The organism is Xenorhabdus griffiniae (genome assembly GCF_037265215.1).
Taxonomy (GTDB): Bacteria; Pseudomonadota; Gammaproteobacteria; order Enterobacterales; family Enterobacteriaceae; genus Xenorhabdus; species Xenorhabdus griffiniae.
Genome location: NZ_CP147737.1, coordinates 805,766 through 921,108 on the forward strand (window position 1 = coordinate 805,766; position 115,343 = coordinate 921,108).

At 44.7% G+C, this 115,343-nt stretch carries 96 protein-coding genes, 1 other RNA gene and 2 pseudogenes (2 of these 99 running past the window's edge); 42 read left to right on the forward strand and 57 right to left on the reverse strand.

Features of this window, described 5'->3' with window-relative positions:
- Nucleotides 1-38: the 3' portion of a hypothetical protein gene (locus tag WDV75_RS03565; RefSeq protein ID WP_189760477.1), read on the forward strand. The gene continues 130 nt to the left of window position 1, outside the view; only the last 38 of its 168 coding nucleotides appear in the window; its start codon lies off the left edge, out of view; its stop codon occupies nucleotides 36-38.
- 167 nt (nucleotides 39-205) lie between these two features.
- Nucleotides 206-562, forward strand: coding sequence for an acetyltransferase (locus tag WDV75_RS03570; RefSeq protein WP_273558751.1), 357 nt, complete (start codon nucleotides 206-208; stop codon nucleotides 560-562).
- A 129-nt stretch (nucleotides 563-691) separates the two neighbouring features.
- Here the strand turns inward: WDV75_RS03570 and ushA are convergent, their stop codons facing one another.
- Nucleotides 692-2,353 (reverse strand): bifunctional UDP-sugar hydrolase/5'-nucleotidase UshA, encoded by a 1,662-nt coding sequence (gene ushA / locus WDV75_RS03575; RefSeq protein ID WP_273558749.1) that lies wholly within the window; start codon nucleotides 2,351-2,353, stop codon nucleotides 692-694.
- 240 nt (nucleotides 2,354-2,593) lie between these two features.
- Between ushA and WDV75_RS03580 the strand changes: the two genes are divergently transcribed.
- Together WDV75_RS03580 and ybaL are read left to right on the forward strand one after the other, a co-directional pair.
- On the forward strand, nucleotides 2,594-3,811 hold the full coding sequence (locus WDV75_RS03580; protein ID WP_273558747.1) for an MFS transporter: 1,218 nt from the start codon (nucleotides 2,594-2,596) through the stop codon (nucleotides 3,809-3,811).
- 232 nt (nucleotides 3,812-4,043) lie between these two features.
- The gene (gene ybaL / locus WDV75_RS03585; protein WP_273558745.1) at nucleotides 4,044-5,756 is read left to right on the forward strand and encodes a YbaL family putative K(+) efflux transporter; all 1,713 of its coding nucleotides are present in this window, start codon (nucleotides 4,044-4,046) and stop codon (nucleotides 5,754-5,756) included.
- Between the two features lie 63 nt (nucleotides 5,757-5,819).
- Here ybaL and WDV75_RS03590 read toward each other — a convergent pair whose 3' ends face one another.
- From WDV75_RS03590 to apt, 9 genes are all read right to left on the reverse strand, one after another.
- Nucleotides 5,820-7,130 (reverse strand): inosine/guanosine kinase, encoded by a 1,311-nt coding sequence (locus WDV75_RS03590; RefSeq protein ID WP_273558851.1) that lies wholly within the window; start codon nucleotides 7,128-7,130, stop codon nucleotides 5,820-5,822.
- A gap of 172 nt (nucleotides 7,131-7,302) precedes the next feature.
- Complete coding sequence (gene wzz(fepE) / locus WDV75_RS03595; protein WP_273558743.1) at nucleotides 7,303-8,424, reverse strand: LPS O-antigen length regulator Wzz(fepE); 1,122 nt, start codon at nucleotides 8,422-8,424, stop codon at nucleotides 7,303-7,305.
- 164 nt (nucleotides 8,425-8,588) lie between these two features.
- Nucleotides 8,589-9,554, reverse strand: a complete 966-nt coding sequence (gene hemH, locus WDV75_RS03600; RefSeq protein ID WP_273558741.1) for a ferrochelatase — start codon at nucleotides 9,552-9,554, stop codon at nucleotides 8,589-8,591.
- 264 nt (nucleotides 9,555-9,818) lie between these two features.
- The gene (adk, locus tag WDV75_RS03605) at nucleotides 9,819-10,466 is read right to left on the reverse strand and encodes an adenylate kinase (protein WP_273558739.1); all 648 of its coding nucleotides are present in this window, start codon (nucleotides 10,464-10,466) and stop codon (nucleotides 9,819-9,821) included.
- Between the two features lie 169 nt (nucleotides 10,467-10,635).
- A complete protein-coding gene (htpG, locus tag WDV75_RS03610) occupies nucleotides 10,636-12,525 on the reverse strand; it encodes a molecular chaperone HtpG (protein WP_273558848.1) in 1,890 nt (629 codons plus the stop codon).
- Nucleotides 12,526-12,727: 202 nt separating this feature from the next.
- Nucleotides 12,728-13,336 carry a recombination mediator RecR gene (recR, locus tag WDV75_RS03615; protein ID WP_189760484.1) on the reverse strand — a complete coding sequence of 203 codons (609 nt, stop codon included), beginning with the start codon at nucleotides 13,334-13,336 and terminating at the stop codon, nucleotides 12,728-12,730.
- Nucleotides 13,336-13,665 carry a YbaB/EbfC family nucleoid-associated protein gene (locus WDV75_RS03620; RefSeq protein ID WP_038219125.1) on the reverse strand — a complete coding sequence of 110 codons (330 nt, stop codon included), beginning with the start codon at nucleotides 13,663-13,665 and terminating at the stop codon, nucleotides 13,336-13,338. The genes recR and WDV75_RS03620 overlap by 1 nt, the downstream gene beginning before the upstream one ends.
- 47 nt (nucleotides 13,666-13,712) lie before the next feature.
- Entirely contained in the window at nucleotides 13,713-15,677 is a 1,965-nt protein-coding gene (gene dnaX, locus WDV75_RS03625) for a DNA polymerase III subunit gamma/tau (RefSeq protein WP_273558733.1), read from the reverse strand.
- A 97-nt stretch (nucleotides 15,678-15,774) separates the two neighbouring features.
- Nucleotides 15,775-16,326, reverse strand: a complete 552-nt coding sequence (apt, locus tag WDV75_RS03630; protein ID WP_273558731.1) for an adenine phosphoribosyltransferase — start codon at nucleotides 16,324-16,326, stop codon at nucleotides 15,775-15,777.
- A gap of 122 nt (nucleotides 16,327-16,448) precedes the next feature.
- Between apt and priC the strand changes: the two genes are divergently transcribed.
- The gene (gene priC, locus WDV75_RS03635) at nucleotides 16,449-16,991 is read left to right on the forward strand and encodes a primosomal replication protein (RefSeq protein ID WP_273558729.1); all 543 of its coding nucleotides are present in this window, start codon (nucleotides 16,449-16,451) and stop codon (nucleotides 16,989-16,991) included.
- Nucleotides 16,992-17,011: 20 nt separating this feature from the next.
- A complete protein-coding gene (rsmS, locus tag WDV75_RS03640) occupies nucleotides 17,012-17,176 on the forward strand; it encodes a pleiotropic regulatory protein RsmS (RefSeq protein ID WP_189760488.1) in 165 nt (54 codons plus the stop codon).
- Between the two features lie 13 nt (nucleotides 17,177-17,189).
- On the opposite strand, the gene mscK is transcribed toward rsmS, so the two are convergent.
- Both mscK and acrR read right to left on the reverse strand, forming a co-directional pair.
- The gene (mscK, locus tag WDV75_RS03645) at nucleotides 17,190-20,573 is read right to left on the reverse strand and encodes a mechanosensitive channel MscK (RefSeq protein WP_273558726.1); all 3,384 of its coding nucleotides are present in this window, start codon (nucleotides 20,571-20,573) and stop codon (nucleotides 17,190-17,192) included.
- 207 nt (nucleotides 20,574-20,780) lie between these two features.
- The gene (gene acrR / locus WDV75_RS03650; protein ID WP_273558724.1) at nucleotides 20,781-21,431 is read right to left on the reverse strand and encodes a multidrug efflux transporter transcriptional repressor AcrR; all 651 of its coding nucleotides are present in this window, start codon (nucleotides 21,429-21,431) and stop codon (nucleotides 20,781-20,783) included.
- Nucleotides 21,432-21,573: 142 nt separating this feature from the next.
- Here acrR and WDV75_RS03655 point away from each other — a divergent pair, with 142 nt between their 5' ends.
- The 4 genes from WDV75_RS03655 to WDV75_RS03670 all read left to right on the forward strand — a co-directional run bounded on the left by WDV75_RS03655 (nucleotide 21,574) and on the right by WDV75_RS03670 (nucleotide 27,212).
- Complete coding sequence (locus WDV75_RS03655; protein WP_273558722.1) at nucleotides 21,574-22,773, forward strand: efflux RND transporter periplasmic adaptor subunit; 1,200 nt, start codon at nucleotides 21,574-21,576, stop codon at nucleotides 22,771-22,773.
- Nucleotides 22,774-22,787: 14 nt separating this feature from the next.
- The gene (locus WDV75_RS03660; protein ID WP_273558720.1) at nucleotides 22,788-25,937 is read left to right on the forward strand and encodes an efflux RND transporter permease subunit; all 3,150 of its coding nucleotides are present in this window, start codon (nucleotides 22,788-22,790) and stop codon (nucleotides 25,935-25,937) included.
- A gap of 654 nt (nucleotides 25,938-26,591) precedes the next feature.
- Nucleotides 26,592-26,960 (forward strand): Hha toxicity modulator TomB, encoded by a 369-nt coding sequence (tomB, locus tag WDV75_RS03665; RefSeq protein ID WP_189759792.1) that lies wholly within the window; start codon nucleotides 26,592-26,594, stop codon nucleotides 26,958-26,960.
- A 48-nt stretch (nucleotides 26,961-27,008) separates the two neighbouring features.
- A complete protein-coding gene (locus WDV75_RS03670) occupies nucleotides 27,009-27,212 on the forward strand; it encodes an HHA domain-containing protein (protein ID WP_047766794.1) in 204 nt (67 codons plus the stop codon).
- 89 nt (nucleotides 27,213-27,301) lie between these two features.
- On the opposite strand, the gene ffs is transcribed toward WDV75_RS03670, so the two are convergent.
- An RNA gene (ffs, locus tag WDV75_RS03675) (signal recognition particle sRNA small type) lies at nucleotides 27,302-27,398 on the reverse strand.
- A 735-nt stretch (nucleotides 27,399-28,133) separates the two neighbouring features.
- Between ffs and tesB the strand changes: the two genes are divergently transcribed.
- Complete coding sequence (tesB, locus tag WDV75_RS03680; protein WP_273558719.1) at nucleotides 28,134-28,988, forward strand: acyl-CoA thioesterase II; 855 nt, start codon at nucleotides 28,134-28,136, stop codon at nucleotides 28,986-28,988.
- A gap of 68 nt (nucleotides 28,989-29,056) precedes the next feature.
- Here tesB and amtB read toward each other — a convergent pair whose 3' ends face one another.
- The 5 genes from amtB to WDV75_RS03705 form a co-directional block, all read right to left on the reverse strand.
- On the reverse strand, nucleotides 29,057-30,337 hold the full coding sequence (amtB, locus tag WDV75_RS03685; RefSeq protein ID WP_273558718.1) for an ammonium transporter AmtB: 1,281 nt from the start codon (nucleotides 30,335-30,337) through the stop codon (nucleotides 29,057-29,059).
- A gap of 14 nt (nucleotides 30,338-30,351) precedes the next feature.
- Nucleotides 30,352-30,690 (reverse strand): P-II family nitrogen regulator, encoded by a 339-nt coding sequence (gene glnK, locus WDV75_RS03690; RefSeq protein WP_047766799.1) that lies wholly within the window; start codon nucleotides 30,688-30,690, stop codon nucleotides 30,352-30,354.
- A 168-nt stretch (nucleotides 30,691-30,858) separates the two neighbouring features.
- Nucleotides 30,859-32,628: a SmdB family multidrug efflux ABC transporter permease/ATP-binding protein gene (locus WDV75_RS03695; protein ID WP_273558717.1), complete on the reverse strand. Its 1,770-nt coding sequence runs from the start codon at nucleotides 32,626-32,628 to the stop codon at nucleotides 30,859-30,861.
- A complete protein-coding gene (locus tag WDV75_RS03700) occupies nucleotides 32,621-34,369 on the reverse strand; it encodes a SmdA family multidrug ABC transporter permease/ATP-binding protein (RefSeq protein WP_273558716.1) in 1,749 nt (582 codons plus the stop codon). Before WDV75_RS03700 ends, WDV75_RS03695 begins: the two co-directional genes overlap by 8 nt.
- Nucleotides 34,370-34,425: 56 nt before the next feature.
- On the reverse strand, nucleotides 34,426-34,899 hold the full coding sequence (locus tag WDV75_RS03705) for an Lrp/AsnC family transcriptional regulator (protein ID WP_189759797.1): 474 nt from the start codon (nucleotides 34,897-34,899) through the stop codon (nucleotides 34,426-34,428).
- 122 nt (nucleotides 34,900-35,021) lie between these two features.
- Here WDV75_RS03705 and WDV75_RS03710 point away from each other — a divergent pair, with 122 nt between their 5' ends.
- Together WDV75_RS03710 and queC are read left to right on the forward strand one after the other, a co-directional pair.
- On the forward strand, nucleotides 35,022-36,074 hold the full coding sequence (locus tag WDV75_RS03710) for a PLP-dependent cysteine synthase family protein (RefSeq protein ID WP_273558714.1): 1,053 nt from the start codon (nucleotides 35,022-35,024) through the stop codon (nucleotides 36,072-36,074).
- Between the two features lie 32 nt (nucleotides 36,075-36,106).
- Nucleotides 36,107-36,805, forward strand: coding sequence for a 7-cyano-7-deazaguanine synthase QueC (queC, locus tag WDV75_RS03715; protein WP_273558712.1), 699 nt, complete (start codon nucleotides 36,107-36,109; stop codon nucleotides 36,803-36,805).
- Nucleotides 36,806-36,880: 75 nt separating this feature from the next.
- Here the strand turns inward: queC and WDV75_RS03720 are convergent, their stop codons facing one another.
- From WDV75_RS03720 to bolA, 9 genes are all read right to left on the reverse strand, one after another.
- Nucleotides 36,881-37,288, reverse strand: coding sequence for an acyl-CoA thioesterase (locus WDV75_RS03720; protein ID WP_189759800.1), 408 nt, complete (start codon nucleotides 37,286-37,288; stop codon nucleotides 36,881-36,883).
- Nucleotides 37,289-37,435: 147 nt separating this feature from the next.
- Nucleotides 37,436-37,819: a ComEA family DNA-binding protein gene (locus WDV75_RS03725; RefSeq protein ID WP_273558709.1), complete on the reverse strand. Its 384-nt coding sequence runs from the start codon at nucleotides 37,817-37,819 to the stop codon at nucleotides 37,436-37,438.
- A 148-nt stretch (nucleotides 37,820-37,967) separates the two neighbouring features.
- Complete coding sequence (gene ppiD, locus WDV75_RS03730) at nucleotides 37,968-39,848, reverse strand: peptidylprolyl isomerase (RefSeq protein ID WP_273558707.1); 1,881 nt, start codon at nucleotides 39,846-39,848, stop codon at nucleotides 37,968-37,970.
- A 174-nt stretch (nucleotides 39,849-40,022) separates the two neighbouring features.
- Nucleotides 40,023-40,307 carry a nucleoid-associated protein HU-beta gene (gene hupB / locus WDV75_RS03735; RefSeq protein WP_222941544.1) on the reverse strand — a complete coding sequence of 95 codons (285 nt, stop codon included), beginning with the start codon at nucleotides 40,305-40,307 and terminating at the stop codon, nucleotides 40,023-40,025.
- A gap of 326 nt (nucleotides 40,308-40,633) precedes the next feature.
- Nucleotides 40,634-42,988, reverse strand: a complete 2,355-nt coding sequence (gene lon, locus WDV75_RS03740) for an endopeptidase La (RefSeq protein ID WP_273558705.1) — start codon at nucleotides 42,986-42,988, stop codon at nucleotides 40,634-40,636.
- Between the two features lie 206 nt (nucleotides 42,989-43,194).
- Nucleotides 43,195-44,466, reverse strand: coding sequence for an ATP-dependent protease ATP-binding subunit ClpX (clpX, locus tag WDV75_RS03745; RefSeq protein WP_189759805.1), 1,272 nt, complete (start codon nucleotides 44,464-44,466; stop codon nucleotides 43,195-43,197).
- Nucleotides 44,467-44,610: 144 nt separating this feature from the next.
- Nucleotides 44,611-45,234: an ATP-dependent Clp endopeptidase proteolytic subunit ClpP gene (gene clpP, locus WDV75_RS03750; protein ID WP_189759806.1), complete on the reverse strand. Its 624-nt coding sequence runs from the start codon at nucleotides 45,232-45,234 to the stop codon at nucleotides 44,611-44,613.
- A gap of 270 nt (nucleotides 45,235-45,504) precedes the next feature.
- A complete protein-coding gene (tig, locus tag WDV75_RS03755) occupies nucleotides 45,505-46,809 on the reverse strand; it encodes a trigger factor (protein WP_273558703.1) in 1,305 nt (434 codons plus the stop codon).
- A 391-nt stretch (nucleotides 46,810-47,200) separates the two neighbouring features.
- Nucleotides 47,201-47,524 (reverse strand): transcriptional regulator BolA, encoded by a 324-nt coding sequence (bolA, locus tag WDV75_RS03760; RefSeq protein WP_193850378.1) that lies wholly within the window; start codon nucleotides 47,522-47,524, stop codon nucleotides 47,201-47,203.
- 261 nt (nucleotides 47,525-47,785) lie between these two features.
- On the opposite strand from bolA, the gene WDV75_RS03765 reads away from it, so the two are divergent.
- Entirely contained in the window at nucleotides 47,786-48,364 is a 579-nt protein-coding gene (locus WDV75_RS03765) for a lipoprotein (protein WP_273558700.1), read from the forward strand.
- A 71-nt stretch (nucleotides 48,365-48,435) separates the two neighbouring features.
- Nucleotides 48,436-49,965: a muropeptide MFS transporter AmpG gene (ampG, locus tag WDV75_RS03770; protein ID WP_273558698.1), complete on the forward strand. Its 1,530-nt coding sequence runs from the start codon at nucleotides 48,436-48,438 to the stop codon at nucleotides 49,963-49,965.
- A 174-nt stretch (nucleotides 49,966-50,139) separates the two neighbouring features.
- Here ampG and WDV75_RS03775 read toward each other — a convergent pair whose 3' ends face one another.
- The 5 genes and pseudogenes from WDV75_RS03775 to WDV75_RS03795 all read right to left on the reverse strand — a co-directional run bounded on the left by WDV75_RS03775 (nucleotide 50,140) and on the right by WDV75_RS03795 (nucleotide 53,299).
- On the reverse strand, nucleotides 50,140-50,355 hold the full coding sequence (locus WDV75_RS03775) for a transposase (protein ID WP_273558696.1): 216 nt from the start codon (nucleotides 50,353-50,355) through the stop codon (nucleotides 50,140-50,142).
- A 291-nt stretch (nucleotides 50,356-50,646) separates the two neighbouring features.
- Nucleotides 50,647-51,680, reverse strand: a pseudogene (locus tag WDV75_RS03780) (IS110 family transposase).
- 347 nt (nucleotides 51,681-52,027) lie between these two features.
- The gene (locus WDV75_RS03785) at nucleotides 52,028-52,282 is read right to left on the reverse strand and encodes a hypothetical protein (RefSeq protein ID WP_338860525.1); all 255 of its coding nucleotides are present in this window, start codon (nucleotides 52,280-52,282) and stop codon (nucleotides 52,028-52,030) included.
- A gap of 6 nt (nucleotides 52,283-52,288) precedes the next feature.
- Nucleotides 52,289-52,795: pseudogene (locus WDV75_RS03790) on the reverse strand (hypothetical protein); the annotation flags it as partial.
- A 174-nt stretch (nucleotides 52,796-52,969) separates the two neighbouring features.
- Complete coding sequence (locus WDV75_RS03795; protein WP_338859976.1) at nucleotides 52,970-53,299, reverse strand: hypothetical protein; 330 nt, start codon at nucleotides 53,297-53,299, stop codon at nucleotides 52,970-52,972.
- Nucleotides 53,300-53,333: 34 nt separating this feature from the next.
- On the opposite strand from WDV75_RS03795, the gene WDV75_RS03800 reads away from it, so the two are divergent.
- Nucleotides 53,334-53,504, forward strand: a complete 171-nt coding sequence (locus tag WDV75_RS03800; protein WP_273572158.1) for a hypothetical protein — start codon at nucleotides 53,334-53,336, stop codon at nucleotides 53,502-53,504.
- A gap of 6 nt (nucleotides 53,505-53,510) precedes the next feature.
- On the opposite strand, the gene WDV75_RS03805 is transcribed toward WDV75_RS03800, so the two are convergent.
- From WDV75_RS03805 to WDV75_RS03815, 3 genes are all read right to left on the reverse strand, one after another.
- Nucleotides 53,511-53,702: a hypothetical protein gene (locus WDV75_RS03805; protein WP_273572156.1), complete on the reverse strand. Its 192-nt coding sequence runs from the start codon at nucleotides 53,700-53,702 to the stop codon at nucleotides 53,511-53,513.
- A 29-nt stretch (nucleotides 53,703-53,731) separates the two neighbouring features.
- Complete coding sequence (xerC, locus tag WDV75_RS03810) at nucleotides 53,732-54,778, reverse strand: site-specific tyrosine recombinase XerC (protein ID WP_273572154.1); 1,047 nt, start codon at nucleotides 54,776-54,778, stop codon at nucleotides 53,732-53,734.
- Between the two features lie 218 nt (nucleotides 54,779-54,996).
- Nucleotides 54,997-57,711 carry a CHC2 zinc finger domain-containing protein gene (locus tag WDV75_RS03815; protein WP_273572152.1) on the reverse strand — a complete coding sequence of 905 codons (2,715 nt, stop codon included), beginning with the start codon at nucleotides 57,709-57,711 and terminating at the stop codon, nucleotides 54,997-54,999.
- Nucleotides 57,712-57,847: 136 nt separating this feature from the next.
- Here WDV75_RS03815 and WDV75_RS03820 point away from each other — a divergent pair, with 136 nt between their 5' ends.
- Both WDV75_RS03820 and WDV75_RS03825 read left to right on the forward strand, forming a co-directional pair.
- On the forward strand, nucleotides 57,848-58,180 hold the full coding sequence (locus WDV75_RS03820; protein WP_047686454.1) for an RstR family transcriptional repressor: 333 nt from the start codon (nucleotides 57,848-57,850) through the stop codon (nucleotides 58,178-58,180).
- Nucleotides 58,181-58,257: 77 nt separating this feature from the next.
- Nucleotides 58,258-58,578 carry a SymE family type I addiction module toxin gene (locus WDV75_RS03825; protein ID WP_273572149.1) on the forward strand — a complete coding sequence of 107 codons (321 nt, stop codon included), beginning with the start codon at nucleotides 58,258-58,260 and terminating at the stop codon, nucleotides 58,576-58,578.
- A gap of 98 nt (nucleotides 58,579-58,676) precedes the next feature.
- Here the strand turns inward: WDV75_RS03825 and WDV75_RS03830 are convergent, their stop codons facing one another.
- The 5 genes from WDV75_RS03830 to WDV75_RS03850 are packed head-to-tail and all read right to left on the reverse strand — an operon-like array spanning nucleotide 58,677 to nucleotide 67,882.
- A complete protein-coding gene (locus WDV75_RS03830; protein ID WP_047686580.1) occupies nucleotides 58,677-59,288 on the reverse strand; it encodes a hypothetical protein in 612 nt (203 codons plus the stop codon).
- A gap of 15 nt (nucleotides 59,289-59,303) precedes the next feature.
- On the reverse strand, nucleotides 59,304-64,121 hold the full coding sequence (locus WDV75_RS03835; protein WP_338860710.1) for an RHS repeat-associated core domain-containing protein: 4,818 nt from the start codon (nucleotides 64,119-64,121) through the stop codon (nucleotides 59,304-59,306).
- Between the two features lie 11 nt (nucleotides 64,122-64,132).
- A complete protein-coding gene (locus WDV75_RS03840) occupies nucleotides 64,133-64,489 on the reverse strand; it encodes a DUF4150 domain-containing protein (protein ID WP_273572273.1) in 357 nt (118 codons plus the stop codon).
- Entirely contained in the window at nucleotides 64,482-65,699 is a 1,218-nt protein-coding gene (locus tag WDV75_RS03845) for a DUF2169 family type VI secretion system accessory protein (protein WP_273572271.1), read from the reverse strand. The genes WDV75_RS03840 and WDV75_RS03845 overlap by 8 nt, the downstream gene beginning before the upstream one ends.
- Nucleotides 65,700-65,713: 14 nt before the next feature.
- On the reverse strand, nucleotides 65,714-67,882 hold the full coding sequence (locus WDV75_RS03850; protein ID WP_338861190.1) for a type VI secretion system tip protein VgrG: 2,169 nt from the start codon (nucleotides 67,880-67,882) through the stop codon (nucleotides 65,714-65,716).
- 829 nt (nucleotides 67,883-68,711) lie between these two features.
- Between WDV75_RS03850 and WDV75_RS03855 the strand changes: the two genes are divergently transcribed.
- From WDV75_RS03855 to WDV75_RS03890, 8 genes are all read left to right on the forward strand, one after another.
- Entirely contained in the window at nucleotides 68,712-68,885 is a 174-nt protein-coding gene (locus tag WDV75_RS03855) for a transposase (RefSeq protein ID WP_273559089.1), read from the forward strand.
- Nucleotides 68,886-69,083: 198 nt separating this feature from the next.
- Nucleotides 69,084-69,851 carry an outer membrane protein OmpK gene (locus tag WDV75_RS03860; protein ID WP_074022864.1) on the forward strand — a complete coding sequence of 256 codons (768 nt, stop codon included), beginning with the start codon at nucleotides 69,084-69,086 and terminating at the stop codon, nucleotides 69,849-69,851.
- 350 nt (nucleotides 69,852-70,201) lie between these two features.
- Nucleotides 70,202-71,167 (forward strand): cytochrome o ubiquinol oxidase subunit II, encoded by a 966-nt coding sequence (gene cyoA, locus WDV75_RS03865; protein ID WP_273559092.1) that lies wholly within the window; start codon nucleotides 70,202-70,204, stop codon nucleotides 71,165-71,167.
- 4 nt (nucleotides 71,168-71,171) lie between these two features.
- Nucleotides 71,172-73,154 carry a cytochrome o ubiquinol oxidase subunit I gene (cyoB, locus tag WDV75_RS03870; protein ID WP_189758913.1) on the forward strand — a complete coding sequence of 661 codons (1,983 nt, stop codon included), beginning with the start codon at nucleotides 71,172-71,174 and terminating at the stop codon, nucleotides 73,152-73,154.
- Entirely contained in the window at nucleotides 73,154-73,765 is a 612-nt protein-coding gene (locus WDV75_RS03875) for a cytochrome o ubiquinol oxidase subunit III (protein WP_189758912.1), read from the forward strand. Before cyoB ends, WDV75_RS03875 begins: the two co-directional genes overlap by 1 nt.
- Nucleotides 73,765-74,097: a cytochrome o ubiquinol oxidase subunit IV gene (locus WDV75_RS03880; RefSeq protein ID WP_189758911.1), complete on the forward strand. Its 333-nt coding sequence runs from the start codon at nucleotides 73,765-73,767 to the stop codon at nucleotides 74,095-74,097. Before WDV75_RS03875 ends, WDV75_RS03880 begins: the two co-directional genes overlap by 1 nt.
- A gap of 12 nt (nucleotides 74,098-74,109) precedes the next feature.
- Entirely contained in the window at nucleotides 74,110-74,994 is an 885-nt protein-coding gene (gene cyoE / locus WDV75_RS03885) for a heme o synthase (RefSeq protein ID WP_189758910.1), read from the forward strand.
- A 140-nt stretch (nucleotides 74,995-75,134) separates the two neighbouring features.
- Nucleotides 75,135-76,502, forward strand: a complete 1,368-nt coding sequence (locus WDV75_RS03890; protein WP_273559096.1) for an MFS transporter — start codon at nucleotides 75,135-75,137, stop codon at nucleotides 76,500-76,502.
- An 80-nt stretch (nucleotides 76,503-76,582) separates the two neighbouring features.
- On the opposite strand, the gene WDV75_RS03895 is transcribed toward WDV75_RS03890, so the two are convergent.
- A complete protein-coding gene (locus tag WDV75_RS03895) occupies nucleotides 76,583-77,074 on the reverse strand; it encodes a YajQ family cyclic di-GMP-binding protein (protein WP_189758908.1) in 492 nt (163 codons plus the stop codon).
- Between the two features lie 125 nt (nucleotides 77,075-77,199).
- On the opposite strand from WDV75_RS03895, the gene panE reads away from it, so the two are divergent.
- Together panE and yajL are read left to right on the forward strand one after the other, a co-directional pair.
- The gene (gene panE, locus WDV75_RS03900) at nucleotides 77,200-78,111 is read left to right on the forward strand and encodes a 2-dehydropantoate 2-reductase (protein ID WP_273559099.1); all 912 of its coding nucleotides are present in this window, start codon (nucleotides 77,200-77,202) and stop codon (nucleotides 78,109-78,111) included.
- The gene (gene yajL, locus WDV75_RS03905; protein WP_189758906.1) at nucleotides 78,074-78,670 is read left to right on the forward strand and encodes a protein deglycase YajL; all 597 of its coding nucleotides are present in this window, start codon (nucleotides 78,074-78,076) and stop codon (nucleotides 78,668-78,670) included. Before panE ends, yajL begins: the two co-directional genes overlap by 38 nt.
- Before the next feature lie 89 nt (nucleotides 78,671-78,759).
- Here yajL and thiI read toward each other — a convergent pair whose 3' ends face one another.
- Nucleotides 78,760-80,208, reverse strand: a complete 1,449-nt coding sequence (gene thiI, locus WDV75_RS03910) for a tRNA uracil 4-sulfurtransferase ThiI (protein WP_273559102.1) — start codon at nucleotides 80,206-80,208, stop codon at nucleotides 78,760-78,762.
- Between the two features lie 254 nt (nucleotides 80,209-80,462).
- On the opposite strand from thiI, the gene xseB reads away from it, so the two are divergent.
- From xseB to pcp, 9 genes are all read left to right on the forward strand, one after another.
- Complete coding sequence (gene xseB, locus WDV75_RS03915; RefSeq protein ID WP_189758904.1) at nucleotides 80,463-80,720, forward strand: exodeoxyribonuclease VII small subunit; 258 nt, start codon at nucleotides 80,463-80,465, stop codon at nucleotides 80,718-80,720.
- 4 nt (nucleotides 80,721-80,724) lie between these two features.
- Nucleotides 80,725-81,657 (forward strand): (2E,6E)-farnesyl diphosphate synthase, encoded by a 933-nt coding sequence (gene ispA / locus WDV75_RS03920; RefSeq protein WP_273559104.1) that lies wholly within the window; start codon nucleotides 80,725-80,727, stop codon nucleotides 81,655-81,657.
- Between the two features lie 109 nt (nucleotides 81,658-81,766).
- The gene (gene dxs, locus WDV75_RS03925) at nucleotides 81,767-83,632 is read left to right on the forward strand and encodes a 1-deoxy-D-xylulose-5-phosphate synthase (protein WP_273559106.1); all 1,866 of its coding nucleotides are present in this window, start codon (nucleotides 81,767-81,769) and stop codon (nucleotides 83,630-83,632) included.
- A gap of 591 nt (nucleotides 83,633-84,223) precedes the next feature.
- A complete protein-coding gene (locus tag WDV75_RS03930) occupies nucleotides 84,224-85,393 on the forward strand; it encodes a KamA family radical SAM protein (protein WP_273559108.1) in 1,170 nt (389 codons plus the stop codon).
- Between the two features lie 53 nt (nucleotides 85,394-85,446).
- Nucleotides 85,447-87,534 (forward strand): 2OG-Fe dioxygenase family protein, encoded by a 2,088-nt coding sequence (locus WDV75_RS03935; RefSeq protein WP_273559110.1) that lies wholly within the window; start codon nucleotides 85,447-85,449, stop codon nucleotides 87,532-87,534.
- Between the two features lie 17 nt (nucleotides 87,535-87,551).
- Nucleotides 87,552-88,778: an MFS transporter gene (locus tag WDV75_RS03940; RefSeq protein ID WP_273559112.1), complete on the forward strand. Its 1,227-nt coding sequence runs from the start codon at nucleotides 87,552-87,554 to the stop codon at nucleotides 88,776-88,778.
- Nucleotides 88,779-89,155: 377 nt separating this feature from the next.
- Nucleotides 89,156-89,884, forward strand: a complete 729-nt coding sequence (locus tag WDV75_RS03945) for a DUF969 domain-containing protein (protein ID WP_273559114.1) — start codon at nucleotides 89,156-89,158, stop codon at nucleotides 89,882-89,884.
- The gene (locus WDV75_RS03950; RefSeq protein WP_273559191.1) at nucleotides 89,881-90,900 is read left to right on the forward strand and encodes a DUF979 domain-containing protein; all 1,020 of its coding nucleotides are present in this window, start codon (nucleotides 89,881-89,883) and stop codon (nucleotides 90,898-90,900) included. The genes WDV75_RS03945 and WDV75_RS03950 overlap by 4 nt, the downstream gene beginning before the upstream one ends.
- Nucleotides 90,901-90,935: 35 nt before the next feature.
- Entirely contained in the window at nucleotides 90,936-91,583 is a 648-nt protein-coding gene (pcp, locus tag WDV75_RS03955) for a pyroglutamyl-peptidase I (protein WP_273559193.1), read from the forward strand.
- A 178-nt stretch (nucleotides 91,584-91,761) separates the two neighbouring features.
- Here pcp and pgpA read toward each other — a convergent pair whose 3' ends face one another.
- The 11 genes from pgpA to queA form a co-directional block, all read right to left on the reverse strand.
- Nucleotides 91,762-92,262 (reverse strand): phosphatidylglycerophosphatase A, encoded by a 501-nt coding sequence (gene pgpA, locus WDV75_RS03960; protein WP_273559116.1) that lies wholly within the window; start codon nucleotides 92,260-92,262, stop codon nucleotides 91,762-91,764.
- Nucleotides 92,255-93,301: a thiamine-phosphate kinase gene (gene thiL, locus WDV75_RS03965; RefSeq protein WP_189758897.1), complete on the reverse strand. Its 1,047-nt coding sequence runs from the start codon at nucleotides 93,299-93,301 to the stop codon at nucleotides 92,255-92,257. The genes pgpA and thiL overlap by 8 nt, the downstream gene beginning before the upstream one ends.
- 101 nt (nucleotides 93,302-93,402) lie before the next feature.
- On the reverse strand, nucleotides 93,403-93,819 hold the full coding sequence (nusB, locus tag WDV75_RS03970) for a transcription antitermination factor NusB (RefSeq protein ID WP_047766861.1): 417 nt from the start codon (nucleotides 93,817-93,819) through the stop codon (nucleotides 93,403-93,405).
- 29 nt (nucleotides 93,820-93,848) lie between these two features.
- Nucleotides 93,849-94,319: a 6,7-dimethyl-8-ribityllumazine synthase gene (ribE, locus tag WDV75_RS03975; protein WP_273559120.1), complete on the reverse strand. Its 471-nt coding sequence runs from the start codon at nucleotides 94,317-94,319 to the stop codon at nucleotides 93,849-93,851.
- 87 nt (nucleotides 94,320-94,406) lie between these two features.
- A complete protein-coding gene (ribD, locus tag WDV75_RS03980) occupies nucleotides 94,407-95,513 on the reverse strand; it encodes a bifunctional diaminohydroxyphosphoribosylaminopyrimidine deaminase/5-amino-6-(5-phosphoribosylamino)uracil reductase RibD (RefSeq protein ID WP_273559122.1) in 1,107 nt (368 codons plus the stop codon).
- Nucleotides 95,514-95,555: 42 nt separating this feature from the next.
- Nucleotides 95,556-96,005 (reverse strand): transcriptional regulator NrdR, encoded by a 450-nt coding sequence (nrdR, locus tag WDV75_RS03985; protein ID WP_273559124.1) that lies wholly within the window; start codon nucleotides 96,003-96,005, stop codon nucleotides 95,556-95,558.
- A 122-nt stretch (nucleotides 96,006-96,127) separates the two neighbouring features.
- The gene (gene secF / locus WDV75_RS03990; RefSeq protein ID WP_273559126.1) at nucleotides 96,128-97,096 is read right to left on the reverse strand and encodes a protein translocase subunit SecF; all 969 of its coding nucleotides are present in this window, start codon (nucleotides 97,094-97,096) and stop codon (nucleotides 96,128-96,130) included.
- A 10-nt stretch (nucleotides 97,097-97,106) separates the two neighbouring features.
- On the reverse strand, nucleotides 97,107-98,954 hold the full coding sequence (secD, locus tag WDV75_RS03995) for a protein translocase subunit SecD (protein WP_273559128.1): 1,848 nt from the start codon (nucleotides 98,952-98,954) through the stop codon (nucleotides 97,107-97,109).
- A 29-nt stretch (nucleotides 98,955-98,983) separates the two neighbouring features.
- Nucleotides 98,984-99,322, reverse strand: coding sequence for a preprotein translocase subunit YajC (gene yajC, locus WDV75_RS04000; protein ID WP_189758891.1), 339 nt, complete (start codon nucleotides 99,320-99,322; stop codon nucleotides 98,984-98,986).
- A 124-nt stretch (nucleotides 99,323-99,446) separates the two neighbouring features.
- Nucleotides 99,447-100,571, reverse strand: a complete 1,125-nt coding sequence (tgt, locus tag WDV75_RS04005) for a tRNA guanosine(34) transglycosylase Tgt (RefSeq protein WP_273559131.1) — start codon at nucleotides 100,569-100,571, stop codon at nucleotides 99,447-99,449.
- Between the two features lie 144 nt (nucleotides 100,572-100,715).
- Nucleotides 100,716-101,789: a tRNA preQ1(34) S-adenosylmethionine ribosyltransferase-isomerase QueA gene (queA, locus tag WDV75_RS04010; RefSeq protein ID WP_273559133.1), complete on the reverse strand. Its 1,074-nt coding sequence runs from the start codon at nucleotides 101,787-101,789 to the stop codon at nucleotides 100,716-100,718.
- Between the two features lie 118 nt (nucleotides 101,790-101,907).
- On the opposite strand from queA, the gene WDV75_RS04015 reads away from it, so the two are divergent.
- From WDV75_RS04015 to ggt, 3 genes are all read left to right on the forward strand, one after another.
- Nucleotides 101,908-102,495 carry an ACP phosphodiesterase gene (locus WDV75_RS04015; RefSeq protein ID WP_273559135.1) on the forward strand — a complete coding sequence of 196 codons (588 nt, stop codon included), beginning with the start codon at nucleotides 101,908-101,910 and terminating at the stop codon, nucleotides 102,493-102,495.
- Nucleotides 102,496-102,677: 182 nt separating this feature from the next.
- A complete protein-coding gene (locus WDV75_RS04020; RefSeq protein WP_273559137.1) occupies nucleotides 102,678-103,280 on the forward strand; it encodes a peroxiredoxin C in 603 nt (200 codons plus the stop codon).
- Between the two features lie 185 nt (nucleotides 103,281-103,465).
- Complete coding sequence (ggt, locus tag WDV75_RS04025) at nucleotides 103,466-105,226, forward strand: gamma-glutamyltransferase (RefSeq protein ID WP_273559139.1); 1,761 nt, start codon at nucleotides 103,466-103,468, stop codon at nucleotides 105,224-105,226.
- A gap of 101 nt (nucleotides 105,227-105,327) precedes the next feature.
- Here the strand turns inward: ggt and brnQ are convergent, their stop codons facing one another.
- From brnQ to phoB, 3 genes are all read right to left on the reverse strand, one after another.
- Complete coding sequence (brnQ, locus tag WDV75_RS04030) at nucleotides 105,328-106,668, reverse strand: branched-chain amino acid transport system II carrier protein (protein WP_273559141.1); 1,341 nt, start codon at nucleotides 106,666-106,668, stop codon at nucleotides 105,328-105,330.
- A 356-nt stretch (nucleotides 106,669-107,024) separates the two neighbouring features.
- A complete protein-coding gene (phoR, locus tag WDV75_RS04035) occupies nucleotides 107,025-108,335 on the reverse strand; it encodes a phosphate regulon sensor histidine kinase PhoR (RefSeq protein ID WP_273559143.1) in 1,311 nt (436 codons plus the stop codon).
- Between the two features lie 19 nt (nucleotides 108,336-108,354).
- Nucleotides 108,355-109,044: a phosphate regulon transcriptional regulator PhoB gene (gene phoB, locus WDV75_RS04040; RefSeq protein ID WP_273559145.1), complete on the reverse strand. Its 690-nt coding sequence runs from the start codon at nucleotides 109,042-109,044 to the stop codon at nucleotides 108,355-108,357.
- Between the two features lie 371 nt (nucleotides 109,045-109,415).
- Between phoB and sbcD the strand changes: the two genes are divergently transcribed.
- On the forward strand, nucleotides 109,416-110,633 hold the full coding sequence (gene sbcD / locus WDV75_RS04045) for an exonuclease subunit SbcD (RefSeq protein WP_273559147.1): 1,218 nt from the start codon (nucleotides 109,416-109,418) through the stop codon (nucleotides 110,631-110,633).
- Between the two features lie 17 nt (nucleotides 110,634-110,650).
- Nucleotides 110,651-114,331 carry an AAA family ATPase gene (locus tag WDV75_RS04050; protein ID WP_273559149.1) on the forward strand — a complete coding sequence of 1,227 codons (3,681 nt, stop codon included), beginning with the start codon at nucleotides 110,651-110,653 and terminating at the stop codon, nucleotides 114,329-114,331.
- A 124-nt stretch (nucleotides 114,332-114,455) separates the two neighbouring features.
- Here WDV75_RS04050 and WDV75_RS04055 read toward each other — a convergent pair whose 3' ends face one another.
- Nucleotides 114,456-115,343: the 3' portion of an ABC transporter substrate-binding protein gene (locus WDV75_RS04055; protein WP_273559151.1), read on the reverse strand. It continues 735 nt past the right edge of the window; only the last 888 of its 1,623 coding nucleotides appear in the window; the start codon falls outside the window, past its right edge — the gene reads right to left on this strand; it ends in the stop codon at nucleotides 114,456-114,458.

Genomic DNA, 115,343 nt, shown 5'->3' on the forward strand with positions numbered 1-115,343 from the left:
AGGCTATAGAGATATTAAAACGAAAATTCTCACTCTAAGTAAAATTCTGGCGGCCTTTGGTAGTGACAGAGCAAGAGAATATTTACTCTCATTTTCTTGTCCCCCTAACCATGACGTAGAATCATTTTTACATTTAAAATCAATTAGATTTGAACAAGCTGATGCAACAAGAACCTATTTAATTCTAGATAAAGAAGGATTATTATTGGCTTATTTTTCTTTAACATTTAAGGAGATATCAACAAATAATCTTGCCATTTCGAAGACAAAGATAAAAAAACTTAACGGTATCAGTAAAAATGCCAATTCTCTAAAAGTTTATTTAATTGGTCAAATAGCTAAAAATTTTTCATTACGTAAAAACCCAATAAGCCTTAGAGACATTTTATTTCATATCAATGTCACCATTGAAAAAGCTCAAGAATTAATAGGAGGGAGAATAACTATTTTGGAATGCGAAAACAATTCAAAAATTATCACCTTATATGAAAAAAATGGACTTGAAAAACTACCAACCAAAGGAGAAAGCAATTCATTAATTACCATGCTATTTAATCATTAAATTATTATTCAGTTTCAACCGTTCTTATTTATGCATAACACGCCTTATTGCTAATAAGCAAAAGACCATCTGCAAGAACAGATGGTCTTTTTATGCAAATAACTAATAAAGTAATCTATTGCTCAGGGATTAATTATTGATACGAATTTCACCTTTCGGTTCATAATCAGAGGATTTCAATGGAGAATGTTTTTCAATATATCCTTTCAATACCTCAGCATCGACAAACCCTGTATCAACATAACCAGGCAAATTATCAATCCGTGGATAACCATCTCCGCCAATCGCGTTAAAGTTCAACGTCGCCATGCGGTAAGTTTTATTTGGATCTAATGGCTTACCACCAATTTTTACCTCACTGATATTCTTACCCTCTTTCACGAAGCTCACATTATAAAACTGACCATAAGCGCCGGAATCCTTTTCCATATTTGCAACAGCCGTTAAATAGGTCAAAACTTCGCTACCTTTGAAGTCCACATAAACCAGTTGGTTAGCAAATGGGTGAACTTTCATGACATCCTTGTAAGTAATATCCCCTGCTTCAATAGAGTCACGGATCCCACCACCGCTCATCACTGCAAAATCAGCGTTTGTCCGTTCCATCTGAGCAGCTAATACAAGGTGTGCCATATTCGTTTGCACGAAACGTACTTTACTGCGATCACCTTCTAATTTGTTATCTACTGAGCCTATTTTCACATTAAGGATCTTGCTGCCCTTATCTTCATAAGGTGTCAACAACTTAAGCATTTCAGGATTTTGCTTAATTTCATGGGTATAGTAAACACGTTCCGTACTGCCATCTTCTTTTGTTACTTTTTTCTTTAAGTTAATCGGGATCAATTGATAATGAACTAACTTGAATTCACCATTACGGAATTGAAAATCAGCCCGACCTACATATTTCCCCCATTCGTGAGCCTGAACAATCCATGTGCCATTTTGGCGATCAGGAGAACAAGGTGTACCCGGAACATAATCCACTTGTTTATAGTTTTTATTCTCCGCAGACATACACACCGGATCTTGTGAGTGTCCCCCCACAATCATATTCAAATAACCCGCAGGCAAACTACGTGCCATTTCAACATCTCCCGGCGCATTCGTACCATGATGACCATCGTCATAGTGCCCCATGTGGGTTGCTGCAATAATCACGTCCGGCTTTTCATTCTTTTTCAGCTCTTCAATAACTTTTTTGGCTTCTTCAGCAGGAACACGGAATTCAACATCCGGAAAATTAGCCGGATTACCGATTTTCGCGGTGTCATCAGTTGTCAGGCCAAGAACCGCTATTTTCACGCCTTGCTTATCAAAAATAACATATGGCTTAAACAAGCGCTTGCCTGTACTGGTTTGGTAAATATTGGCAGAGAGAAATGGGAAGTTTGCCCATTTTTGTTGCTGGAACAAGACATTTAAGGGCTTATCAAATTCATGGTTCCCCAATGCCATCGCATCGTATCCCACCAGATTCATGCCCTTAAAATCTGGTTCAGCATCTTGCATATCTGATTCTGGTACGCCGGTGTTAATGTCACCACCTGACAATAGCAATACGCTACCTCCTTTCTTAGCAACCTCCTGACGAATGGAATCTACCACCGTTTTTTGAGCCGCCAAACCATACTCACCATAATCGTTATGCCAGAAATGACCATGATGGTCGTTAGTATGTAAGATGGTAATGTCATAGGTTTTATCTTTTTCCCAGGCGTTTGCAATTAACGGTACCAGTGATAGCGAAACTGCAAGGGCGCAAATTGACGCTTTAAACGATAATTTCATGGGATATCTCCATGTATTTCAAAATCTTATTAGTTATATGATAGTCGTGGTTCATCCCTTTCAAGCCGCGGCTTAAAAGATTTCACCTTTTTGAGATCACGGCCAAATTATATAGGTATAAATAAAAATTTTGTTAATTATCTAAGATGTATTATGGTGTAAAAATTAAACAGAAACTCAACAAATCTAAAAATTTCCTCTATAAACTTTGTTGATAATGACATTGATAAGCGAATAGATATGAGTGAAAAAAGTAAAACAGCCTTGTTTCCAACTTCACCAGCAAAAAAACATCGCACCGTTTTTTCAATTCTCGGCGCCATCAGCTTATCTCATATGCTGAATGATATGATTCAATCGTTGATTCTGGCGATTTATCCACTGCTGCAATCTGAATTTACTCTCAGTTTTATTCAGGTTGGGATGATAACTCTAGCCTATCAGGTAACAGCATCTCTATTGCAACCCCTTATCGGTTTGTATACCGATAAACATCCGCAACCCTATTCATTGCCTATCGGTATGGGATTCACCCTATCTGGTTTGCTTCTGCTAGCTTATGCTGAAAGTTTTTCAATTATATTAATGGCTGCCGCATTGGTTGGTACGGGATCATCCGTTTTTCATCCCGAATCGTCACGAGTCGCACGTATGGCTTCAGGTGGACGTCATGGTCTGGCGCAGTCTTTATTTCAAGTAGGGGGAAATTTAGGAAGTTCATTAGGCCCTCTGTTAGCCGCCATTTTTATTGCGCCTTATGGCAAGGGGAACGTCGGTTGGTTTTCCCTGGCAGCACTGTTGGCTATCGTAATCCTCTTGCAAGTCAGCCAATGGTACAAGATGCAGCATCGGGTTATCTCCCCCCTGTCTTCCCGTACTAATTGCCAGCCAAGGCTGCCGAGAAAAACCATTATAAATTCTTTTGCCATTCTTCTGTTACTGGTTTTCTCCAAGTATTTTTACCTAACCAGTATCAGTAGCTACTATACTTTTTACCTGATACAAAAATTTGGCTTATCCGTGCAAAACGCCCAGATCCACCTATTTATCTTTTTATTTGCCGTAGCGGCAGGTACCCTGATTGGCGGGCCGATTGGAGATAAGATAGGTCGGAAATATGTCATTTGGGGTTCAATTCTTGGCGTGGCACCTTTTACCCTGCTGTTACCTTATGCCTCTTTATTCTGGACAAGCATATTAACGGTTATTATTGGTATAATATTGGCCTCTGCGTTCTCTGCTATTTTAGTCTACGCTCAAGAGCTTATTCCCGGCAAAACAGGCATGATTGCCGGTTTGTTCTTTGGCCTGGCCTTTGGTATGGGGGGCATTGGGGCTGCCGTACTTGGCTATGTCGCAGATAAAACCAGTATAGAATTGGTTTACAAAATTTGTGCTTTTCTGCCACTTCTTGGTATTTTTACGCTGTTTTTGCCAAATTTAGAAAAAAACGCGTAAAAAACACAAGGAATACCCTGGATAAACACCATACTTATTAAAGTATTCTTCTTTGTAAACTAGCGTAAATGATGGCAAAATCTACATAAAATTACATTAAAATAATGTTTATGTAGATCATTCTCGTTTTTGCCACTCAATATATTTTTTGTAATCTTTAATTATTTATAAAATATATTATTACCTCACCTAACTACACAATTTATATACTCGCTACCCAGAAGGAGCCTTGATGGAGCACTCGACACCTCTTATCACGACCATTGTTGGCGGTTTTGTTCTTGCTTATCTACTTGGTATGCTTGCACAGCGCCTGAAAATTTCACCTCTGGTAGGATACCTCGTTGCAGGTGTACTAGCGGGTCCCTTCACTCCTGGTTTTGTTGCCGATACATCTTTAGCTCCAGAACTGTCAGAAATTGGCGTGATCTTACTGATGTTTGGTGTCGGTCTACATTTTTCACTTAAAGATTTGTTAGCCGTCAAATCAATTGCCATTCCTGGTGCTATCGCCCAAATTGCAGTTGCAACCTTATTAGGTACCGGGTTATCAGTGCTGCTCGGCTGGGGATTACTCAGCGGCATAGTATTTGGTCTTTGCCTGTCTACCGCCAGCACAGTAGTATTGCTCAGGGCATTAGAAGAACGACAGCTCGTTGATAGTCAAAGGGGACAAATTGCCATTGGTTGGCTAATTGTTGAAGATCTGGCCATGGTGCTAACGTTAGTATTACTTCCTGCAGCAGCAGGAATTATGGACAGTCAAAACGCAAATATTGGTCAATTGTTGTTAAAGATCTCTCTCACTGTTGGAAAAGTCGTTGCCTTTATTTTGTTGATGATTTTCGTCGGACGGCGTGTCATTCCCTGGTTACTAGCGAAAACCGCTGGGACAGGCTCCCGTGAACTCTTCACGCTGGCTGTACTTGCCATTGCGTTAGGTGTTGCTTATGGTGCAGTAACACTATTTGATGCTTCATTTGCCCTCGGTGCCTTCTTCGCTGGCATGGTACTAAATGAATCAGAATTGAGTCATCGGGCGGCGCAAGATACTTTACCGCTAAGGGATGCTTTCGCAGTTCTGTTCTTTGTTTCTGTTGGTATGCTGTTTGACCCTATGGTTTTACTCCAACAGCCTCTGGCGATTATAGGAACCCTTGCCATTATTATCATTGGCAAGTCATTAGCTGCTTTGCTACTGGTCAGAATGTTTGGACACTCACGACGCACGGCCCTAACCATTTCAGCCAGTCTCGCCCAAATTGGTGAATTTGCCTTTATCCTCGCCGGGCTTGGTGTCACGTTGGGATTCCTGGATGGGGAAGCCCGTAACCTTGTGCTGGCCGGCGCTATCATTTCAATCATGCTGAATCCTGTGCTATTTAGCTTACTGGATCGCTATTTGGAAAAAACAGAAACCATTGAAGAACAGTTACTCGAAGAAACACTGGAAGAAGAAACCCAGATCCCTGTCGATATTTGTGGTCATGCTATTGTGGTGGGTTATGGCCGAGTGGGGGATCAGCTTTGTCAGCGTTTACAAGAAAAAAATTTTCCTGTTGTGGTCATTGAAGATACACGCGCCCGGTTTGAAGAGTTAGGCGAAATGGGTATCAGTGCCGTAATGGGTAATGCCGTCAATAAAGAGATCATGGCCTTGGCTAGGCTCGATTGCGCTTGTATTTTATTCCTGACAATCCCTAATGGTTATGAAGCCGGTGAGATCGTTGCGAATGCCAGAGAAATCAGGCCAGATATCAATATCATTGTTCGAGCTCATTATGATGATGAAGTCACTTACATTACAGAGCGTGGCACTAATCACATTATCATTGGTGAACATGAAATAGCACGGGCAATGGCTGATGCATTACCTGAATATGAAGAGGGTTGTCCAATAGAGCCGCCATTATTACACTCACCTGCGACTTCATCTCCAACATAACTTACGAGTCAGGGAATATCCCCAAGTGTGGGATATTCCCATAAAAATCTCAGACTAGCAGAATCAGCGTTCCCAGTAAGACTCTTCCAGACTATCTTCTTTCTCCGGCAACCCTCGGGTTAGACGCGGAGAATGCTGGCTCAATACCTGATAACTCACTCTATTAGCGTACTTACATACCTGAGCCAAAGAAGAATAGGTCAAATAAGAGCGCGCATGTTTGCTGGAGTTAGGTACATTCATGCGATGATAACTGTTGGCTGTGATATCATGCAGCAATGCAGATAACGCACCATCCCCAGCACCATTAGTATTCATGATTTTTTCAGGCCCTCCCATATAGGGCTCAATATGGGAATAAACCCGCATTGGGTTTTGGCAATCCACCTTACGCATCGCCCGGCTGAATTCATAACGGTTAAATTCTGCAATCGCACCAGGCAGCAAAGGATGCAATGTTTGGCGCTTTTGTTCTTCCTCAGTGTAACCCGCCATATATAATCCAGCAGGCCCTGCGGTACATAACACCAAATCCACCCAATTTAGCGCCATGTCAGCCGCTAATAAAGGATCACTAAAACCGGTTAATTCACAAGCTTCATCTTCATTCATTGCAACAACAGAAACATTTTCAGCCAGAAAATCGCGCCACCATTGTGGATCATCCGCAATGACGTATTTTGTTCCTAATGTTAATACAACAGGTACGTTATACTTCTTCGCATATTCAATGGCTTTCATTGTTGCTTCTGGCATTGGCTCACCCGGTTTACAACGCACCAAATAAGCGGTGATCACCAATGCTGACGCTTCCGCAATAATATGTTCAGGGATGCTTTCTGGACGAAGCTGATTCATTAACCCCGGACTGATCGCAAATGTTCTTTCACCATTTTCCGTCACTAAAGTAAAACAACGGCCAATTGGGCCATCAACGCCCTGAAGATGATTGAGATCCATACGACTGGATGTATTGCAGAGATAACAATATGCATAACTTCCTATTTGGATATTATTACACATTGCGCCAAGCAGGACGGATTTATCATCAGCCAGCACAGAATAGTTGTGCAAAGTATTGCCGATAGTGCCACCCGCAAATTCATGGCTGATGAGATTCTTCTCTGTCAGTTCCTTGTAAAGCGCCTCAGCTACATCATCTTCAATGACTAATGAGTGTCCCTGGCTTAGGTTATAACGCTGGATAAAATCCTCATCAACTTTGGCTTCAATATCAACCAGTGTCTGGTCAATGCCAACAATGTAGGCTTGATTATTTTCAGTATTCATCATCTCTTTGATGGGTTGGAGCAGAGGATCTCTTAAACTGACAGGAAAATAGTGTTTAGATTTACGTTTACCAGGGAATTTCATAATTAATTGTTGCGGCAGAGCTAAAATATGCGGCATGTTAGCATAATATAGTGTTTCACAATACCGAAGAGAAACAAAAAATGCAGCGACAAAAATGAAGACAGCCAATGTTATTTCACAACATTGGCTGTCGATACGTTAGCTATCAGAACATTATCTATAATAGATAATATTAAACCTCTTGTTTCTGGCGACTACGTACCATGTGGCACAACAGAACATACATGATGGATAAAATAAATCCGATAAAGCCAGCTCCAATCAAAATCAGCAAACGCTTAGGTGAATCTTTTGAGGTTGGCTCATAAGGTTCCTGCATAAACTTGAATGGCACAAAATCAACGGTATCCACATTCACTTTTTCCAGATTTTTGATATACAACTGACGGTTACGCAGATCTGCATCAATTTTAGTTGGGTCAGTAATTTCTTCAGTAATCTGTAATTTACGCTGCAGTGCATCAGAACCCAGCGCAATCGAATAATCAGGGTCATCCTTGATCATAGATCCACCATTCGATACTGGTTTTTTAATTCCAGCAGAATGAGCAAGAGAAATCGCATACTTCAATCGCTCAATATCTACGCTGCGCATATTAGCGATACGTTCTAAATCAAGGGCATAAAGTTTTTGTGAGTATTCCAGTTTCTCATGAACCATATCACTCAGCTCCTCTTTCACTTGATCGCGAACCACCGAAGAGATGAATTTGATATAGCCACTTAATAGATTGTAAGCGTCTTCTGCATTGGCAGCACTGAAAGAAAGTTTGGCTTCATCGACAATTTCATCATCTTTCTTTTCATTATTTTTCTTAGGTAAAGATATGACAATGTTTTTATTGACAATTTTCTCGATTAATTTTCTTTTTTCCTGCTCAGAACTATCTTGACTCTTAGCAAGCAACGTCTTGAAGTAATCGGTATTAACCAAATATTCTTCACGCAATACACGTGAATTATAATTTTCAATAAACCGCTTATACATTGACCCTTCCGTGACTTTGGGATCTATGTTCAGAATATGCAAATCCGTTAACGCATTTTTCAATGGCTGAAATTCCTCTAGCCCTGGTTTCACTACAGCCGCTGTACTGGTCCATTTTTGCGGTAAAAATGACGCAATACCGAAACCAATAATGGCAAAAACGAAAGATACTGCAATGATCAAATATTTTGATTGGAAGAGTACAGAGAATAGTTCAAACAAATCAATTTCATCCTCCCGTTCTGGAGGATAATAGTTTGCATGTTCTTGGTAAAAATCAGGGTGTTTAATAGGTTTATTACTCATTATCTATATGTCCAATCCAAATAATTTTACTTTTCATTGATATGCAAGCTCTTTCTCTTACTTATCGTATTCATTGGTTAAAAAACCATATCCTTAAAATCATACGACGATCAATGTCTGCTATTCATCATGTGTGATAATGTCTCATAACAAGCAATTGCTTGTTATTTCATGACATTATTTACCAATTGTTCAAGCAAAGAAATGTGGGCTTTATTATCATTAAGTGCAGAGATATATTCAAACTTTTTCCCACCAGCCTCTAAAAAGATAACTTTATTCTGTTGCTTAATCTCTTCCAACGTTTCCAAACAATCTGCCGCAAACCCCGGACATATCACTTGAACATGTTCCACACCTTGGCTGGGTAATGATGCCATGGTTTTATCGGTATAAGGAGATAACCACGGTAAGCAACCAAAACGCGACTGATATGTCATCATAATTTTATCGGCGGGGTAATCCAGTGCCTGGCTCAACAACTCAGTTGTCGCCTGACAATCTTGCGGATAAATATCTCCCATCTTTACCAGACGTTCAGGAATACCATGATAGGAAATAATTAACCGATCAGGCTGACCATGCTTTTCAAAGCTCTGCTCAATGGTTTCCTTTAGTGCTGCAATATAAGCAGGATGTGTGGCATAACTACGAACAAAATGCAGGGTAGGAATTGTCCGGTACTCCCGCAATATTTTACTGATCCTGTCAAAAACCGCTGCCGAAGTTGTACTGGAATATTGAGGATAAAGTGGCAGTATAATGAAAGCCTCAATGCCCTGTTGTAACAAACTCTCTACGGCCTGAGATAAAGAAGGGGAGCCGTAAGTCATTCCCAAAGCAACAGGGATATCTGCCAACCTCTCACCCAGTAATTTCTGCTGACGACGACTATAAACTAATAAAGGAGAACCTTCTTCCATCCAAATTTCTTGGTAAAGCTTAGCAATTCGAGCAGCACGGAAAGGAAGAATAAAACCATTTAAGATAGGTTTCCAAATAAATGGCGGGATATCAACTACCCTTCTGTCACTCAGAAACTTTGCCAGATAACATCTTATTGCTGCTGGTGTTGGTGCATCAGGTGTACCGAGATTCACTAATAGGACACCATACTTCTTGCTACTCATTCCTCAGAGCTCCATTAGAATGACTGACAATCTATACGCATTAAACTTCAAGTTGCAATTTACAACACGATGTGAAACCTGATTTCTCCCCGCTTCGCGGGGAGAAATCAAACACATCTTGAAGTTAGATTGGTATAGTATAAAACATGAATGATAGTTACATGTAACATTTCATGGAGTAAATTTCTCTAGGGTAGCGTGAACTACAAAAAAAGTCAGGCGGTATGAAAACCGCCTGTTATAACAATTCAAGAAAGCACGAAATCATTCGCCCAGGATGTTAGCCAGCTCCGCGCTAACTTCCGCTACTTGACGAGTGCCATCAAGTTTGAAGTATTTTGTGTTACCGGCCTGTGCTTCTTGCTGATAGTAAGAAACCAGAGGTGCAGTTTGGGCGTGGTATTCAACCAGACGTTTACGGACCGTATCTTCCTGATCATCTTTACGGATAGTCAGCTCTTCGCCTGTCACATCATCTTTGTTTTCCACTTTTGGTGGATTGAATTTGATGTGGTAAACACGGCCGGATGGCGCATGTACACGACGGCCAATAATACGTTCAACGATGATTTCATCAGGAACGTCAAATTCCAACACATAGTCAACCTCGATACCAGCGTCTTTCATGGCATCGGCCTGAGGGATCGTGCGGGGGAACCCATCCAACAAGAAGCCATTATGACAATCATCTTGTTTGATGCGCTCTTTAACCAATGCAATGACCAGCTCATCAGTCACCAGCTTACCATTATCCATCAGCTCTTTTGCTTGCAAACCCAATTCGGTGCCCGCTTTTACCGCAGCACGCAGCATGTCACCTGTAGAAATTTGGGGGATCCCATATTTCTCCATGATAAATTGTGCCTGAGTCCCCTTACCGGCGCCTGGCGCGCCCAGTAGAATAATACGCATTGCGTAAATCCCCTTGCTATTTGCTTTTCATATTTTAGAGAAAACGTACCACCATACCATTTGAATGGGGGATGGCTCAAGAAAACAGGTAAACGTTTCCGCATTAACTAAAAAATAAACCACGCTCCATTTTTGTTGAAGCGTGGTTTTTATCATTATCTCAATAAGTTTAAGCTTTTTCAGCTAATAATAATTGATTCATACGACGAATAAACTGGTTTGGATCATCCAATGTGCCACGTTCAGCAAATAACGCTTGATCCAATAGCAACTCTACCCAATCAGCAAATTGAGCATCATCATCAATGTCAGCCGCTTTTTTGACCAGAAGATGTTCTGGATTCAGCTCAAAGTTATAACTGACTTCTGGTGCAGACTGGCCCGCTGCCGCAAATAGCTTCGCCATTTGGGTGCTCATCGCATTAGCATCAGTTGTTACAATAGCTGGAGTATCGGTCAGACGATGAGTTAGTTTCACATCTTTCACGCGTTCACCTAGCAGAGTTTTCACGCGCTCAACAAATGGCTCCAGTTTTTTGTCTGCTTCTTCTTGCTCAGCCTTGTTTTCATCCGCCAGTTTATCGAGGGATTCATCCGCCTTGCTGACAGATTGGAATGATTTACCATCAAATTCAGTCAGGTAGCTCATCATCCATTCATCAATGCGCTCAGACAGTAACAGAACTTCAATGCCTTTCTTACGGAACAGCTCCAGGTGTGGGCTATTCTTCGCTGCGGCATAGCTATCCGCAGTAATGTAATAAATCTTCTCCTGCCCTTCTGCCATGCGGCCAACGTAATCTTCCAGAGAAACGGTTTGAGCGGAGCTGTCACTATGAGTCGTAGCAAAGCGCAGTAACTTAGCAATAGCTTCTTTGTTTGCGCCATCTTCGGCTGGACCTTCTTTCATCACCAGGCCGAACTGCTGCCAGAAGGTCTGATATTTTTCTGCATCGTCTTTTGCCAGCTTATCCAACATTTGCAATACACGTTTAGTCAGCGCGCTGCGCAAGTTACGTGTGATTGAACTATCTTGCAAAATTTCACGGGAAACGTTCAATGGCAGATCGTTGGAATCGATCAGACCACGGACAAAACGCAGGTAATTTGGCATGAACTGTTCAGCTTCATCCATAATGAAGACACGCTGTACGTATAGTTTCAGGCCATGTTTATGTTCGCGGTTCCACATATCCCACGGGGCCTGGGAAGGGATATATAGCAAGCTGGTGTATTCCTGCTTACCTTCAACGCGGTTATGACTCCAAATCAGAGAGTCAGTAAAATCATGGGAGATGTGCTTATAAAACTCTTGGTACTCTTCATCACTGATTTCAGCTTTATTACGAGTCCACAAGGCTTGAGCTTTGTTGATTTTTTCCCAAGTGACGGTAACTGAATCGTCTTCTTCGTTTTTAGTTTGGGTTTCAATTTCAACTGGCAAGGCAATATGATCTGAATATTTACCAATGATAGAACGCAGACGCCAGTCATTGAGGAATTCACTTTCCCCATCTCGCAGATGCAGGGTAATTTCTGTACCACGATCGGCTTTTTCAATATCAGCAACAGTGTAGTCACCTTCTCCTGTTGACTCCCAGAATACGCCTTGTTCAGCGGGTGCTCCTGCTGCACGGGTACGTACAGTGACTTTGTCAGCGACGATAAAGGCAGAGTAGAAACCTACACCGAATTGACCAATCAATTGGCTATCTTTTGCTTGATCAGAACCAATGGACTCAAGAAATGCTTTAGTACCAGATTTTGCAATCGTTCCCAGATTATCGATCACTTCATCACGGGACATACCGATACCGTTATCGCTGATGGTGATAGTTTTCTGTTCTTTATCAAGAGCCAGACGAACACGCAATTCACCATCATTTTCATACAGCTCAGGGGCAGACAATGCTCGGAAGCGCAATTTGTCAGCCGCATCAGATGCGTTTGAAATTAGTTCACGAAGAAAAATTTCTTTATTGGAATAGAGAGAGTGGATCATCAATTGCAACAGTTGTTTGACTTCAGACTGAAATCCACGGGTTTCCTGATCTTTCATGCTCATTTATTACCTCAATCTAAATCCAGTTCAGATATGTAAAATCGGACGATGGTAATCAAATGGGGATAGATATGGAGAGTTTCAAGTTAAGATAGCAATAAGAATGTAAAATTAGTTTGATAAACGGGTAAGTCAGCGATGGATGGCGGCATAATCAACAACACCATCCATTAAAATCACCTATTAATTGGGGAAAGAATCACAAATTCGTGATTTTTTGCCGGCCAGCCAACGAATGAGACAGTGTTGTGCCATCCACCATTTCAAGCTCTCCACCCACAGGGACACCGTGAGCAATTCGGCTGGCTGTCACACCATATTGAGAACACATTTCTGCAATATAGTTTGCCGTTGCCTCTCCTTCGACAGTTGGATTAGTTGCCAGAATGATTTCTGACAAGGTTTCAGAAGATAAACGTTCTTCTAAACGATCTAAACCAATATCCATTGGCCCGATACCATCCAGTGGCGATAAATGCCCCATCAGGACAAAATAACGTCCCGCAAACTGCCCCGTTTGTTCGACGGCATGAATATCTGCGGGACTTTCCACTACACAAATCTGGCCATTCTGCTGACGACGGGGATTGGCGCAAATCGTGCACTGTTCCTGTTCCGTGAATGTCCGGCAGTCCTGACAATGACCAATTTCAGACATCGCTCGTGTCAGTGCCTGGGCCAATCGCATCCCACCACTGCGATCTCTCTGCAATAGATGAAATGCCATCCGCTGTGCAGATTTTGGGCCTACGCCGGGCAAACAGCGCAGGGCTTCCATCAGGGATTCAAGAAGAGGACTGGTTTGCATTAGAATGGCATCTTAAATCCAGGTGGTAACTGCATTCCACTGGAAACACTGGCCATTTTTTCTTTCTGGGTTTCTTCAATACGGCGAGCTGCATCATTGAATGCCGCTGCAATCAGATCTTCCAGCATGTCTTTATCATCGTCCATTAAACTTGGATCAATTTCAACCCGACGGCAGTTATGTGCACCATTAATAGTGATTTTTACCAAGCCTGCGCCAGATTCGCCTGTCACTTCCAGATTTGCAATTTCTTCCTGCATTTTCTGCATTTTTTCTTGCATCTGCTGGGCTTGTTTCATCAAATTGCCCAAACCACCTTTACCAAACATAATTTTCTCTCTTCGCTATCGCCACAGCATAAAATACACTGCGGCAGTTAAACAGGCCGGATACTTTCTTCATCCAATTCTGCATCGAATAGTTGCTGAAGTGTTTGAATCGTTTTATCCGAAATAATGGATTGACGCGCTTGTGCCAATTTTTCTTCATAAATGGCTTGTCGCCACTCCAGAGGCGTTTTTACCGCAGGATTATCATCTTCAATGATATTGAGTTCAATAGGTTTTCCATGCAATTCACTTAATGCTTCAGTCAACGCTTTCTGAGCCGATGCTGAATTAAGATGACGCTGCTTTGAACGTAAATGCAAACAAAGACGATTTTCATCAATCTGTTCTTTAAAAGCATTCAGTGCTACCTGTTGAACCAATTTGGGAATATGCAGTTTATCAATTTCCGCAGCCCATAGATCCCTTTGTTTCGATTCAATAGCCAGCTTTTCCGCCAACTCTGCTGTTTTCTCGTGCTCTAAAGCGGCTTTGATCGCTTTTGGCGTCGCAGTCGGGCGCTGTTTCTCTTCCCCACTATTCGTTGCCCGCCAGCGATAAGCTTCTTTTTTTACCGAATTAACTGGCTTAGGCTCCCGTGTTTTAGGGGGATGAGATTGAGACCGTTGTTCTGCCACCGCCACTAATCTCTCCAGTGCCGAACTTGCCGGCTTCGCCTTCGCAGACTCTGCCGGCTCAGGCTTTTTTAGTGGCGTATTTCCTTGACGTGTCAGCGAACTTCTTGCTTGCAATAGCTTCGCTGTAGGACTGTTTGCAATAGGCGATTCACTGCCTATCGATTGGGATATTGTCTGCTCAGGACGCTCATTTTCTTCTTTATTTGACGTCAACTGCTTTACAGATAGCTGGGCCGAAGGTGGTGCTACAGCGTTTTCCGCAGCAGGTGGTAATATTTCCTCAATGACTGTTTTGGGATGAAAAGCCAGGGCGCGCAATAACGCCATTTCCACCCCCATCCGTCGTTCTGGTGCATAAGGAAGCTCCTTGCGCCCTACCAGTAACGCTTGATAATAAAGCTGCAAATCCGTCGGGGATATTGCTCTTGCCAACAAACGCAACCGCCCTTCCGTTGAAGAAGGTTCACTTTCAGGTTGCTGAGGCAATAGCTGGAGCATGGCAATCCGATGCAACAGCGACAATGTTTCAACCAGCAAATTTTCCCAATCGACACCACGAGTTGCCACTTGTTCCACCAATGCCATCATTTGTTGGCCATCGGCACGCACTAGCGATTCAATCATCGCCAATGGCTGGTCATCATCCAGCGTTCCCAGCATCTGGCTAACAATATCTGATGTCAGCTTCCCGCTACCAAGAGCAATAGCTTGATCCGTTAAACTCAAGGCATCACGCATACTGCCATCTGCTGCACGGGCAAGTAGCTGACGGGCACGAGCATCACTTTCTATGTGCTCTGCATTAAGGATATGTTCCAATTGGCTACTGATTTGATCCACATCGAGTGTTTTCAAATGGAATTGCAAACAGCGTGAAAGAATAGTCACTGGCAGTTTCTGTGGATCTGTTGTTGCCAGAAGGAATTTCACATGTTCTGGTGGTTCTTCCAATGTCTTCAACAAAGCATTGAAACTATGGCGAGAAAGCATGTGAACTTCATCAATAAGGTAAACTTTGAAACGACCTCTGGCAGGCGCATACTGGACGTTGTCCAACAACTCGCGGGTATCTTCTACTTTTGTTCGGGAAGCAGCGTCGATCTCAATCAGATCCACAAACCGCCCCTGCTCAATCTCAAGACAATTGGTACACTGACCACACGGAGTCTTGGTTATACCCGTTTCGCAATTCAGTCCTTTTGCCAACAGACGTGCAATAGTGGTTTTTCCCACGCCACGAGTGCCGGAAAAAAGATAAGCGTGATGAAGGCGTTGGTGCTCAAGACCATTCGCCAATGCAGTCAACACATGTTGTTGACCAATCACATCAGAAAATATTTGTGGGCGCCACTTACGGGCAAGTACCTGATAGCTCATGAATACCGAGGAAATTGAACATGACTGACTAACATGCTAGCACAGCCTCACCATTAACGGCGAGGCTGATGTATCAATAATGCAAAAAACAGAATAATCAGTGACCGGGGAATTCAACGAGAGTGTAGCTGTCAACACCTTGTTTTTTCAAACGTTCAACACCACCTAAATCTGGCAATCCAATAACGAATGCCGCTTCGGAAACTTGCCCTCCCAGACGACGAATCAGGCGAACCGTCGCATCAATGGTGCCTCCCGTTGCAAGCAGATCATCAATAACCAGGACCTTATCCCCTTCCTTGATGCTGCGTTTATGGATTTCCAGTGTATCTGTACCATATTCCAGATCGTAAGTTTCGCTCAACGTTTCACGCGGTAATTTACCTTTTTTACGAACAGGGACGAAACCAACCCCCAGTCGCAGTGCAACAGGTGCTCCGAATAAGAAACCACGTGCTTCAGTACCAACAATTTTCGTGATGCCTGTATTCTGATAACGAGCTACCAATAAATCTATCGTAGCTTGGTAAGCTTCTGGATTATCAAGCAATGTCGTAATGTCACGAAAAAGTATTCCCTCCTTTGGATAATCAGGGATGGTTTCGATACTATCTTTAATTAATTGCAGTTGTTGTGCGTTAGCGGTCATAATTGATGCCAGCCAGATTTAAAAAGAAAACGGTAAAATCTATTCAAACTGCCGAAAAAAAGCAACTGCCAAGCCAATGAAAGGGCTTTAACAGATAGATTATTAATGATAATGAGATGCTAATGGGCATACAAAATTTATTAAGTACACTTGAAAAACAAGTCAGTACCCTGGAAAAAGAGCTTGCTTTGCTGCCTGATACCCCTTTTTCCACTGCCCGTTTTGATCAAGTGTTGTTTCACCACCGCAGCAATAAACTCGGTGGATACCTGCAAGAGATCAGACAGAATCTGGAACAGTTGAAATCCTGTGTAAGCGATTATCGTATTGAACAAGTGAAATTCCTTGCCGAGCGTTTAGTAACACAAATCGAGGCACTTAAACGCGAATTATCAACCAAAGATCTACGAAAGCAGGAGGATAAATTTGAGCGCCGATCACAAAAACAAGATCTTTATCAACGTCTGGCTGAACATCAAGATTATGAACGCCGTTTAATGGCAATGGTTGATGACCGGGAATTACAATTAAATAAACAAACTACACTGGCCAATAAGCACAAACTGCAAAAAGAAATTGCAGCGTTAGCTGGTAGGCTCACCCGCTGCCGTCAAGCATTAATGCGCATCGAGAAGGCGATAGAAAAACAAGAGCATTCTGATTAATCACAAAGGAAACAGTAGCTATGGCTCTGGAACAAGCGCCACCTGAAGTACAACTCGCAGTAGATCTTATTTATCTGCTTGAATGTAACGAGATTTCCCCTGCTATCGCACTGGCAGCACTAGAAATCGTTAAACACGATCTTCAGGGGAAATTGAAAAAGCAAACCCAGCAATCTGAAGACTAGGCCCACTCCTCATTTATCTGGCGATTGGCTTCTGTACTTCTTGCAAACAATCTCCCTGTCCATTGTGTAAGTAAACTTCTAGCTGATTAAATGCAATATTGATGTCGTTTTCCCGACATAATTTATCAATACTGCGGTTAACTTCGTCTACAGTACGGCTACGATCACCCAATTCTCGGACATAAAGCCGCAATTCATGATCCAGTGTACTGGTGCCAAAATTCATAAAGTAGACTTGTGGCCCTGGCTCACTCATTACGCGGGCGTTTTCGCTTGCTGCTTTTAACAAAACCTCTTTGACCTTATCAAGATCAGAACCATATGCGACGCCAACCTTAATAATAATCCGCGTGATGGTATCGGAAAGTGTCCAGTTTATCAGACGCTCTGTCACAAATGCCCGATTAGGGATAATCACCTCCTTGCGATCAAAGTCTGTAATCGTCGTCGCCCGAATACGGATTTTACTGACAGAACCGGAATAATTTCCTATCGTTACTGTATCGCCAATTCGAACAGGGCGTTCGAACAAAATAATCAAACCCGAAACAAAGTTAGCGAAAATTTCCTGCAAACCAAAGCCTAAACCGACCGAAAGTGCCGCCGCCAGCCATTGTAATTTATTCCACGAAACACCCAATGTTCCTAACGCTGTAATTCCACCAATACCAATAATTAAGTAAGTCAATGTCGTTTTAATGGCATACGAAGAACCTTGTTGCAACTGCAAGCGGGATAACACCAACACTTCCAGCAGTCCTGGCAAGTTTCTCATCATGACCCAAGAAATGACCAACACCGCTATTGAAAGTACCAAATCTTTCAAGGTCACGTGATTCAGGACGTTGCCCAGCTCTGTTGTCGTGCTGTATTGCCACAAGTTGATCCCATCAAGATAAGAAAATACCGTCACCAGATCAGACCAAATCCAATAAAATGCACCTAAAAAGATCAAAAACAGCACCATGGTAGTTAAACGCAATGATTGCTGATTAATGCGATCTAAAGCCATTGGCGGTTCTTCAGTCATTTCGCCTTCTCCCCCTTCTTTCGTGAGGGACTGGCGACGAGCAACAGCACGACGATAAGCAATGCGACGCGCCGCAATTCCCAATCCTCGCAGACAGGCTTGATAACTGATATGCCAGAGAAACAGTAAATACAAACTATAGAGCCAACGTTCTGCCAGACGTAAAGTTGTATAGAAATAACCCGATATCATCAACACCATCAGAACCAACGGAACAAAAGTTAATATTGTCACTACGATAGTACGGATCATATGTGAACTCTTTTCACGCCATACATAACGACAGAATGGAAAAATAAATAGAAAAACAAAGAACAAGCAGATCAATACCGTACACTGTCCAATAACATCATCAGACAGCCGCAAAGGATATTTAGCCCCCAATGTTATCCAGAACAAAATAGGCAGTAATGTCATCGACAGGCGAACAAGCTTTTTGCGGAATAAATGACAAACCATACTGTCCAGAGAAAAATGTTGCTCTCCAATCCCACCTTTTACCAGGATCTGGTAACTGCAACTATACATCATCCAAAAAAGCGCCAACTGACGGGAGAATCCCCAAATCAAATCCCCAAAATCATCACCTGATTTCGAATACCAATAACCTATCGCCAACACGATAAAAGCGAGTGGCAAAGTTTTTATTAATGTCAGTATGAGGGCCAATGGGGTATGCAGTTGACTGTCACGGCGAAACTGCCCTACTTCACCCGCTATTTTTTTCAACTGTTCGTTAATGCCTTTGGTTTGCCAACGTAAGAACAGACCAACTAACACAAGAGGAATGACAAAATGAATAGAGTTTTTTAGCCCCGTAATCAGTCCGGTAAGCGTTAAACGAATATCCAGATGACTCAGTTCTTCTTGAACGAGTTCAGGCAAGGATTTTAACCACGCCACGTTCATGGGTTTGTTACTGTTAACCCAAAAAATTTGCTGGACAAGGGTTTGCTCCAGTGATTCAGAAACATCCAATAACTGTTGCTGATCCATTTGCAAGTTAATGGCATAAGTAATCTGATTTCCCAACTGATTATTGAGCTGCTCTAAAAGCTCACAATGAACTTCCAGGATCTGGTTGATAGCATTATGGACTTCATCCACCATTTCATTGGATGCATTTTTAATTTGATTACGATTATTACTCAATAAGTTATTGAAATAGTCATTCCCTTGACAGAGTCGATCCCGCTCCTGATTAATTTCAAATTGCTCCAGGCGCAAGTCAGCTATTTTCGTTGGTAAATCTTTTGTCAACACATCGTGTGGTATTTTCAACTGTTCCTGAAACAGGATACGTGATAACAGTAAGCTGCCACGTAATACCTTAATTTGCTCTTTAAGGTTACGCTCTGATTGAATGGTTCGCTCCAGAAAGTTCTTAACGCGAATACTTTTCTGCGCCAGTTGGTTATTATCACGTGTCGCGGCAATTAACCGTTTACTCAATTCACGGTTATGCTCAATTTCTGCCTGAACTAATGAATTATCTTGGATATGTAAATTTTTACCATCCTTAGTTTGTGCTTCTTTCGCGGTTTCTTCAGAAAGGATCAAGCGCTTTCCACTCATCACATTTTGAATAAACTGAACATGACGTTCCAACTGCTCAATTTGGAGAATCGTATAATCCCGTTGCCGCTGTAAAAGCGTTTGTAACTGAGTATTCGCTTGTAGAGATTCTCTTTGATATTCATTTTGCTGCGTCAGGAAAAGTTGTTCTACTTGCAATAACTCTGTCCGAGTGAGACTCAATTCTGACTGCTCAGTCAAAGCATTATTGAGTTGGTTGCGGATCTGCTGCAATCTTTGCATATTACGGAATAGCACATTTTGCACGCGTTCTGGTTGAGTTTGCAGCCCAATCAACTGACTATTATAGCTGGCAAGATTTTCCTGTGCCCGCTGCAAGTTATACCATGTACTATTCAGTATCGATTCAAGTTGCTTTAAAGACTGTGTTTCCAGAGTCTGTCTATATGCGTCCTGCTGATCGTTATTTTTCAGATCCTCTAGTTCAGTCGTAACCTGATGTGATTTTTGTGGCACATTTTGCACATTTTTCCTAAGCAGATCGAAATCCAGTTTCAGTTGATCTATTTTGTCAAAGAAAGAGAGCGCCTTTTCCAAATCAGCTATCGATACCTTTTCTTCAACTGTATGTTCCTTACGTTCCGTCAGAATTTTAAGCTGATTTTGAATATTATTACGGGTTGGTACATCGCTGCCGGCAGCCGCATTGACCGAAAAAAAGAAAGGTGACAGGAGAAAAAACAGTATCGTGAAGAAACGTATAGCAGGGAATTTGTTACACAAACTCCCCTTATTGAGAAAAACACCCAAATATTGGTTAACTGAAACCATGAACTCATCTACTCATCATTTGCCACACCATCCACCAATGCCAGTTCACTCATTCCCCTGGCATCAGGCTGGTTTTGCGCAATTTAACTTCAATACCTTATGCCGTCAAAATTTCCAGCATTTGTTTTAAATTATAGCCTTCTTTAGGCGTTTGTCCGACCAAACCAGCGCCTGTTGCTTAGAATTTTAGTTCGCTGCAAGTTCCCTTCAAGAGTCGTTTTCTTCAATGTTACGCAAATGATGGCTGTATTTAAGTGTGTCAATGAAACTATCCACCAAATGGGCAGATTGCTCTTGAATATTAAAACTGTCCGGTGAGAATGACCAGTTCTCAAATATCCCCGTCATCAATGCTCTCAACATGATGGCAGAACGTCTGAAATCAAGATCATAGGGTAGTTCTCCAGATTGAATACAAGCAAGTAACATTTTTTCAATCTTCTTATAATCAGAAATACATATCTCCCTAATATCTTCTACTAGTGGAGATATTTCTCCAACAAATTCACATTTATGGAAAAAAATTTCCATTAATTGACGAATCTGAGAATCATCCATCATCATTCTTAACACAGAAATTAATAAATATCTCAACGCAATAAGTGGATTATCAGGATATTTTGATTGATACTTTTTCTCTAGTTCGTCTATTTTATGCTCTGGCATTCTACAAACAACAGAAAGTAGATCTGTTTTATTTTTAAAGTGCCAGTAAATTGCCCCGCGCGTTACACCAGCGGCAGTTGCGATATCGGATAGCGAGGTAGCAGAAACTCCACGCTCAGAAAAGGTCTTTATCGCAGCATCTATGATTTGCTGACGAGTTTGATTTGCTTGCTGTTTAGTTTTTCGTGCCATTTTAGTGCCATAAACTTTGTTTTTGACGAAGGCTGATTTACATACATTCATGTATGTTTGTACTATAGCACCCATTAACCAACGAAGTAATGATTTCACTTGTTAGATTAGCGAATCAACATTGAAAAATTGAGGTTTACTTATGCGAAAGAACAGGGGAGTTTTGCCTCTGGCCACATTACTGGTAATTTCAGGCAGTTTCATTCTTTCAGGATGTAATGACAATAAAAATACCCAGCAAGGGGCTGCTGGCCAGCATGTTCCTGAAGTGGGTATCGTAACGCTGAAAGCAGAACCTCTAACGGTCATCACAGAATTACCCGGCCGTACATCGGCTTATCGTGTTGCCGAGGTTCGTCCCCAAGTCGGCGGCATCATACTAAAACGTAATTATAAAGAAGGAAGTGATGTGGTTGCTGGTGAGTCGTTATACCAAATAGATCCCGCAACTTATCGAGCAGAATACAGTAAAGCCAAAGCAAGCTTAGTCAGAGCGCAAGCCAATGAGAATGTTTCCCGCTTAACCGTTGAACGTTATCAATCCTTGCTAGGCACACAATACGTGAGTAAGCAGGAATTTGATAAAGCAAATTCAGAATACGCTCAAGCAAAAGCAGATGTTCAGTCCTCTCAGGCTGCGTTGGAAAATGCCAGAATCAACTTGGCATATACCAAAGTAACCTCCCCTATTTCTGGGCGTGCGGGTAAGTCCACCGTCACAGAAGGAGCACTGGTTTCTGCCGGTCAGCCAACAGCTCTGACACTTGTTCAGCAGTTAGATCCTATTTATGTTGATATCACGCAATCAAGTGATGACTATCTGCGATTCAAAAATGAAATTGCAAAAGGAACCGTTCAAAAAGAGAGCAAGAAAACCAAAATCCGCCTAATCACTGACACCGGACAAGAATACAGTCAAGAAGGTTACCTTGAGTTTTCTGACGTAACGGTTGACGAAACAACAGGCTCCATCACTATGCGTGCCGTGTTCCCAAACCCGAATGAAGAATTACTGCCAGGTATGTTTGTGCGCACCAAGCTAGAAGAAGGTGTGCGCAAAAATGCGATCTTGGTTCCTCAGCAAGCTGTTACCAGAACACCTCGTGGTCAAGCAACCGCACTAATTGTAGATAGAGACGGCAAAGTAGAATTGCGCAATATCAACGCTACTCAGGCAATTGGTAATAAGTGGTTGGTGACAGACGGTCTGAAAGCTGGTGATAGAGTAATCGTCACAGGATTGCAGAAAATAGCGCCGGGAATAACGGTCAAGCCAACGGAAACAGATTTGAATGCTAATCCTACGGCTAATCAAGCTGAGTCTGCAAAAAAGCCTCAATAAGGAGTCGGTGATTCATGCCTAAGTTTTTTATCGAACGGCCAATTTTTGCATGGGTAATTGCGATTATCACTATGCTATCTGGCTTGCTGGCAATCATGAAATTACCCGTGGAGCAATATCCCGCTATTGCACCACCTGCGATTTCCATTTCAGCAGTTTATCCAGGAGCGGATGCGACAACAGTGCAAAACACGGTAACACAGGTTATCGAACAAAACATGAACGGTATCGATAATCTCGTGTACATGTCTTCCAGCAGCGATTCTGCCGGACACATGAATATCATGCTGACCTTTGAAGCAGGTACCGATCCAGATATCGCACAAGTTCAGGTGCAAAATAAACTGCAATTGGCAATGCCGCTATTGCCTCAAGAAGTTCAGCAACAAGGTGTTAGTGTTGATAAAACCACCAGTTCATTTTTGATGGTAGCAGGTTTCATCTCTCAAGATGGTTCCATGACCCAAGATGATATCGCTGATTATATCGGGGGCAGCGTCAAAGATAACTTGAGCCGTGTTACGGGTGTGGGTGAAACAATGCTCTTCGGTACGCAGTATGCCATGCGTATCTGGCTCAACCCTGACAAATTGCTCAACTATAAAATCACTACTCAGGATGTTATCAGTGCAATTAAGGCGCAGAATAATCAGGTCGCAGCGGGGCAATTAGGAGGAACACCGCCAGTTCCAGGTCAGCGTTTAAATGCTTCGATCATCGCGCAAACGCGACTGAATTCGGCAGAAGAATTTGGCAAGATTTTGCTGCGCATGAATCCCAATGGATCACAAATTCGCTTGCATGATGTCGCTACTATCCAATTAGGTGCGGAAAATTACAGTATCATTGGTCGCTTCAATGGCAAACCGGCAGCAGGAATTGGTATCAAATTGGCAACTGATGCCAACGCCTTAAATACTTCCAAAGCCGTTAAAGAAGCACTGGCTGAGATGAAACCTTTCTTCCCGCATGGGTTAACTGTTGTCTACCCCTATGACACCACACCATTCGTTAAAATATCTATTTTCGAAGTGGTGAAAACATTGACAGAAGCTATTCTGTTAGTGTTTATCGTCATGTATTTGTTCCTGCAAAACTTCCGAGCTACTTTTATCCCAACGATTGCGGTTCCGGTTGTACTGCTTGGTACATTTGCCATTCTTGCTGCGTTTGGTTATTCCATCAATACATTGACCATGTTCGCGATGGTACTTGCCATAGGTCTGCTCGTGGATGATGCCATTGTTGTAGTGGAAAACGTCGAACGAATTATGCAGGAAGAGGGGCTATCACCGAAAGAAGCCACCAAAAAATCAATGGGGCAGATCCAAGGCGCTCTGGTCGGTATCGCACTGGTGCTTTCCGCTGTATTTGTACCAATGGCATTCTTCGGCGGCTCAACAGGCGCAATTTACCGCCAATTCTCAATCACGATCGTTTCAGCAATGATATTGTCGGTGCTGGTGGCATTAATCCTGACTCCAGCATTGTGTGCAACGATGCTCAAGCCTGTTGCCAAAGGCGTCCATGGAACTCACACCGGATTCTTTGGTTGGTTTAACAATCTGTTTGAAAAGAGCACGCATCATTATACTGATAGTATCGGCCGGATGTTACGTGGTACAGGGCGTTACTTGGTGATTTATGTCATGTTGATCGCTGGTATGGCCTGGATATTTAAAAATCTGCCATCCTCTTTCTTGCCAGAAGAAGACCAGGGGGTTTTACTGGCAATGGTCCAATTACCACCTGGCTCAACTCAGGAACAGACACAAAAAGTATTGAATGAGATCAATGACTATTTCTATACCAAAGAAAAAGATGTTGTTAAATCTGTATTTACAGTTAACGGCTTTGGTTTTAGTGGTCAAGGGCAAAATACTGGCCTGGCATTTATCAGCTTAAAAGATTGGGAACTACGCAAGGATTCGAAAGATAAGGTTCCGGCCATTGTTGCTCGAGCGAATGCGAATTTTGCTCAAATCAAGGAAGGTCTCGTCTTTGCGTTCAATATCCCTTCAATTGTGGAACTTGGCTCTGCCAGCGGATTTGACTTCCAATTGATTGATAAAGGGAATCTGGGGCATACAGCACTGACAGAAGCACGTAATCAATTGCTTGGTATGGTTGCACAACACCCAGAAATGCTGACGAGTGTTCGTCCCAATGGGCAAAATGACACACAACAATATCGCGTTTATATCGATAAGGAAAAAGCAGAAGCCTTGGCTGTATCCACAACAAATATCAACTCAACCCTGAGCACGATGTTTGGCGGTGTTTACGTCAATGACTTTATCGACCGCGGTCGAGTCAAAAAAGTCTATATTCAAGCTGATGCCCCTTACCGCATGTTACCAAGCGATATCAGCAAGTTGTATGTTCGTAACTATCATGGGGAAATGGTGCCGTTTTCTGCATTCATAGATGCATCGAAAGAACCTTGGATTTATGGTTCACCACGTCTAGAACGCTACAACGGTCTTCCTTCTATGGAAATTGTGGGCGAAGCAGCACCTGGTCAAAGTACCGGTGACGCCATGGCTCTTATGGAGCAACTGGCATCACAATTACCGCCAGGAATTGGTTATGACTGGACCGGAATGTCTTATCAAGAACGTCTATCCGGTAATCAGGCTCCTGCTCTGTATGCGCTGTCATTGATTGTTGTATTCCTTTGTCTGGCAGCATTATATGAAAGCTGGTCTGTTCCGTTCTCAGTCATGCTAGTCGTCCCTCTGGGGGTTATCGGTGCATTACTGGCAACATCAATACGTGGACTGGACAACGACGTTTACTTTAAGGTGGGCTTATTGACGACCATCGGGTTGTCTGCGAAAAACGCCATCCTTATCGTCGAGTTCGCCAAGGATTTGATAGAAAAAGAAGGCAAAGGATTAATAGAAGCAACGCTTGAAGCAGCCAGAATGCGCTTACGCCCAATTCTGATGACTTCTCTAGCCTTCATGCTTGGTGTTATGCCTCTGGTATTGAGCAATGGTGCCGGTTCAGGTGCACAAAATGCTGTAGGAACGGGAGTATTGGGAGGAATGATCGCAGCTACATCGTTAGCAATTTATTTCGTCCCTGTATTTTTCGTTGTCATTAAGCGGCGGTTTACGAAAAAAAATGAGGAGCTTGAACACATTTCACCCCCTCACTAAGTTCAGCTATGTTAAAAAGGCCACTGATGTGGCCTTTTTAACGGGTAGAAACGCCTTCAAACAGCAAATTACAAGATGACAATATCTGCGTTAAAATTCATTCATAGTCTAATTAAAATAAATACTTATACGCATTAAACTTCAAGTTACAATTTACAACACGATATGAAACCCGATTTCTCCCCGCTTAGCGGGGAGAAATCACACGCATCTTGAAGTTAGATGGGTATATGAATAAAAAAGTCGGTTTAAAAGACACCATCTCCTGTTTTTTATAATAAATAGAAGATAAGTTGGTAACTTTCCTTGTTTTTCTCTTGATTACACCTTTAATGGTAAAAAGTGTTCCATCTCGATGGTGACATATGTAATAATGACGCTATATTGATTTTGAAAGTCTCAATACAATCGCCTATAATGATTGCTGCTATTGCTTGCCAGAAATGGGGCTTAGCCGGAATTTAGTGTTCTTGTCATAACTAAACGTAAATGAGCTATTGTTAAAAAACTAGTTGGCAGACAGGTAAAATAGAGTATTAACATTAATAAATAATAATCATGTTTTGATAGGCTCTATTCTAAAAGAATGACTATAATAATTAGCATGTATAAGCTTTAGTTCAAATAAGCTGTGAGTCGTTTACGGGGGTGATTATGGATGAATATTCACCAAGAAGATATGATATTGCTGAATTAAAATACTTATGCGAAAATTTAATTCATGAGGCTTTTTCCGTCCTGAATCGCACTGATAATCATTGGATTCACGACCTGACCTCTGAGAAAAGTTTAAAACTAAACGAATTGATTGAACACATTGCAGCTTTTGTTTGGAGCTTTAAAATTAAATACTCAGACAACCACGCGCTGAGCACCTTAATTGATGGCTATCTTGATGAAACATATAATTTGTTTGGAAGTGATAAGATAAGCTTTCTTGAGCTTACAAAATGGCAAAAAACAAACGAACACTTAACTAACGTTCTGTTACATGATTTGAACGCTTCTCTAAGTAAAATCTGATAAATATATTTCTAACTATTTTTCTATACCAAATAAGATAAGGCGATTATGACTAAAACTGACTATCTGATGCGTTTAAGAAAATGCACTTCTATTGAAACACTGGAACGCGTAATTGAAAAAAATAAATATGAGCTTTCGGAAGATGAACTTGAATTGTTCTACTCCGCAGCTGATCACCGTTTGGCTGAACTTACCATGAATAAACTCTATGATAAAATCCCATCATCTGTTTGGAAATTTGTCCGCTAAGCTGTAATGTTCAGATAGAAAGTGACTTGAGCCGGTAGCTATTATCGGCTGACAGTATAATCTTATGATGAACCTGGAATTGGTGAGGGCTCTGCCAGCTACATCCCGGCACACGCATCCCTTGCTATGGCTGCTTCTTTCCAGACCTGACCAAGTTAACAAGTTAGCATTGCGGGAGAACCAACAGAGCCCCCATTGATGTTAGCTTCAAATTCCGAAGCGGCGGCCATTATCTTCCAAACATTATGAAATAGCAAGGCAACTTCATTTGAATGCTGCTTTATTGCTCATGGCGTTGTAAAAAACATCAAAATTTTAATAAACTTACTTAACAGAATACCTTTAGCATTTTTTTCAAGCGATAATTCACAGTAGACGAACAGCAAGCAGGTGCAACAATAGATATATTTAATAACACTAATGAATCATCGCCACATAATTTCACAACTTCAACCTACGTTAAATAACAATTTCCCTACCCTTAGCATTTAAAATAAAAATAATTATATGCCAATCCAACTGCAAGTTGCAGCTTGTAAGTCAATGTGATTGTTTATCTCTCCCCGTGTAACGGGGGAGAGATAAGACGCAACTTGAAGTTTAATGTGCATACAAATAAAAAGATAAACCTACAAAACAATACATTCGCATTATTTGATAAACATTGATGAAATTAACAGTGATAATTCACATCTAAAATAAAAACTCATGGATAATTTTATTTACAACTTAATCCATTTATTTTCAAATAAATAAAAACTTATTATCCATAATCTTTCATTTATACCAATCTAACTTCAAGATGCGTGTGATTTTTCCCCACGAAGCGCGGGAGACATCAAGTTTCATATCGTGTTGTAAATTGCAACTTGAAGTTTAATGCGTATATATTTTTCAAATGCTTAAGAGTAAAGGCACGTTATGAGTCAAGCATTACAAAACTTAATTAACTTGATACATTTAGAAAAAATAGAAGAAGGTATTTACCGAGGACAAAGTGAAGACTTAGGATTTCCTCAAGTTTTCGGTGGTCAAGTCATAGGCCAGGCGCTATATGCAGCAAAACAAACCGTTGCGGATGATAGAATGATCCACTCCTTTCATAGCTATTTTCTACGTCCAGGTGATAGCCATAAGCCCATCATTTACGATATTGAAGTATTGCGTGATGGAAAAAGTTTCAGTGCCCGCCGCGTCAGCGCAATACAAAATGGTCATCCTATCTTCTACATGACCGCGTCCTTTCAAGGACATGAAGAAAGTTTTGAACACCAAAATACTATGCCCCTGGTCCCTTCTCCCGAAGAGTTAGATTCCCAAGACGAAATTGTAAAAAAAATGGCTAGCTCACTCCCGGCAAAATTTAAAAAAGTTTTTTCCACGCCCCCCTTGGAGATGAAATTCGTTCCTCTTCAGAACCTACCTAATCATTCATCCCCAGTCCCTGTACGTTATGTTTGGTTCCGTAGCAACGGAAAAATGCCAGAAGAGCCCGTCATTCATCATTGTTTGCTGGGTTATGCGTCCGATTTCAATTTCTTACCCACGGCACTACAACCCCATGGCGTAAAGTTCATGGCGGCAAATATGCAAATAGCCACGATTGATCATTCAATGTGGTATCACCGTCCTTTCAATATGGATGACTGGTTACTCTATTCAATCGAAAGCCCATCAGCATCAGGAGCGCGTGGTTTTGTCCGTGGGCATATCTATAACCGTGCAGGCGTGCTTATTGCTTCTGCGGTTCAGGAGGGCGTAATCCGTAAGTTATGATGAATTCGTATGCCGTAGTCAACTTTTCTGTTATTACGGCATACCTATTTGCAAATAGAGAAAAGTGCTCAGTTATAAGCACTTTCACCATGGGAAGTAATATCAAGTCCTTCTCTTTCTGACTCAAGATTAATCCGTAGCCCAACCAACTTATCAGCGATCTTAAATGAAATATAAGCCGCTATTGATGACCAAACTATACAGACCAATATACTAATTGCCTGAATACCGAGCTGTCTTAGCACTGTCATTCCTTCAGCAAATCCTGTTCCACCTAAAGCGGATGCAGTAAAAACACTAGTCAACAAACAACCAACAATGCCGCATACTCCATGTACCCCAAACACATCACAAACATCATCAATACGTAGCCATTTCTTCAGTATGACGACTCCCCATAAGCCAGCAATACCTGCAATCAATCCCATCACCAATGCACCACCGATACCCACTGTTGCAGCAGCAGGCGTAATGACCACCAAACCCGAAATACACCCGGAACATGCTCCTAAAAGCGAAGGTTTCTGACGAAATAGCCACTCACAGAAAACCCATGACAACACGGCTCCCGCCGTTGCTGCCATCGTATTCACTAGGGCCAGCGCCGAAATAGCATTTACTTCACCAGCGGATCCCACATTAAAACCAAACCATCCAATATAAAGGATCGCTGTTCCAATAAAAGTCATTGGCAGGTTATGAGGTTTAAATGCTTCCCGCCCAAAGCCTGAGCGCTTCCCAAGTAAGTAAGCACCAACCAAGCCTGCTGCTGCCGCATTAATATGAACAACAGTCCCGCCAGCAAAATCCAAGGCTCCATCCTGAGCAAGCCAGCCGCCACCCCATACCATGTGCGCCATAGGGATATAAGATGCTGTCAGCCATAACACACTAAAAATCAGCAATGCAGAAAAACGAATTCTTTCACATAACGCGCCTACCACCAAAGCAACAGTAATACACGCAAATGCACCTTGGAAAACAACATGAATTAACTGATAAAAACTACCAGTTAGATCAGTTATGGATATATTTTTTAACATAACCTGACTAAAGCCACCCCAAAAAGAGTTGCCCGTCTCAAAGGTCATACTGTATCCATAAATAATCCAAAGCACACAAACCAATGAAAAACTGACAATCACCTGTGACATTAGTGACAACACATTTTTGCTGCGTAGTAATCCCCCATAAAATAGGGCAATGCCAGGTATTGTCATAAAAAGTACAAGTATCGTATTGATTAGCATAAATACCGTGTCTGCTTTATTGGGATTACTTTCCGCAGCAATCGCAAACGAAGGAAAACTGGCTGCAATACACGCTATAGATAAAAATTTATTCTTCATTTTTCCTCCCTTATTTACAGTGCTGCATCATTCGTTTCACCCGTTCTGATCCGGACGGCATGTTGCAATTCAAAGAGAAAGATTTTTCCATCCCCCATTTTTCCGGTGAAAGCCGTCTGCTGAACAACATGGATAATTTCTTCAACTCGTTCATCATTGGTAGCAATATCAATCTTAACTTTAGGCAAAAAATTAACGTTGTATTCAGCCCCCCGATAAAGTTCGGAATGACCTTTTTGACGTCCAAATCCCTTTACTTCTGTTATAGTCATACCTTGTATACCTATATCAGCAAGTGCTTCCCGCACTTCCTCCAGCTTAAATGGCTTTATGATGATGGTGATAAGTTTCATATTTCCCCCGTTTTTCACTACGCTAGTACAAGGGAATATGTGCAAGGGATATGCCAAAAGTTAAAAAGGATGTTTAATCAGCTTGTTATCGAAAAACATCTTTAAAGAAGGAATAAAAAAGGGAACAGAAAATACATCTGCTCCCTATACGCAGCCTAAATATGCACGCTAAACGTGCACTGATTCATTCAACGTCTCGCCAACTTGCTGGAGTTGGTACATTTGGTAATAGCGTCCACGCTTTTCCAATAGCTGTTGATGCTGACCTTGCTCCACAATTGCACCACGATGCAGCACTAATATAGAATCAGCCTCGGTAATGGTTGAAAGCCGATGAGCAATTACCACCAATGTCGTCTGTTTGCGGATCATTCTCAGCGCTTTCTGTACTGATTGTTCTGTCCCAGAGTCAATATTCGCGGTTGCTTCATCCAAAATAAGGATCTGTGGCGTTTGCACTAAAACTCTAGCCATTGCTAACAGCTGTTTTTGGCCGGCTGAAAGTGTATTCCCTTGTTCTCCCAAAACGAAATTCAAACCATCGGGCAAATGACGAACAAAGTCAGCTAATTGAACTAATTCCAACACTTCCCATATTTTCTCTTCACTGATATCTCGACCTAACGTGATATTGTTGAAGAATGAAGCGGCCAAAACAACAGGATCTTGCTGCACCATTGCCACTCCATTACGCAGCACTGAGTGAGAAAGCGAAGATATGGAACGCCTGTCAAGATAGATCTCACCGTCTTGCCACGGATAGTATCCCATAATCAAATTAGCTAAAGTGCTTTTTCCGCTTCCTGTATGCCCAACTAAGGCCACAAACCCATGTGGAGGAACATGCAAGTTAATATCGCTTAAGACAATTTTGTCATCGCGATATGCAAAATTTAAGTTTTCAATATCAATTCTGCCACTTTCTAACGCCCGCAAATCATTGCCATATTGCTGTTGTGGACTATCCATCAATTCGAAAACACGTTCTCCTGAAACCACTGCTTGCTGCAATACCGATTGTTGTGAAGTTAACTCAATCAGTGGCTCATTTAATCGCCCAAGATAGTTAATAAAGGCATACAGTACACCAACGCCAATAACCTCAGTGCCTTTGATACCAAACAATAAGAGCAAACCACACAATATAGCAGCAGAAAAGAAACTCAATAATGGCCTTAATAAGATACCATCTAACCGTAAAGCCTGCATACGAGCCTGATAATGTGCTCGATTGGTAGCCAACATTTTCTCGCCAAAACGAGCTTGCTGGCGGAACTGCTGAATCACACTCATTCCATTAATGGTTTCATTGAAACCATCATTAATGTCAGCCAGATAACCGCGAACTCGCCTAATTATTGGGGTACTCAGGCGCTGGTAAATCATCATGACAAGAAAAACTGCCGGAAATATTACGATCGCAACACATGCCATACGCCAATTTAAAACAAACATAGCTATCAGCATGGCGCCAATTAGTGCAGCACAGCGAAATACCATTGGAATCACATTAACAAACAGATCCTTAATGACTTCAGTATCATTTGTTACGCGGGATATCAGTTGTCCAACGGGTTGATTATCAAAAGCGCTTAATGGTTGACGTAATGCTGAATCCATCACATCAGTACGAAGCTTCTGCACCACACCCACAGATGCCTGATTAAAAAGTAATGTTTGATAGTAGTGTAAAACAGCAGCAATAAACTGCAAAATCAAGAAGATGGCAGCAAGCCCACCGACAATATCGAGCGGTAAATTTCCTGTTGCCACCATATTGTCGATAAAATAGCTTACAAGCAGGGGGCCGCTTACCTCTGCCAATGCAGCAATCCACAACATCAATACAGCAATGAGCATCGGTTTGCGGTAGTTTTTGCCGTAAGAAAGCAAGCGCTTTAATGACGGCCATAGCTTACCTGTATGAGTTTTAGTCATTTTCTCCACCCAATGCAGCTTCTAGTTGTTGGTAATGATACATATCGGAATACCAACCTGATTGGGTGATAAGCTGTTTATGCTGGCCATGTTGTATAACTGAGCCATGTTGCATAACCAAAATATTATCGGCTTCCGTTAATGCCGACAGCCGATGCGCACTGATAATAACAGTGCGCTGTTGCCGCCATTGGCTAAGATTTTTCATAATCTGGTGTTCCGTATGACCATCAACGGCTGATAAGGCATCATCAAGGATTAAAATCTCCGTCTCTAGCAACAAAGCCCTGGCTATGGATATACGCTGTTTTTGCCCCCCAGAAAGCATCACACCGCGTTCTCCAACTTCTGTTTGATAACCCTGAGGCAATCGCAAAATATCATCATGTACACTTGCTAAACGAGCGACTTCTTCTATTTGCTCTTGAGTTGCATCGGGTCGCCCCAACGCAATATTACCGGCAACCGTATCCGAAAACAGAAAAGGAGTTTGGTTGACAATAGCCAATCGTGAACGCCACTCTTCCATTCGAAGCACAGAGATATTTGTTGACTGGAAAAGAATAGCTCCATCGGTTACATCAAACTGCCGTTGCAACAAAGCCAATAAAGTGCTCTTCCCTGCCCCCGTTGATCCGCAAAGTCCCAATAACTGACCAGGCTCTAGTTGGAAATGGATATTTTCCAAAACAGGTTTATCGCTTTTGGGATAGGTAAATACGTTGATATTTGCCTGCAAACGCCCCCGCTCTGAAGACAAAGACAACACACCATCTTCGGTTACCAGTGGTTCCTGCAACAAACTGCGGATACGTGTATAAGCAGCACTTCCTCTCTCAACAATGTTGAACATCCATGCCAATGCCAACATAGGCCAGATCATCAATCCCAGATACATGACAAAACTGGTCAGTTCACCAAGTGTCATAGAACCATTCACCACCATCCAACTCCCTCCGCCGACCGCTAAGAGGTTTGCAACAGTAATAGCAATGAAAATGGTAGGGTCAAAACGCGCATCTACACGCGCAACATGCATATTCTTACGCCCAGCTTCAATAGCAACTTCTTCGAACTGATTAGATTGCAGTTTTTCCAATCCAAACGCTTTTATCATGCGGATACTCGTCAAACTTTCCTGCGCATGGTTATTCAGTACAGAGAATGCGCCTTGCGCAGATTTAAAACGATGATGAAGCTGATCACCATAATGCTTAATCGCCAAGGCCATAATGGGCATCGGCGCGAGGGATAACAAAGTTAATTGCCAACTTATCTCCACGCTCATGACAATTAGGACAGAACATCCCATGACTAAAGCATCAACCAAAGTAAGGACTCCCTCACCTGCGGCAAAAACAACTCTGTCAACATCATTTGTTGCGCGCGCCATGAGATCGCCTGTTCTATGACGCAAATAAAATTCAGGATTCTGACTACTCAGACGCTTGTAGAAGTCACCACGCAGCTTAATCGCTAGCCGATAGGAAGCACCGAATAACCATACACGCCAAACATATCGCAGACCATAGATAACCAAGGCAATGAACAGCATGAACCCCAGCAACATGAAGAGCTGACGGAAGGTCATTGTCTTTGTGCTAATGCCATCAACGATAATCCCAACTAAGTGGGGAGGAATGAGTTGCAGCACCGCAATCAAAACGAGAAAAATGACAGCCCCCAGATAACGCCGCCATTCACGAATAAAATACCAGCTTAATTGTGAAAATAATCTCACACACCTATTCCCAAGGTAAAAATGAAAGAGTTAGCACCTACCGACCAAAGGGATCTTTATGATGTTACTGAATCAGGTATTGGCAGCGCCGTTGTATATTTGATCTTTTCCATGGCAAAGTTAGAAGTCACATCAATCAAACCAGAAACCCCATTTACCATACGCTTGTAGAAATGATCATAACTCTTCATATCAACAACTTCTATATGCATCAGGTAATCATATTCACCCGCCATGCGATAAAAAGTTAAGACTTCTGGCATCTCTTTTATAAAGCTGACAAACTGTTCATACCATTCACTGCTATGTTGCTGGGTTTTAATCATCACGATCACTGTCAAACCCAGACCGAGTTTCTCCCCATTTAACAAGGCAACCCTGCCAACAATATAACCTTCATCTTCAAGTCGTTTAAGGCGCTTCCAGCAAGGTGTCGACGTCAAATTAACGGCTTCAGCCAGTGCGTTCAAGGATAGACTACAATCCTGTTGGAGCAGCTCCAGTAGCTTACGGTCTATTTTATCTAACATATCTAAATCCTATAGAAATATTTCCCCAATATAACGGATAATTACAGAAAAATAACAACCTATTTCTCCGCATGTAAGAGTAATCTATATACCACTACGGTATTATTATTTAGGGTCAATTTATGTCGTCTTTATGGGCTAAAAATGCCATAAAAGCTATCCAGGCTGATTATCAACGCAGTGCTGATACACATCTCATTCGTCTTAACCTCCCAATGTTTCCAGATATTCATCTTTATCTCAAAGATGAGAGCACTCATCCCACTGGTAGCCTCAAACATCGACTTGCACGTTCCCTATTCCTGTATGCACTCACGAATGGTTGGATCCAGGAAGGAACACCTATCATTGAAGCTTCATCTGGAAGTACCGCTGTTTCGGAAGCTTATTTTGCCCGCTTACTTGGTTTACCATTTATTGCGGTTATGCCTTTCTGTACTGCTAAACGCAAAATTCAAGAGATTGAGTTCTATGGTGGTAAATGCCATTTTGTAGAGCATTCCGCCTTGATTTATCAAGAATCAGAGCGCCTGGCAAAAGAGCTTAATGGCCATTACATGGATCAGTTTACCTATGCCGAACGAGCAACTGACTGGCGAGGAAACAATAATATTGCAGAAAGTATTTTCCGCCAGATGCAACTAGAGCCTTTTCCTGAACCAACTTACATCGTTATGAGTGCAGGAACGGGTGGTACATCTGCGACACTTGGTCGTTATATCCGCTACCAAGGATATGACACTAAACTCATTGTTGTCGATCCAGAGAACTCCGTCTTCTACGATTGCTACCACCAGAACCGCCATGATATTTGCGGAGGCACGGGCAGCAAAATAGAAGGAATTGGCCGCCCACGCGCAGAACCTTCTTTTATTCCTACGGTTATCGATGACATGATCCAAGTTCCCGATCTTGCCACAATAGCTACCATTTATTGGCTTGAAAAACTCATTGGCAGAAAAACGGGAGCATCAACAGGAACTAACGTCTGGGGAGCTTTGCAACTCGCCAGGCAAATGCACGATAACAACCAACAAGGTGCAATTGTGACATTACTCTGTGATAGTGGGGAGCGCTACCTTGATACTTATTACAACCCAGAATGGGTTCGCAATAATATCGGTGATATCACACAGTATCTAACACAACTACCCAAGTTAAATGGTTATGAGTAACATACCTCCTTCAATTTATTGAGGTAGATATCATGAAACGAGCCGTTGTTGTATTCAGTGGTGGACAGGATTCCACCACTTGTTTAATTCAGGCACTCCACCAATATGACGAAGTTCACTGTGTCACCTTTGATTATGGACAGCGTCATCGTGCTGAAATTGATGTAGCTTGTCGTATAAGCAAAGAATTGGGCGTTGCTGCTCACAAAGTGCTTGATGTGACTTTATTAAACGAGCTCGCAATCAGTAGCCTGACAAGAGACAATATTCCCGTACCCGATTTCTGTGAAAGTGAAAAAAGTGGCCTCCCAAATACTTTTGTGCCTGGCCGTAACATATTGTTTTTAACTCTGGCGGCAATTTATGCTTATCAGGTTAAAGCTGAAGCCGTTATTACTGGCGTTTGTGAAACAGATTTTTCGGGCTATCCAGATTGCCGTGATGAATTTGTCAAAGCACTCAATAAAGCCGTCAGCCTTGGAATCGCTCGCGATATTCGTTTCGAAACGCCGCTAATGTGGTTAAACAAGGCGGAAACTTGGGCATTGGCAGATTATTATCAAAAATTAGATTTTGTTCGCAATAGAACCCTTACGTGCTACAACGGTATCCAAGGTGACGGATGCGGTGAATGCGCAGCCTGCCACCTCAGAGCTAAAGGATTAAATTATTATTTAAGCAATACCCAAGCCACGATGTTAGATATGAAATCCAAAACACATCTCAGTTAATCAAAACATTTTGTCTCATTAATATTATCCATGAGAGGTTCCACGAGCCTCTCATTCCACATTTTTGTCTTATCGTTATTGGGCATCATTTTTATAAGCTTCCATTCTTTCTCGTAATTCGCCTTCTAAAACTAACGCTTTTTGTGTTTTCAAATCAATACAAGCAAATGTAGTTAAAGCATCTGCAATGATTTGATTATCACTCCTGCGTATAATTTCCTGAAAAAATGTACCGCTTTTATTACGTAACTCTCGCATCGAAGATTTCACTTCCAGCTCATCTGTAATCACGGCTGGATGGCGATAATTAATGTTGATATTCACCACAACAAAACCAATATTCTTACGATTTAACCATCCCAATGTGTCATCTTCAGTAAGTAAATCCCAGCGAGCGGCTTCCATAAACTCCAAATAACGCGCATTATTCACATGCTGGAAAAGATCAATATGGTAACCCCTGACTTTGATAATTGTGCTCATTGCTATTTTTTCCTTACACTCATCCGACCAGATAGAATATAACAATAGCAAAACAATTTAATTACAATAGTGTTTAATCAATTATTCTTGATCGATATCACAGCCCTCTTGATTAAATGACTGGCAATACACAAGAGGGCATAACACTTAGTAAGTCAATTTATCCCGATTTTTCTCTATAAAAATTGGACCAATACCTTGTACTTCCTGTAATTGTTCTATTGCTGTAAAAGGGCCATATTTTTCACGATACTCAATAATCGCCTGTGCTTTTTTAGCGCCAATCCCATTAAGTTCTTTCGCCAACTCTTCAGCATTTGCAGTATTAATATTAACCCCTTCCTTTCCCTGTTTTTGCTGGCCTGCAACTTGTTCTCCCCCCTCTTTCACCTTACTCTCTTCAACAGTGGTTTTAACAGGTTGTTTCACTATCTTATCAGTAGACTCATTAACGGTAGCGGCATGAGTTAATGGTATGCTGATACACAATGCCATCATGAGTGAATGAAATAATATCCTTAAATTTTTCATGTAAATCTCTCCATGTTTTGTTGGTGAAAGAAAGATTGCCACAACGATATTTTCAGGCAACAGGCAAAGTTTAGATATGCGAAAGGCCACGAAAGTGGCCTTTTTCAATTACTATTTTGCAAAAACAGATGCGAGTAACTTCGCAATTTTATTCAAGTTGGCCGAATTTAATATCCGCATCATCACGTAAATTCATTATTAGTGACTCCAGCATGATATTACCGGTCTGATACTGGTAACCCGCCATATATTGTTTGAGCAGATCCTCGGTAACGGATCCAGGAACAACTTTATCCAATTGGATAAGCACAGCGTTACCAAGTTCATCTTGAGCTAATCCATATACTGGCTTACCCGCTTTAGGATGAGGTAAAGTGAATGCCACATCGGTAGCCTGATTAGTTTGTGGCAGATGTTTTATCACAGTAGGTTGCTCGAACTGAATTCCCGCGGCTTTCAATGCTTGCTCACCTTTGCCTTCTTTCAGGGCAGTCAGTAGTTTTTCACTTTCAATCTGAAGTTGTTTTTCTGCTTTCTGGCGTTTCACCAATTCAGTCACTTCAGGTTTAGCCTGTTCAAATGGCTGGACTGTCTCAGGCTTAACATTGTCAACACGCAGAATAAAAGCTCTATCGCCTTCAACTGAAATGACATCAGAGTTAATTCCTGTCGCGCCTTTATCATCAATCAAATTGCCAGAGAAAATAGCCTGAACAACTTGGTTGAAATTAATATCAGTGGGAACGTGATCGCGATCAAACCAGTCGGTAGTCACAGCTTGATAACCTGCCGCTTTTTCTGCTGCTGCCAAAGACTCATTATCATTAGCTGCGGCATCACTCACTTTCCGCTGTAATGCATAGAAAGCATCAACCGCTTTTTCTTGCTTAACAATTTTTTCTATTTCCGAACGCACATCCGCCAGCGGTTTGACTTCTTGAGGCTTAATATCATCTAAACGGAAAATGGCATATCCATTAGACAATTTAACCACATTGGAAAGTTGCCCTTTCTGGATCAAATTCGCTGATTTAAGCTCAATCGGCAGAGAATTTTCTTCCATCCATCCCAAATCTCCCCCTTTTTGTGCAGAAAATTTGTCCGTCGATTTTTCTGATGCCAATTGACTAAAATCAGCCCCTTTTTTTAACTCATCCAAAACCGATTTAGCGACAGACTCTGAATCCAGTTGAATAAAACTATACTTCTTCTGCTCAGGTTTAGTGTATTTCACCAAGTTACTTTTATAATATTTTTCAATATCAGCATCAGATACAGTGACATCTTTCAGTTCATTGGTAGCATCCATTTTGATATAACTGACTTTCACTTTTTCTGGCACAGTGAAATGCTGACTATTTGCGTCATAGTATTTTTTCAGCTCTTCATCAGTCACTGTTTGTTTCTCTTCAATTGACTTCAATTCAAGAGTCGCAAAACGCACGGTCCTTTCTTGCAGAAGTAAGGCTACTTCCTGTTTTATTTCTGGCGGTAACGCAATTTCCGCCCCGATAACAACTTGCTTCAATTGACGATTAATCAGTTCCTGACGAACCTGTTCCGCAAAATTTTCAGGGCTGATGTTTGAATGAGCAAGCCAGTTTAAATACTCCTGATATTTGTTGTTATCAAATTGGCCGTCAGTCTGGAGAAACGGTAGGTTACGTATTTCCTGTGCAACTTGATTGTCGCTCGCTGATAAACCCAGCTTACGGGCATATTGTTCAATCAAAGTGGCATTGATAAGTCTCTCCAATGATTGGCGCCGAAGCTGCTGTAGCATCTGTTCATCGCTTAACAAAGTTGAGAATTCATCTCCCAGCTTCTCCTGCTGAGCATTTTTTTCTTGCAAAAATGCCTGCTCTAGCTGAGCACGACTAATGGTTTGGCCATTCACTTTGGCAGCATAATTACCACTTTCGCTTGACAGGTAACCGGTTACCCCTGTCACCAGGAAAGTCAGGATAATTAGCGCCAATACAATTTTGAGCACAGGACCGTTCGCCGCCGTGCGTAGGTTGTCCATCATAAAGACGTAAAACTCCGCTTTAGTGAAAAAGAAACTGTCATATTACGACAATTCAAACGCTAAGAGAAAAAAAGCGCACCAATCAATTGATGCGCTTATATTCTAGCCTATCAACAAGCCCCAGTCAGTTGAAGTTTATTGCAATAACAAAAACCAGGGCCTGCTGTCTGCTCATTAGCCATTAACAGCGTCTTTTAACCCCTTCCCAGCTCGAAAAGCAGGTACTTTTGCTGCTGCGATCTTGATTTCCTTGCCTGTCTGAGGGTTGCGTCCTGTACGCGCAGCACGCTCACGTACAGTAAACGTACCAAACCCCACTAAAACGACATCATCACCGTTTTTCAATGCACCAGATACGGAAGAAATGAATGCATCTACTACACGTCCGGCTGCCGCCTTAGAGAGGTTGGCATCAGCAGCAATTTTGTCGATCAGTTGTGATTTATTCACTCTTATCATCCCCATTTTAGTATTACTCTTGTAACGGAAACCGATTTATAACAGATAACACGACAGTTATACCGTCATATCAATCCTTTTCCAGTATTAGCAAGAAATCATGGAACAGCAAAATTTTTAATCAGATAATTATACCAATCTAACTTCAAGATGCGTGTGATATCTCCCCGCGAAGCGGGGAGATATCAGGTTTCATATCGTGTTGTAAATTGCAGCTTTAAGTTTAATGCGTATAGACTAATCTAACTTAATGACACAAAAAAAGGCTGGCAAGCCTGAATGTACTCACCAACCTGAATTTTATACACAGTTTTTGAGTTAGCTCACTATTTTAGTGATACTACTTCTGCGCCAAATACGGGTTCCTGCAAAGCGATAGATAAAACATCTTCTATACGTTTAACGGGATGGATCTCCAGATCTTGGATCACATTCTGTGGGATCTCTTCTAGATCTCGCTTATTGTCATCTGGGATCAGAACCGTTTTAATTCCCCCACGATGTGCTGCCAACAGTTTCTCTTTCAAACCACCGATTGGCAGAACTAAACCACGCAGAGTAATTTCCCCTGTCATGGCTACGTCAGCACGAACTGGATTACCCGTCAGGCAAGAAACCAGCGCTGTGCACATTGCAATCCCCGCACTTGGGCCATCTTTTGGCGTTGCGCCTTCCGGTACATGAACATGAATATCACGTTTCTCATGGAAATCAGCGCTAATACCCAATTTATCAGCACGAGCACGAACAACGGTCAATGCCGCCTGGATGGATTCCTGCATCACTTCACCCAATGAACCGGTATAAGTCAATTTACCTTTACCTGGTACACTGGCTGTTTCAATCGTCAGCAAATCACCACCCACTTCTGTCCATGCCAGACCAGTTACCTGACCAACTCGATTTTCTGTATCAGCACGACCATAATCCACTTTCTGCACACCCAGATAATCTTTCAAGTTATCCGCATTAATTTCGATGTGCTTAAGTTTCTTATCCATCAGTAATGCTTTCACTGCCTTACGACACAATTTAGAGATTTCACGTTCCAAACTACGAACGCCAGCCTCACGAGTGTAGTAACGGATAATGCCAATAATTGCACCATCATCGATAGTCAATTCGTCTTTCTTCAGTGCATTACGCTCGATCTGTTTTGGCAGCAGATGACGTTTGGCAATATTCAATTTTTCATCTTCGGTATAGCCCGATAGACGAATAACCTCCATACGATCCAGCAATGGAGCAGGAATATTCATAGAATTAGATGTTGCCACGAACATCACATCGGAGAGATCGTAATCAACTTCAAGGTAATGATCGTTAAATGCTACGTTTTGTTCAGGATCAAGCACTTCTAACAATGCTGAAGCCGGATCACCACGCATGTCAGATGACATTTTGTCGATTTCATCCAGCAAGAACAGTGGATTTTTAACCCCTACCTTGGACATTTTCTGAATTAATTTGCCCGGCATTGAGCCAATATAGGTGCGACGATGTCCACGGATCTCCGCTTCATCACGTACTCCACCCAACGCCATACGCACATATTTACGCCCAGTTGCACGTGCGATAGAACGGCCCAATGAGGTTTTGCCCACACCAGGAGGTCCTACCAAACAAAGTATTGGCCCCTTAAGCTTGCTAACGCGGCTCTGTACCGCAAGATATTCAAGAATTCGCTCTTTGACACGCTCCAAACCATAATGGTCTGTATCCAGCACTTCCTGAGCTTTTATTAAATCTTTCTTTACCTTGCTACGGGAAACCCAAGGAACTTGCACCATCCAGTCAATGTAACTACGAACAACCGTTGCTTCAGCCGACATCGGAGACATCATTTTTAATTTCTGTAATTCAGCTTCGGCTTTTTCGCGAGCCTCTTTCGGCATTTTCGCGTCTTCGATCTTACGTTTCAGCGTTTCATATTCATCAGGTGCATCATCCATCTCACCCAATTCTTTCTGAATCGCTTTCATTTGCTCATTCAGGTAGTACTCGCGCTGGCTTTTTTCCATCTGTTTTTTAACGCGATTACGGATACGTTTTTCTACCTGTAACAGATCGATTTCTGATTCCATCATTGCTATCAGATATTCAATGCGTTCAACAACATTAGACATTTCTAAAACTGTCTGCTTATCGTTGATTTTCAAAGGCATATGTGCAGCGATGGTATCGGCTAATTTTGCTGCATCTTCAATACTGTGCAACGAGGTCAATACTTCTGGCGGGATCTTTTTATTCAGTTTGACGTAACCTTCAAACTGGTTAATAACCGTTCTTACCAGAACTTCTTGCTCACGTTCATCAACGTCAGGGGATTCAGAATATTCAACTTGTGCATAGAAATACTCACCATTATCCGTCAACGTGGTAATGCGAGCACGCTGCAAGCCTTCAACCAGAACTTTTACTGTGCCATCTGGCAATTTTAACATCTGTAAAATAGAAGCCACTGTACCTACGGAAAAAAGATCATTCACTCCCGGCTCATCAGTAGATGCTTCTTTTTGCGCGACCAACATGACTTGTTTGTCATGTTCCATTGCTGCTTCCAGGCAATGAATCGACTTCTCACGCCCAACAAACAGAGGGATCACCATATGTGGATAAACCACTACATCGCGCAAAGGCAATACAGGGATTTCTATGCGTTCAGAACGCTCAGGATTCATAGAGCTCTCTCTTCGTTTAGCTTTCGCCAGTTTTAGGAATCTCGTGAAACACGGTTTTCACGAGTTTCACTTCAAAGAATATAAAATATATGGGGACAGGAATCTGACATTCAATAGCCTATACCGGCAAAAAACAAATGAGGGAGAATCCCTCATTTGTTTTTTCAATGCGTATTGATAATCGGTGCTTCCTATACCCCATTTCTTCACTCACCAGAAACTTGAGCATCCGGCTTGCTATATATCAATAATGGTGCGGAATTATCTTCAACAACCGTTTCATCAACAACAACTTTCTCTACATGTTCCATCGATGGCAGATCGTACATGGTATCCAGTAAAACATCTTCAACAATTGAACGAAGACCACGAGCACCCGTTTTACGTGCCATTGCTTTTTTCGCTATGGCAGTCAATGCTTCTTTTCTGAACTCCAGTTCAACACCCTCAAGGTTAAACAGGGCCTGATACTGTTTGGTCAGCGCATTTTTCGGTTCCTGTAGGATCTGGATCAGCGCTTCTTCATTAAGTTCAGTCAACGTTGCCACGACAGGCAGACGACCAATGAATTCGGGAATTAACCCAAATTTAATTAAATCTTCTGGTTCAACCTCAGACAGCAATTCACCTTCTGTGGCTTTCTCTGATTCGCCCCTAACTGTAGCACTAAAACCGATACCTGAACTGACATTCAAACGCTGGCTGACAACTTTATCCAAACCGGCAAATGCACCGCCGCAGATAAACAGAATTTTGGAAGTATCAACTTGCAAGAATTCCTGCTGTGGATGTTTACGGCCACCTTGAGGAGGAACCGCTGCCACAGTGCCTTCAATCAGTTTCAACAGGGCCTGCTGAACCCCTTCTCCTGACACATCGCGAGTAATTGATGGGTTATCAGATTTACGGGAAATCTTATCTATTTCATCAATATACACGATACCACGTTGTGCTTTCTGCACATCGTAGTCACATTTTTGCAGAAGTTTCTGGATAATATTTTCTACATCTTCCCCGACATAACCCGCTTCGGTTAATGTCGTGGCGTCAGCCATAGTAAACGGAACGTCTAAATAGCGAGCTAATGTCTCTGCCAACAACGTCTTACCGCTACCTGTCGGGCCAATCAACAGAATATTACTTTTGCCGAGTTCCACACCGTTAGTGGTGTCACCATTACGTAACCTCTTGTAATGGTTATAAACCGCAACTGCTAACACTTTCTTCGCGGTTTCCTGACCGATAACATAATCGTCCAGATGTTGGCGAATTTCATGAGGAGTAGGCAATGTGCTACGCTCACGATGTGGTACCAGCTCTTTAATTTCTTCGCGAATGATATCGTTACATAAATCGACACATTCATCGCAGATATACACTGACGGACCGGCTATTAATTTCCGTACTTCATGTTGGCTTTTCCCGCAGAAAGAGCAATACAGCAGCTTTCCTGAACCGTCTTTGCGCTTATCTGTCATCAGTCAACCTCACTTTATGAACTGTTATCCCAGTTTGTCCGGCATAACAGAAAAAACGCTATTACTCCGCCTAGTTTGGCGTCAACATCAAGAAACGCTTAGAGAAAAGGCTAGCATCGGAGTAATAAAGTAATTAATTAATAATTAGCTGCGCTGGGTGAATATACTATCAACCAACCCGTATTCTACGGATTCTTCGGCTGACAAGAAACGATCGCGTTCTGTATCCTTAACGATCTTCTCAAGTGGCTGTCCGGTATGTTTCGCCATCAATTCGTTCATACGCGCTTTAACCTTGAGGATTTCCTGCGCATGGATCTCAATATCAGTCGCCTGTCCCTGGAAACCACCTAATGGCTGGTGAATCATAACTCTGGAATTCGGCAGACAGAAACGCTTCCCTTCGGCTCCCGCAGTCAGCAGGAATGCTCCCATAGAACAGGCCTGCCCCATACAAATAGTGCTCACATCTGGTTTGATAAACTGCATCGTGTCATAAATAGACATGCCTGCCGTAATAACCCCACCAGGTGAGTTGATATATAAATGAATATCTTTTTCTGGGTTTTCTGCTTCCAAGAATAGCATTTGGGCAACGATCAAGTTCGCCATATGATCTTCAACAGGCCCAGTCAGAAAAATAATACGATCCTTTAATAAGCGGGAGAAGATATCAAATGCACGTTCGCCACGTGCTGTTTGTTCAACCACCATCGGCACCAAAGACATGTTAGGTGCATATTGATCTTGCTTGCCACTGTATGACATTTCCGTCTCCTAATCGAACTCACGCTGGTGCCATTCATAACTGATTCTACTTGAGATAAGCGATGATGACCATGATCCAAAGTTAACTCACAAGGGGCTTTTCCCCTTTAAAAAGTAGTAAGCTCTTACATAATAGTAAGAAAGGATATGAGGTTAAATCTGTTTTTTTCAAGAACAATAAAAAAACCCGCAAGCATAGCCTGCGGGTTTACTTCGATTCACTTCATTGAGAGTGAGGTTTCATCATCTCAGGCAATCAATAAATGAAACTTATGCCAATTGATTTTGATTCATCAATTCATTGAAGCCAGTTTCTTTTTCAGAAACTTTTGCTTTGCTCAGAACAAGTTCAACAGCCTGCTCTTCCAGAGCAATGTTGCGAATGCTGTTCATCATTTCTTTATTCTTGCTGTAGTACTCAACAACTTCTTTTGGATCTTCATAAGCTGCAGCCATCTCTTCGATCAACGCAGTAACGCGATCTTCTTCGACTTTCAGCTCATTGCTGCTGATAACTTCGCCTAACAGCAAACCAACAACAACGCGGCGTTTAGCTTGCTCTTCGAACAGTTCACGTGGCAGTTCCAGAGCTTGTTTTTCACTACCGCCAAAACGCTGAGCAGCTTGACGACGCAGTACATCAATTTCACTGTCAACAACAGCCGCAGGAACTTCAATTTCGTTAGCCTTAACCAGACCATCCAAAACCTGAGTTTTGATGTTGTTGCGAACAGCATTTTTCAGTTCACGTTCCATGTTCTTGCGAACTTCGGCACGCAAACCGTCAACAGAACTATCAGCAATACCAAAACGCTTGATAAACTCTTCAGTCAACTCTGGCAGTTCACGCTGTTCAACTTTTTTCAAGTTGATCACGAACTGCGCCGCTTTACCTTTCAGATTTTCTGCATGGTAATCTTCTGGGAAAGTCACATCGATAGTAAATTCTTCGCCTGCTTTGTGACCAACGATACCATCTTCAAAACCTGGGATCATACGGCCCTGGCCCATTGCCAGAACGAAATCAGTTGATTTACCGCCTTCGAACTCTTCACCATCAATGGAGCCAGTGAAATCAACAGTGACACGATCTTCCGTAGCCGCTGCTTCATCGGTTTCTTTCCAATCTGCCTGCTGTTTACGCAGCGTGTCCAGCATGTTGTCAACGTCTGCATCTTTTACTTCAACAACAGGTTTTTCAACTTCGATCTCTTCCAGACCTTTCAGTTCAATTTCTGGATAAACTTCAAATTCAACTGCGTAAGTGAAGTCTTCACCTTCTTTAAACTGTTCAGGCTTGTAGCTTGGTGCACCTGCTGGGTTGATTTTCTGCTCAATGATCGCATTGATGAAATTGCGCTGCATCAGATCACCCAGAACATCCTGAAGAACAGAAGCGCCATAACGCTGCTTAACGATCTTCATTGGCACTTTGCCTTTACGAAAGCCGTCGATACGGACTTTCTTTGCTACATTAACCAGTTCACTGTCAACTGCTTTTTCGATATCGGCAGCAGGAACGGTGATTGACACACGACGCCCAAGGCCTTGAGTGGTTTCAACAGAAACTTGCATCTTGTTACCTCAAAAAAATCATAGTGCTCGGTCAACTTCAGAATGGCTGCAAGGCTTAAAACAAGCTGATTGCAGTACTCTTTAAGAACCGGGGCGGTCGCATTTAAAAACCGAGAATCCCTGTGATCAGAAGCGTCCCGAAACCATTCTAAAAATTTAGACGCAGCATTATAGCGGCGCAGACAGTATGAGTCGAGAATTGCAGACAAAAGCATGCATGATTCGTTGACTTATGTGATGAATGTTGCTCAATGACTACATCACAATATTGTTTATGATGATACTGTTTAAGCAGTATGCATATAAATAAAAATACAGCCCGAAGGCTGTTAGTTAAGATTAAATCTGGATTAATAAAATAGAAACAAGCCTATGATTTTATATCGAAAACTCACAAGCTTGATGTCGTTGTACTGCCACCACGACATGCGGGAGAAGCCAGAACAGTGTCTGCTAGTTCTGTCCACTCCTTTTCTGTATAAGTATGGAGTGCCAAAGCATGTACACCTTCCTCTAATTCTTTAGCCAAAACGCTATATACTGAGCGATGGCGGCTAAGCATTCTTTGTTCAACAAATTCATTACTTATGATAACAATTTTAAAATGGCTTTCAGAACCCGCGGGCACATTGTGACGATAACTTTCATCGGTCACTTCCAGATGAGAAGGCTTAAATGCCGCCTGTAACTTTGTTTCTATTTCTTGACGAACCATCCCATTCTCCTAAATCACCAAAGGTTATTTATCAACCACATCATTGATTTTAGATTATTTCCCATGATTTATAACATCGGAGTAACCCAATCTCATTAACAGAATTTGCGTCAGGTATTTCTCACGATATTTCAAACCATGTTTCTATCATCAGGGATATGCCGCTACCCATGGCGATGCTATGATTACGGCGGTTTAAACTACGGTTTAAATTATCAGTATTAATATTGAATATCCGAATCTTGAATTGAGAAAACCTACATGCTAAAGAAAATATTTATTCCATTGATTACGCTTTTCTTTTTATCTGGCTGTGCAGACTCAGGCAACACATTAGCCATTCAGCCTAAAATTACCCTGCCTCCAGCAGATCCAACCATGAAAGCGATCACAGTCAGTATTAGTGGGGTCGACCAGCGTCAATCTCAAGCCCTGGCCCAAATTAATCGCGATGCGCGATTAGTCACCCTGGTTCCTTCCCGTGATTTACGCTTCTTACTACAAGAAGCGCTGGAAAAACAGATGGTGGCTCGCGGCTATATGATTGGCTCTCCCGCCAATGCCAATTTGCAGGTTGTTGTTAATCAACTCTACGCCAATGTGAAAGAAGGCAGTCTTCGTCATAATATTTCAGCCAAAGCGGAAATCTCTATCATTGCTTATGCTCAAGACGGTAGTAAACAAATTAAAAATTATCGTACCAGCTACAATGCCCAGGGACCATTGGCCGCGACAAACACAAAAATTGCTGATGCAGTCAATACTGTCTTATCTGATGTGATCGCAGACATGGCTCAGGATGCATCAATCAGCACCTTTATCAAACAAAACGTCCACTAACAGGATAATGTACAAACTTTCTGCCTAATTCTGACAAAATTAGATAGTATGCAGAAAGTTTTGGGAGGCCCATGACTAACCACCGTTATTTAAACCTATCTGCATTACGCAACTATCGAACCCTTCTATTACTAGGCTTTGCCTCAGGTCTGCCTCTTGCGCTCACGGCTGGAACGTTACAAGCATGGATGACTGTCGAAAACGTCGATATCCGAACTATCGGTTTTTTCACTTTGGTTGGTCAAGCCTATGTTTTTAAGTTTCTCTGGGCACCCACAATGGATCGATATACCCCCTCCTTTTTAGGACGCCGCCGGGGGTGGATGCTTACTACTCAACTCTTATTGATCGCCAGTATTGCCGCAATGGGGTTCCTGCAACCTTCCCAGCATTTATGGTGGCTTGCTGCATTGGCTGTTGCTGTTGCATTTTTCTCAGCTTCCCAAGATATTATTTTTGATGCCTATAAAACCGATTTGTTACCACAGGAAGAACGAGGCTCCGGTGCGGCCATTTCCGTACTGGGTTATCGGTTAGCTATGCTGGTTTCTGGTGGATTGGCATTGTTACTCGCCACCTATATTGGCTGGCAAAATATGTATTGGGTTATGGCTGGCTTGATGCTTATCGGGGTTTATGCCACGCTTACAGCCAAAGAACCAGAAATCAATACCGCACCACCAAAAACATTACATCAGGCGGTATTCGAACCATTACTTGATTTTTTCGGCCGCAATAATGCCTGGCTTATCCTGCTACTGATTGTACTGTACAAACTGGCAGATGCTTTTGCACTCTCACTCAGCACACCTTTCCTTATTCGTGGTGTCGGTTTCAGTCCAGCCGAAGTCGGTATGCTCAACAAAACCCTCGGACTTGCTGCAACCATTGTTGGCGCATTGTACGGCGGTTATTTGATGCATCGGCTGAGCTTGTTCCGTGCCCTGATGATCTTTGGCATTCTTCAAACTGTTTCAAACTTCGGTTATTGGATACTTGCCATTACCCCTAAAGATATCTATCTAATGGGGACGGCGATTTTTCTGGAAAATATCTGTGGTGGCATGGGAACAGCGGCTTTTGTTGCTCTTCTAATGACCTTATGTAATAAATCATTTTCAGCAACACAGTTCGCATTGCTTTCTGCATTATCAGCCGTTGGCCGAGTTTATGTTGGCCCAGTAGCAGGATGGTTTGCAGAAGCTTATGGCTGGCCAATGTTTTATCTATTTTCTGTTATTATCGGTTTGCCGGGGCTTATATTGTTGTTTATCTGCCGTAAGACACTGGCTTATACCGAGAAAAATGATGGCTTTTTGCCCCGAACACGATTCAAAAACGCTTATAAATTCGCCTTTACTATCATGATATTGGCCGCCTTGATATTTATAGTTTGGTTAATTATCAGTAGCGTACTGTTTATCATCATTCATTTAGTCTCTCTGGTATACACGATATCGCCAGAATACATGCTATATCTACATGAAGGTAGTGAATGGATATCTCCACTGTTATCCTGGAGTGTCATCATTGGAACCCTGGGCTTTCTTTTAGGTGGAATATTAGATTATTTGGCGTTAAAGAAAAGTAGGCTTGCTTAGTTTACTGAGCAGCTCTAAAAAAGAAAGCCGGAAGATCACGGGGATCTTTCCGGCTATTTTAATTAATATGTAAATCACAAATTAATTTTATTTAAATATTGCATAGCCGCTCTGAATGTTGTGCTTTAGGATTTCTTCTTCCATTTCCAGACGTTTCACCTGTTTTTCTAATACCTATATCTGGCATTGTTCGGGGGTCAATGCCTTGCCAACAGGCGTAATTCCCTGCATTTCGGCCTTGTACTGGCGAACCCGTTTTCCCAGAGTGCTGGCATCAATCCCCAGTGAACGGGCAACGTTAACAACCCGCTGCTGATGGAGAACAACCTGCTGAACCGCTTCCAGCTTAAATTCAGCGGAATAGTGGCGTTTGGTGAGTTTCACTTCCATTGTCACACCTCATTGTCATGTTAATAATATTAGCAGGCTTTTGAGGTGTCCGAGTCCTTATACCATATATGGACGCCCCAGTTGTGCAAGCACTAAGTTATACGGTTTGCGACCATATATCCGGCGTCATAATGGAAAAATTATCCGCGCCATGATGTCATCCGCACCCTGCTTCCTTCTCACTACATCGGTATATCACTACCTTGTATAAGAACAGGCTATTACAGGGACGGTAGCCGTTTTCTCATCAGTGTTTGCAAACTCGATAATGCGTCTATTTTTGTTGCTCAATTAATTAATAGTAAAAGCTTTTTGCATATTAAAATCCACTTCATCCCGCAGAACACGCCAGATAATCCGGGTCAGTTTGTTGGCTAAAGCGATCGTGGCTTTCATAACCCCGCATCGGGCAATCAGTTTTCTCAACCATTCTCCCAGACAATCATCACGATTTTGGACACAGCGCATCACGGCACGAGCACCGTGGATAATTAACGTTCGGAGATGACGGTTTCCATTTTTGCTCAGGGAAGACAGCCGGTTTTTTCCACCTGAACTGTGTTGTCGGGGAACCAGGCCACACCAGGCAGAAAGTTGCCGGCCATTGGCAAATTGGGGCGCACTGACTTCACTCACGAAGGCGGCTGTAATAAGAGGACCGACGCCGGGGATCGTGAGCAGATGGTGATAACCACTTTGCTGACGAGAAAGTGCCGCTATTTCATTATCCATTTCATGAATGCGAATGTTCAGATTCCGTAGGTCTTCCCCCAAAGTATGAAGCAAACGTCGTAGTACAGAGGACAGCTCATGGCTCTCCTCTTCTAGAATCTCAGGCAGGTACTGTTGCAGTTTCTGAATACCAGCAGGAACGCTCACCCCCTCCTCAGCGAGGAAAGCCCGAATCTGGTTGGCGAGTGCGGTACGTTGTTCCACCATGAGTTGCCGGGCACTGCGCAGTGCCTTGATATCTTGCTGTTCCACCGTCTTGACCGGAACAAAATGGATACCGGGTCGGCAGGCCGTTTCGCAGATAGCCAGTGCATCATTGGCATCATTTTTTGATGATGGCTGAAAGCGTTAACATGCTGGGTCGGCACAAGCCTGATGATAAATTCCATCGCCTGAAGGGTTCTGCCCCAATAGTGAGAAGTTGCACAGGCCTCCATAGCAATGAGGGTTCCTGGCGAAAAAGTGCGCACAGTATCAAGCAATTTTTGCCGTGAAATTTTTCGGTTCGAGGCGACAGAACCGTCCTCCATCCAGACACAGACTTGAAAAACGTTTTTGGCGAGGTCAATGCCAATGACTTTAATCGCATTCATGAGATGTTCTCCCGAAATTCAGTGCATCGGAAAAAAGATGGCACTATTTGCTGCTGAAAAAGGGGACGTCCATCACATCACTACAGTTTTCGGGTCAGGCCACTGTGGCGCCATTGGGTCACATGTTGCTGTTTTTGTTCGGGGGTGTATCGGTTACGGCGCATGATGGGGTCTCCAAATGAAAAATCAGAAGCCGTAGCGTGCAGGAGCCGGATGGAAGGAACAAGGTGAGATCACCGGACGCTTACACAGCAACTAAGGGCAGGGAATGAGCAACTCTTAAAAGGAAAAAGCCGGAAGATCACGGGGATCTTTCCGACTTCTTTAGTCATTACATTAAAGAATTGTTACGATGCCCACTCAGCTTTTTCTGGAAGCTCTCCATTTTGCCAATGTTTGAATATCTTAAATGATGCTCTTTGAAAAAAATGTTTTTGCTCATCATAACTAGCAAGTCTAAGTAATGTAATTTCGCCATTTCCCTTATTTATTTCGAAAAGACCATGTTCCATTTCTGAATGCCTTGATGTTGTAGACATATAGAGATACTGGGAACTAATTTCGCTTTCTTCCTTTTTAAACATCAATATGTGAAATGCCATATTATTCTACTCATCTATCCAAATTCTGCCCGTAGATTCGGTTTTATCGTGTGCTGTCCTATAGTTTGTTCGGAAAATACCTTCAAACTTAGATTCAAAATACTCATGCTTCAACAAATTGATATCTGATGGTATATGATCGCCTTTCGTCAAACGTGACCATGCATTGACCATACCTGGGTCAGCGTCAAATCGACCAATTCCTCTGTCTAATTGGTGTTCTTTGAAAAATACATGGTTTTTTATTCTGGCGATCTGAGATTCTTTCCAACCTGTATTTCTCGCAATAGCCGAAATATCAGAAGGGTCAGCCCTGATTTTATCATAGTATTTCTCGGCTTTTTCCCAGCCAGTTACACTATCAGGATCCAGTACTCTCCGAGCACCCGTCTCCTTAATTCCTGCATCCCCTTTATTCCCCTGCCTACCGGCCAGCCCATACGGATCAACATACCCCGTCGGATTATGAACGTAAGAGTAGGGATTCAACCCGCCCGCCAACCCAATCGGATCTTAGGGCAGGTTCCGGTGCGGTTATACTTTTTTAAGCGATTTTTTTCTTATCTATCAGCTTATTAAAGAACCGTTTTTACCTGTTTAGCCCATTCCCGCGAACCTAAAATGCCGAAGTGCACTTTTGGCCTGTTTTGCTATGCCACCGCCGCAAGCCGTTGTGCAGTATAGCGATCATTTTGGCTTGTGATGGATTGAATAACCTGATTTTGTGAGGCTTTTCACTTTCGGCAACGGGCGAACGTCGCCCAACTCGTTTGGGCGGCGGGCGCTCGTTCTGCGGGTGCGGGTGGCACAGAACCCGCCAGCGGCGCATTGCGACGCTATCAAGCACTGATGCGCAGGATCTGGCTCGGTTTTACCGATGATGCTTTGCTCAAGGGAAGCCCCCTCTGGGGGCTGCACGGGGCGGAGATGGCGAGCACGGTAACGAGCGAGGAGCGCAGCGACTGCGAGCCGGGCGCAGCCAATGCAGCGTGGGTTGGGGCGGGGGAGGTAAACCAACGGAGGCCGCAGGCCGACTTGCCTACAGGGGTGTTTGCCAGAGGATAGCAAGGCAGCTAAAGAAGGTACCTGCTTGGTTGGACGTTGGCGCAGTGTTCCGATTCGGCGCGGTGTTTGCCAAGAGGGTGCGCCGATGCTGACAGCAGAAGGCGAAGCCTTGTGCGCCACACCCCGCGATGCCGAACAGCGGGGGCGCCAGACATAATGTAAATTATGCGATGCGAGCCGCTTTGCCCGGTTTTTGGGAACGACTCAGCGCAACGGCGAGTTTCGCATAATTCCCCCACATTATGTTGAGTGGGCTTTGGGCGGCCTGCACTGACTGAACGGGGACACGGCTGCTCAGGCCGACCATGGCCCACGTACCCCCGCGAGCACCGATGCTGACGGGCAGTCCGGCCACGGTCTGCCCCTGCACCGTTCCCAGCGAACTCAACGGGGACTGTCAGACTGCCCGGTGCGTTGGGGTGTCGGTTCGGCATCCGGCTCGTCGCTGGCACAACCTGCACTGCTTTCCTGTGGTGTCGGTGTGTCACGCTCTGCCGGATGGGTTTGTTTATGCACTTTCTTCAAGTGACCGATCGCCACGCGTGTATAAATTTCTGTCGTGTTAAGTTTCTCATGTCCCAGCATTGCCTGGATATGGCGGATATCCGCGCCGTTATCCAGCATCTGCGTCGCCATTGAGTGCCGGAACAGATGGCAGGCGCCCGGTTTGTCTAACTGCGCCTGCTGCCGGATGGCCTTGCCTGCGATCTGCGTCAGGTGTCCCAGACTCAGCGGCCTGCCCTTTTGCGAGATAAACAGATAACCGCTGTCATAGTGCGCGGCCAGTTGTGGCCTGACGTTGACCAGATAGCGTTTCAGCCAGCCCAGCGCCCGCTCACCGACAGGCACAACCCGGTCTTTATTCCCTTTGCCCTGATTCACGACGACCGCACCGCGTTCGAAGTCGATGTCCCCCTGCCGGAGCTGGCGTAACTCCATGCGCCGGATGCCGCTGCTCCAGAGGATTTCCAGCATCACCCGGTTGCGAAGTCCCAACACACTCTGATCATCAAGGCTGTCCAACACCTGCGTGGTTTCCCGTTCACTCAGGATCTGCGCCGGCAGCCGCTTTTCTTCTTTCGGCAACACCATCTGCTCGGCTGGGTTATAGAGGATGTGATGGCGTTGCAGCAAATAGCGGAACCACAGCCGCAGGGCGATCAGCCGTTCCCGCTGACCGTTATTGCCGTAAGGCTGGCCATCGGCTTTACGGTAAGCCCGCAGATACCGCTGCCAGCTTTCCAGTAACACCAGTGTGACCTGTGCGGGGTAACGCACCGTGCGCTGTTCGCACCAGTCGATAAAGGGTAGCAGGTAGCTACGGTATGTTTCCCGCGTGCGGTCAGCCCGGCCTTGTGCCAGCAGCGTGTCGAACCACGCTTCAAGCTGTTGGCGCAGTGTGATCAGGGTGTTGTCGTGTGAAGTTATCATGCGGATTGTCCTTTTTGTCGTGGGTGCTATCCGGCAGTACGGTATGACGGGAAGTTTTTATTGTGTTGCCGGAACAGTGATTTTTCGTTTTGTCAGACTTGCGCTCGGTTAACCCACTCTGGCTGTGGCTTTAGGGTAGTTTTGGCTACCCAGACTTGACCCCGACTTGGGGTAGACTTGGGGAAGACTTGCCTCCGTGCTACCCAGACTTGCGGGGATCATACCGGGACGATCAGGCCGCTTAAGTGGGCGCTGTCGCCGTCACCGTCCCACAGCAGTTCGTATTGCAGCAGGTGCCCGCGACTGCCACCGTGAACAAGCAGGTATTCCATGTCGCTCAGGCGCTGGCAATGCAGCTTAAGCTGGCTGTCGCTCCAGTTCGTGTAAGCCCGGATATCCCGTCGGGTAAAACGCACCCTATTCAGTGCGCATTGTTGTTCTGCTGCCATGCCGTGCGCCATCTGCTGGATTAACAGTAACAGCCTGCGCGTCTGCGGCGGCATTTCGTCCAGCGTCCGGCCTAAGATTTCATGGGCAAGCTGGTTCGCCAGTTTGATATCGTCTTTGCTCACTTCGATATATTCAAGCCGCTTGCCGCGATGCTCAGTGCTCTTGATCTCCCGCTGGTGCTGGTGCAGCAGGGCAATGCTCTGGATTAACGTCAGGTATTTCATATGGTCACGGCGGGTGCGGGTTTTATCTGACAGGAACGTCAGTTGGTGAGCATAGGGATTGACCACATTCAGCGGTTTCAGCAGCCGCTGGGCGTTCTGGTGAAGCTGGGTCAGATAATCGCGCTCGTTCTCGGCCAGCAAGCCTTCGAGGGTTTGTTTCTGGCGCTGCACCGCGTGGATCGCTTCGGTCTGTTCGCGGGATTCATTCACCGTCAGCACCAGACAGCGGTTGAGCAGCTCTTCATCCACATCAATGGCAGTCGTGGTGAGCATCAGCATCACCGGGCCTTTGACGGTGTAGCTTTTGGTCACGAGGTTGCCCGTGGCTTCATCCTTGCCCGTACTCGCCATTGTTAACTCGCCGTCTGACTGCAACAGCTTGAGCGCATAAGCCGCCTGCCGCACGCCTTCTTCTTCCGCGATGGCTAATATTTTGTGCTGCAGGTTGGTTTCACCGAGATAAAACAGGCTCTGGCCGGTCATGGCGCTGTACTGGATGCGTTCTTCTTCCGGGATCAGGTTCAGTACGGCATCCATTAATGAGGATTTTCCGGCGGCACTGCTGCTCTGGATCAGGACGGCTAACGGTTTGGGTAACTTTCGGCTCACGGCCGCCAAAAAGCCCGCCAGTAAGTTAGTGGATTCGCCGACTACGCCGCAGGCGGCTAAGTCAGCGGTAATACGCGCCGTCAAGTACGGATCTTGCAGTAACGCCAGTGCTGCTTCCCGTTCCGCGATCCCCATCTCCGGTACGTTGGGGCCGGTGTCCGCGGGTTGTTGCTGCCACTGTTCGATCGCCAGTAACACCTGCCCCAGCGAACGCCGCAGATCCGCTTCGCCCAGCCCCAGCTCAGCCGCAGCCAGACGCGCATAACTGTGGCGGGAACGGGCACTGATCAGATCAACGCCATCCGCGAACAACACGCCGCTTTGCCTGTCCAGCACCTGCGCATTGAGTTTCATCACGGCAGCGCCGGCTTTGACTGTGCCCATGCCGCGCAGACACCATTGTAATGTGCCGACCGAGATCAGCAGCTCGCCGTTGTCGCCGGATTCACACACCACATTCGGCGTCACGCGGGGCACAGGTTCAGCGGCTAAGATGACTGTTGGTTCGGGGTCAACGGCGGGTTCAACTGTCTGGCGTTCAACGATAACGAGATCGGCAGCTTCCTGCATCGGTACGGCACTCTCAAGCAGCAGGGCAAAGGCGGATTCGGGTTCTGCCATCTGACACAGATAACCGTTCGCATCCCTGCCCGGCGGGAACACCACGCGCAGCGGTGTGATCCCTTTGGCAACCAATGCTGACGCCAGTTTGACCGCCGCTTCATTGCCTGCACTGTCATTGTCGAACGCGATCAGTACCTGCTTAATGCCGTAGTGTTCGAACGCCCGCCAGTGATCCGCTGTGACGCCATTTACGCCATAGGCGGCAGTCACATTGCGTTGCCCCGTTACCCAGAACGACATCGCATCAATCAGCGATTCACACAGGATCAACGTCTTGGACGTACCCAGCGCGGTTTCATTCCAGACGCCACCATGCGCCCCCGGCAGATACAGATGCAACGGTGTGCCCGGTCGCAGACGATCCGTGATTTTACGCCCGTACACTTCCTGTATCTGCCCCTCAGGACTGATCACCGGCACAACCAGTGAACCAACAAAATGCTCATGCCCTGATTTTCGCATCACGCCAGCGGCCTGTAAGCGTTGGCGGACATCAGCCCCGTCTTTGGTGTATTTACTGCCGGGCAGACGGTAAGCGAGCGTCCGGTTGGCAAAACCCAGCTTAAACTGCGTGACTAATTCAGGATGATTGAGCCGCCGCTTCGCCAGATACGCCTGTGCTTCCGGCGCATTCAGCAACGTATGGTGATAGAACCCAATCACCCGCCATAACAGCCCCTGTTGCCCGATAGCATCACTGACCAGCTCCGCAGGTTGCACCAACGGCTCTACCGAGGGATTGACTCCTAACACCGCGCGCAGGCGTTCCACGGCATGGCGCAGGCTTAACCCTTCGGTTTTCATCACCCAGTCCAGCACCGAGCCGCCCGCACTGCAACCAAAACAGTGATAGAGATTTTTTGACGGTGTGATGACCATCGAGGGCGTTTTCTCTTCATGGAACGGGCACAGCACAACCATGTCTTTGCCGCGCTTAAAGAGCTGCCGGCCTTGTTGCTCGATAACGGCCACTAAAGAGACGGCGGCTTTCAGGTGCTGTAATTCTGCGTCGGGGATGCGAGCCATAAAAATGTTCCTTTTAAAACCTTGTCAATGCTCTCTATAGATATTATTATATGCTCTATAAAGATTATTTAGTCAAGTCTATTTAGAACAGGGGGCGATAATGGAACTCATCAATATTGACAAAGGAACAGACTGGATGAGTTTTTCTACCCGCTTTCTGCAACTGCGCAAGCAGCATAGCCTGACCCAGCCCCAGATGGCTGAGCGTGTAGGCATACACCTGACCCAAGTTCGCCGCTACGAGTCTGGTGAAGCACAGCCCTCTTTGGACATTCTCAAGCGGATTGCTGTCACTTTTAATGTGTCGGCGGACTGGCTGATATTTGAGGAAGAAGAACGTGAACCGCAGGACGAACTGAAGCTGAAGTTTGAGGCGGTTAAACAGATGGATGAGGAAGAACAACGTTCGGTGATTTCAGTGCTGGATGCCCTGATTCTCAAGCATCAGGCTAGGCTATTGATTGGATAATCTGACTTAACGCGGCGCTGATGTGGTTGCAACACACCAACGCCGCTGACCACAACCAACTAACAAGGAGTTGAATGATGGCTAAGGCGCATTCTAGGCAAAACCGTGCCGTAAATAAAGCGGCAAAAACCGAACGTTATTACACCGTGGGATACGTGCCGCAAAATGACAAGGCCAATGCCCCGCCCGCAATTCATCTTAAAGGGCAGTGGCTTAAGCAGGCCGGATTTGATATTGGTGGCACACTCACCGTCAAGATTATGGATGGCTGTTTAGTGCTCATTCCTGACAGCGACGACACCCACACAATGAAGCAACAGTACCAGCGCCAGCAAGCCCAGCTCAGTGAGATTAAGCTGCGGATGCGGGAACTGATTGGCGACTACAACAGCAACTAAGGGCAGGGAATGAGCGGCTCTTAAAAAAGAAGAAAGCCGGAAGATCACGCTGATCTTTCCGGCTTAATAACGTGAATCATATTTCAGTTATTATTAATTTAAAAGCTACCACATGGAAATAGTTCAGATAAATTTCTCTTATAATATTCTATTTCATCTTGGTTTTTAAGTTTATAGTTTGACTTATAAAAATAAAGACTTAGCCAATACACACGGACGTAAGATAAATATTCATGTCTGTTTTTTTCTGAAAAATCAATGATTGAGTCTAAGGTGTTTTTTATACTTTCATTATCTTGCTCTGTATTCAAAGCCTCTTTAGTTAGTTTTTTAAGGGTCATGTAAGTATCTTTAAATTCTTGGGCACTCAAATGGTTTTCTGGCTCATCATAATTAACAAATAAAGCTGATTCGATATCATGAATAAGAATATCATCAATTAAACCAGATTTGTAATCTCTTATGTTTTTAATTAAATCAATCAGTTCCTTGCTCTGAGTTGATTCTACCAAAGAAATAATTACTGGTTCATGGCACAAAATTTCAAGATATTTATCTTCAATAGAACTATAGATATCTATAAGAAAATCATTATCAATTAATTCAATAATTGACCAAAAAAATCCGTCATGAAAATTAAACCACATATTAAAAGAGAGTATTTCATCACACTTTCTTTTAATTTCACGAATGCTATGTTCTATATTCATATAATCCATCATGCGTTAAGGTTGAATTGAATTATCTGGGAAAATAGAGCCGCCCCCTTTAGGGTCACGGACAACTCGGATAAAGACTCCATTATGTGTTCCTGAAATCATAGTTCCGCCAGAAGGCATGTCTACTTTTACACTACTTGGAGAATCCCAAATTACTTTCCCTGCATGTTTAATATCTGCATCACTCCAATTTTCTGGGAACCATGATTGGCCTGTTCCTTTGCGTTTCGCTTTAGATGCATGGTTAGGTATATTTCCTACCCGTACCCCATTAGGATAAGTATGCTCTATATTGTAAGGGATACCTCTTGCTTCTAACTCCCGAATAGCTGATTGTCCATGTCCCCCACCACTTAACCTTCCGTTTGGGAATGTTTTTCTATCCCTCGGTGGCATAGAACTGGCTTCCTTCCAGTCTCCTTTACTAGAATGATTAACAACATCATCATTTATGAATGAAGATGGACAATTTGTTAATCCAAAGGGGTCTACCCATCCGGTGGGGTTATGGACATACGAATACGGATTAAACCCGCCCAGCAGCCCGATCGGGTCAGGACTAATATATTGCCCCGTTTCGTGACTGTAATACCTAAAGCGATTATAGCAAAGCCCGGATTCCTCATCAAAATATTGGCCTAAAAACCGGAAGTGACACTGAACGTGGTAATCCGTGTGATGGGACGGGACGCCGCCGCGTTTTTCCGCGTGGCCCCAGGTGGTCAGGTGCTGGCCCCAGACCATCTCTCCTTGTTCATCCAGCAGTTCCCGTACGGTGCCTTGGTGGTCACTGATAGAATAATGCAGTTTGCCGCGCTCAAAACGGGCCGCTGGCGTCAGGCTGCCCGGCTCATACAGCCAGCGCACGCGCTTCTCTTCCACCCGGGTGCCGTCACGCTGAAACGGCACTTCCTCAATCAGCTGGTCACCGCTCCACAGGTAATCATAACCGCCCAGCGCCTTGGGATTATCCGGCAAATCCGGCTTGCCCGCCAGCCACAGTTGCAAATTAGCGGCGGTCAGTTTTCCATCGCGTTCTTTGATTTTGCGAATTCGCCTACCAAACGGGTCGTAGCAATACTGCCAGCGCGAGCCATCCGGGGTTTCCAAATGGGTGAGCTGGTTTTGGGTATCCCAGCGGTAACGCCAGACCTGGGGGCGGAAGCCGTCATACTGTTCGATTTTTTCGATAAGTCTGCCGTTATCATCATAGTGATAATGCGAATCCCCCCGTTGTACCACCCGGCCAGCCTGCTGGCGCTGCGTGAACTGTGTCATCGCGCCCTGTGCATCAACAGGCAAATGTTGGCGCAGGTTGCCGTTGGCATCGTAACTGAATTGCTCTTCATGGGGGCGTAACCCCTCGAACAGCGTGTGTACTATCTGGTCGTTGGTATTATAACGGTAGCGGGTTTGCCCCCAATTGTCGTCAATAACCCGGACATTATGCGCCCGATCGTATTGCCAGCTCCGGTTGACGGCGGTCGCCTGGGGAGGAAAATGCGGATCGTTTTGTGACAGCGCCTCTTGGAAAAAGGCGCTGTCCCGCCCGGCTGACTGATGGGCCAGTAAACCCGTTGCGGTATAACGGCTGGCGAGAATAAACCCGCGGGCACTTTCGCGCACCGTTTCCCGTCCCAGTGCATCATGCCGGAGTGTCAGCGGGGCATGTTGGTTAAACTGAAAATGATTCAGTGCGCCTGATAACGGGTGATAGCCAAAGTGCAGGGTGTGCCCCTCCAGGCTTTCACTGACCGGCCTCCCCGTCAGGCTGTCCCATTCGCGGGTGATTTCCCGCCCATTGATACGCTCACAAATCGGCAAGCCCGTGGTCTTGTCGTACTCATATTCCACCACGGCATCGGCATTGGCGGCTTTCACCAATTGATGCCGTTTGTTGTATTCGTACGTGGTGGTGTCCTTCAGTACCCACTGGTTTTCTTCTGGCTGCCCGCTTTCCTGTCTGACCAGCAACCCCGCCGCGGAATAGTACCAGCGGAGTTGTTGTCCATCGGGGTATTGCACCTGGGTGCGACGTCCCAGTTTATCGTACTGATATTCCAGGGTGCGGCCGGTAAAATCGGTTTCGCGGATAATCTGGCCGGCCGCATCCCGCTCATAACGGTAAGTTTCGCCGGTGGACGCCGTGACCGATTGCAGGCGGGTCAGGCGATCATAGCCAAAACGCAGCGTGGTGCCATCGGGACGGGTCACCTGTGTTAGCAAATCAAACGCACCGTATTGATAACGTGTGGTACGGCCTTCGCCGTCAGTGACGGCCACCACGCGTCGTTCACTGTCATATTCCAGTTGCTGCGTGGTGCCATCGGGCAGGGTGATGTCGGTCAGGCTGCCATTAAGCCCGGCGTGGTCGTCGCTGTAGCGGTAGCGGGTCTGCTGTTTGAGGGCATCGGTGACGCCGCGCAGCCGCCCCAGTGTATCCAGCTCCAGCCCGGTATTTTCACCATCCGGGGTCATGATGTTGGCCAGGCGTAGTTGCCTGTCGTAGGTATAGTGCCACTCGCGGCCATCGGGGAGGAGGCGCCGGCATAGTTCACCGTGGGTGCCGTAGTGGTACGCCTCCTTGTGCCCCAGTGGGTTGGTCAGTTCGGTAAGGTTACCCTGCTCATCATAGTGATAGCGCCAGCGTTCACCCGTTGGCAGGACACTTTCAATAAGCTGCCCGTGTTCGTCATAGCCATAGGCAAAAATGTCACCGGTAGGCAGAACCATTTCGGTCAGGGCACCGTCGGGATTGTAGGCAAAGGTAGTGACATGGCCGGCGGGATCTTCTTCCCATATTTTCTGGCTGTTTTGCCACTGGCGGCGGGTGACGCGCCCCAGCGGGTCAATCTCCCGGATAACCTGCCCGTCCGGGTTATAGATGAACCGGCTTTCGCCGCCTTCCGCATCCAGATAGGTGGTGGTGCGGGTGCCCTCGTCATAGCGAAAACGGTCACACCAGTAACCACTGGGCGAGGCGGTGCTGAGCACGCGTCCACGCTCATCGTAGGTCACCGACAGGTCGGTCTGGTCGGTGTCGTGCCAGCGGGTCATCCAGCCCTGTGCGTTGTATTCATGCCACAGGTGGTTGTGCTGGAAGGCATTGCACTCTGCCAGATAGCCGTGTGCATCATAGCCGCAGGTGACCCAGCGCTGTTGGTAGTCACCATCAATCAGGTCAATCGCTTGCAGTTGCCCGTCCTGATAGTCCAGTATCAGCCGGATACCGTCATTACGCACGACTGCCGTTAATCGATCCTGTTTGTCGTAATGGAAATAAATGGTGTTTTGGCGGCGGTCGGTAATGGCAGACAAACGGCGGATATTGCCCGTCATGGCGTTGAAATGATGGGTGAGCTGGGTTCGGCTGTCCGTCAGACTCAACGCGCCGTCCCGTTCACCGGTCAGCAGGCAGTGGGGCAGGTGCTTATTTCGGGACGAGACGGTGTTATCCGGTGTGGGGTAGTCGTAAACCACACCGGCGGCATCCGTGTAAAGTACCCTGCCGTCACTCATCTCCAGTTGACGCGACCAGTCATCGGCCCATTTGGGGCCGAACAATCCACGAGGATAGGCGGTAGAACGATAGGTCCGGGTCAGGGTGAGGGGCAACAGGCCGGGGATTGCTATGACCGGCCAGACCTGTAGGAAGTCACCGGTGGCCATATCGACCGGATCACCGCCCCCCGTGGTTTTTTCCGGGTTATTGCCTTGTTTGTCGCTGGACGTATTTTTGGCCTGATCCGGGGCGTGGTTTTCGGGTTTCTGATGGGTATCCGCTTCTTCCTTCGTTCTGCCGCTGACGCGGCCCCCCGGTTCAGGTTTATCCCTTTTGGTTATTTTGGCCTCCGCTTTAGCCGACCCTTTTATTTCTTGTTTGACCGCTTGCTTGGTTGCCCCTTTTGCCAAACCGAGGATTCCGGTCGCCATACTGCCGATGGTAAAAAACAACCCACCGCCTTCCTGCGCTGGGTTGCTCATGGTCATTTTCACCGCATCCAAATTGATTTTATCTGCTACCGCGGCAGACCATTCAGACACCTTAAGATGCATATTGCCTAAGGTTTCCATCCCGGCCGCCTTCAAAACACGACCACTGGCGGCGGTCATTTTAGCATACCCCTCAGTGACAGCCTTACCCATGCCTTCGGCCAGCTCAGGGACGGTATTCCATAACTCTTTCCCTGCCCCCTTTAACCCTTCCCCGGGCTGATCTACGGCTGCACTTAGCTTATCGCCCGCGTCATTAAACCATTTTTTGGCATCGGCTTTCGTTTCGTGCCACTGTTTACTGGCGGCTTCTTTGCCTTTTTCATACAGCTCCTCAAGCTCAGTCCACCGGTCTTTTTCCGCGGAGGTTTCTGCTGTTGGAATGGGGTTGGCTTCTGCCGCTGACCCTTTTGTCGGGCTGGACTGACCGACAATTTTGCCCAGCGTATTTCCCTCTCCGGTCGGGCTGTCATCGCGGACTCTGGCCGGTAAGGGGGAATTGGGCTGAGGATAGTCAGGTTCTTTTGTTTTTTCCTTTTCTTCCCACGCTTTCAATGGAAACTCGCCGCTTTTGAATTTGTCAACGGCATCCTGGGCGGCTTTTTTAAAATACTGCGCTTCGAATTTGGCGTCTTCGTGATTGTAGTATTGATCTAATTCCGGATCGTCTCCGTAAGCGCCATAATATCGGCGGCTTTGTGGATAGAGCGTATCGATCCGTCCCAGTGCGGTTTCCGCCTCAGCCCGGGTCCGAATATGAAATTCCTCACAAAATTCCTTGCCTTCATAAACCGTGGGGGTCACAACCAGCGTTGAAGATTTTTCTTCCATCGTTTTTTTCCTTATGCCCCGTTCATCCAAAATTCATCCCCGTGGCGCAGTATCAGTTTGTTGCCGGCGCGCACGGTCTGGGTGTGTACCTTCGGGTGACACTTACCGCCCACGGTGCCGCTTTTGACGCCATTGGCCACGCCGGGCTGGTCACCCAGGGTGGTGGGAACAAAACTGTGGGCAAACACCACCACGGGGTTGCCATTGGCGCGCACGGTTTTCTCCGGGGCTGCGCTGTCGGCCAGTTTCGCTACGACCGGGTAGGGGATAGGCGGCGTAGAAGCCCCCATCGGGGTTTTGCACACATCCGGCAGCATGCCGACAATCATCCAGGTGCCCGCAGTACGGGCCATGTAGTTATCAGCCATCAAATTTTTCCTCTTCCCGTGGCGCTAGTTTCAGTAACGGCGCCTCCGGGTTCATTTCAAAGCGGGCTTCCGCTACCCGCACCGGCAGGTCAGTGCCAAAGTGCAGCCGGTGGGTCAGGTGGACGGTCATCGTATCGCTGTCAATCAGCAGGGTATCGAGGCGCATCGGCACGGGCAGTAACACGCCGTTGTGCATCCGCAGCAGCAGGAAAGGGCGGTGCGCGGGTAATGGCAGGGTCACGTGTTGTGGCAGTATGCCGCTCAGGTGGATCGTCAGGCCGGGAGCGGGCCAGTCAATCTGCTGATCCGCCGGTGCCCCGTTCCAGTAGCCGAAATCAAAATCGTTCGGCAGGTAAGGATGGCGATGTGCCAGCCATTCATCATCGTAAGTGCCCGCCAGGGTGCGGCGGGGCAGCCACGGCCGCCCGATAAAGCCCATGCCTTGTGGCTGCACAGAGGGCGCGTCAGCCGGCAGAGTGCCCGCAAGCAAGGCGGCAAAGTGTGCCGCTGTGAACGGAGTGTTTGGCTGGGTGAGGCGCGGTGCCGGCCAGCGGGTGATGGCGTGAGCCCGGGCATACCACGGGGTGATAAAGCCCCGCCCGAGTGGATTTTGCTCACAGACAGCGTGAGCCAGCGGGGCATTAGCCTCCCCGTCCGGGTGCTGGCGGCGTTGCTCCGGTGTCAGCCGTTCGGCTTCGTGCAGGTGCTGAGCAGCGGTCTCATCAGCCGAAATTTTGCATTCCCCGCCAAAGGCGTAGCGGTAGTCGAGCGGCAGATGGTCGCAAGGTGCGGGCGCGGTCAGTTGCCACTCGCCGTTATCCCGGCGGATAAATTCCCGTTCGCCGCACACCAGCAGGGTTTTGTCGAGCAGCACATGGCCTTGCGCATCCGTCAGGCGCAGGCTGACCGGCCATTCCGGGCACGGGATACCGTTCGGCGCATAGGCGGTGCCAGTGAGGATAATGTCACAATGTGGCTTGAACGGGGCTAGATCACTTTCTTGTTTCACGGACGAGCGGTTCAGGCTGCCGAAATACTCATCTTGCAGGCACAGGGGCGGAGACGGCAGCAGCTCGACAATATAGTGCCCGTGATCGGTGTGCTGCCACTGGTAGCCGGTCTTCATTACTACCACATGGTGCTCAGCATCCTCCACATCGAGCATCGAATAATTCATGACCGCAAACGGGGTCAGGTTACGAAATTCCATCTCAGGGTGTCCTTTTAGTTCAGATCGATATCTTTACCGGTGATTTGTACTGCGCCGCTGGCGTCAAATTTGAACTCACTGCCCTGTATCGTGATTTTGCCGGTACTGTCCATGCGCAGGACACTCGCACCGCAACGCAGCTCAATCACCTCCCCAGCCGTGATGGCCAGGGTATTGCCGACGTCGACCTTTTTGTGCGTCCCGACCGTGATAATGTAATCCTTGCCAGTGGTGAGTTTGCGTACCTCGCCCACGATTTCTGCGCTGTTAAGGGTAACGGTTTCCTCTTTATTCTCATTGACCTTAATGGCCTGGTTTTTCTCCACGGTTTCGCTGTGGTTGGCGAGCACATGAGTATCGCGGTTGTTGAGTACCTTGGTGTACATGTCCTTCTGGGCGTGCAGCGCCAGCCGTTCACTGCCTTTCGCATCCTCAAACAGCAGCTCATTGTAACCCTCGCCTTTGTGGGTTTTGGAGCGGAAAGCCATCTGGGTTTTGCTGCCCGGCAGTGCGCCCGGCGGGAGGTTGCTGGCATGGTAGGTGCGGCCGGTGATGATGGGCTGATCCGGATCGCCGTGCAGAAAATCCACCACCACTTCCTGCCCGATACGCGGAATGGCGAGCATGCCCCAGCCCTGACCGGCCCACGGCTGGCTGACCCGTATCCAGCAGGAGCTTTGGTCATCGCTCTTGCCGTAACGATCCCACGGGAATTGCAGGCGCACGCGCCCGTACTGGTCACAGAAGATTTCTTCCCCAGCCGGGCCGACTACTTTGGCAATTTGCGGGCCATCAATCACCGGTTTGGGTAACGGTGCCGGACGCCAGTTCTGGTTCTGGCGGATGAAGTAGAAATGGCTGTTTAGCGTGGTGCCAGAGCCTGAACTGACGGTTTCCAGTGCCTGCGGCTGGCTGCCGCTGTGGCGGGTGGAGATGGTTTGCCATGACTGGTTCAGGTCTTCCCGGGGATGGTTATCGAGAATGAACAATTTACCTGGTTGCAGGGCAATCGCATTGCCACGACCTTCTCCGGTCACGGCGTCGCTGCGCAGTGCCTCCAGTCGGTAGCGGGTGAATGCCTTGCCGTGCGCCTCGTCTTTGAAGCGGCCCGGATAGTCGTAGTGTTCGTAGTACAGCTGTTGCAGGTTTTCGTCCCGTATTTTTTGGTGAAATTCTGCCGGCCAGGCGGGATTCTTGAAGGTGTAGTCCTTAAGCTGCACCTGAGCCGGGCGCACCTGTGCACTATGGGTCAGGCTGCTGACCGCCGGTTCCCCCAGCGTACTGCTTTCACCGGGTTGATAAGGCAAGCGTACACCCGGCTGTACCGAGCCGCAGTCATCGGCGAACACCAGCGTATTACGCCCATTGCTGCATTCGAAGAAGTAGAAAATACCTTCTTCTGCGGTCAGCCGTTGCAGGAAATTGAAGTCACTTTCCTGATATTGCACGCAGAATTCGCGCTCTGGGTGTGGGTGACGCAGGTTGAATACCACGTCGCGGATGCTGTGCTCCTTGAGGATTTTGGTAATAATGCCGGCAATATTGAGTTGCTGGAAAATGCGCGAGTTCTGCCGCAGGGTCGTGCGCCACAGGTCGGGACGGATGCTCATCCGGTAGGTGGTCTGGTGTAAGCCGGTGTTGCCCTGCTCAAAGCGGGTGACGATGCCGGTGATGCTGCGTTGTTCAATACCATTGTGCAGAATAGTGAGTGTTGCCGTGCGATCCAGCACCAGTGGAAAATCAATGGCAGCGTCAGCACTGGCCAGCCCCACTTCCAGGGTAAAGGGGTGTGAAAAGTGTTCGGTCAGGCTGAAGTCGGTGACAACAAAGGTCTGTGCCGGCAAGGTGCCCGCGGTCAGGGTAAACAGCAGGCCGCTGGGCGCGGGCCCGTCACCACCCAGCCCCAGTTTCTGGCCCAGTTGTTGCAGGATCTTGCCTGCCCCCAGATTACCCGCGGCAGCTTTAGCGGCCAACCCCGGCGCGCCAAGTGCCTTGCTGGCCCCACCGGCAAAACCGCCGCCGCTGGTCAGGCTGCCGGTACTGAGACCACCGAGTGCTTTGCTGGCCCCGCCGGCAAAACCCCCACCACTGATCAGGCTGCCGGTACTGAGACCGCCAAGTGCTTTGCCCGCTCCGCCCGTCAATCCGACCTTGCTGGCAATTCCACTCACAGAATCGCGCATAGCGGCAGCTTTGCTCGCCCCATCCGATAATCCAACTTTGCCAGTTATTCCTGTTACGGAACGGAGGAGATCGCTGGCGTTACCGCTCGTATCCGCTAACAGCGTTTTAGCCTGTTTGGTTATTGCTTCCTGTCCCTGTTCTAACCGCGTTTTTCCTTCCTGCAATATTGTTAGGGGCTTTTTTTCTTTCTCTGACACTGTCTGTCTCCCTGAAGTCATGCCGATGGAATATAAAATGGCAATGGGCTTAACAGGGACATCGTCATATTCGGCAGGCAAGGCACGCTTATTCAGCGCACCTATTTTTCCCATCTGACAATAAACTGAAAATAGAGGGCTTCCTGTTTTGAATAAGGCAAAAATGTCCGGTTAAGCCAGAATAAATTGTTCCATTCGTGATAAAAAAATCTGCCGAAAATAATAAGGAGTGGACAATTAAAAACCAAATAAAATCAAGTGGAGGAAAAAAGGCGCGTTGTCCAATCACAGTGTAAAAAGTTAAAAACATTGCCGTTGGAAAATAAATTTTCGTCAGATTCACTCTAGTGAGTGCATCATACTGAGTGATTTTGTGCCAAAATTGAGGGTGTTTTTATAACAGAATGAATTACAAATAAAAAAATGGTTTTGATCTTTATAACACCCATGATCATTTCTATTTTGTGAACTTATTCACAAAAAGGTTATCTTGGAGAAAACCAAATTTTTTGGCTAATTCAACAGCGAAGTGCAACCCAATCCCGAATGTGAAAGGGCCGGTTTCTGTTGTGCTTTAATAAATTCAGGCACTTTAATAAAAGAATAAAATGACTTTAATTAAAGTGTCTTTATGAAACGAAAAGCGCCTCCAAAATTTACCGTTAGCTTTAAAAGAGAAGCAGTCAATCTGGTTGTTGAACAGGATCATACCGTCCCGCTGGCGGCTGGAGCATACTCGACAGTGATGATTTCCCCCCCTATAGAATATGAAATGGCCTTCGTAAAAAGGCCCGATTTTTCTTGAGCAGAACAGGTTATGTTGATTTTGCTATAGTGACAAACTTCACAAGAAGAGTAAAAACCTGCAATTTTGTGTGCTAAAAAACATTTTTTCAAAATGAAATTATTTATATTTGAACTAATAAATATTATTATTTGCCACATATTATTTCGAACTATTCGGAATATCGTTAACCATCTTAAAGCCATATAAAGGGAATTTATGAAAAGACGTATTTTGACACTTACCGCAGTTGCCGCAGCCTTAGTTTCTGCTTCAGCTAGTGCGGAATACCAGTGGGGGTTTGGCAATGTCAGCATGAACTACCTTGACTGGAGCAAACATACTACTCATAAAACCGGACAAACCTCACACAAGGATGATTTTGCTTATTTAGAATTGGAAGGTGGAGCAGGATTTAGCTGGGGCGAACTCTATGGTTTCGCTGATTTAGAGAATCCTTTTAACAGTAAAACAGCCCAACCGGGTGACAACCAACGTTATACTTTCAAAACAACTGGCCGTTTCTATCTGGGTGATACAGGTTTCAACCTTTATGGTCATGTTTATGGAACCTATTCATTACCAGGCAAAGCAAACGGTGGAAACTTCCATGAAGTTAATACACTTTATGGATTAGGCTATAATGCTAATATTGCTGGCCTGTGGTTCAAGCCTTTTGTCGCACTGCATTATGTTGACCAAACTTTCTATTCAGGCAATAACGGTTATGTCGTAGGCTGGGTTGCAGGATACGATTTCAACCTTTGGGAACAAAAATTCAGCGTCACAAACTGGAATGAAATTGAATTGAACCGCAATGAACGCTACGGTAACGGCGGACGTGAAGGCATTAATGGCGCGATTGCATTATGGTGGACTCCACATCCTTCTTTTACCACTGGGGTTCAGTACCGCTATGCGGATAACAAACTGGGAGAAGATTTCTTGCAGGATGGTATTGTTTACAGTGTAAAATATAACTTCTAATAATTAATTTAATCGGTGAGTAGCCTGATGCTACTCACTGAAACCAATAAATAATAGTTATCTCATCAATAAAAAAGCCTATTTTGGGGTTTTTTCTTTGATTTTTATCAAAAATTTTTCTTGTAAAATAAATGGTTATCTGAAATTAATTGTCTATTTTGATTTTTTAGTTAAAATAACTAACCTAAATTAACGTTTTGTTAAATTTAGAATCACATGTGATCCCTCTAACATAAAAAGCCCACAAGCCAACCTGCTTCTATTACAATTGTTTACACTCCGGTAACCTTACCGTAGAATGCCCGCACTGATGAAACGACAATAAAGCTTTTGTTATCTGGGGTCGCTCAATGAGACTTATGAAATACAAAAAAACTATTGGGTTATCGTCATTACTCGCAGCCACCTTAATGCTAAGTGGTTGTGATATGGTATTGATGAATCCCAAAGGGGCGATCGGCGTCGAACAAAAAACGCTGATACTGACAGCGTTTGGTTTGATGCTGATCGTTGTTATACCGGCTATTGTAATGGCAGTCATTTTTGCCTTACGTTACCGGGAAGCCAATAAATCTGCAACTTATCGTCCAAACTGGGCACACTCAAATAAAATTGAGCTTGTCGTTTGGACTGTGCCTATCCTGATTATCATCACTTTGGCGACGATTACATGGAAAACAACACATGCACTCGATCCCTATAAGCCATTGGACAGTGATGTAAAACCGGTGACGATTGAAGTTATTTCCCTTGACTGGAAATGGCTGTTCATCTATCCGGAACAGGGTATCGCAACTGTAAACGAAATCGTATTCCCGAAAGATGTTCCAATTAACTTCAAAATCACCTCAGACTCTGTGATGAACTCTTTCTTCATCCCACAGTTGGGTGGTCAGATTTATGCAATGGCGGGTATGCAGACAAAATTGCACCTGATTGCTAACTCAGCAGGCAAATACGATGGGTTCTCAGCAAGTTACAGTGGTCATGGCTTCTCAGGCATGAAATTCACTGCAACCGCGACGGATGATCGTGCAGGTTTTGAAGAGTGGGTGCAGAAAGTGAAAGCTTCACCGAAAACCCTGGATACCGTACAAGCATTCAATGAGTTGGCTAAACCTAGCCAAAACAATCCCGTTGAATACTTCTCAAGTGTGAAACCAAAACTGTTCCAAGAGACTATCGCCAAATTCATGGGTGACATGGGCCATGGTGGTATGCATGGTATGGCTGCTCACGGCAAAACAGAACATGGTGAAGCTGCGGGTCATAATATGAATATGAGTCAGTCGGCTCATTCAGGTGTTGAGGAATAAAGGCATGTGGGGAAAATTAACACTGGATGCGGTCCCATTACATGAACCCATTATTGTGGTGACATTACTTGGGATCTTGCTTGGGGGACTGGCAGTTGTTGGTTCCTTGACTTATTTCCGTAAATGGAAATGGCTTTGGAGTGAATGGTTAACCAGCGTTGACCATAAAAAAATTGGTGTCATGTACATCATCGTTGCCATGGTGATGATGCTCCGTGGTTTCGCTGACGCCATCATGATGCGTGGACAGCAAGCCCTAGCTTCCGCTGGTGAAGCCGGTTTTCTGCCCCCACACCATTATGATCAGATCTTTACCGCTCACGGCGTTATCATGATCTTCTTTATGGCGACGCCTTTCGTCGTCGGTCTGATGAACGTTGTTGTTCCTCTGCAAATCGGCGCACGCGACGTTGCATTCCCATTTTTGAACTCCTTGAGCTTCTGGTTATTTGTTGTTGGTGTCGCACTAATCAATATCTCTCTGGGTGTAGGTGAATTTGCACAAACCGGCTGGTTGGCATATCCGCCTCTCTCCGGTCTGGAGTACAACCCAGGAGTCGGTGTTGACTACTGGATATGGAGTCTTCAGCTCTCTGGTATCGGTACATTGCTGACCGGTGTTAACTTCTTTGTGACCATCCTGCGTATGCGTGCACCAGGTATGTCCATGATGAAAATGCCAGTCTTCACTTGGACTGCACTGTGCACTAACATCCTTATTATTGCTGCGTTCCCAATCCTGACAGTAACCATCGCGTTGCTAACCTTGGATCGTTATCTGGGCACCCATTTCTTTACCAACGATATGGGCGGCAACATGATGATGTACATCAACCTGATCTGGGCTTGGGGCCACCCTGAAGTTTACATTCTGGTTCTACCTGTCTTCGGTGTTTTCTCCGAAGTCACTGCAACCTTCTCGAAAAAACGCCTGTTTGGTTATACCTCATTGGTATGGGCGACAATCGTTATTACCATCCTGTCGTTCATTGTCTGGTTGCACCACTTCTTTACCATGGGTTCTGGCGCGAACGTCAACGCCTTCTTTGGTATCGCCACGATGATTATCTCCATCCCAACTGGGGTTAAGATCTTCAACTGGCTGTTCACTATGTACCGTGGTCGTATTGAATTCAAAACCCCAATGCTGTGGACAGTTGGCTTCTTGGTGACCTTCTCCATTGGTGGTATGACGGGTGTGCTGCTAGCCGTACCAGGTGCAAACTTCGTTCTGCATAACAGCCTGTTCCTGATCGCTCACTTCCATAACGTTATCATCGGCGGTGTGGTATTCGGCTGTTTCGCTGGTACTACTTACTGGTTCCCGAAAGCATTTGGTTTCACGCTGAATGAAAAATGGGGTGTCCGTGCGTTCTGGTTCTGGATCACAGGTTTCTTCGTTGCCTTCATGCCGCTGTATGCGTTGGGCTTCATGGGCATGACTCGTCGTCTGAGTCAGGATATCAATCCTGAATTCCATCCTTTGCTGGTGGTTGCCGCAGGTGGTGTTGTGCTTATCGCTCTTGGTATTCTGTGTCAGGTTATCCAGTTCTACGTCAGTATCCGTGACCGTGAACAGAACCGTGATCTGACCGGTGATCCATGGGGTGGCCGTACTCTGGAATGGTCAATTTCATCTCCACCTCCGTTCTATAACTTTGCGGAAGTTCCACACATTCAGACTCGTGACGCATGGTGGGATGTTAAAGAAAAAGGCACTGAATATAAGCGTCCGGCGAAATATGAAGAAATTCATATGCCTAAAAATACCGGCGCAGGTGTGATCATCAGTGCTTTCTGTCTGACCTTAGGCTTTGCTTTGATCTGGCATATCTGGTGGATGGCTATTGCAAGCTTCGCTGGCATCATCATCAGTTGCATCGTGAAAAGCTTTGACGAAGACGTTGATTATTACGTTCCTGTAGCTGAAATCGAGAAAGTTGAAAATCAGCGTTATGAAGATCTGAGAAAGGCAGGTGTGAAATAATGTCGACTCAAACCCTTAACAACACAGCCGCCCATGAAGCTCATGGGCACCACGATACAGGAGCCAACAAGGTATTTGGTTTCTGGGTCTACCTGATGAGTGACTTGATCCTGTTTGCAAGTCTGTTCGCTACCTATGCCGTGTTAGTTAACGGCACGGCGGGTGGCCCAACGGGTAAAGATATTTTTGAACTGCCATTTGTACTGGTAGAAACCTTCTTGCTGCTATTTAGTAGTATCACCTATGGTTTCGCCATGCTGGGCATGAACAAAGGTAAAACGGGTCAGGTTAATTTGTGGCTATTCATTACCTTCCTGTTTGGCCTTGGTTTCGTTTCAATGGAAGTTTATGAATTCCATAAACTGATCTCAGAAGGCTTTGGCCCTGACCGTAGCGCGTTCCTGTCTGCCTTCTTCGCACTGGTTGCTACTCACGGTCTGCACGTAACCGTCGGTCTTCTTTGGATCATTATCATGATGGTTCAAGTTTCACGCCGCGGCCTGACTGATGTAAACCGTATGCGTCTGAATTGTCTGAGTTTGTTCTGGCACTTCCTTGACGTTGTCTGGATCTGTGTATTCACTGTCGTTTATCTGATGGGAGCTATGTAATGAGTCATCCAAATACTTCTCATTCCGGCGCAAGCCACGGTAGCTTCAAAACCTATCTAATTGGTTTTGTTCTGTCAGTCATACTGACCGTGATCCCATTCTGGATGGTGATGGATGGCACTGCTTCACACAGCACAATTCTGGTGACAGTAGTCGCTATGGCTGTTATTCAGATTTTTGTTCATTTCATCTGCTTCCTGCACATGAATACATCATCTGAAGAGCGTTGGAACCTCGTTGCCTTAATATTCACATTACTGGTCATCGCTATCGTTGTTGTTGGCTCCCTGTGGATTATGTACAACCTGAACATCAATATGATGGTTGATTAAGGGTTGATTTGAATGATTAAGCAATACCTGCAAGTGACCAAACCAGGAATTATTTTCGGAAATCTAATTTCTGCGATTGGTGGTTTTCTACTCGCTTCCAAGGGCGTAATAGATTACCCCTTGTTCTTTGCAACGATGGTCGGGGTATCGCTGGTGGTAGCATCAGGTTGTGTATTCAACAACTATATCGACCGCGATATTGACCGTATCATGGAAAGAACGAAAGAAAGAGTCCTTGTGAAAGGGCTTATCGATCCGAAAATCAGCCTGATTTACGCCTCAGTGTTAGGTATTGTTGGCATCGTGCTGCTTTATATAGCAGCCAATGTCTTAGCAATGCAGTTAGCTCTCATCGGGTTTATCGTTTATGTTGGGGTTTATAGCCTCTACATGAAAAGAAAATCTGTTTATGGCACGCTGGTTGGTAGCTTGTCAGGCGCAGCACCTCCCGTGATTGGTTACTGTGCAGTAACAGGGCATTTTGATACAGGCGCGTTGATCTTATTGCTGATCTTCAGCTTGTGGCAAATGCCCCACTCTTATGCCATTGCTATTTTTCGGTTCAAAGATTATCAAGCGGCCAACATCCCAGTATTACCTGTGATTAAAGGTATTTCCGTCGCGAAAAACCACATCACTCTGTATATTCTGGCCTTTATGGTTGCCACTTTGATGCTGACTATCAGTGGTTATGCGGGGTATAAATACCTTATTGTCGCTGCTGCAGTAAGCCTCTGGTGGTTGGGTATGGCATTATCAGGTTATAAAACCTCTAATGACCGTATTTGGGCCCGTAAGTTATTTCTGTTTTCTATCGTTGCTATCATGTCATTAAGCGTCATGATGTCTGTAGATTCAACAGCATCGCCAGAAAACCTACTGACTTACGTCTGGTAATATTTAGATGGCAGGTTAAACCCTGCCATCTTTTTCCTTTCTTTTATCTCTATTCAATGACAACTTTTTCGGTTACAAACACTTCTTTTTTGTTTGCTCTCACTTAATTGAAATGTCATACCAGATTTTTTGAGGTATCCATGAACGATAATAAAATGACTCCGCTTGAACTTCGGGCAACATGGGGCTTAGGTTCTGTTTTCTCCCTGCGCATGTTAGGCATGTTCATGGTTCTGCCGGTTCTGACGACCTATGGTTTAGCGTTACATGATGCGACCGAAGCACTTATCGGAATTGCCATTGGCATCTACGGCTTAACACAGGCAATATTCCAGATCCCATTTGGGCTTCTTTCAGACAAAATTGGCAGAAAACCTTTAATCATCGGCGGGCTACTCATTTTTGCATTAGGCAGTGTTATTGCCGCCTTAAGCGACTCTATTTGGGGCATTATTATCGGGCGAGCCTTGCAAGGTATGGGAGCAATATCTGCCGCTATTATGGCATTACTTTCAGACCTGACTCGTGAGCAGAATCGAACAAAAGCGATGGCATTTATCGGCATTAGCTTTGGCATCACATTCGCTTTTGCAATTGTTGTCGGTCCTATTATCACCCACCAAATTGGTTTAAATGGCCTATTTGGAGCGATTGCAATCTTGGCTTGCTGCGGAATACTTATCACATTGTTTGCTGTACCCAATACACACAAGCATTTATTAAATCGTGAATCAGGTATCGCGCGCGGCAGCTTCAAACGTGTGCTTTTCGATCCCCAACTCATCAAACTCAATTTTGGTATTCTCTGCCTGCATACCTTATTGATGTCGAGCTTTGTTGCCCTTCCCCTTATTATGGAAAAAGTGGGCTTTCCTCCACAACAACATTGGAAAGTGTATTTAATTACCACACTTATCTCTTTTGTCGCCGTTTTGCCTTTCATTATTTACGCAGAAGCAAAACGTCGCATGAAACAGGTATTTTTGCTGTGTATAGCTATGCTATTCATCGCTGAAGCTGTTTTATGGTCTCAGGGATCGCATCTTTGGGGGATCTTTGCAGGCATTCAAATTTTCTTCCTTGCATTTAATATCATGGAAGCTATCTTGCCTTCACTCATCAGTAAAGAAGCACCTGCGGGTTACAAAGGCACTGCTATGGGCGTTTACTCGACCAGTCAATTCCTTGGCGTTGCATTGGGTGGCTTCCTTGGGGGAATACTTTACGAATGGCAAGGCGCATCACTCGTCTTTATGGGAGGCATCGCGCTGACTGCACTCTGGTTTATTATCAGCCTGACCTTACAGCAGCCTCCCTATGTCAGCAGCATCAGGCTTATTTTGCCAGAACAACTAAGCAATGCTGAGGTTTTGGAGAAAAAGATATTAGCGCAAGCGGGTGTAAAAGATGTTGTCATCGCACCAGAAGAACTCAGTGCATATATCAAAGTCGATACTAAGCTAACCAATCGCAAGCAGTTAGAACAAATTGTCTTATCCCATAAATAGCCAGGCTATTTATAACAAGTACGGTGTTACCAGACACCGTACTATGATTAATTATTCACTCTTAATGATAATGACGGAAATTAATCGCGGAAATTAGTAAACTGGAAAGGCTGCCCCAATTCTGCACCACGAACCAATGCCATGACACTTTGCAAATCATCGCGCGCCTTACCTGTTACTCGCACTTGCTCACCCTGAATTTGGGCCTGTACCTTTAGCTTACTGTCTTTAATCAGCTTCACGATCTTTTTCGCTAACGGCGTATCGATACCTTGCAATAAGGTTGCTTCTACACTGTACGTTTTACCGCTATGAACCATATTTTCAGGAATATTAATTACAGAACCATCAATTCCGCGTTTGGCGAACTTTTCACGCAGAATATCGACGAGTTGGTTCACCTGAAAATCAGATTCGCTGGCAATTTTGATCGATTCATTCTTTTCGTTTAATTCAAAGCTCGCAGGAACGTTACGAAAATCCCAACGATTGCTTAACTCACGCTGTGCGTTTTCTACTGCATTACGCACTTCTTGCATATCAACTTCAGAAACAATATCAAATGATGGCATTACCCGTCACCTCCAGCTAATCAATAAATCGGCATGATAACCGCTTTCCATTATTGGCAAAAGCTCTATACTCGGAAGCCCTACGCTCTTTTTGCAATTATCCTATTTCCAGATCAGGAAGAAATATGAAAATAACCGTTCTTGGCTGTGGTGCTATAGGTAAACTGTGGCTTGCTGCTTTATCACAACAGAATCATAGTGTTCAGGGATGGCTAAGGGTTCCACAGTCTGTTATTTCCGTCCAGATCGAAAACTTTAATGGACAGGCTTTTAATCAACAATTTCCTACCAACGACGAAAAACATCTTGCTGAAAGTAAGTTACTCCTCGTCTGTCTAAAAGCGTGGCAAGTTTCTGACGCAATCAATCACCTTGCTGACAAACTGTCTCCTCATTGCCCCATCCTGTTATTGCATAATGGAATGGGAACCCAGGAAGAATTTGCGCCTCTGCCAAACCCCATTTTACTTGGCGTCACTACGCATGGAGCTTATCGAAAAAATGGCATTGTGCACTATAAATCACAGGGGATAACTCACATTGGTGCCATAACAGCTAATGCCACCAAACTCAGCAATCTGGCTGATGTTTTACACAGCGCCCTGCCCGATGTAGCATGGCACAATGAAATACATGCTATCAGTTGGATGAAACTTGCTGTCAACTGTGTCATTAATCCCCTCTCCGTCATCTATGACTGTAAGAATGGTGACTTACGACATCACCAGGCACAAATTCAGGCATTATGTGGCGAAATTTACCAGGTTATGAAACATGACAGTATTCATACAGCCAAACAAACATTGATTGATTACGTCATGGACGTGATTGAACAAACCGCTGAAAATTATTCATCCATGCTGCAAGATATACGGGCACAGCGACATACCGAAATAGACTACATCACCGGTTTTTTAATGCGTCGAGCCCGTGTTCACGGTGTACCAATTACAGAAAATATTTCTGTTTATCAATATATTAAACGCAAGGAGGAAGAATATGAGCGTCTCAGCCCTTATTTGTCTCGCCCACGGTAGTGAAGAAACCGAAGCTGTCACGACAATTGATTTACTTGTTCGAGCAGGCGTTAAGGTTACCGTAGCCAGTACGGAATCCGATGGTTCCCTCACCTTAACCTGCTCACGCGGTGTCAAAATCCTTGCTGATGCTCCCTTGGTTAATGTCGTTGACGAAGATTTTGACGCCATCATTCTGCCGGGGGGCATAAAAGGTGCAGAGTGTTTTCGTGACAGCTTACTGGTAGTGGAAAAAATTCGAACCGCCCAAAGTCAGGGAAAAATCATTGCGGCAATCTGTGCTTCTCCAGCGATCGTATTGGAATATCATCAACTTTTCCCTGTCGGCAATATGACTGGCTATCCCAGTATGCAGGATAAGATTGCACCAGAAAAATGGATTGATAAACGGGTTTATTTTGACGAAAGGGTTAATTTACTGACCAGCCAAGGGCCTGCTACTGCTTTTGACTTCGCCTTGAAACTGATTGAATTGTTGAAAGGAAAAGAAAAAGCCGCAGAAGTTGCTGCACAACTTATCTTACCCCCCGGCATTAATAATTACCAAAACATCCAGTAATTACCCCATCCTATAAAGGGGGAAGAAGATACAACATAGGCTGCCTATCGGAATCAATTCCATAAGCAGCCTTGTGCTTTCACAATAAATTAAGGCCGATACACCTTCACATTACCGAAACCTTGTTCACGCAGATAAAGCGCCTGTAAACGGCTCATCACACCACGCTCACAATAAAGCAGATAAGTTTTTTCTTTCGGCAGATCCCCAAACTGGGTGCCCAGTTTATAGAAAGGCAATGACTGAATTTCAATACCCTCTATATTTAACGGACGGTTATCCTGCTCATCGGGAGAACGGATATCCAATAACACATCATTAGAGGAAAATGCAGATACCATTTCCACTTCCACCACTTGCTCACTGGATTGCTCTGCTATTTGGCGGATATCCAGATTCTGGGCTTCACTAACCACACGTTCTAAGATCTCGAAGTCAAAATTGCTTTCTTCTGCTTCAATTTTGGCTTTAACGGCTTTCACTGTTGGACTTTTTGAGATAACCCCACAAAATTCCGGCATCGTGCGAGCAAAATCTTCGGTGCCAATCTCACGGGCTAGCTTAATAATGTGTTCTTTATCATGGGAAATCAGAGGACGGAGGATCAACGTATCTGAAACATTGTCAATCAACCTTAAGTTAGTCAAAGTCTGGCTAGACACCTGCCCCAGAGCCTCACCGGTTACAATCGCCTGTACACCATAGCGTTCTGCAACCCTGGAAGCCGCTCTGACCATCATTCTTTTCAGCACAACCCCCATCTGCCCGTCATCAACTTTTTCCAGAATTTCAGCCACGACAGGTTCAAAATTGACAGCAACGAAACGGACTTTATGCGAGCTGCCAAATCGGTTCCACAAATAATGGGCAACCTGCTTTACGCCAATTTCATGGGCTGCGCCACCGAGATTAAAGAAACAGTAGTGCACGCGGCAGCCACGACGCATCAGCATATAGCTGGAAACACCGGAATCAAATCCACCGGAAATCAATGACAGAACATCTTCCTGCGTACCGATAGGAAAGCCGCCAATCCCTTCATGACGGGCTTTAACCAGAATCAGCTTATCCTGATCAATTTCCAGATTCACGGTGACATCAGGTTTGGTCAATTTCACCTTGGCTGATTCAATATGCTGGTTCAAGCCGCCACCAACATAGCGTTCAACTTCATTGGATGTAAAACTGTGTTTACCACGGCGCTTTACGCGAACACAAAACGTTTTACCCTGCAGTAAATGACAGTAAGTTTCGTAGGTTTGTTCAAAGATATGATGCAGATCACGAAAATCTCGTTCTTCTACTTGCAGGATATGGTGAATACCTGGAATACGTGTCAGTGCGTCACAAATTTCCGTACCGAGGTTATCATCTTTAACCCGAACTTCGATATTATCCCAATGGCGAACCACAGCAATGCCTTCTCCGAAGGTTTTCAACACATTGCGGATATTGCTGGCAAGAATTTTAATAAAGCGCAACCGGACGGTCTGGCTCTTAATCGTAATTTCTGGGAATAATTTAATGATAAACTTCATAATAAGATATAGTAGTCATTCAATGTTGAACTATCATCAACAACATCAATGATTGTTCTTAAGTGTTCAGTTGGATAGGGCGCAGAGTATAACACCATCTGGCTTATCACCTGTAAAAAATCGACTGCAAAAACCGACTATAAAAAAATAGTGGTAACACATGATTTATTTTTCTCGGTGTAGTAGGGTACTCAGCAATTCTGTCACGAACTTGCTTTGCTGTAATTCGTTAAATAACCATATGTTAAGTCATTATGCCTAAAGCAAATCAAACATCAGCAACCGAACAAATGCCAGCATTCGAAACCTCTCTTAAAGAGTTAGAGGAAATTGTTATTCGACTGGAATCCGGGGAACTCCCATTAGAAGATGCGTTGAATGAATTTGAACGTGGTATTCAACTTGCAAGACAAGGACAGAAAACGCTTCAACAGGCGGAGCAACGAGTGCAAATTTTACTAAACCATGATGCACAATCGCCTCTTGATGAATTTTCGTCCGACGCTGAGTAAATTTATGTCTGAACAATATAAGGCTCTTTTTGAAGAGCAATCTTTTGAAGAAAGGCTGAGTGCTTGTCAGCAACACATTAATGCCAAACTGATGGCAATATTTTCTTCATTGCCCTTTTTAAACAGCCCATTAGGTACAGCAATGCAATATGGTGCTGTACTGGGTGGAAAACGGCTACGTCCATTTTTAGTTTACAGCGTGGGAGAAATATTTGGCTTCCCTAAAACGAGTCTTGATGCCGCAGCCATCGCGATAGAGTGCATTCATGCCTATTCATTGATCCACGATGATTTACCCGCAATGGATAACGACGATTTACGTCGTGGGCAGCCTACCTGTCATATCAAATTTGGTGAAAGTCAGGCTATTTTAGCCGGTGATGCCTTACAATCTCTGGCTTTTGAGATCCTGGCAAAACAGGATATGCCCAATGTGACCTTATCTGATCGCCTTGCTATGATCGCTGAACTGGCAAGCGCCAGTGGCTTTGCCGGCATGTGTGGTGGACAATCACTGGATTTGGAAGCTGAAGGTAAGCAGATCGATCTTGCTTCACTAGAACAGATCCACCAACATAAAACAGGCGCGTTAATACGTTCAGCCGTCCGATTGGGCGCTTATAGTGCGGGACAACGTGGCCGCGAAGTGCTGCCTTTGCTGGAGCAATATGCCCAAGCCATCGGCCTGGCATTTCAGGTACATGACGATATTTTGGATGTCATTGGCAATACTGAAGTTATTGGTAAGCGTCAGGGCAATGATCAGCAACTCGGTAAAAATACTTACCCTGCATTATTAGGTTTAGAGCAAGCCCAACAAAAAGCCAGAGATCTGTATGAAGAAGCGCTCGCCGCCCTTACAGAGCTGGAAAAACGGTCATATAACACCGCAACCTTGAAGAAATTGGCTGGTTTTATCATTGAGAGAAACAGCTAAAAAAACCGATAAAGCGCCTTACGGGGTGAACCCAGAAATTACACACTGATAATAACAGGGTTCTTAATATTCAACTTCTAACGGATATAGCATTTTACACAGGCATAGCATGAGCATTGATATAGCGAAATATCCAACATTGGCATTGGCTGAAACTCCAGAAGAGCTTCGCCTGCTACCCAAAGAAACCTTGCCAAAGTTATGCGATGAACTGCGTCAATTTTTGCTGAACAGTGTCAGCCGCTCCAGTGGTCACTTTGCTTCCGGCCTTGGCGCTATCGAATTAACCGTCGCACTTCACTATGTTTATAAAACCCCTTTTGACAATTTAGTCTGGGATGTTGGTCATCAGGCCTACCCACACAAAATTTTAACTGGACGTCGTGATCGCATTAATACCATTCGGCAAAAAAATGGCCTTCACCCCTTCCCCTGGCGAGAAGAAAGTGAGTACGACACTTTATGCGTCGGCCACTCATCCACATCAATCAGCGCTGGCTTAGGTATGGCTATTGCTGCCGAACACGAAGGCAAAGGCCGCAAAACGGTATGCGTCATTGGGGATGGCGCCATTACTGCGGGCATGGCTTTTGAAGCTATGAACCATGCCGGCGATATCGATCCCGACATGCTGGTTATTCTCAATGACAATGAAATGTCTATCTCTGAAAATGTGGGAGCATTGAATAACCATCTGGCACAGATTCTGTCAGGCAAACTGTATACAACTCTGCGTGAAGGCGGCAAAAAAGTTTTTTCCAACCTGCCGCCTATCAAAGAGTTGTTGAAAAAAACGGAAGAACATCTGAAAGGCATGGTGGTTCCCGGAACGCTGTTTGAAGAACTTGGGTTCAACTATATCGGGCCTGTTGATGGCCATGACGTACTGGCGCTAACCCAAACGTTGAAAAACATGCGCGAACTGAAAGGGCCACAATTCCTGCACATCATGACTAAAAAAGGTCGTGGTTATGCACCAGCGGAAAAAGATCCTATCAGCTGGCACGCTGTCCCCAAATTCGATCCTTCAACGGGTTCTTTGCCAAAAAGTGCAGAAACTCGCCCGACATTTTCCAAGATCTTCGGTGATTGGCTGTGCGAAGAAGCCGCGCATGATAAAAAACTGATGGCGATCACCCCTGCCATGCGGGAAGGTTCCGGTATGGTGCGCTTTTCCCGCGAATATCCTGAACAATATTTTGATGTCGCGATTGCCGAGCAACATTCGGTCACTTTTGCCGCAGGTCTGGCTATTGGCGGCTATAAACCTATCGTTGCCATTTATTCGACCTTTCTGCAACGCGCTTATGATCAGGTGATCCACGATGTCGCCATCCAAAACTTACCTGTCTTGTTTGCTATCGACCGTGGCGGCATTGTCGGTGCAGATGGTCAAACCCATCAAGGTGCTTTTGATCTTTCTTTCCTGCGCTGCATCCCGAATATGGTAATTATGGCACCCAGCGATGAAAACGAATGCCGCCAGATGCTACATACTGGCTATCATTATCAAGCAGGCCCTGTTGCTGTTCGTTATCCTCGCGGTACAGGGACAGGTGCTGAACTCCAACCTTTGGAAACATTGCCAATCGGCAAGGGCGTCATCCGTCGTCAAGGAGAGCGCGTTGCGATCCTTAACTTTGGCACATTATTAGACTATGCGCTGCAAGCGGCTGAAAATCTGAATGCAACTGTTGTGGATATGCGTTTCGTCAAACCACTGGATAAAGCGCTGGTGCTGGAAATGGCAGCCAGCCACGAGTTGCTGGTGACTTTGGAAGAAAATGCCATCATGGGTGGTGCAGGCAGTGGTGTTAACGAATTAGTGATGCAGAAAAAATTGTCAGTTCCTGTATTAAATCTGGGTTTACCCGATAACTTTATACCACAAGGAACACAACAAGAGCTTCATGCTGATTTAGGGCTGGATGCGGCAGGTATTCAAAATACTATCGAGAAATATCTGGCTGAATAATCGCTAATAAATAATGGGTGAATGTTTTTATTAAATATTCATCCGTTTTAATTTCTATACTAATTAAACTTCAAGTTGCAATTTACAACGTTATATGAAACGTGATTGGTATATTTCAATTCTTATCTCCCTTAATATTCCCCATTACCAATATATTATTTTTTATCAACTCATCTTTTATAGTTTCAGAAAGAGACCATTAATATTTGATATAAATAGTGTTTCAAAATGATAGGAGTATTCTTTACCCCGCGCGGTGTGCGGGGTAAAGAATACCAATATCTGATACTCTCAGTATTATGAAAACCTATACCAACCTAACTTCAAGATGCATGTGATTTCTCCCCGCGTCGCGGGGAAAAATCACGTTTCATATCATGCTATAAATTGCAACATGAAGTTTAATGCATATATTTATCAATAGCCAAAGATTATTTCCTATATCTCAAATTAAGCATATCAATTTGACTCAATACAAATACTGTGATACCCATATTATTTAAATGGTTATTATCTTTGCTTACGATAGTAATAAAAAATAAAAAGTAATAAAAAACATCAAACAAGACTAATAAATATTAAGGAATAATGATGGATAATATCAATACCATATCTAATTCACAACAACGCCTTTATGACTTTAATGAGAACTGGACTGATTGGCGTTGGCAACAAAAAAACGCATTACGTGATGAAAAATCTTTACGTATCGCCTGTGGTGGATGGAGTGAGGAAATAACTCAACGTATTCAGCAAAATTTGCAAGGCCAAAAAATACAAATAACTCCCTATTATCTCCGCCAGATATTAGCCACCAACCAATCAGGCGATATCACGACAAACCCACTTTGGCGACAAGTGGTTCCATTTTGGAGTGAAGAGCAGTTCAATGGCTATGATGGGGAATCTGAAAATTGGGAACTTAATAATGAAATGAAAACGCCCATCTGCCAGCATAAATATGACAATCGGGTGATCTTGCGCATGGTTAATGCCTGTAACTCCTACTGTCAATTTTGCTTTGAAGCTCTAAGAACATTGAAAGTTGATTCAGGTAAATCAAACGCTGGCCGAACTTCCTTCCAACAATCCCTTGAATACATCAAAAATACCCCCTCTGTGGAAGAAGTCATTCTTAGCGGTGGCGATCCCTTGATGCTGACAGATAAAAAATTGGATGAATCGTTGTCTGCTATCAGAGAAATCAGAGAAGACCTGTTAATCCGCGTTCATTCCAGGGCCCTGACATTCAATCCCTACCGTATTACCAATGCGTTAATCGAAACACTGAAAAAACACCGTGTTAACGCTTTTGGTGTCCATATCTGTCATCCACTTGAGTTAAGTGAAGAATTTCAGTCTGCCGTGCGCCGCATCCAGAGTGTCGTACCGATTGTTTTTTCCAATATGCCCTTCCTACGCGGCATCAATGACAAAGAAGAAATCCTCCATAAACTGTTTATCGATTTATATCGTATAGGGGTTAAACCTTACTATCTCTACCATTTTATGCCTTTCTCTCCCGGCTCCTCAGAGTACAAAGCCTCAATCCACGATGCCATTGCTATCATGAGTAAACTCAAGCGTCGAGTTTCCAATATCGCTTTACCGGAATATGTTCTGCCACATATGAAAGGCAAATTCACCGTGCCTTTATTCACTAATCCGGAAGAAATACCTTATTTTGAATCCATAAACGGCAAACGTTATTACCGATTTATCAACTGGCAACAAGAACAATGTGAATGGCTAGATAATTAATTTACTTATTATTTTCAGCAAATGATAAAACCTATTTATTTCAAGGATGCCAAATGAAACCAAATGCGATTTTGTTTGTTGATATCGATGATGCCCAAATTCCGCGCTATAAATATCGTGAAGCCCATTCCACCGCAGCAAAAAAGATGGGAATGAGTTGCCTAACGGCAGCGCTGAAAGGACGCCAGCACACAGAGCGTCTTTATATAGATAGCGATGATGTTTTTTACTTAGAGTCACTGACACAAGATGCCTTACAGGATCTTGTCGCCATTTTGCAACAAACCTATAGATTACGAGGTATTTTGTGTTATGCAGGCCATGCGTCTACTTACGGCCAAGTTGGCTGCATTGTTGCAGAAGTTTGTCGCAATATTGGCTTGCCAAATACGTCTGCATCTGCGATTGCAACCTGTAACAACAAGTTCTTAATGCGCCAGGCACTGCAAAAATATGGCGTCAGATCAATACGCCATGCCTTGTGCCATACCGAAGAGGAACTCTATTCACAAGCTAAAGTAATTGGTTATCCCTTAATTGCAAAACCTCCATTTGGGGCAGCTTCAGTCTTCATCAAAAAATGCCGTGATTGGTCTGAACTTAAAGCACATTATCGCGCATTTACAACCCACTATGACCACTCGATTTATATCGATTTTATGGGAAATAAACAGGAGTGTTTCACTTTAGCGGGTGAGAAACATATCAACATACCGGGCAAAAGCCTGCTATTGGAAGAGTACCTTGATGGCGTGGAAGGCACTGTCGAATGTGTTATCAGCCAGAACAAAATACATCCGGTGCTGATCAATGAAAAATTGATCCTGACAGAAAAAGAAAACACCGTACTGGAAAATTTGCTGATTTGTCCCCCTGTATCATTTTCTCCTGTTGAACAGGAACAGATTAGGGACTATGCCAGAGCCTGCATACAAGCCGTTGGATTGAACTATGCCATTGCTCATCTTGAATTTCGTATGACCAAAGATGGCCCGATAGTGATTGAAATTAACCCACGCCTTGGTGGACTCTTTGTAAATTCATCCTTCCGTGATATCGCAGGGCTCGATCCGTACCAGCTATATCTCTCCATTCTCTTGCAGGAACAGGACATTGATACACAGATAAGCCTCGCCCAACAACGGGCTACAGCGGCTAAACAGCATTATTCGATGTTAGCTATGTACCCAGACAAGAGCGGGCACTTTCAGGGTATTAAAAACATCGAACACATGAAAAACCATCCAAACGTGATCGAGTGTATTTCCCAACCCACTGATTACTATATCAACGCAGAAACTGAAGAACATTACTTGCTCAGGTGCTGGGCAAAAGTAGACGATGCGTCCGATGCCTACTCATTACACCAGGAAATGTTAGAACACGTTTATCCCATTATTAACCCAACACCAAAAAGTAGTCAGGATATGCAAATTGCAAATATATCGGCACGTTTGATGAATGAACACTATTGCCATATTCCACATTTCAGTGAACTTATTTCCCGTGATTCAGAAGAAATAAAAACCTTTAAAGATTATTGGAATGAATTGGTTTTAGATCAAAATTTTAAAGACTATACCCATAGGGAAAGACGTATCCTGCGCTATTATTACCACCCTGATGAAGAGAATCCACTGCAACTAAATCGGGACAATAAATATCATTCATCCGTTACCTATGACATTGAGTACAAAAAAGGTTCCAATCAACTCAGCTATGTTAAAGAAACCTTTATTACTCACCCCATCATGCAGCATATCCTTGCAACAGATATAGCGATTTTAGGTGACCAATTAACGAAAAAGCATCACTATGCGATTGATATTCACCAATTTCGGGTAAAAGCGCAAGCCGGTAAAGACAGTCCGACAACCTCCGGAATTCATCAGGATGGTCAGAATTGGATTTTTATGCACTTTATCCAAAGCCACAATACAGAGCCGGTGATTTCCGAAGTTCACGCAACAGCCCATGAAGCTCCGCCCTTGCTACACACCGCAATGGAGCATTTTCTTGAAACACTCGCAATAAATGATAAACGACTTTATCATCGGGCAAGCAGTGTTCGACAAGTATCTCCTACAAATGCGGCATTTCGGGATCTATTGCTGGTAACTTTCCGACAACTGCCTAAATAACAAGTGAGCGAATAATCATGCCAAGCCAGGAAAATAGTTTGGGTTTGCGTTGTTCTAGCCTTAATGCCTTATTGATCGTCAGTGCTCGGTTCGTCTCCGATTTTGGTGCATTCCTGAATATGGTGGCACTCTCCACCTATGTCTATCTGCTCAGTAATAGCGTCATGCACGTCAGTATTTTTCTTGCCTGTCGTGTTGCTGGCGGTATCATTGCCAGCTTGATCGGAACCCCTTTTTTCAGACGATTTACAGGCCGATGGCCGCTGGTTTTTTTTGATCTGGTACGTGTCATTTTACTGTCCCTATTATTGTTGATCCCCGCATCACAGCAGCTACTGATCTTACCGGTGATCGCCTTCGGCATTGGCTTAGGTAATTCAATGTTTGCTATCGGATTAAACAGTCAAATGCCATATTGGGTTCATGCTTCCCAACGTATATCAACTAATTCCTGGCTTACCTCTGTCGCTGCCACAGGAGCCGTATTTGGCAGCCTTGTATCGGGACTTTTGGTCGCAAGTAGTGGTTATGAAATAGTATTTACCGTCAATATCATGACTTATCTGCTGGCGGCGATCCTGATTATGCCCCTTCGTTTTCTCTCCTTGCCAGAGCTGAAAATATCAAGAGAACTGGGTAACGAGTGGCGTGAATTGCGCCACGGGTTGCGCGGTGCGCCCATGCTGGCAGGTATGCTATTTCTCAGTCTGGCAGATACATTGGGTAGCGCTGCCCATAACGTCGGTTTTCCCATCATTTCGAAACTGCTTACCCCCGATAACGCCAGTACCACGATGGGATTACTGCTGGCAACATGGGCGATAGGAAAATTCGCAGGCGCGCGATTGGCTAGTTACCGGCTGCGTAGCCGCAACCTGTTGAAGATGGAGAAACTATTCTTTATCGGTGTCGCTCTGATGTCGACTGGGTTTATCCTCACTTTCCAACAAAGCAGTGTATTCTGGCTACTGCTATTCGCAATCTGGGCAGGAATAGGTGACGGGATCGCGGAAGTGAGCCTAATATCACGGGCACAAAGTGAACCGGAAAATTTACGTTTGCCAATTTTCAGTTTATTGACGCTGTTACAAATGACGGGCTTTGGGATAGGAATGTTGCTGGTCGCCCCTTTCTATGTTTGGCTACCACCTTCCATTGTCATTCTAATATTTCACGGCTTGCCACTGACGGTATTAGTAATGGTCTTGTTGTGGGTACGGCGTTTTACTACAAGCAAACTATAACTATTGCAAACTGCAATTTACAACACGCTATGAAACCTGATTTCTTCCCGCTTCGCGGGGAGAAATCACACGCATCTTGAAGTTAGATTGGTGTAGTGACCACGTTAATGCCGATATTTAATACCCGTCTGGTATCAGATATCGGTTTTATCCCTTTTGGTTTCCAATCCGACTAGCAAAATCTTCTCATCCAATAAACGCTTTTTCATCCAAGTAGTGATCTACATTCCACTTTTGCAATCCATTGCGAATTTTATTTGCTTATTTGTTAACCGAAGTTTATTTGTTGTTCAACAATATGCAAATAATGAATTAACAATAAACACAATCTAAACCCACAATAAAACAACAATGCATTTATTCATGGGGAATAAAATATGCAGCAAACCATCAACTTCTGGCCCCTAATCGGGATCGCCGTCATCATCATCGGTTTTGTCATCAGATTTAATCCGGTTCTGGTCGTCACCGTCACTGGCCTTGTTACGGGATTGGCTGCTCACATGCCGATAGCCGATATTTTGGAGAAGCTAGGTTCTGGGTTTGTTAATACCCTAAATTTAACCCTAACTCTCCTGTTTCCTTTAGTTATCATTGGCCTATTGGAAAGACATGGTTTAAAAGAACGGGCCCAGAAATCCATTGCTCATATCAAAATGGCGACCACTGGACGTTTATTGATTGTCTATCTGTTTATACGAGAAATCTCTGCCGCATTAGGTTTAACCAGTTTAGGCGGACACCCGCAAATGGTTCGTCCCCTCTTAGCTCCGATGGCAGAAGGGGCGGCTGAAAATCAATATGGTAAGTTGCCAGATTCAGTTCGTCATCGCATTCGCGCGATGTCCGCAGCAACGGATAATACCGGTCTATTCTTTGGGGAAGATATTTTTGTTGCCTTCGGGGCAATTATCTTTATGCACAATTTCATGCTGGAATCAGGGGGTATTCACACCGAACCACTGCATATCGCTCTCTGGGGGATCCCTACTGCTATTTGTGCTTTTCTTATCCATTCAGTTCGGTTATATCGCCTTGATTATCGTATTGCCAACGAACTGAATGCCTTGAATCACGCCAAACTGCACAGCAAGGAGGAGAAATAATGTTTCAATTACAGTATCTCTACGTACTGGCAGGGGTGCTCTTGCTAGCTGTCGCTATCATGTCATGGCGTGATAAAGCAAATCCTCGCCGTTTAACTACCGGTCTATTCTGGGCGCTTTACGGTTTGATCTTCCTGATGGGGAAATGGAGTCATCATATAGTAGCTGTCTGGATCAGTGATGAAGCCCAAGCCCAAAGAATTGCTTATATTAGTATCGGTGTGCTGGTCATTCTTATGGCACTATTGGCAGGATTTGGTGGAGTTCAGCTGGGAAATTATCATCAACGTACCCCAAAACAACAGCGGGAAAGCGCTGATCGTCTTGGCAATCAACTATTTTTTCCCGTCCTGCTGATCCCCGTTGTCACCATGATTGGCGTGTTGATGTTTGACCACATTCCAGGCTTACAACAAGCCGTCTTTGGTGAGGGAAATCATTCAACGCTGGTGACTCTCTTTTCAATTACTCTCGGCTGCCTGCTAGGATTGGTTATAGCATTACGCATAAGCCGTGATGCCATAACACAGCCAATACAGGAGACTCGCCGTCTGCTGGACTCCATTGGCTGCGTCTTCATCCTGCCACAACTTCTGGCTACGCTCGGATTGCTGTTTGCGACTGCCGGCATCGGCACGGTGATTTCCCACCTGACCGAAAGTTATATCGCTGTCGATAATCGTTTTATCGCCGTGATAGCGTACGTATTTGGTATGGCTCTGCTGACCATGGTTATGGGAAATGCTTTCGCGGCTTTTCCCATCGTTACTGCCGGTATTGGCATTCCCATTTTGATCTTACAGCACGGCGGCAATCCTGCCGTTATGGCTGCCATTGGTATGTTCTCCGGCTATTGCGGTACGTTGATGACACCCATGGCGGCAAATTTTAATCTCGTCCCTGTTGCCCTGTTAGAATTGCCTGACCGCAATGCCGTTATCAAAGCACAAATCCCTACAGGATGTGCCTTACTACTTACCAATGTATTCCTGCTCTATTTTCTACTCTTCTTATAAAATAACAGCAAGGAACCGTCATGAAAGCTACTTCCATAAAAACCATTCTCGTCACTGCTTTCGAGCCTTTCGATAGTGAAACTCTCAATTCCTCATGGGAAGCCGTTAGGCCATTGCAGGGATGTCAAATCGCGGGAGCAAATATTGAAGTTCGCCAACTGCCTTGCGTTTTCGATACTTCTCTGGAACAGCTCTATGCGGCAATTGGACGCATCAAACCAGAAGTAGTGATTTCAGTTGGGGAAGCTGGAAACAGGCCACATATCAGCGTGGAACGTGTGGCAATCAATGTTAACGATGCCCGTATTCCTGATAATGCAGGCCAACAGCCCATTGATACCCCTGTCATTGCCGGTGGTCCTACGGCTTATTTTTCTACCTTGCCCATTAAGGCTATTGCTAATGAGTTAAATAATGCAGGAATTCCCGCCAAAGTCTCCCAAACTGCGGGAACCTTCGTTTGCAATCATGTTATGTACGGTTTGCTGCATTATTTGAACCAACGGTTTCCTGCTGTGCGGGCTGGCTTTATCCATGTCCCTTATTTGCCTGAACAGGCAACAAAACATTCTGGTGCGCCAAGTATGGCTGTAGAAATGATGACAACAGCCTTGAAAATCGCTATTGAGTCAACATTGAAGCATGAAAAAGACATGACCATCACTGGCGGAACAACAAGCTGAAAACATAGCCACTGGGATTCAGTGGCTATTTAATTTATACCAATCTAACTTCAAGATGTGTGTGATTTTTCCCCGCTGCGCGGGGAGAAATCGGAACATAAGCCAGCCCACGACTGATAGCTTGTATTTTTCCCCAAAAACCAAGTTTCATATTGTGTTGTAAATTGCAACTTGAAGTTTAATGCGTATAGAAAGGGAATAGTTGGTAGAAATTCAGTAACCAGATGACAACAACCGCAAAGATTGCCGCGATAATGTCATCCAGCATGATGCCAATACCACCTTTCACATAGCGGTCAAACCAGCGGATCGGCCACGGTTTCCACATATCAAAAATGCGGAATACCACAAAGCCAACCAAAACCCATTGCCAGTTGAGTACAGGGATCGCCATCAGTGTGATCCACATTCCGATGAATTCATCCCAAACGACACAACCAGGATCTTCCACATTCATAGCATCGGCAGCTTTCTGGCAAATCACACAGCCAATGATGGTTCCCAACACAATAACCAACCAGATTCCCCATGTCGGTAGCTGCGCCAATAGTAACCAGAAAGGGATCGCCGCCACTGAACCCATTGTGCCCGGAATAATCGGCGATAAGCCACTACCAAATCCCGTAGCTAATAAATGCCACGGATTACTCATTTTTAAGTGGCGTTTTGCGTCATCCATGCGTTCCCTCCGTTTGATCGTTTTCTTCCTGGTGTGCAGCCGGACAAGGTACGACCGGTTTTTCATCCGTTTTAAAGTGGTCAAAACCGTTCAGATCCAGCTCAATTTCTTCGTTATTGTTAAAATAGCGGATACCTTCTGATTCAGGTCTGATTTGCCCAATACAGCAGAAACTTGCCCCTGAATGGGCCAATGCCATATTTAACGCACCACGGTTAAGCTCAGGTACTGTGAAACACAACTCATAATCTTCCCCACCACTCAGCGCCCATTTCAACGCCTGCTCAGCGGGAATATATTGCTGCATCGCTTCCGAATACGGCAGTGCATCCAGATTAATACGCGCACCACATTGACTGGCTGTCAGAATATGGTTGAGATCAGAAATCAACCCATCCGACAGATCAATCGCGGAAGAAGCCAAATCACGCAGCGCCTGTCCTTGTAAAACGCGTGGTTGTGGACGGAGATGGCGCTTAACCAACCAATGGTGGATAGCAGGATCTTCCACGGTCAGATGCTCTTGCAACAAGGCAAGTCCTGCGGCACTATCACCCAGTGTTCCGGTGACATAAATCCAATCACCGTTCTTCGCACCAGCACGACGTAACGCCCTGCCAGCCGGCACCAGTCCATGTACGGTTAGCGTCAAACTCATGGGGCCTTTTGTTGTATCTCCCCCAATCAACTGCATACCGTAATAATTCAGTTGTTCAAACAGGCTATCACTAAATCGTTTTAACCAATCCTCATTGACGTCAGGCAACGTTAACGCCAACGATGCCCAAGCAGGATCGGCCCCAACGGCGGCCAAGTCACTGATATTGACAGCCAATGCTTTATAAGCCAAATCTTCTGGTGAGATATCAGGGAGGAAATGGACACCAGCCACCAGCGTATCCGTTGTTACCGCTAATTCTTGCTTATCCGCAACGGTCATCAGTGCACAATCATCACCAATCCCTAGGCTTACATCACGTCGGCGGCTAAGAGGGCGATTGAAGTAACGTGCAATGAGGTCAAATTCACCACATGCCATAATAGAATTCCAAAAAGTGACCAACGATGAGCACATGAGGCCGGATTTCCGGCCTCATGTGTAAAATCATTGAGTTATAATGGGGAACTCCTGGCAAGCAATCACTTTTTCTTACGTGCTGCTGGGCCAGCTTTATCCAACACCCCATTGACGAATTTATGGCTATCTTCAGCACCAAACGTTTTTGCCAGTTCGATGCCTTCATTAATAGCCACTTTGTAGGGGACATCATCACGAAAGCTTAGTTCAAACATCGCAACGCGCAAGATGGCTTTTTCTACCTGACCTAACTCTTCGAGCTGGCGGGAAAGATAAGGCGCCATCAAGGCATCCAATTTTGTAGCATTGACTGCTACCCCGGACAGCAATTCACGAAAATAGGTGACATCAACACCGGTTACGTCCTGCTCTGACAGAAACTGCAATTCAACATCAGCAATGCTGTTTTTGGATAATTGCCATGAATAAATTGCCTGAACAGCACACTCACGAGCACGACGACGAGCAGCAGGTTTCACAAAATTCCCCTTAATTAAAACTAAAAAATTCAGCCTTTAATGGCTTTGATTACATTGATCATTTCCAACGCGGTCAAGGCAGCTTCCGCACCTTTATTACCCGCTTTAGTTCCAGCGCGTTCAATCGCCTGTTCAATATTTTCTGTTGTCAGAACACCCAATGTAACAGGAATGTTGCTGGACATTGCCACACTGGACAAGCCTGAACTACATTCGCCGGCAACATATTCGAAATGGGCGGTTCCGCCACGGATAACAGTACCTAAAGCGATAACCGCATCATATTTTTGGGACTCAGCCAACGCTTTGACCGTCAATGGCAGTTCATAAGCACCCGGCACCCATACTACGGTGATATTGTCTGAAGAAACCTGGCCGATGCGTTCCAACGCATCAACGGCTCCTTCCAGCAGGCTGTCATTAATGAAGTTGTTAAAGCGGGCAACTGCAATGGCAATGCGGGCTTTAGGAGCTGCAACAACACCTTTGATTACGTTCATAGCCTTCCTTATACTTTATTCATATCCGCAGGGGCGCGGATCTTATCACATTATTTTTGATTTAGGGCTATCCCAAAATCAAAACACTTAACTCGGCCGTAAGCGAAGACGCACATCAGGACCAATCTGTTGAACATCAAACAGAGAAAATTCAGGAGCATCCGATAATTTTTGCAACTCAGGGATATCGAACAATCCACGGGCACTATTTCCCAATATTTTAGGCGCGATATACAGGATCAATTCATCGACCAACCCTAACGACAATAAAGCACCAGCCAAAGCAGGGCCACATTCCGCCCACACAGAATTTACCTGACGCTTTCCAAGTTGCATCATCAGCAACACTAAATCAACACCAACACCATGTTCTGGCAATAAAATCTGTTCGGTATTATCAGGCCATTTTTGCTGATCTTGCTTAGTACGTGCTAACCAACATTCCCCTGGTTGCTGGACAACTTGATGCTGTGGAGTTACACGGTTTTGGCTATCTGTAATGATACGGATTGGTTGGCGAAGCCATTCTTGCGGATAAACCGCTTGGGTTTCAGCATCCAGTTCATTCCAACGGACAGTCAGGGAAGGATCATCTGCCAGTACCGTTGCGCTAGAACTCAAAATAGCACTGCACTGCGCCCGTAGTTTCTGTACATCCTGGCGGGCCTCCGGTGAGGTAATCCACTTGCTTTCCCCTGATGCCAACGCAGTTCGACCATCCAATGATGCGCCCAGTTTCAATTGTAGGTACGGGAATCCTGTACGCATACGTTTAAGAAACCCCTTATTCAAGGTTTCCGCCTGTTCCATCATTAAACCATGTTCAACTGCAATTCCGGCCTGCTGCAATTTATACAAACCACGCCCGGCAACTTGAGGATTGGGATCTTGCATCGCTACCACAACACGGCTTAGACCTGCGGCGATTAAAGCATCAGCACAAGGGGGAGTTTTACCGTGATGGCTGCATGGTTCAAGGGTAACGTAAGCTGTAGCGCCTTTTGCTTTTTCACCGGCCATACGCAGAGCGTAAACTTCTGCGTGAGGTTCGCCCGCTCGTAAATGAAAACCCTCCCCGATTACCTGCTCATCCTTAACGATGACGCAACCTACATTCGGATTTGGGGATGTTGTAAAACGCCCCTGATACGCCAGTTCCAGCGCTCTGGACATATATATTTCATCAAGTGTCATAGCGTTTAATCAGTTTCTGGTTTTTAGTAAGAGTAACAGCGTTTAATCTTGTAATCTGGCAATCTCTTCACCGAATTCGCGAACATCTTCAAAGCTGCGATAAACAGACGCAAAACGGATATAGGCCACTTTATCAAGTTTCTTCAGCGCATCCATGACAAAGTTTCCGATCATTTTGGACGGAATTTCACGTTCTCCTGTAGCCCGTACCTGTGATTTAATGTGACTGATTGCCATTTCTACATCATCAGAGCTGACAGGACGTTTTTCCAGTGCTTTCTGCATTCCACGACGCAATTTTTCTTCGTCGAAAGGCTCTCGAATATCATCACTTTTAATGACTCGTGGCATTACCAGCTCTGCAACTTCAAACGTCGTGAAGCGTTCATGACATTCCAGGCACTGACGGCGACGGCGCACTTGTGAGCCAGCCCCTACCAGACGGGAATCAATAACTTTAGTATCAACGGCTGCGCAAAATGGGCAATGCATATCGTTTCCTGACAGTTAACCGAAGGGATAACAGTTTACCTTGAAGTGATGACGAAAAACACCCTGTCAGTAAGTACTCACAGGGTGTTTAAGCGATATCAGTGCTCGATCATGCAAAATAATTAAGGAAGAATGGAGGGCTGATCTGCCCCTTCTTTCTCAACTTTCTGCTGGATCAGATGCTCACGCTTCATACCCAATTTCAAAGCCAGGGCAGAAGCAACATAGATAGAAGAGATTGTACCGATAGAAACACCGATTAACATGACCAGTGAGAACCCCTTCAGCATTTCGCCACCGAAAATATACAGCATCAATACAACCAACAACGTAGTTGCGGAAGTCATGATGGTACGGCTTAGAGTCTGAGTCAGGGAAATATTGGTGATTTCATACGACGTACCACGGCGTATCTTACGGAAGTTCTCACGGATACGATCCGACACTACGATGCTGTCGTTCAATGAATAACCGATAACGGACATCAATGACGCAACAATAGTCAGGTCAATTTCGATGTGGAACAACGACAGAATACCCAATGTAATAATCACGTCATGCGCCAGTGCAATAACTGCCCCCAATGCCAGACGCCACTCAAAGCGGAAACCGACATAAATCAGGATACAGATCAGTGCAACCAGTAATGCCATCGCTCCGGTTTGTGCCAGTTCGTTCCCGACACTGGGGCCAACGAATTCGACACGTTTAACCTTGGCATCTTTATCAATATCCTGGTTAATCACCGAGATAATCTTATTGCCAAGCTCTTGCCCTGCATTACCAGCCACAGGTGGCATACGAACCATAACATCACGGCTGCTGCCAAAATTTTGCAAAAGAGGATCAGCAAAACCATTCTGGCTCAGGCTCGCACGCATCTTGTCCAGATCCGCAGGTTGACTCAGTTTCACCTCAATGACCGTACCACCGGTAAAATCAAGCCCCCAGTTAAAACCACGAGTGCTTATCATGACGATGGAAGCGATCAACAGCAGGAACGAAATCCCAAAGGCAACGTTGTCCCAGCGCATAAAGTCGATAACTTTACGCCCATAGTTTAATTGTTCAACAGTATAATCCTGTGCCACAACGTGCTCCTTAAATTGACAACTTATTGATACGCTTGCCACCATACAGCAAGTTCACGATTGCACGTGTTCCCACAATAGCAGTGAACATTGAAGTCGCCACACCAATACTGGTGGTGATTGCGAAGCCCTTGATAGAGCCAGTACCCACTGCATACAAAATGACAGCCGTAATCAGCGTAGTCAGGTTTGCGTCGATGATACTGGAGAACGCTCCTTTATAGCCTTCGTGAATTGCCTGCTGTACCGTACGGCCATTACGCAATTCTTCTTTGATACGTTCGTTGATCAATACGTTCGCATCCACGGCGACGGCAAGCGTTAAGACGATACCCGCAATCCCCGGCATGGTCAGAGTCGCTCCCGGCAACAGGGACATAATACCGACGATCAGCACCAGGTTAGCCAGCAACGCAGAACTCGCAATCAGACCAAACTTGCGGTAGTAAATCACCATAAAGACGACAGAAGCAATCAGCCCCCACAAACACGCTTCAAGGCCCTGCTCAATATTCTGCAAGCCCAGAGTTGGCCCAATCGTACGCTCTTCTACAATCTGGATCGGTGCAATCAACGCCCCTGCCCTCAGTAACAGTGATAACTGACGAGCTTCTGTCGGATTGCTAATGCCGGTAATACGGAAACTGTTACCCAAGCGTGACTGAATCGTAGCAATGTTGATAACTTCTTCTTGCTTAACCAAAATCGCACGACCGTTGGCATCTTTCTTGCCGCTGTCCTTATATTCCACAAACAACGTTGCCATTGGCTTGTGCAGATTATCTTTGGTGAAATTAGACATGGCTGTGCCGCCAGCGCTATCCAAGGAAATATTCACCTGTGGATAACCATTCTCATCAGCACTGGAAGTCGAGTCGGTGATATGGTCACCCGTCAGGATAACGCGTTTGTACAGTACAACCGGATTACCATCACGGGTATATTTCACTTCTGAATCAGCCGGAATACGGCCATATTGCACAACATTTTGGTCAACATTGGTATTGACCAGACGGAACTCCAGTGTTGCGGTTGCCCCAAGAATTTCTTTTGCGCGGGCAGTATCCTGAATACCAGGCAGTTCAACCACAATGCGGTCTGCACCTTGACGTTGAACCAGAGGTTCTGCAACGCCCAATTGGTTGACACGATTACGCAAGATAGTGATGTTCTGCTGCACTGCATAAGAACGAGCTTCACGCAGACGCTCATCACTCATCACCACTTTCAGCGTGCTGTTGGCTTCATTAGAGAACACCAAATCACGGTGACGAGGTTCAAGATAACTTTCCGCTTTAGAGCGTGCATCGTTATCGCGGAAACGAACTTCGACGCCATAATTATCCGTTTTGCGGATAGTTGAATAAGGGATGCCTTGCTCACGCAGTTCAGAGCGCAGGCCATCAATATTCTGTTCCTGCAATTTACCCAGAGCGGTTTCCATATCCACTTCCATCAAGAAATGAACACCACCACGCAGGTCAAGCCCCAGTTTCATCGGCTCAGCACCGACTGCTCTTAACCAGACAGGCGTCGCAGGCGCAAGGTTCAATGCCACAACATACAGTTCACCCAGTGCAGAAACCAACGCTTCACGCGCACGGAGCTGCACATCAGTGCTACTGAAACGAGCAAGGATTGCGCCATTTTCCAATGCAATAGACTTGCTCTTGATTTGATCTTTTTCTAAAACATTACGGACTTGGTCCAGCGTTTTTTCACTGGCGGCAATACCTCGCGCGCCAGTGATTTGTACAGCCGGATCCTCACCATAAAGGTTGGGAAGTGCATAAAGCAAACCGATGAGGATCGCAGCGATCAGCATCAGATACTTCCACAAAGGATAACGGTTCAACACGGCAGTTCCCTTCGGGAAAAATCGGAAAATTAAATAGCCTTCATTGTACCTTTCGGCAAAATGGCAGCAACGAAGTCACGTTTGACAGTTATTTCTGTGGTGTCATTTAAGGCGATAACCACGTAGCCGGTATCAGACACTTTAGAGACACGCCCCACCAAACCACCAGAAGTCAGCACTTCATCCCCTTTGGAGATGGAATCCATCAGTTTTTTATGTTCTTTGGTACGTTTTTGTTGTGGACGCAGGATCATGAAATAGAAAATCAAACCGAAAACAACCAGCATGATAATCAGAGAATATGGGCTTCCCTGAGCTTGCGCGGGTGCGCCAGCAGCTGCCGCAGCTTCAGAAATAAAAAAACTCATCAAATTTCCCTCATTGTTATCGAAAATATGACTGCCGAAAACATTACGATTGAAAATCGGCAGTGGCTCGATCAAAAACCAGCCCAATATGCTACACATATTGAGACTGATTAGTCACGATAAATTATATATTTAACGGCGGAACGGGTTTACCGATCTGCTGATAAAACGCTTCAACAAACTGTTCCAGCTTGCCTTCTTCAATGGCCTGACGAATTCCAGCCATTAAGCGCTGATAATACCTTAAATTATGTATCGTATTCAGCCTTGCACCAAGAATTTCGTTACAACGATCAAGGTGATGGAGGTATGCCCGGCTATAATTGCGGCAAGTATAGCAGTCACAATGCTCATCCAAGGGAGATGTATCTTCTTTATGTTTAGCATTACGGATTTTAATAACCCCTTCGGTCACAAACAGGTGACCATTGCGGGCATTACGTGTCGGCATCACACAGTCAAACATATCGATACCACGCCGAACACCTTCAACCAAATCTTCCGGCTTGCCGACGCCCATCAAATAGCGAGGCTTATCCTGTGGGATCTGAGGGCAAACATGCTCCAGAATACGGTGCATATCTTCTTTCGGTTCACCGACGGCCAGTCCCCCTACAGCGTAGCCATCAAAGCCGATTTCCACCAGCCCTTTTATGGAAACATCACGCAAGTCTTCGTACACACTGCCCTGAATAATACCAAACAAAGCATTTTTATTGCCCAGCTCATTAAAACGTTGACGGCTGCGGGCAGCCCAGCGCAATGACATTTCCATGGAACGCTTGGCATAATCCCAATCAGCAGGATATGGCGTACATTCGTCGAAAATCATGACAATATCGGAACCCAAATCATATTGGATTTCCATCGATTTCTCTGGGCTGAGAAACACAGGGGTCCCATTAATTGGGTTACGGAAGTGAACCCCTTCCTCTTTGATTTTACGCATGGCGCCGAGGCTAAACACCTGAAAACCGCCAGAGTCAGTCAGAATAGGGCCTTGCCACTGCATAAAATCATGCAGGTCACCATGCAATTTCATGATTTCCTGTCCCGGACGCAACCAAAGGTGGAAAGTATTCCCCAACAGGATTTGCGCTCCGGTTTCTTTCACCTCTTCCGGTGTCATCCCTTTTACCGTGCCGTAAGTTCCCACAGGCATAAATGCCGGAGTTTCCACAACGCCACGATCAAAAATCAAACGACCACGACGGGCATTCCCATCCGTCTTTTGTAACTCAAATTTCACTTAACCTCCAGACATCAGAAAAACAGTCTGATGCTATGTTTAGACGCCATTCAACTCAACGAAGCTGAAATGAAGAGTATTTTGATTTTAAAATCTTTTATTGCAAAGCATTTAATTTTATATCAGCACCGTTTCTTGCGGTATTTACTCTTCTGATACCCGTTCTTTGGCTGCCATTTTATTGCGATTAATAAACATTGCATCACCATAACTAAAAAAGCGATATTCTTTTGCTATCGCTTCTTTATAGGCATTCATCGTATTCTTATAACCGGCAAACGCAGAAACCAGCATGATAAGTGTGGATTCTGGCAGATGGAAATTGGTGATCAGTACATCAACAACCTGATATTCAAATCCAGGATAGATAAAGATTTGGGTATCATCAAAAAATGGCGCGATAATCCCATCCTGACAAGCTCTTGCGGCACTTTCCAGTGAACGAACCGATGTTGTTCCTACAGCAATCACCCGATTACCACGCGCTTTACATGCCAGAACTGCATCCACAACATCCTGTGGCACTTCCGCATATTCGGCATGCATCACATGATCTTCAATGGATTCCACTCGCACAGGCTGAAAAGTACCGGCACCAACGTGCAGGGTGACAAAGGCCATTTCAACCCCCTTTTCACGCAAGGCAGCCAAAAGCGGTTCATCAAAATGTAATCCCGCAGTCGGTGCAGCCACGGCTCCTGGACGTTCACTATAAACTGTCTGGTACAATTCACGATCTGCATCTTCATCAGGACGAGCGATATAAGGCGGCAAAGGCATATGACCAATCTGTTCCAAAATGGTCAACACATCACGTTCATCATCAAAACGGATTTCAAACAACGTATCATGACGCGCCAGCATCGTTGCCTTAATGCTCTCCTCTTCACCAAGGATAAGTTCAGCACCTTCTTTCGGTGCCTTGGAAGCCCGAACGTGAGCAAGCACTCGCTTATTATCCAGCATCCTTTCGACTAAAACTTCTAACTTTCCCCCCGTCGCTTTGCGGCCAAACAGGCGCGCAGGGATAACGCGGGTGTTATTGAAAACCAATAAATCTCCAGCTTCCAGCTTATCCAGCACATCAGTAAAAACACCGTGCGTCAGCTTGCCTGTTTCACCATCAAGGGAAAGCAGGCGGCAAGCACTTCGCTGTGGCTGGGGATAGTGAGCAATCAGCTCTTCTGGCAGTTCAAATGTAAAATCAGCGACACGCATTTTATCTGTATCATTCAAAAAAACAGGCGGACTAGTCTAGTGCTGCAAGTGCAAGGGTGCAACAAAGAAGCATCGGGTTTAACTATTTACGCTGCATTCTTTGCGATATACTCTCACTATGAATTTTCTCGCACACCTTCATTTAGCTGCCTTAGCGGAAAGTTCCTTACTGGGGAATTTGATGGCAGATTTCGTCCGCGGCTCTCCAGAAGGCGCATTTCGTTCTGATATTGTAGCGGGTATCCGTATGCACCGTCGGGTAGATAGCCTGACGGACAAGCATCCGCTTGTCCTGGAAGCACGTCAATTATTTCGTCCCGAATATCGGCGCGTTGCCCTCATTACTCTTGATATCATCTGGGATCACTTTCTCTCGCGACATTGGGACAAATTTGAAAAAAATTACTCCCTGCCCGAATTTGTCCATCTTGCCCACAACACTATAGAACCGCATCTCGCGTCAACCCCCGAAAAATTTCAGGAATTGAACAACTACCTCTGGTCACAAAATTTATTCATCCGTTATGCCGATATGTCATGCATCGCCAATGTCTTGCAGAGCATGGCTCGCAGGCGCCCCAAATTATCCGCACTGGCCGGCTCGTATCAGGATATAGAAAATCATTACCTTGATTTTGAAACACTATTTTATCAGTTCTACCCAGAAATGATGGCACTAGCAACAAATAAGCATCTACTTGAGTAGCAACTATCTTGAACTTTTCATAAATAGTTTTATCTTATGTAGTCTAAAAGGAATTAAAAACAGTTTATCGATAGGTAAAATCTATTATAACAATTGGTATTTTATCCTTTATTGCTATAACCTAATTCCTTATGCTGTAACCCGTTTTTACATAACACCTTTTAAAATCACAGGAGTCAATTATGGTTTTAGTAACCCGCCAAGCCCCTGACTTTACAGCTGCCGCAGTTCTCGGTAACGGTGAAATTGTTAATAACTTCAATCTGAAAAAACACCTGAATGGCCGTGCTGCTGTTATTTTCTTCTGGCCAATGGATTTCACTTTCGTTTGCCCTTCTGAGCTGATTGCTTTCGATCATCGCTATGAAGAATTCCAGAAACGTGGGGTTGAAGTTGTTGGTGTCTCCTTCGATTCTGAATTCGTTCACAACGCATGGCGTAAAACTCCAATCAGCGAAGGTGGCATTGGCGAAGTCAAATATCCAATGGTTGCTGACATCAAACGTGACATCATGAAAGCTTACGGCATTGAGCACCCAGAAGCAGGTGTTGCTCTGCGTGGTTCTTTCTTGATTGACAAAAATGGCGTTGTACGTCACCAAGTCGTTAACGATCTGCCACTGGGCCGTAACATCGATGAAATGCTGCGTATGGTTGACGCTCTGCAATTCCATGAAGAGCACGGCGAAGTTTGCCCTGCACAATGGGAAAAAGGCCAGGAAGGTATGGGCGCTTCACCGGAAGGCGTAGCAAAATACCTGACCAAAAACGCTGACAAGCTGTAATCCCGTTAGGATTCAACCTGTTCATAACCTTACGTTATGAAGCATTCCAAACCAGCCGCTCAATCGGCTGGTTTTTTACTTTCCAAAATCCTGAGCTTTCGATAAGGTAAATTACTTATTAGCAACAAAAGCACCACAAATACCCAAATCAATTAACAGTTGACCTATCCTCAGGAGAACAACACATGTTCAAGGCATGGAAAATACCACTTATCGCTGTATCCCTGCTCATTTCTACTCCTCTTTATTCTGCCACTGAGCCTGCGGTTGAAGCTAAACAAGGCATGGTTGTCAGCTCACAGCGCCTTGCTTCACAAGCTGGCATAGATATTCTCAAAATGGGTGGTAACGCCATTGATGCTGCTGTTGCCGTTGGATATGCCCAAGCCGTGGTTAATCCCTGTTGTGGCAACATTGGCGGTGGTGGCTTTATGACCATCCATCTCGCTAATGGAAAAGATACTTTCATCAATTTCCGTGAAACAGCCCCTGCCGCGGCTAACGCTGATATGTATCTGGATAAAGATGGAAAAGTGATCAAAGGTGCCAGCCTGTATGGTTATAACGCGATTGCTGTACCAGGCACAGTGATGGGATTTGAAGCGGCACTGAAAAAGTACGGCACTTTAACCCGCGAACAAGTCATGGCACCCGCTATCAAGCTGGCGCGCGAAGGCTATATACTGACCCGTGGCGATACCGATATTTTGGATACCACAGTCAAGCGTTTCGCCCAAGATCCAGAAGCTGCCCGTATTTTCCTGCGTAAAGATGGTACGCCATTCAAACCAGGGGACAGGCTCATCCAAACCGATTTAGCCAACACGCTGGAAATGATTGCCAAACAGGGACCTGATGCTTTTTATCACGGCAAAATTCCCCAATTAGTTGCACAAGCATCAAAAAAAGCAGGCGGAATTATTACCGCAGCCGATTTCGCCAATTATCACATCACAGAAACGACGCCTGTTACCTGTAGTTACCGAGGCTACAAGTTTATCTCTTCTCCACCTCCCAGCTCTGGCGGGGTGACGTTATGCGAGATATTAAACATCGTTGAAGGCTATGATCTTAAGTCTATGGGATTCAACTCTGCTGCTTATATTCATACATTGACAGAAGCCATGCGCCACGCCTATATGGATAGAAATACCTATTTGGGCGATCCGGCATTTATCAACAACCCACTTGATCGACTGTTGAGTAAAAGTTACGCCGAATCGATCAGAAAAGAGATTCAACCAAATAAAGCCACTCCATCGGTAAATATTCAGCCAGGCATTGGTCCCCATGAAAAACCGGAAACTACCCACTATTCCGTGGTAGATAAAGAAGGAAACGCAGTATCAACAACTTACACCATCAATGGACGCTTTGGTGCTGGCGTCATTGCCCCAGGAACAGGCTTTTTCCTCAACGATGAGATGGATGACTTTACAACTAAAGTCGGTGAGAAAAACCTGTATGGGCTAGTACAAGGTGCAACCAACTCAATCGCCCCTGGTAAGCGCCCACTATCATCAATGAGCCCAACACTTGTGACCAAAGATAATAAAATCTTCCTGGTGTTAGGTTCTCCAGGAGGCTCACGCATTATCTCCATCACTTTACAAACTGCGCTAAATATCATCGAATTCAACATGCCACCACAAGAAGCCGTCAATAGTCCACGGTTCCACCACCAATGGCTACCTGACGAAGTCTATTATGAGCAACGTGGTTTGTCGAAAGACACCCTAAACTTACTGGAAAAAATGGGCTACAAAATGGTGAAACAGACACCTTGGGGAGCAACAGAATTAATTATGATTGGATTACCGGGTGCTGCTGGGGTGACTCCACAATCATCAGGCAATGATTCTGCCGTATCAGGTGTTGTCCGTGAAGGTTACATCTATGGTGCCAACGATGCACGACGACCTGCCGGTGCCGCTATTGGTTATTAATCCAGCATAAATCAACAAAAAAAGGTGGGCTGTTTTCAGCAGCGCACCTTTATCATCTTATAACATCACTTATCCATGTTTATCATGAACAGACTTTATTCCTACTTTTCTTCAGTCTGCACTTCATACTTTGGGAGCTTTACGCCTCCTACGACGCGGTCATAAATAGCGCACACAGCAACCGTCAGTAAGGTAGGCAGCAACCAAGCCAAACCTTGATCCGCTAATGGCAGATGCTTCGCCCACTCAGGCAGTAAATGGGACAGATACTCAGAAGCTTTTATTGCATCCAAGATCCCAAACAGCAAACTGACAGACATGGCCGGAGCCAAAATGCGGATGAAGTTATTCCACCAACGGATTGTAAAGCTCAACAATATCAGCGCGATACAGGGTGGATAAATGGCCGTCAGCACTGGAATTGAGATCTTAATCAAATGGCTTAAGCCCACGTTAGAAACCAGCATGGAGAATGTGCCTAAGATCAGTACCAGAGCACGGTAGGACAATGGCAAATAACGGCTGAAAAATTCAGAGCAAGCACAAGTCAAACCGACAGCAGTCACCATACAAGCAATGAAAATCAGTAACGCGAGGAAGAAGCTACCGTAGTTACCAAAAATATTTTGGACATAGGCGTGCAAAATCACAGCACCATTATCTGCGGTAGGCACTAATGTGCCACTACCTTCCCCAAGCTTAAACAAAGAGAGGTACACCAGTGTCAGGCCAAGACCAGCAATCAAGCCAGCCCACATTGCATAGCGCGTCAACAGGGAAGAAGCCTCAACCCCTCTGGAACGGGCTGCATTGACAATAACAATACCGAATACCATTGCAGCCAGTGTATCCATTGTCAAATAGCCATTGACAAAGCCATTTGAGAACGGAATTTCCCGATAACTTTCAATAGCAGGAACAGGGCCACCTGCCGGCCACAATACCGCCGCAATTCCCAAAATGGCTAATGCTACGATTTTGATTGGAGCCAATATGTGGCCAACACTATCCAGTAGTTTGCCCGGATATAATGAAATCAGCACCACGAGTGCAAAATAGATCACACTATAAATAAATAGAGGAAGATCACCTGTTCCGGTAAGTGGAGCAATACCCAATTCAAAAGAAACTGTTGCAGTTCTGGGGGTAGCAAACAGAGGACCGACAGCTAAATAGCAGACAGTTGCCAGAATCAGGCCCGCAGTTTTTCCAATCGGCGCACTCAGTGCTTCAATGCCTCCACCCACTTTTGCCAACGCAATGACAGTAATGACTGGCAAGCCAACAGCGGTTAGCAAAAAGCCGGCTGCTGAGATCCAAACGTTCTCTCCTGCCTGCAAGCCAACCATAGGCGGAAAAATAATATTTCCCGCACCAACAAACAAGGCAAAGGTCATAAAACCTAATGCCCAAATATCCTTAGATGATAAACGGTATGCCATAATGATTGTTAATGTATTATTGTCAAAAGAGATGCATCTGCGACAGTAGCTATCGCAAGTACTTGAATTTTCACTGGCGAAACCGGATTCTGATTTAACAATCAGTGATCTGCATGACACTCACTGATAGCCGTAAGCTACAGAATAATAGTAATAATAACAGCTAGAATCGCCAACAACTGCTCCCAAGTAAAACTTTTATAGCGCTAAAAGGCAAGCGGTAAACCAAAAACCAGAACAATATTCTGAACTGTTTTTTAAAATCAGTTATTATTGTTATCTATCATTGAATACACACTATATGATTTGTGCATTTTTTTATTCGTGCGTGTTTTTTGCTCACATCTGCCAATAAATCATTTTGGCATAAAACTATTTTTGGTAGAAACAATAAGCTGAGACGCTAATAAAAAACTAAAGACTGAACCCTTTCCTAAAGTGCTCTCAATATCGAGATGGGTATTGTAGTGATGCAATGCATGTTTCACTATCGCCAAACCTAACCCATTCCCCCCCGTCTGACGCGAACGGGCGCGATCAACGCGATAAAAACGCTCAGTCAGGCGTGGCAAATGCTCCGCACTAATCCCACCCCCATTGTCTTTCACTGTGAACAACGCACCTTGGGAAACATTTCGCCAACTCACCTCAATCCTTGTGCCCGGAGAAGTATGTCTAATGGCATTATAAACCAGGTTGGACATTGCACTGCCCAGCTGCTCTTCATTACCAAACACTTTCAGATTTTCATCAATATCAAACACAATATCGTACTGCTCATTTCCCAAGGCCAACACCTCCCGTTGCAATATCTTCAACAGGTTGGGAACATCCACAACTTCATTCATGTCCACTTGCGCCCCTCCTTCAATTTTGGAAAGATGCAGCAGTTGTTGCACCAAACCATCCATCCTTCGTATTTGTTCCCGCATCGTACCGATAACCTTTTGGTTCACCTTATTGTCGAACGCCTGATCTTCCATCATTTCCAGATAACCTTGCAGGACAGTGAGGGGGGTTTTGAGTTCATGATTTACATTGGCAAAAAAATCCCGTCTGGCATTTTCCAACTGCCGTTTTTGGGTGATATCACGCGCGACCATCAATAATTGCTTCTCAGAATAAGGCATAATGCGGAACTCCATCATATTGCCATTATTCAATTCGATGGACAGAGGGTGGGAAAAATCATTCGCGGTAATATAACGGCTAAAATCAGGGTAGCGAAGCAAGTTGAAAATATGCTGACCATTATCCTCAGGCCAGCGGAACCCAAGTAAATGTTGTGCCAGGCGATTACACCAAAAAATATTGCCTTCCGTAGTCATGATCACAATAGCATCCGGCAATGATTCCGCCCCACTACGAAAGCGTTTGATGAGTAATGCGAGTTCACGACGTCGTTTGCGATTGCGTTGTTGCAACTGATAAATACCATAAAAGATAGGTTCCCAGCCGCCACGACCGGCTGGCGGTAACATATTGCGATCCAACCATAACCAATCGGATAATTTCAGCAAATTATAGCCATGCCATACCAAAGCCAAAAATAGTGCGATAACCAGCAGCCATGCCAAGTGACCGATAAAAAGAGACAAAATGACAGCGGGCAAGCAAAAAAGCACAAGCCCCCATACCAACTTTTTCCAAGATAAACGCTCAAGCACGCGACTTTACTCCAAACAGTCAATAGCGGGTAGAAAAGCGATAACCTGCACCACGCACCGTCTGCACCATCCTGGCGTGATCCCCTATCTCCAACGCCTTACGCAAGCGTCGAATATGTACATCAACCGTACGATCTTCCACATAAACATTTGTTCCCCATACATAGTTGAGTAACTGTTCACGACTATAAACACGCTCAGGATGAGTCATAAAAAAGTGGAGAAGTTTGAATTCAGTTGGCCCCATTTCCAAATCTTGTCCATGACTGGAAACACGGTGGGATGATGGATCCAAAACCAATCCATCCATATCAATAGTGTCTTCCAACTCTATAGGTGAAATGCGACGCAAAACAGCCTTAACCCTGGCAATCAATTCCTTAGGTGAAAAAGGTTTCGTGATATAGTCATCCGCACCGACATCTAAACCACGTACCCGATCTTCTTCGTCCACCCGAGCTGTGACCATAATGACAGGGATCGCCTTAGCGTTATTATCCCGCTTCATTTGCCGGATAAGTTGTATCCCTGAACCGCCTGGCAACATCCAGTCCAATAATACCAAATCAGGATAAGGCTCAGACAAACGTCTTATTGCTGTATCGTAATCTTCGGCTTCAATGGCTTCATAACCGTTCTGTTCCAGTGCAAAACAAACCATTTCACGAATCGGTACTTCATCTTCAACGACCAAAATGCGTTTAACCATGGTTAATTCCGTTAATATCATTAAAGCTAAATAGGTTTTCATACTACTGAAAGTATCAGATGCTGGAGTTCCTTACCCCCGCGCAGGGTAAGGAATACTCCTATCATTTCGAAACGCTATTTAGTGACTTTTACTGCAAATCATTATGAGTCAATTTTATGACACTTTTATGAAACTCCTTACTTCTCAATTAACAAGATACAAACTGGTTCCCAAAGAAAATCTTGCTTTTTGTTATATTTCACTATGGATGCGAAGCAGCTCGAAAATTCAGTAAAGGAAATCGAATTGCACAAGACATCCCTCACACTGCCATTATAATTAGCACCTGCAACAGATAAGAAAAACATTCAGGCAACGGCGGGAAAATCATGCGAATTATTCACACATCTGACTGGCATCTTGGCCAATATTTCTTTACTAAAAGCCGTGCCGCTGAACATAAACACTTTTTACAATGGTTGATTGAAAACATCGTGCAGCATCAGGTTGACGCATTGATTATTGCCGGCGATATTTTTGATACCGGTTCTCCTCCCAGCTATGCACGTGAACTTTATAACCAATTTATTGTGGCACTACAGCCCACAGGCTGCCAACTTGTCATTCTCGGTGGAAACCATGATTCCGTCGCCACACTCAATGAATCTAAATCCCTGCTTTCTTACCTGAATACCACTGTTATTACCCATGCTGAACCCGAAGATATAACACAGCAGATAAAGATCCTGAATAACAGAAAGGGTCATGCAGGAGCGATCCTCTGTGCCATTCCCTACCTGCGTCCACGGGATATTATCACCAGCCAAGCGGGGCAATCAGGCGCTCAAAAACAGCAGGCCCTACAGGATGCCATCACCAAACACTACCATAGTCTCTACCAGCAAGCCTGTGCATTACGGGAACAGCTCGGCCAGCCATTACCGATTATTGCCACTGGTCACCTCACTACGGTGGGGGCTTCCACAACAGATTCCGTTCGCGATATTTACATTGGCACATTAGAAGCCTTCCCCGCACAATCATTTCCGCCTGCTGACTATATTGCCCTGGGGCATATCCATCGCCCGCAACTCATTGGTAAATCAGAGCATATCCGCTACAGCGGTTCCCCTATTCCACTCAGTTTTGATGAAGTGGGACAGGAGAAAAGCGTCTGCTTAGTGGACTTTAAATCAGGAAGACTTGATAACATCACACTGTTACCGATCCCGCATTATCAGCCAATGCAACTTATTCGTGGTAATTTGAAACAAATCGAAGAGCAATTACACTCTTTTAGGGAATATCAAGGAGAACGTCCGGTTTGGCTGGATATTGAAGTCGCAACTCAAGATTATCTGCCCGATATCCAAAAACGCATTCAGGCCCTAAGTGAAAGCCTGCCTGTTGAGATTATCTTGCTACGCCGTAGCAAAAACACTCGCCAACTGTCGCTGTCTGCACAAAATAAAGAAACCCTTACTGAACTGAGCGTCAATGAGGTCTTTGAACGTCGTTTAGCACTGGCAGAAATCGACGATCCCGCGCAAAAACAACGCCTAACCACCCTGTTTAAACAAACGCTGGATGATATTTCTCAGCAATAACTTGAAGAGAACACGCCATGAAAATTCTTAGCTTACGGCTGAAAAATATCAATTCCCTGCAAGGTGAATGGAAAATAGACTTTACGGCAGAACCCTTTTCCAGTAATGGATTGTTTGCCATTACCGGCCCAACAGGTGCAGGAAAAACCTCCTTATTGGATGCTATTTGTCTCGCCCTTTATCATGAAACACCAAGGCTCAACACCATTTCAGCCTCACAAAATGAGCTAATGACCCGTCATACCGCAGAGTGCCTTGCTGAAGTAGAATTTGAAGTCAAAGGCATTGTCTATCGGGCATTTTGGAGTCAGCGTCGTGCTCGCAACCAGGCAAATGGCAAACTCCAACCCCCAAAAGGAGAATTGGCCCTCAAAAAAGGGGGAAAAATCCTGGCTGATAAAATTCCAGAGAAAAAAGAAAAAATTGCCGAAATAACTGGACTGGATTTTAGCCGTTTTACTAAATCCATACTTTTGTCACAGGGAAACTTTGCCGCATTTTTAAATGCACAGGATAAAGACAGGGCCGATCTACTGGAAGAGCTAACCGGTACAGAAATTTACGGCATTCTTTCCCAGGAAATTTATCAACGCCATAAAGAGGCACAATCTGAACTGAATATCCAACAGGCCAAAGCCTCTTCCATTGAATTACTCACACCAGAACAACAACAGGCATACCAAAACCAGCAACAACAACTTATTGCAGAAGAAACCCAACTCAGCCAACACATGAAGGCATTACAAACTGCCGATCAGTGGTTGTTGCGCCGGAATGAATTACAGCAATCACTGCTCAACAATGCTTCACTTTTGCAACAAACTGAGCAAGCTATTCAAGAAGCACAACCTCAGTTACAACAGCTAGCAGCCAGCGAGCCAGCAGAAAAAATTCGTTCATTGTGGGATGCACAAAACCGAGCTATTCATGAAAAACAGCGGCTCACGGAGCAACGCACTAAAATAGAACATGAACGCCGGCAACAACTGGCAATGTTACAACCTGCCGAACAACAACTAACACTGCTGGAAAAAAAGCGGGAAGAGCACCAACAGCATCAAAATCAACAAGAAAAGCTCATCTCAGAGCAGATTATGCCGCTCGATCATAAAATTGATATTCAATCCAAAGATCTACTGAAACTTAGGCAAGAGATCGCAGAACAAGAGCGCGATCGCACAGAGATTTTATCCCAATACCAAGCTACACAGGATCGAACGCTAACCTTAAATCGTGAACAAAAGGCATTGAATTCCTACTATGAACAGCATCCTTATTACTGCAATTTGGACAGCAAACTGCCCGAATGGAAACAACTATTCACTCGCCAAAAAGAGCGACAAGAAAAAATAAATCAGCTTACTCAAAACACCCAACAAATTACCTCAGAGCTTGCTCATACAACCCATTATTTACATACCTTGAATGCAGAATTAGCCAAACAACAAGAACAGAGCCGAACACTGCATAACAACCTTGCCGCTGCTGCAAACCAACTCACAACTTTGCAGCAAGAGCATCCATTGGAACAATTGCAGAAAAATTTAGAAAATTATCAGAAACAATTGGTATCACAAAACCAACTGGAGATTTTGCTTCCGCAGAGCCAGCAGTTACAAACCGCGCTCTCAGCCGATCAAAACCAATTAAACCAATCTCAAGCATGGGTAAAAGCCTTACCTGATCAGATCGCAATCCTCAATCAACAGTTGGCAGATAAGCAGCAACATTATGACGATCTCAACAATCGAATTCGTTTGGAACAACGGATAGTCAGCCTGGAAAAAGAACGGGCACAATTAAAAGAAGGGGAATCTTGCCCACTTTGTGGTTCAACTCACCATCCTTTAATCAACGAATACCAGGATATTGCCTTACCACATTCAGAAGCGCGCCTGAGAACCTTGCGCCAACAGATTGATCAACTGCAAGAAAAGCGTACAGCCCTACAGCAGAAGCATCAGCTTCAACAACAACATAGTGAGCAATTGCAGCAAAATATTGCACAATACAATGCTAAATTAACAGAATTAGTTAAACAGTGGGAATACCATTGCCAGCAGTTGCAAGCTACCGAATTACCGATGGAGGCAGAGGCGGTTAATCACTTTATCAGTCAGCGACAATCTGCTTATCACCAATACCAAGCTCAACAAGAAGCACTTTCACAGGCAGAGAAAAACTATCAAGCAGCCGAAAAAGCACTTGCTGCTAACCGAGAACACTACCAATCTTGTGAAAAAAATATTGAATTGGAAAAATTCAAACAGGATTCAGCCCAAAAACAATTAGCAGAAAAGACGGCAGAAGCTCAACAACTAGAGGCTGACTACGCGACGACAGCACAACAATTAAATACGCAATTACAGCCGACACCATTCATACTTCCTGCCCCTGATGAAACAGAAAACTGGCTACAACAGCGTGAACAAGAATTAAAAAACTACCACGATTCACGGGAGAAATTGCTACAACTACAAAAAGAACAAGCAGCCTTGCAAAGCAAACTGGGTGAACTAGACAAACAAAAAAATAAGCTTTCCACTCATCTCCATGCTTTGAATGAACAGCAACAACAACAAATGCAGTTATTGGAACAAACACGTCAGGAACGCCATCATTTATTTGGCGAACAATCTATTATTACCGTTCGTCAGGCTTTGCAACAAAAAACCCATGAGTTGGAAGACATCTACAAACAGGCCGTTTTCCATCTGCAAACACTGCAAAACAAAATGAGCCAACTAATCGGTGCCGCCAGTGAAATAGAAAAAAGCCACACCACCGCCGAAGCAAACTACAAACTTGCTGTCAGCCATTTCCAGACAGGCTTAGAACAACAAGGCTTTCCTGATCAATCATCCTTTGAACATGCCTTGTTAGAACCGGAACAGCGGGAAAAGTTACAACAATTACAAGAAAAACTTGAACAACAACAATTGCAAGCCAAAACACGCCATCATGAATCAGAAGTGGCCTTACAACGACATACGGAAACACAGCCGCAATTGCTTAACCAATATGAACCTCAACAATTATCCGCCCTATTGACTGACGTTACGGCTAAATTGAAACACAACAACCAACAACAAGGTGAAGTCAGAACCCTATTGAACAGTGATGCAATTCGCCGCCAACACCAACAGGAGTTACTGGTACAGATCGCACACTTACAGCAAACATATGATGACTGGAGTTATCTTAATAATCTCATTGGTTCTGCCGATGGCGCTAAGTTCCGCCGTTTTGCTCAAGGCCTGACATTAGATCATCTCGTGCATCTGGCAAATATCCGCTTGGAAAAACTACATGGCCGTTACTACTTGCAACGCAAAGATGACAGCGGGTTGGAATTACAAGTCGTTGACACCTGGCAAGCGGAAGCCATGAGGGATACCAAAACACTTTCTGGAGGAGAAAGTTTCCTTGTCAGCCTGGCTCTTGCCCTCGCCTTGTCTGATCTAGTGAGTAACAAGGCACAAATAGAATCCCTGTTTCTTGATGAAGGATTTGGCACGCTTGATCCTGAAACCCTGGATATCGCTTTGGATGCACTGGAACACCTTAATGCATCAGGAAAAACTATCGGAGTCATTAGCCATGTAGACGCATTAAAAGAGCGAATTCCTGTTCAAATAAAAGTAGAAAAAAAGAATGGATTAGGTTTCAGTCAATTATCGGCTGCATTTCGGGTTTAAACATGGAAATCAAATAGTAACAATCACATTGATACAAAACATTCTGAATATGGATGCCTCGCTTTACCTGCCCGTAAAGCACTACAATAAACTATGGAGAGCCTGCTTAAGCAGGCTCTTTAATTTAGTGCTTAAGCACATAAAGATCTTTCGTTGATATTCTCCCCAAAAGATCAGAGTAATAACCACCAATATAAGGCTTAACCAATATCGCAGTAACATAGTAATAAACGGGAATAATCGGCGTATCTTTAGTCATAAGATCGAGTGCATGTTGAAAATCTTCTTGTTTATTTGTTTCTCCTGCTTTACGAATCCAATTATCGAAATCTTTATTAGAATAAAATGAGGTATTATTGGTTTGATTTGTTGTAAATATATTAAAAAAAGCCATCGGATTATTATAATCGCCAACCCATCCACCTCTAACGACATCAAATTTCCCTTGATGTTCGTTCTCCAGCATCACTTTCCACTCTTCAATTTGTATATTGGCAATGACACCGAGATTCTTTTTCCACATCGAGGTTGCAGCAATAGCAACTTTTTTATGTAAATTTGATGAGTTGTAAACCAAATTAAATTTAAGGGGATTATTTTTATTAAAGCCCGCTTCGTTCAATAATTGTTTGGCTTTTTCATTACGTTGATTTTGTGTCCATGATGCATAATCAGGTTGTTTAAATTTAAAACCACCAATTCCAGGAGGTAAAATTGTGTACGCAGGTATTTGCCCTTGAGCAAGGACTTTATTAGCAATGATATTTCTATCCAACGCAAGACCTAGTGCTTGTCGGATCCTACTGTCTTTAAACAGTGGTTTTTTATTGTTAAATTCATAGTAATATGTGCTAAGCATCGGTGAAATATGAACTTGTGAACTCATATTTTTCTTTAATGAGGCAAACGATTCTAATGGTATCGTAAATGTAATATCTATTTCTCCGGCCAGATAACGGTTTAAATCTGATGTATCTGATGAAAGTGGAAGATAAGTGACTTTATTAATAAC

What these genes read in the sequence shown, in the direction of transcription:
- ushA (WP_273558749.1), bottom strand. Translation starts at nt 2,353, where the DNA reads ATGAAATTATCGTTTAAAGCGTCAATTTGCGCCCTTGCAGTTTCGCTA.
- WDV75_RS03580 (WP_273558747.1), top strand. Translation starts at nt 2,594, where the DNA reads ATGAGTGAAAAAAGTAAAACAGCCTTGTTTCCAACTTCACCAGCAAAA.
- ybaL (WP_273558745.1), top strand. Translation starts at nt 4,044, where the DNA reads ATGGAGCACTCGACACCTCTTATCACGACCATTGTTGGCGGTTTTGTT.
- WDV75_RS03590 (WP_273558851.1), bottom strand. Translation starts at nt 7,130, where the DNA reads ATGAAATTCCCTGGTAAACGTAAATCTAAACACTATTTTCCTGTCAGT.
- hemH (WP_273558741.1), bottom strand. Translation starts at nt 9,554, where the DNA reads ATGAGTAGCAAGAAGTATGGTGTCCTATTAGTGAATCTCGGTACACCT.
- adk (WP_273558739.1), bottom strand. Translation starts at nt 10,466, where the DNA reads ATGCGTATTATTCTACTGGGCGCGCCAGGCGCCGGTAAGGGGACTCAG.
- htpG (WP_273558848.1), bottom strand. Translation starts at nt 12,525, where the DNA reads ATGAAAGATCAGGAAACCCGTGGATTTCAGTCTGAAGTCAAACAACTG.
- recR (WP_189760484.1), bottom strand. Translation starts at nt 13,336, where the DNA reads ATGCAAACCAGTCCTCTTCTTGAATCCCTGATGGAAGCCCTGCGCTGT.
- WDV75_RS03620 (WP_038219125.1), bottom strand. Translation starts at nt 13,665, where the DNA reads ATGTTTGGTAAAGGTGGTTTGGGCAATTTGATGAAACAAGCCCAGCAG.
- dnaX (WP_273558733.1), bottom strand. Translation starts at nt 15,677, where the DNA reads ATGAGCTATCAGGTACTTGCCCGTAAGTGGCGCCCACAAATATTTTCT.
- apt (WP_273558731.1), bottom strand. Translation starts at nt 16,326, where the DNA reads ATGACCGCTAACGCACAACAACTGCAATTAATTAAAGATAGTATCGAA.
- priC (WP_273558729.1), top strand. Translation starts at nt 16,449, where the DNA reads ATGGGCATACAAAATTTATTAAGTACACTTGAAAAACAAGTCAGTACC.
- rsmS (WP_189760488.1), top strand. Translation starts at nt 17,012, where the DNA reads ATGGCTCTGGAACAAGCGCCACCTGAAGTACAACTCGCAGTAGATCTT.
- mscK (WP_273558726.1), bottom strand. Translation starts at nt 20,573, where the DNA reads ATGGTTTCAGTTAACCAATATTTGGGTGTTTTTCTCAATAAGGGGAGT.
- acrR (WP_273558724.1), bottom strand. Translation starts at nt 21,431, where the DNA reads ATGGCACGAAAAACTAAACAGCAAGCAAATCAAACTCGTCAGCAAATC.
- WDV75_RS03655 (WP_273558722.1), top strand. Translation starts at nt 21,574, where the DNA reads ATGCGAAAGAACAGGGGAGTTTTGCCTCTGGCCACATTACTGGTAATT.
- WDV75_RS03660 (WP_273558720.1), top strand. Translation starts at nt 22,788, where the DNA reads ATGCCTAAGTTTTTTATCGAACGGCCAATTTTTGCATGGGTAATTGCG.
- tomB (WP_189759792.1), top strand. Translation starts at nt 26,592, where the DNA reads ATGGATGAATATTCACCAAGAAGATATGATATTGCTGAATTAAAATAC.
- WDV75_RS03670 (WP_047766794.1), top strand. Translation starts at nt 27,009, where the DNA reads ATGACTAAAACTGACTATCTGATGCGTTTAAGAAAATGCACTTCTATT.
- tesB (WP_273558719.1), top strand. Translation starts at nt 28,134, where the DNA reads ATGAGTCAAGCATTACAAAACTTAATTAACTTGATACATTTAGAAAAA.
- amtB (WP_273558718.1), bottom strand. Translation starts at nt 30,337, where the DNA reads ATGAAGAATAAATTTTTATCTATAGCGTGTATTGCAGCCAGTTTTCCT.
- glnK (WP_047766799.1), bottom strand. Translation starts at nt 30,690, where the DNA reads ATGAAACTTATCACCATCATCATAAAGCCATTTAAGCTGGAGGAAGTG.
- WDV75_RS03695 (WP_273558717.1), bottom strand. Translation starts at nt 32,628, where the DNA reads ATGACTAAAACTCATACAGGTAAGCTATGGCCGTCATTAAAGCGCTTG.
- WDV75_RS03705 (WP_189759797.1), bottom strand. Translation starts at nt 34,899, where the DNA reads ATGTTAGATAAAATAGACCGTAAGCTACTGGAGCTGCTCCAACAGGAT.
- WDV75_RS03710 (WP_273558714.1), top strand. Translation starts at nt 35,022, where the DNA reads ATGTCGTCTTTATGGGCTAAAAATGCCATAAAAGCTATCCAGGCTGAT.
- queC (WP_273558712.1), top strand. Translation starts at nt 36,107, where the DNA reads ATGAAACGAGCCGTTGTTGTATTCAGTGGTGGACAGGATTCCACCACT.
- WDV75_RS03720 (WP_189759800.1), bottom strand. Translation starts at nt 37,288, where the DNA reads ATGAGCACAATTATCAAAGTCAGGGGTTACCATATTGATCTTTTCCAG.
- WDV75_RS03725 (WP_273558709.1), bottom strand. Translation starts at nt 37,819, where the DNA reads ATGAAAAATTTAAGGATATTATTTCATTCACTCATGATGGCATTGTGT.
- ppiD (WP_273558707.1), bottom strand. Translation starts at nt 39,848, where the DNA reads ATGATGGACAACCTACGCACGGCGGCGAACGGTCCTGTGCTCAAAATT.
- hupB (WP_222941544.1), bottom strand. Translation starts at nt 40,307, where the DNA reads ATGATAAGAGTGAATAAATCACAACTGATCGACAAAATTGCTGCTGAT.
- lon (WP_273558705.1), bottom strand. Translation starts at nt 42,988, where the DNA reads ATGAATCCTGAGCGTTCTGAACGCATAGAAATCCCTGTATTGCCTTTG.
- clpX (WP_189759805.1), bottom strand. Translation starts at nt 44,466, where the DNA reads ATGACAGATAAGCGCAAAGACGGTTCAGGAAAGCTGCTGTATTGCTCT.
- clpP (WP_189759806.1), bottom strand. Translation starts at nt 45,234, where the DNA reads ATGTCATACAGTGGCAAGCAAGATCAATATGCACCTAACATGTCTTTG.
- tig (WP_273558703.1), bottom strand. Translation starts at nt 46,809, where the DNA reads ATGCAAGTTTCTGTTGAAACCACTCAAGGCCTTGGGCGTCGTGTGTCA.
- bolA (WP_193850378.1), bottom strand. Translation starts at nt 47,524, where the DNA reads ATGGTTCGTCAAGAAATAGAAACAAAGTTACAGGCGGCATTTAAGCCT.
- WDV75_RS03765 (WP_273558700.1), top strand. Translation starts at nt 47,786, where the DNA reads ATGCTAAAGAAAATATTTATTCCATTGATTACGCTTTTCTTTTTATCT.
- ampG (WP_273558698.1), top strand. Translation starts at nt 48,436, where the DNA reads ATGACTAACCACCGTTATTTAAACCTATCTGCATTACGCAACTATCGA.
- WDV75_RS03775 (WP_273558696.1), bottom strand. Translation starts at nt 50,355, where the DNA reads ATGGAAGTGAAACTCACCAAACGCCACTATTCCGCTGAATTTAAGCTG.
- WDV75_RS03785 (WP_338860525.1), bottom strand. Translation starts at nt 52,282, where the DNA reads ATGGCATTTCACATATTGATGTTTAAAAAGGAAGAAAGCGAAATTAGT.
- xerC (WP_273572154.1), bottom strand. Translation starts at nt 54,778, where the DNA reads ATGATAACTTCACACGACAACACCCTGATCACACTGCGCCAACAGCTT.
- WDV75_RS03815 (WP_273572152.1), bottom strand. Translation starts at nt 57,711, where the DNA reads ATGGCTCGCATCCCCGACGCAGAATTACAGCACCTGAAAGCCGCCGTC.
- WDV75_RS03820 (WP_047686454.1), top strand. Translation starts at nt 57,848, where the DNA reads ATGAGTTTTTCTACCCGCTTTCTGCAACTGCGCAAGCAGCATAGCCTG.
- WDV75_RS03825 (WP_273572149.1), top strand. Translation starts at nt 58,258, where the DNA reads ATGGCTAAGGCGCATTCTAGGCAAAACCGTGCCGTAAATAAAGCGGCA.
- WDV75_RS03830 (WP_047686580.1), bottom strand. Translation starts at nt 59,288, where the DNA reads ATGAATATAGAACATAGCATTCGTGAAATTAAAAGAAAGTGTGATGAA.
- WDV75_RS03835 (WP_338860710.1), bottom strand. Translation starts at nt 64,121, where the DNA reads ATGGAAGAAAAATCTTCAACGCTGGTTGTGACCCCCACGGTTTATGAA.
- WDV75_RS03840 (WP_273572273.1), bottom strand. Translation starts at nt 64,489, where the DNA reads ATGGCTGATAACTACATGGCCCGTACTGCGGGCACCTGGATGATTGTC.
- WDV75_RS03845 (WP_273572271.1), bottom strand. Translation starts at nt 65,699, where the DNA reads ATGGAATTTCGTAACCTGACCCCGTTTGCGGTCATGAATTATTCGATG.
- WDV75_RS03850 (WP_338861190.1), bottom strand. Translation starts at nt 67,882, where the DNA reads ATGCGCGATTCTGTGAGTGGAATTGCCAGCAAGGTCGGATTGACGGGC.
- WDV75_RS03855 (WP_273559089.1), top strand. Translation starts at nt 68,712, where the DNA reads ATGAAACGAAAAGCGCCTCCAAAATTTACCGTTAGCTTTAAAAGAGAA.
- WDV75_RS03860 (WP_074022864.1), top strand. Translation starts at nt 69,084, where the DNA reads ATGAAAAGACGTATTTTGACACTTACCGCAGTTGCCGCAGCCTTAGTT.
- cyoA (WP_273559092.1), top strand. Translation starts at nt 70,202, where the DNA reads ATGAGACTTATGAAATACAAAAAAACTATTGGGTTATCGTCATTACTC.
- cyoB (WP_189758913.1), top strand. Translation starts at nt 71,172, where the DNA reads ATGTGGGGAAAATTAACACTGGATGCGGTCCCATTACATGAACCCATT.
- WDV75_RS03875 (WP_189758912.1), top strand. Translation starts at nt 73,154, where the DNA reads ATGTCGACTCAAACCCTTAACAACACAGCCGCCCATGAAGCTCATGGG.
- WDV75_RS03880 (WP_189758911.1), top strand. Translation starts at nt 73,765, where the DNA reads ATGAGTCATCCAAATACTTCTCATTCCGGCGCAAGCCACGGTAGCTTC.
- cyoE (WP_189758910.1), top strand. Translation starts at nt 74,110, where the DNA reads ATGATTAAGCAATACCTGCAAGTGACCAAACCAGGAATTATTTTCGGA.
- WDV75_RS03890 (WP_273559096.1), top strand. Translation starts at nt 75,135, where the DNA reads ATGAACGATAATAAAATGACTCCGCTTGAACTTCGGGCAACATGGGGC.
- WDV75_RS03895 (WP_189758908.1), bottom strand. Translation starts at nt 77,074, where the DNA reads ATGCCATCATTTGATATTGTTTCTGAAGTTGATATGCAAGAAGTGCGT.
- panE (WP_273559099.1), top strand. Translation starts at nt 77,200, where the DNA reads ATGAAAATAACCGTTCTTGGCTGTGGTGCTATAGGTAAACTGTGGCTT.
- yajL (WP_189758906.1), top strand. Translation starts at nt 78,074, where the DNA reads ATGAGCGTCTCAGCCCTTATTTGTCTCGCCCACGGTAGTGAAGAAACC.
- thiI (WP_273559102.1), bottom strand. Translation starts at nt 80,208, where the DNA reads ATGAAGTTTATCATTAAATTATTCCCAGAAATTACGATTAAGAGCCAG.
- xseB (WP_189758904.1), top strand. Translation starts at nt 80,463, where the DNA reads ATGCCTAAAGCAAATCAAACATCAGCAACCGAACAAATGCCAGCATTC.
- ispA (WP_273559104.1), top strand. Translation starts at nt 80,725, where the DNA reads ATGTCTGAACAATATAAGGCTCTTTTTGAAGAGCAATCTTTTGAAGAA.
- dxs (WP_273559106.1), top strand. Translation starts at nt 81,767, where the DNA reads ATGAGCATTGATATAGCGAAATATCCAACATTGGCATTGGCTGAAACT.
- WDV75_RS03930 (WP_273559108.1), top strand. Translation starts at nt 84,224, where the DNA reads ATGGATAATATCAATACCATATCTAATTCACAACAACGCCTTTATGAC.
- WDV75_RS03935 (WP_273559110.1), top strand. Translation starts at nt 85,447, where the DNA reads ATGAAACCAAATGCGATTTTGTTTGTTGATATCGATGATGCCCAAATT.
- WDV75_RS03940 (WP_273559112.1), top strand. Translation starts at nt 87,552, where the DNA reads ATGCCAAGCCAGGAAAATAGTTTGGGTTTGCGTTGTTCTAGCCTTAAT.
- WDV75_RS03945 (WP_273559114.1), top strand. Translation starts at nt 89,156, where the DNA reads ATGCAGCAAACCATCAACTTCTGGCCCCTAATCGGGATCGCCGTCATC.
- pgpA (WP_273559116.1), bottom strand. Translation starts at nt 92,262, where the DNA reads ATGGATGACGCAAAACGCCACTTAAAAATGAGTAATCCGTGGCATTTA.
- thiL (WP_189758897.1), bottom strand. Translation starts at nt 93,301, where the DNA reads ATGGCATGTGGTGAATTTGACCTCATTGCACGTTACTTCAATCGCCCT.
- ribE (WP_273559120.1), bottom strand. Translation starts at nt 94,319, where the DNA reads ATGAACGTAATCAAAGGTGTTGTTGCAGCTCCTAAAGCCCGCATTGCC.
- ribD (WP_273559122.1), bottom strand. Translation starts at nt 95,513, where the DNA reads ATGACACTTGATGAAATATATATGTCCAGAGCGCTGGAACTGGCGTAT.
- nrdR (WP_273559124.1), bottom strand. Translation starts at nt 96,005, where the DNA reads ATGCATTGCCCATTTTGCGCAGCCGTTGATACTAAAGTTATTGATTCC.
- yajC (WP_189758891.1), bottom strand. Translation starts at nt 99,322, where the DNA reads ATGAGTTTTTTTATTTCTGAAGCTGCGGCAGCTGCTGGCGCACCCGCG.
- queA (WP_273559133.1), bottom strand. Translation starts at nt 101,789, where the DNA reads ATGCGTGTCGCTGATTTTACATTTGAACTGCCAGAAGAGCTGATTGCT.
- WDV75_RS04015 (WP_273559135.1), top strand. Translation starts at nt 101,908, where the DNA reads ATGAATTTTCTCGCACACCTTCATTTAGCTGCCTTAGCGGAAAGTTCC.
- WDV75_RS04020 (WP_273559137.1), top strand. Translation starts at nt 102,678, where the DNA reads ATGGTTTTAGTAACCCGCCAAGCCCCTGACTTTACAGCTGCCGCAGTT.
- ggt (WP_273559139.1), top strand. Translation starts at nt 103,466, where the DNA reads ATGTTCAAGGCATGGAAAATACCACTTATCGCTGTATCCCTGCTCATT.
- brnQ (WP_273559141.1), bottom strand. Translation starts at nt 106,668, where the DNA reads ATGGCATACCGTTTATCATCTAAGGATATTTGGGCATTAGGTTTTATG.
- phoB (WP_273559145.1), bottom strand. Translation starts at nt 109,044, where the DNA reads ATGGTTAAACGCATTTTGGTCGTTGAAGATGAAGTACCGATTCGTGAA.
- sbcD (WP_273559147.1), top strand. Translation starts at nt 109,416, where the DNA reads ATGCGAATTATTCACACATCTGACTGGCATCTTGGCCAATATTTCTTT.
- WDV75_RS04050 (WP_273559149.1), top strand. Translation starts at nt 110,651, where the DNA reads ATGAAAATTCTTAGCTTACGGCTGAAAAATATCAATTCCCTGCAAGGT.